We start from the raw sequence: 102,094 nt of genomic DNA, 5'->3' as shown, positions 1-102,094 counted from the left end.
GATGAAGAAACGTTGCGACGCGAGGTTGAGGCCAATGTGCGTGAACGCAACGCCAAAGCCATCCCCATCAAGTGGAAGTTCTCCACTCAGGATGCCCGACGTAAGCTTGCTCGTCTTTATCCTCGCGTTTCAACGTGACTGGCTACTAGCTCAATTTCATTATTCAGCCACCTGCGTAAGATCTGCGTCCGGAGTCATCTGAAAACCCCCTCATGCCGCAACAACCAGCGCTTCACCCCCAATAAGCCCTCGTCCCGCCCCTGATTGAATCCGCCCAAGCCGCCCGCTGCGACAATCCGGTGACACGGGATCACAATCGGCAAGGGATTGCGCCCACACGCGCCGCCCACTGCGCGCGGCGCGCTGGCCAACTGCTGGGCCACCTGACCATAGCTCAGGGTCTGCCCTGGCGGAATCTGCAACATCACCTGCCACACCCGCTGCTGAAACAGCGTGCCCTCGGCGCGCCAGGGCAGCTGGAAGACGTGCTGCGGCGCATCCCAGTAGCTGGCCAGCTCTTGCGCCAGCTGCGCGCAGACGCCATTGCTGATCGGCGCGCGCAAGGGGGTGTCAGCGGGCAAAAATTCAATGCCGGTCAGCACGCCCGCGTGCGCGGCCACGCCCAGCCGGCCAAACGGCGCCGCCAGCACGGCGGATTCATCAGGAGAGCGCGAAGAGTCGGCGGCCATGGCAGGGCTTTCTGGGGCAAAAGCGGCAGCATGGCGCAAAAAAAACACGCTGACCAGATGGCCAGCGTGTTTTGCTGTGGCGAAGAACCCGGCGCGATTAAGCGGCGGTCTTCTTGGCCGGCAGCTTTTCCTTGATGCGAGCCGACTTGCCCGAGCGTTCGCGCAGGAAGTACAGCTTGGCGCGACGCACGTCACCGCGACGCTTCACGTCGATCTGGGCAACCAGCGGCGAGTAGGTTTGGAAGGTACGTTCCACGCCGGTGCCGGCGGAGATTTTGCGCACGGTGAAGGCGCTGTTCAGGCCACGGTTTTTCTTGGCGATCACCACACCTTCGTAAGCCTGCAGACGCTCACGGTTGCCTTCCTTCACCTTCACTTGCACGATCACGGTGTCACCCGGAGCGAAGTCAGGGATGGTTTTGCCCAGGCGGGCGATTTCTTCCTGCTCGAGTTGTTGCAGCAGATTCATGGGATTACTCCAGTTGTTATGCGGAATCTTGTTCCTGCTGATACTCAGCCAGCAGCCGAGATTCCTGTTTGGATAGCGGGCGAGCGGCAAGCAGATCAGGGCGACGGCTGGCCGTGCGCCCCAGCGACTGCTTGAGTCGCCAGCGGGCAATGCGGGCGTGGTCGCCGGACAGCAAGACATCCGGCACGCGCACCCCCTGGTATTCTTCAGGCCGGGTGTAGTGCGGGCAGTCAAGCAGCCCGTCCACAAACGAATCCTGTTCGGCCGACTGGGCGTGATTCAACACACCCGGCAACAGCCGGAGTACGGCATCCATCAGCACCATGGCCGGCAGCTCGCCGCCGGACAAAACATAGTCGCCAATGGAGATTTCCTCATCGACCTGACGCTGGATCAGCCGCTCATCCACCCCTTCGTAGCGCCCGGCCAGCAAGATCAGGCCAGGGCGTTGCGCCAGTTCGCGCACGCGGGCGTCGCCCAGTGGGCGGCCTTGCGGCGACAGGTAGATGCAATGGCTGTCGGCCACGCCGGCCTCAGCTTGACGCTGACGCGCGGCAATAATCGCCGCTTCCAGCGGTTCCGCCCGCATCACCATGCCGGGGCCGCCGCCATAAGGGCGATCGTCCACGGTGCGGTAATTGTCGTAGGCAAAATCGCGGGGGTAATGGGTGTGCAGCGCCCAGATGCCTTGCTCCAGCGCGCGTCGGGTGACGCCGCTGGCGGTCAGCGCGCTGAACATCTCCGGGAACAGGGTGACGACGTCGATCTGCATCGTCAGTAGTCCAGCCCCCAGTCCACCCGGATGGTCTTGCCAGGCAGATCGACTTCCAGCACGTAGGCGCCGACAAACGGAATCAGCCGTTCGGTCTTGTCCTGACGCACCACCAACACATCGTTGGCGGCGCCGGTGGCCAGCAGTTCGCTCACCACGCCCAGGGTTTCGCCCTGGGTATTGACCACGCTCAGGCCGATCAGGTCGGTCCAGTAGTACTCGCCTTCTTCCGGCGGCGGCAGTTCGGCGCGTTCGATGGCGATGGTCAGCCCGCGCATCAGCGCAGCCTGGTCACGATCCAGCACGCCTTCGAGCTTGGCGGCCACGCCTTTGCTGTGCACCGAGCCATCTTCCAGCGTGTAGGCGCGCCAGGCACCGCCCGGACGACCCACCCACCAGCGCGGGTAGTCGAACAGGCTGTCGGCGTATTCGGTGTCGGCGTGGATTTTCACCCAGCCGCGCACACCGAAGGCGCCGGCGATATACCCCATGCTGACCAGCGTCGATTCATCGGGCGCAGCGGCCCCGGTCATCACAGGGGAGCCCGACATGCTCAGGCGGCCACTTTCTGTTGCTTGAGCAGCTTGGCCACAGCTTCGGTCACTTGCGCGCCGACGCCGGTCCAGTAGTTCACGCGGTCCATCGCCAGACGCACGCGCTCTTGACGCTCGTTGGCGACCGGGTTGTAGAAGCCCACGCGCTCAATGAAGCGGCCGTCGCGGCGGTTGCGGGAATCGGTCACGACGATATTGAAAAACGGACGGTTCTTGGCGCCGCCGCGAGCAAGACGAATCACAACCATGGTGGTTCCTAGTTTAATCAGACAGTAAAAAGGCTGCGATTTTAAGCCGCTTTTCCTTTTACTGGCAAGTGTTTAAACAACCCTGGGCGCAGGGTGTCGCGCCCAGGGTCACAAAAGCCGCGCGCCGGGCCAGCCACCTGCGCTTGGCCCGGCGCGCAGACAGGCAGTTTACAGCGGACGGGTCACCCAGGTGAGCTGACGATCTTCCGGATGCGGCGAGACAGTAAAGCCCAGCTTGGCCATCAGCTTGAGCATGCCCTTGTTATTGGCCAGCACTTCGCCGCGCATGATGGTCAGCCCCTGGCGCTTGGCGGCGTCAAACAGGCGATTCATCATGATCGGGCCGATGCCGCGCCCTTGCCAATTGTCGGCCACCACCAGGGCGAATTCACAGGATTCGTTGTCCGGGTCGGTAAAGTAGCGCGACACGCCCAGTTGTTCTTCGCGGCCATCGACCATGCGGGTCATCACCAGCGCCATTTCGCGGTCGAAATCCAGCTGGGTGAAGCGCACCAGCACCGGCTGCGACAGCTGCTTGATGCTGGACATATAGCGGTTGTAGCGGCTTTCTTCCGACAGATTGCGCACGAATTCCTGCTGCATGTCGGCGTCTTCCGGGCGCATCGGCCGGATGGTGACCTCGGTGTTGTCGTTCAGCGTCATGTGCTCCACCATGTCCGATGGGTAGGGCATGATGGCCATATGGCGATAGCGGCGCGAATGGCGGGTTTTGCGCACGATGATGCGCGCGTCCAGCACCACAGCGTTTTGGTTGTCGATCAGCAGCGGGTTGATGTCGGCTTCCAGCAGGTCGGGCAGCTCGCACACCATGTCGGACACGCGGCCCATCAGCGTTTTCAGCTGGTCCATGTCCACTGCCGGCATGTGCTTGAACTCGCCCAGCGTCTTGCTGATGCGGGTGCGGGCGATCATTTTTTCCGCCAGATAGCTGTTCAGCGGCGGCAGGGCAATGCTGCGGTCGTGCTGGATTTCGGTGGCGATGCCGCCGGCGCCAAAGGTGATCACCGGGCCAAAGGAATCATCGTGCACCACGCCGATCATCAGCTCGCGCGCATGGCGGCGGCGCACCATGGATTGCACCGACACGCCGTGCACCAGCGCATTGGGCAGCGCCTGACGGGTGCGCTCGAGAATATTGGCGAACACTTCGCGCACCGAGGCGCTGTTGGTGATGTTCAGCTCGACGCCGCCGACGTCGGATTTGTAAATCACGTCCGGCGAGTCGATCTTCAGCACCACCGGGTAGCCCAGCGTTTCGGCGTGCGCCACGGCTTCGTCAGCCGTGGTGGCCAGCCGGGTCTGGTTGACCGGGATATTGAAGGCGGCGAGGATTTCTTTGGATTCGCGCTCGGACAGCACTTCCCGGCCCTGGGCCAGCGCGGCGTCGATGATGCTTTGCGCGTGCGCCACATTCGGCTCGGCCTGTTCGCCCTGCAAGGGGCCGGGGGTTTGCAGCAGCAGTTGCTGGTTATAGTGGAACGAGGCCAGCGAACGGAACACTTCCACGGCAAATTCCGGGGTGCGGAAGTGCGCCATGCGCGCGCGGCTGAACAGCTCGCGGCTGGAGGCCACTTTCGAATCGCCCAGCCAGGACATGAACATCGGCTTGGTGGTTTCTTTTTGCAGGCCCACCATCAGCTCGGCGGTGGTGTGGTGGTCGGTGCCGGCCTGCGGGGTGAAGATCACCAGCACGCCGTCCACGTTCGGGTCGTCCAGACAGGCTTTGACCGCCATGCGAAAGCGCACCGGGCTGGCGTCGCCGATGATGTCCACCGGGTTGGCGCGCGACCAGTTGCGCGGCAGTTCTTCATTCAGCAACTGCATGGTGTCCGGCGACAGCTGGGCCAGCTCGGCGCCGTAGCTCATCACGCTGTCAGCGGCCAGCACGCCAGGGCCGATGCCGTTGGTGACAATCGCCAGCCGGGTGCCTTGCACGCGGTATTTGGCGGCCAGCACGCGGGCGGCGGTGAACAGCTGGGCAATGGTGTTCACTCGCAGCACCCCGGCGCGCGCCAGCGCGGAGTCAAACACATCGCCGCTGGCCACCATATGGCTGGAGTGGGTCAGGCCGGTGTGCTGGTCCAGATAGCGGCCGGATTTGATCACCACCACTGGCTTGCCGCGCGCGGCGGCGCGCAGCGAGCTCATGAAGCGGCGGGCGTCATGGATGGAGTGCACATGCAGCAAAATCCCCTGGGTGTAGCCGTCGGCCACCAGATAATCGAGGATTTCGCCAAAGTCCAGGTCCGAGCTTTCGCCCATCGAGATCACGCTGGAAAACCCAATGCCCTTGGCTTCGGCCCAGTCCAGCATGGCGGTACACAGCGCCGAGGAGTGCGCCACCAGCGCCAGATTGCCCGGGCGCACCTTGGCGGAATAATTGCTGGCGTTCAGGCCGATCACCGGGCGCATCAGGCCCAGCATGTTCGGGCCCAGCACGCGCACGCCGGCGCGCTTGGCGATGGCCAGCGATTCTTTCATCACCTCGCTTTCCAGCTCGTCGGTGTCGGCGAATTCGCGGGTGAGCAGCACAGCCTTGACGCCTTTTTTGGCGCAATCCTTCATCACGCCGGGCAGCGAACGGATGGCGGTGGTGACCACGGCCAGGTCGATTTCCGGCTCCAGCATTTTGACATTGGGCACGGCGGCGATGCCGCCCACCACGCGGTGATTCAGGTTGACCGGATACAGCTTGCCCTGATACCCCCCGGCGAGCAGGTTGGCGAACACCGCCTGACCGACAGAGCCTGGGGTGTCGCTGGCGCCGATGACGGCGACGGTGCGGGGCGCGAAAAGCGGGGTGAGATAGTGCGGTTTCATGATATTAACCTGGTCATTCAATCAGTTTTATCGAGACGCGCGGGTGACGCGCGCCGCAAACAGGGCCGGACAGGCGGGGGGATGAAAGCGACCTGTCGCGTGCTTGCCATCGCCGGGTGGGGGGTGAGTGCGGGGCGTGGGCGCGGTGCGCCGCAACATCAAGGCTGCCGCAAAATGCGCCGCACCGCCATGGTGACGCCAGTCCCGGCGATGGCCGGCGTCGTGGAAGTGCCATGTCAAAATATGATTGTGCGGTGCAGCATTATCTACCAGACTGTTTCCCTTCGCAAAAAACCGTGGTTCATTAACATCGCCAATGCGCACGTGGCTGGCAGCGCTGTGGCTTTTTTGCTATGTTCCACTATTCGCAAGCGCCGTCCATCCCGCCCTGGGGGATTGGCGTGATTGTTTTTCATGATGCATTGCACCGCCAGTCTGGTCTGCGCACCTTGCGCAAAGGCTGGCCGGCTGCGGTCAAGCGCGGCATCGCCGGGTTCCGGCGCAGGGCATGTCGCCGCGACTTTGCCAGCCCATATCGCCGCGTCAGTGCGGCAGGAGCCATAACCCGATGTCCCCCCGTGTTGTAACCCTCGCCCATTACTACACTGCACCCGAAATCCAGCGCATGGCTGACAAGGTGGGCGACAGCCTGGAGCTTTCGCTGTACGCGCGTGATGCCCAGGCTGACATCATTGTGTTTGCCGGTGTGCGCTTCATGGCAGAAACCGCCAAGATTCTCAACCCGCAAGCGCAAGTCATCCTGCCCGACGCCGGTTCGACCTGCTCGCTGGTTACCCAGACGGATATTGCCGCGCTGCGCGCCTGGCGTGAAAGCTATCCGGACCATGTGCACGTGTCGTATATCAATTCCAGCGCCGAACACAAGGCCCTGTCCGACTGGATCGTCACCAGCCGCAATGTCGATGACATCATTGCTCATCTGTACGCCGAAGGCAAAAAGGTGATCTTCTCGCCCGACCGCAATATGGGCGCCTACCTGAACTTCCAGTACGGCTACGACATGCCGCTGTGGTCGGCGGTGTGCGAAGTGCACGACAAGTTCAACGAAGACGCGCTGAACGAGGCGTTTGCCGGCGTCAGCGGCCAGGCCTTCCTGATTGCACACCCGGAAAGCCCGCTACCGGTGCTGCAACGGGCAGATTACGTCGGATCGACCTCGGGTATGTTGAACTGGGTCAAGAGCTATCAAGGTGAGCTGTCGGCGACGATTTTTGTGGCCACCGAAGATGGCATCCTTTACAACATGCATGAGGCGCGACCGGATCTGAACCTGGTACAGGCGCCGATCTACGCTGGCTGCCAGTGCAATTCCTGTCCGTACATGAAGCTGAATACGGTGGCTGCCGTGCAGGCGGCGCAGGCTGGTCAGGGTGAGCGTATCGACTATCTGACACCGGAACAGATGGACGCTGCCCGCCTGCCAATCGAGCGCATGCTGGCGTTCAGTCAACGTTACGTCGCCTGAAGGCATTCCGCCCGCCACGTGAATGACGATTGTCTTTTACCCGTGGCGGGTTACAATCGCGGCATTGCCTTTTGTGACACGCCATGAATTTTCTCATCAGCAATGACGATGGTTACTTTGCCCCCGGCCTCGCCGCGCTGGCGCAGACCTTGTCACGCCTGGGCAACGTCACCGTGGTGGCGCCGGAGCGCGACCGCAGCGGCGCTTCCAATTCGCTGACCCTGGATCGGCCGCTGACGGCACGTCGGGCGGCGAATGGTTTTTTCAGCGTCAACGGTACGCCCACCGATTGCGTGCATCTGGCCATCACCGGCTTGATGGACAGCCCGCCGGACATGGTGTTTTCCGGCATCAACCACGGCCCGAACATGGGCGACGATACTTTGTATTCCGGCACGGTGGCCGCCGCCACCGAAGGTTATCTGCTCGGCATTCCCTCGGTAGCCATGTCGCTGGCCGGCAAGCCTGGCGAACACTTTGCCAGCGCCTGCCTGGTGGCCGAGCAACTGGTGCGCCGCTGGCAAGAGGCGCCATGGGCGCAAGGGGCGGTGCTGCTGAACGTCAACGTGCCCGATGTGCCACCCGAGCAACTGGGCCCATGGCAGGTGACCCGTCTGGGCCGTCGCCACCATGCCGAGCCGGTGGTGCAAAGTCGCAATCCGCGTGGTGAAACCATTTATTGGGTGGGTGCTGTCGGTCGTGCTCAAGATGCCGGCCCCGGAACCGATTTTCATACCGTGGCGGCCAAAGGTGTGTCGGTGACACCTTTGCAACTGGATCTCACCGCCCATCACACTCTTGACCCTCTTTCTGCTTGGCTGGCCCCATGAACACCCCGCAACTTGGCATTGGCATGACATCACCGCGCACCCGTACCCGGATGGTTGACCGGCTGCGGGAAAAAGGCATTGCCGACGCCCGCGTGCTGGCGGCGATGGCAGAATTGCCACGCCACCTGTTCGTGGAAAACGCGCTGGCGCATCGCGCTTATGACGACGACGCTTTGCCCATCGGCCACGGTCAGACCATTTCCCAGCCGTTTACCGTGGCGCGGATGACCGAACTGCTGCTCAATGGCAAATCGCCGCGCAAGATTCTGGAAATCGGCACCGGTTGTGGGTATCAGACCGCCGTACTGACCAAATTATTTCCCGAGGTGTATTCCATCGAACGCATCGCCGCCCTGCTGGATCGTGCCCGCGCCAATCTGCGCGCCGTCAAGCAGGTGCGTGCGCGGCTGCAACATGGTGACGGCCATCTGGGCCTGCCGGAAGCCGCCCCTTTTGACGCCATCATCATGACGGCGGCGGCCAGCCATGTGCCGCCGGCACTGCTGGAACAATTACTGCCTGGCGGGCGCATGATTCTGCCGCTGGGCACCCAGGAGCAGTTTCTCTGGATGATTGACAAACAAGAGGATGGCTCCATCCAGAAAACCCGCCTTGACCCTGTGCGTTTTGTGCCACTGCTGAATGGTCAGCAATAAGCCGGCCGGTATGGCATGCCATTTTGTACGCATGTTGTATGCATGCGACATGCATCCGGGCTGTTGAATGCCGTTTCAAAGAAAATCCGCCGAATCCTTGCCGAAGTCGCTAGACAAACGGATGGGGTCGTCTTACAAATGACTCAATGATAGTGAACTATGCGAGCCGCTAAACCGTTCTACCTTGCCGTGCTTGGCCTGACCCTGTCCGGATGTTCTGCGCTGTCACAAAGCCCTGCCCCGGTTGTGCAGGGCGGACAGACCCGTCCGGCCACGGCCTACCCTGATGCCTACACTCCGCCGCCTGCGCCGATGGCCAGCGGCAGCCGGGGCGCGGTGACGGTGCAGGCCGCACCAGCGGGTGAGGTCAGCGTGTATCGTGCCAAAGCCCCGGTGAAGGTCACTCCGGCCAGCAGCACCAGCACCACGACTACGGCCAGCAGTACGCATATTCCCGCCTATCCAATGAATTCGTCGCAAGCTGCGCCTGCGCCGACACCCGTGCCGATGGGCTCGCGGGCGCCTTCCAGTCGCGATCCGGACGATGATCGACCGGACAGCTACAAGGTCAAGGCTGGCGACACGTTGTACAGTATTGCCCTGAACTACGGCCAGGATTACCGTGATATTGCTGCCTGGAACCAACTCGATGACCCGGGGGTCATCAAGGTAGATCAGGTGTTGCGGCTGACCCCGCCTGCCGAGCCTGCGCCTGCACGCAGTGTGGCGGTGGCGCCTGCTGCGGCCCCGGCCGCAGAAAAACCGGCGCCTACCCCGCCGGTGGCTGATGCCGGCGCTCGTCATGGCCCCAAGGCGGTCAAGCTGCCGTATTCGGCTGAAGCCGTGCGCAAGATTGGCTCGGTGGCAGAAGCCGCGCCAGCAGACAAATCCGCGGACAAGAGCGAGGCACGTAGCGACAGCAAGACCGAAAAACAGGCCAAGGCAGACAAGCCGGCCAGCAAAACCGAGAAAGATAATAAAGTCGATAGCAAAGCCGTCGACAAAGACAAGCTGGGCAAGGACAAAGAACGCGACAGCAGCAAGAATACTGAAGCGCCTCGTGCGCCGACCGTTGCAGAGCCGGCCGCCAGCGCCCAGGCAGGTGAAGAAGATGTGGCCAGTTGGGGTTGGCCAACGCAGGGTAAGGTGATCAACCGCTTCACCGACAACAATAAAGGTATCGACATCGGCGGCAAAACCGGCCAGCCGGTGCTGGCCTCGGCCAAAGGCCGGGTGGTGTACAGTGGTTCGGGCCTGCGTGGCTACGGTAAGCTGATCATCATCAAGCATAACAAGACTTTCCTGACCGCCTACGCGCATAACAGCCAGTTGCTGGTCAAGGAAGGCCAAGTCGTCACCAAGGGGCAAAAAATTGCGGAGATGGGCAACTCCGACGCCGATCAGGTCAAGCTGCACTTCGAGATCCGGCGCTTCGGCAAGCCTGTTGACCCGCAAAAATATCTGGGTAACGCTCCCTGATCCATGCCAGCGTGTGTCGCTGGCGGGCAGCATGGGGAGCAAGGGGACATAGCATGAGCCACAGTATCGACAGCCTCCATGACGAAGAAGTGTCGGATCTGGAAGAACCGCTGGAGGAGGCCGTCGCTGACGCCGACACCAGCGAGGACGTTGCCGATTCCTCGTTCGCCAGCATGGACGAGCTCGCCGATGTCACCCAGATTTATCTGAACGACATCGGCCACAATGCGCTCTTGAGCGCCGACGAAGAAAAAGCCCTGTGCCGCCGCGTGGTACAAGGCGATTTCGCTGCGCGTCAGCGCATGATTGAGCACAATTTGCGCTTGGTGGTGAACATCGCCAAGCACTACATCAACCGGGGCCTGCCGCTGCTCGACCTGATCGAGGAAGGCAATATCGGCCTGATGCACGCGCTGGAAAAATTCGACCCCGAACGCGGGTTCCGCTTTTCCACCTACGCTACCTGGTGGATTCGGCAGAGCATCGAGCGGGCGATCATGAACCAGTCGCGCACCATTCGCCTGCCTGTTCATGTGATCAAAGAGCTGAACGTCTGTCTGCGCGCCCAGCGCCATCTGGAAATGCAGGCCGGGCGCGAGCCGACGCTGGAGGAAATCTCCCATCTGGTCGACAAACCCGTGGAAGAGGTCCGCCGCATCCTCAGCCTGAACGAACGGGTGGCCTCGCTGGATGCGCCGCTGGACATCGACCCGATGCTGACTGTGGGTGAATCCATCCCCGACGAGCAGCAGGAAGAGCCAGATGAGCTGCTGCACAACGCCGAAATCGAGCGCTATGTGCGCGAGTGGCTGCAACAGCTTAATGACAAGCAACGCACAGTGATCGAGCGCCGCTATGGCTTGAATGGCTACGAAATCTGCACGCTGGAAGAACTGGCCGCCAGCATGAGCCTGACCCGCGAGCGGGTGCGGCAAATCCAGATCGAAGGCCTGGAAACCCTGCGCCGGCTGTTGCGGCGCAAGGGCGTCTCCAAAGACATGCTGCTCTGATCTGCTGTTGTGCCTCACTTTGCCACGCCCCGCCCGGCTTTTCCGCCCGGCGGGGCGTGGCGCATCTGGCCTGGCGCAATCCCGGGCTGAACGATTGCATTTTTTCGACATTCAGCGCACACTTGGATTCATCCAAAAATCATAAGCCTGACCGTGCAGCCCTCCGGGTTTTCTGCGCAGGATCAAGGTGATAAACCGAACAGCGCGCAGTCGGAAAGGCTGACGACGCTGTCATCCGCTGGCGTTTCGTTGATGTCGCTCCCTGTTCCCTTTCCGGGCGGGCGCTGGCGTGCGGACGCGACCGCTGGCCAGGGCGTGCACGGGGAAGTCGTGGCCCTTTCTACAAATGGACGAACTATCAGGAAGCAGTCAATTGTTGACGTGGATTAAAAAACAACTCCCCAGTTCCGGTCTGACCGCCTTCATCACCCACCAGGATTGCCTGCTGCACAATGTGGGCGAAGGCCACCCGGAATGCCCCGAGCGGCTGATTGCCATCCGTGACCAACTGATGGCCTCGCAACTGTACGACGAACTGCACGAAGTCGAGGCGCCGGAAGTCACCGACCAGCAACTCGCCCGCGTGCATCCGCCGCACTACCTGGAATCGCTGGAAGCCAGCACGCCGGCCAGCGGCACCTATCGCGTGGATCCTGATACCGCCATGATGGCGCACACCCTGCGCGCCGCGCGCCGCGCGGCGGGCGGCGCGGTCAAGGCAGTGGACATGGTATGCGAAGGCCTGGCGCCCAATGCCTTTTGCAGCATCCGCCCGCCTGGCCACCACGCCGAATCGGCCAAGTCGATGGGCTTCTGTTTTTACAATAACGTCGCCATTGCCGCTGCGCACGCGCTGTCGCAGCACGGCCTGGAGCGCGTGGCCATCATCGACTTTGACGTGCACCACGGCAACGGCACCGAAGAAATCTTCCAGAACGACCCGCGCGTGATGATGGTGTCGATCTTCCAGCATCCGTTCTACCCCTACTGTGGCGACGTGCCGCTGGGCCCGAACATGCATAATGTGCCGATGAAGGCCGGCAGCGGCAGTTCCGCCTTCCGTGAAGCAGTGGAAATGGCCTGGCTGCCCAATCTGGAAGCTTTCCAGCCGCAGATGCTGTTTATCTCCGCCGGCTTTGACGCCCACCGCGAAGACGAAATGGGCTCGATGGGCCTGACCGAATCCGACTACGAATGGGTCACCCGTCAGCTGATGCGTGTGGCGCGCACCTATTGCGAAGGCCGCATTGTCTCGGTGCTGGAGGGCGGCTACGATCTGTCCGCGCTGGCGCGCAGTGTCGCCGCCCATGTCCGGGTGCTGTCCGCCGGTTGATCCACGCCAGCAGGGCGCGGCCCTGTTGCTGATGGTGGCCCTGCTGGCGCTGGGCATGCTGGCCTTGGCGCCCTGGTGGCTGTTTCCGGCGCAGGACGCCGCCTGGCGGCGTCAGCAGGATGCCCGTGCGCTGGCGCAAGCCCAGTCGGCACTCTGGGCGTGGGCGTTTGCGCCGCCGCTGTGGGTGAACAGCCCACACGGCGCTGAAACCGAGCCCGGCGCACTGCCCTACCCCGACCGCAAAGGCCTGGGGTATAGCACCTGCACCACCGAGGGCGCCCATCTGAGCGGCAGCGATGCCAACTTGCGCCGTCTGGGCTGGCTGCCCGAGCTGGGCGAGCAGGCGCGTGCCGCCATGAGCATTCCGTTTATCGCCAACCCTTGTGACAGCCTGACCCAGGACGCCCCGCGCGACATGGCGCTGGCGCCGATGCTGCGTGACGGCCATGGCCAGCGCTTGTGGTATGCGGTGTCGGCCAATGTGATGGACCGACGCTTTGAACACAGCACCCGCTATCGCCAGCCCATCACCTTGCGCACCCTCAATCAAACCAGCGGCTGGCTGACCGTGTGCGATGCCCGCGGCCAGGTGTTGTCTGACCGGGTGGCCTGGTTGCTGATCGCGGCTGGCCCGCCCTTGCCCGGACAACACCGCGATGGCAGTTTTCAGCGCAGTGATTACCTGGACCGACTGAGTTTTCCGGTGGGTGCTGACCCGCGTTGCGGCGGCAGCGGCCGCAACGACGATGGCGATAACCGCTTTGTTCAGGCCAGCCCACGCGCCGGCTTTAACGACACCGTGCTGTATGTCGAGGTCGAGCACTATCGGGTGCAGCTTGTCCGCTGGATCACCCGTTTTCTGGCCCGCCAATTGCGCAGCCACGGCGCACTGCCCAGCGTGCGCTACGCCGATGTGCCGCCGGCCATGGCAACGCCTTCGCTGCTGGACCCCGACCCGTTTCCGTTTACCTCCTCGCCGTGGTGCGCCAGCCTGCGCCCGGACGCCAATACCGTGGCGGTGAAGCCTTGCCAGCCCTCCGGCCTGAGCTGGCCGGCGTGGTGGGCGGGCTCGTATAACCGCAACCTCAATGACCCGGATCGCCCGGCCAGCGTTGAACTGGACACCTGGGCGGCCAGCCTGCGGCTGCAGCAGGATGGCGCGGCCATCTATGTGATGTTTGATGGTGATCCCCGTTGCTGGCGCATCAGCCCTGCCGCCACTGCGGATACGGCCTTGGATAGCCAAGTCATTACGTATTTTCCACCATTGCCGTCGGCATGCCCGGTATAGCAGACTATCCGTTCTGCACATGTTGCGCCGCATATCTCATGGGTGAATGGCATGGCGTCAAGCGTTGCGTCGGCAGAGGCCGGCTTCAGTCTGGTGGAGTTGGCAATTGCCCTGGCGGTATTGGGTGTGATGCTGACCGGGTTATTGGGCCCGCTGCAACAGCTGCGCACCCATCAACGCCAGCAGGACACCCGTGCTGCGCTGGCGGCCATTCGCCAGGGCTTGCTGGGCTACGCCATGAGCCATGGCCGTTTGCCCTGTCCGGCCGACCCTGCCTTGGCGGACAGCCACGCCCAAGCCGGATTGGCCCTGCCGGATACTGGCATGCCCTGCCAGCGTCAGGCCGGCGTGCTGCCCTGGAAGACCCTGGGTGCGCCCGCGCTGGATGCCTGGGGCCACCGCTACAGCTATGCGGTGGCTGCACGGTACAGCCAGCCTGTCAGCCAATTGGCGTATCCTCAGGCCAGCAGTGCGGCAGAGTTGGCCGAGGCCGCCTGGTATGTGCATCTGACTGCCAGCGCCACGCCACCGGCTGCGGTGCAGCAAACGCGGCTGGCGGCACTGGTGTTGTCGCACGGGGCCAATGGCTACGGCGGCTGGGACGCACTGGGACAGGCGCTGCCTGGCGCCAGCGCCAGCAGTGGGGAACAATTGAATATCGTCACCGCCGGGCGCGATCTGGGCAGCAATGGCGCACCCAAGCCGTTTTATGGCCCGACAAATCCGGGCGTGGACAGTGATGATGTGCTGGAAGCCATTCCTGCGCCCTTGCTATTGCATGCACTGGTCAGCGCCGGTCGCCTGCCTTGAATCTTGTTGCCGACATCAGAAAAAAGGAAACCCTCATGCATCACGCACAACGCGGCTTTACCCTGGTGGAACTGGCCATTGCGCTGGTGATTATTGGCCTGGTGCTGGGCATGACCTTCAAGGGGCGCGAGCTGATCGACGGGGCCAAGGTCAAGAGTGTGCAGGCCCAATACGGCAAAATCAGTGCGGCAATGAATATTTTTTTCGAGAAATACGGCTTTTATCCCGGTGATGGCTGCACCAGCGCCAATACTTTACAGGTGGGCAATTGCACCGCGGCCAAAGACATCACGCTGAGCAGTGCCGCCGAGCAATCGTCATTCTGGAGCCTGCTCAACAGCACCAATATTCTGCCGCTGTCGGAAAAGAAAAACGCGATCGGCGCCGAATGGGAGGTTCGCACGGGCGACGCGATTGACGCCACCGATGCCGATCGCTTTCCGCCCAGCAATACCTTCTTGTATTCGCTGGCGGTGGACAGTCGTATGCTCTGTCAGCTGGAAAAACAGATGGATGACCTGAATCCCGCCACCGGGCTGATCCGCTCGGACGCCAGCAGCTACTCGCCCACCACGGTGGATTGCTGGGCCACCAGCACCAGCCCGGCCAAGATGGCGATTCGGCTGCTGCCGTAGCCGCAAGCGCAGCCGACCCGATTCAGCGCAGCCACAGCCCCAGCAAACCCGCCGCCAGCAGCGCCACCAGCGCCATCAGCAGCATGTTCTGGCGCTTTTGCTCGCGCAACAAGGTCACATAACCCTGAATCAACACATCGCGGGTGTCTGCTGACAGCGCCTCGTTCAGCCGGCGCGGAATCGCCGGCAGCAGGCTGGCCCATTGCGGCGCTTCGTCGCGCAGATTGCGCAACAGCCCGCGCCAGCCGATTTGCTCGTTCATCCACTTTACCAAAAATGGCTTGGCGGTTTGCCACAGGTCCAGATCCGGGTCGAGCTGGCGGCCCAGGCCTTCGATATTCAGCAGGGTTTTTTGCAGCAACACCAGCTGCGGCTGGATTTCCACATTAAAGCGCCGGCTGGTTTCAAACAGCCGCAGCAGCACATAGCCAAACGAGATTTCTGACAATGGCCGATCAAAAATCGGTTCGCACACCGTGCGCACCGCGGCCTCCAGCTCTTCTACCCGAGTGTCTTTCGGCACCCAGCCGGATTCGATATGCGCGGTGGCTACCCGCTTGTAGTCGCGGTTGAAAAACGCCAGGAAGTTCACCGCCAGATAGTGCTTGTCGTAGTCGGTCAGGCTGCCGACGATGCCAAAATCCAGCGCGATATAGCGCCCGTCCGCCGCCACCAGGATATTGCCGGGGTGCATGTCGGCATGGAAAAACCCGTGACGAAACACCTGGGTGAAAAAAATCTCCACGCCAAAGCGGCTCAGCTGCTTCAAATCCACCCCAGCCTCGCGCAGGCGGTCGATCTGCCCCACCGGAATGCCGTCCATCCACGCCAGCGTCAGCACGTCGCGGGTGCTGGTGTCCCAGAACACTTCCGGCACGATCAGCATCGGCGAGTCGGTAAAGTTGCGGCGCAGCTGCGAGGCATTGCCGGCCTCGTGCATCAGGTCCAGCTCGTCGTGCAGGTATTTGTCAAATTCGGCCACCACTTCGCGCGGGCGCAGACGCTTGCCGTCCACCAGCAAGCGCTCGGCCCAGCCGGCCAGCGCGCGCAGCAGCGCCAGATCCTGCTCGATCACCGGCAGGATGCCGGGGCGCAGCACCTTCACCGCCACCTGGCGGCCGTCGTGGCGGCGCGCCTTGTGCACCTGCGCCACCGAGGCGCTGGCAATCGGCGTTTCGTCAAACTCGGCAAACGCCTCATAGACCGACTTGCCCAGGCTGGCTTCGATCACCTGGCGCGCCTGGCTGCCCGGAAACGGCGCCACCCGATCCTGCAACAGCGCCAGCTCGTCGGCGTATTCCGGTGGCAGCAGGTCGCGGCGGGTGGACAGCACCTGGCCGAATTTGACAAAAATCGGCCCCAGGCTTTCCAGCGCCAGCCGCACCCGGCGCGGCAGCGGTTCGGACACATCGCGCGGCAGCGGCAGCCAGCGCAGGAACAGATGAATCACCCGCAGCCGCGAATGGTTGACGAAAAACTCGTCCAGGCCGTAACGGTGCAAGGTGCGGAAAATGGTGGTGAAACGAGAAAATCGCATGATCACAGGCTCAAGCCGGCATACGGCCGGCGGGGTTGGGCGGGGCACCCAGATGCACGATATGGCGGCACGGCGGTGACGCCGCCAACACACTCAGCGTCGCTCACAAAGCCTCCCTGGCGTTGTGGCACTGCCTTGCCGTTGTCTGCGCGCACCTCGCTAGAAATGCTTCGCTGGGTGGTGTTCGCCAGGCTTGGCGCAAGGCATCTCGCGGGTTTCACGCACCAGGCAGAGCTTGGCGCGCACCGACACGATACACCACGCTAAGAAGAGGTCACACGACGCTTATTTGGCCGTCGGCGCCGGCAGGCGCGCGGCCAGCAGGGCTTCCAGCCGCGCCAGCCGTTTGTCGGCGCGCGCCACGTCGTCGCGCAGGGCGTCCACCTGGCCATGCCAGGCGTCCACCTGGGTGCGCTTGCACAGCAAGGGGGTTTCTTCTTTCAGGTGTTCGGCGTACGCACTGGCCAGTCGCCAGGCCGCCTCGCCCTTTACCCCCAGCGCGCCGCGCAGCCAGCGCTCGGCGCGGTAGGCGGCCACATCGCCGACCACTCGCGACAAGTCTTCCACCGCGTCCCAGCGCAAGTCGGCCAGAATGCGCGCCAGCGCCAGGCCCAGCTCGGCGTCGCCATCCAGCTGCACATCGCCGGCGCCCGGCTCGCCGCCGGTCAGGCGCTTGACCAGCAGCGAACTGGACAAGCGCACGCGGGCTTCTGGCTCGCCATCGGTCTGGCCAGCAAAGCCATCCGCCAACACCACGGCGCTGACGCCAAGCGGCGGCAACTCCACCCGAAAGCGCCGGCCCGCGTGCTCCGCCAAGCGTTGGCGCACGCCCTCTTGCTGGGCCAGCAAATGATTCAACACAGCCAGTTGCGGGCGATTCATGGCAAACCTCGCAAAAAAGACCGCCCGGCGCGCGCGCCGGCGGGGGTCAGAATTTCCAGCCCTTGTGCAGCGCCACCACACCGGCGCTGAGGTTGTGGTAATCCACCTTGCCAAACCCCACGTCCAGCATCATCTGCTTGAGGGTGTCCTGGTCCGGGTGCATGCGGATGGACTCAGCCAGATAGCGGTAGCTCTCGGCATCGTTGGCCACCAGCTTGCCCATCAGCGGCAAGGCCTTGAACGAATACAGATCATACGCCGGCTTCAACGGCCCCCACACCTGGGAAAACTCCAGCACCAGCAACTTGCCGCCCGGTTTGAGCACGCGCAGCATCTCTGCCAGCGCGCCCTCTTTGTGGGTCATATTGCGCAAGCCAAACGCCACCGACACCAAATCAAAATAATTGCTGGGGAAGGGCAGTTTCTCGGCATCGGCCAAGGCCACCGGCAACAACACCCCCTCATCGGCCAGACGGTCGCGGCCCACGGTCAGCATCGAGCTGTTGATGTCCGTCAACCACACCTCGCCACTGCGCCCCACCCGCTTGGCCCAGCCGCGCGCCAGATCCCCGGTGCCGCCGGCAATATCCAACACCTTCTGCCCCGGCCGCACCCCGGCGGTGTCCAGGGTGAAACGCTTCCACACACGGTGCATGCCGGCAGACATGAAATCGTTCATCACATCGTATTTATTGGCCACCGAGTGAAACACCTCAGCCACCTTGCCGGCCTTCTGCGCGGCATCCACCGTCTGGAAACCGAAATGCGTTTGTTCTGCCATGATTGTTATCCCGTCATTTTCAATAAGATCGGCCTGGCGGCATCTAATTGTCTCTTGCACCATCCACCAGGCTTTAATTTCATGCGCCGCCGGTTGCGCTTAGCCGGTTTACCCCCCGTAAAGCGCGCCGAGCACCGCAGAAAACCGGGCCCCCCCATCCGCTCATATGTTTGGGGTGGCCCCGGTTGTCGAGAAGCACAGGGCATCCGGCCCGCAGGGACGGACGCGCGTCCCGGGTTGCCTTGCTTTTCCCCCTATTCTTTGGCGAGACAAAGAAAAGGGGTCGGGTGTGGGGCGAAGCCCCGCCCTAATCAAACCCAGCCATCCCCCGCCTTACTCGTCCCGGCTCGCCCCTGCCGCCGCCAGTCGCGCCAGATACTCCGCCCAGCGCGCTTCCTGTTCCCGCCCCAGTTGATACAAATAATCCCAGCTGTACAAACCCGAATCATGCCCGTCTGAAAACACCAGCTTCACCGCGTAATGGCCGACCGGCTCGATATTGACGATATTCACCTGTCGCTTGCCGGTCTGCAGCACCTCCTGCCCCGGGCCGTGGCCGCGCACCGAGGCCGATGGCGAATACACCCGCAGATACTCACACGGCAGGGTGAATTGCGCGCCATCGTCAAAATGCAGCTCCAGCGCCCGCGACTGCTGATGCAGGCGGATTTCAGTCGGTTGCGGTGTGTCAGGGGAAAGTCCGCTCATGGTGCGCTCCTGTGCATGGCCGGCGCGTCAGGCGTCGGGCGATTTCTCCAGCAGCATGGCGTCGCCATAGCTGAAGAAACGGTATTGCTGTTCAATGGCGTGGTGATAGGCGGCGCGGATCGGCGCCATGCCGGCAAACGCCGACACCAGCATCATCAAGGTGGATTTGGGCAGGTGAAAATTGGTCAGCAGCCGGTCCACCACGCGAAAGCGATAGCCCGGGGTGATGAAAATATCGGTCTCGCCCTGGCCAGCGGCCAGCTCGCCGCCGCGCGCGGCGGATTCCAGCGCGCGCAGGCTGGTGGTGCCCACCGCCACCACCCGGCCGCCGCTGGCGTGCGCCTGGGTAATCGCCTCGACGGTGGCGGGCGGGATGTCGTACCGCTCGCTGTGCATGCGGTGCTCGGCGATATTGTCCACCCGCACCGGCTGAAACGTGCCGGCGCCCACATGCAGGGTGACAAACGCCAGCTTCACGCCCTGGGCGCGCAGCGCGTCCAGTTGGGCGTCGGTAAAGTGCAGGCCGGCGGTGGGCGCCGCCACCGCGCCCTGATGGCGGGCGTAGACGGTTTGATAGCGTTCGTCGTCGGGCGAATCGGCGTCGCGGGTGATGTAGGGCGGCAGCGGCAGCTTGCCGGATTGCTCCAGAATATCCAGCACATTGGCCTCGTCCAGAAAGCGCAGCAGGAACAGCGCCTCCTGGCGTTCAACCATCTCGGCCTGCCAGCGGCCTTCCAGCAGCAGGCGCGAACCCGGCTTGGGCGACTTGCTGGCGCGCACATGCGCCAGCACCCGATGGGCGTCGAGCACGCGCTCGACCAAAATTTCCACCTGTCCTCCGCTGGCCTTCTGACCAAACAGGCGGGCCTTAAGCACGCGAGTGTCGTTGAATACCAGCACGTCGCCGGCGCGCAGATAGGCGCTCAGCTGGCTGAAATGGTCATCCGTGCAGCAGAGACCATCGACGTGCAGCAAACGGCTGTCGCCGCGCGTGGCCGGTGGAAACTGGGCAATCAGCGCCTCGGGCAGTTCAAAATCAAAATCGGACAGTTGCATGAAAAATACAGTCAGGCACAATGTTGGCCAGTATAGCAGTTCATGGCCTTTTCGCGGCCTTCCCCACGGCGTCATTGCTTTAAAACAAATGTTTGAACTTCGGGAAAAGCTGGACTTTTTTCGGCCAAATGCGGCAAACTCGCGCCCATGATGACGAATCCCGAGCAAAAAGCTGCCGCGCCCGCCCCCTATGTGCTGGCGCTGCATGGCCCCAACCTGAACATGTTGGGCATGCGCGAACCGCATCTGTATGGCGCTGACACCCTGGCCGACATCAACGGCCGCCTGGCTGCCCAGGCTCAAGCTGCTGGCATGGGCTTTGACTGGCTGCAAAGCAACGCCGAACATGTGCTGATCGACCGCATCCACGCCGCTTACACTGATGGCGCTGCGTTCATCATCATCAATCCGGCTGCCTTCACCCACACCAGCGTGGCGCTGCGCGATGCCCTGGCGGCGGTGAAAATCCCCTTCATCGAAGTGCATCTGTCTAATGTTCACGCTCGGGAAGCGTTCCGTCAGCATTCCTACTTCTCGGATCTCGCCGTCGGCGTCATCTGCGGCCTGGGCGCCAAGGGCTATGAATACGCCTTGTCCCATGCATTGAATCATCTTCACGCTCGAGCCTGAACCCGCCCGCCCAAGCCTTGATTATGAGGCGGGGCGGTTCGACGTCAAAAAGGAAACCCATGGATCTTCGCAAGCTGAAAAAACTGATCGACCTGGTGGAAGAGTCCGGCATTGCCGAACTGGAAGTGACCGAAGGCGAGGAAAAAGTTCGCATCACCCGCGTGCAGGCTGGCGCCGCCATGGCCTACCCCGCCATGACCCAGGTGGCGCTGCCGCAAGCCGCCCCGGCCGCCGCGCCGGCCGCTGCTGCGCCGGCTGAAGCCGCCAAGCCCAGCACCCAGAATGCCGTGAAGTCGCCGATGGTGGGCACCTTCTACCGTTCGGCCACGCCGGGCGGCAAGCCGTTTGCCGAAATCGGCCAGAGCGTGAGCGTGGGCGACACCCTGTGCATCATCGAAGCCATGAAGCTGATGAACGAAATCGAATCCGACCGCGCCGGCGTGATCAAGGCGATTCTGGTGGAAAACGGCGAGCCGGTGGAATTCGGCGAGCCGCTGTTCGTCATCGAATAATCCCCGGCCGGCGTGCATCGGGCTTCTGTGCCCTGATCGTGCGCCGCCGGACGCCCCAGCGGCCGGGCGGCGACTCTATGCGTCCCTTGCCGCCCTTCCCCGCCGCTGGCGCCGCCCGTTCCTTGACCGTGCCGGACGCTGTTCAGGAATCCCCATGTTTGAAAAAATCCTTATCGCCAACCGTGGCGAAATCGCCCTGCGCATCCAGCGCGCCTGCCGTGAAATGGGCATCAAAACCGTGGTGGTGCACTCCGAGGCCGACCGCGAAGCCAAATACGTCAAGCTGGCCGACGAATCGGTGTGCATTGGCCCGGCTGCGTCTGCGCTGAGCTATCTGAATGTGCCGGCGCTGATCTCGGCCGCCGAAGTCACCGACGCCCAGGCGATTCACCCGGGTTACGGTTTTCTGTCGGAAAACGCTGACTTTGCCGAGCGCGTCGAGCAATCCGGCTTTGTGTTCATCGGCCCGCGCCCGGACACCATTCGCCTGATGGGCGACAAGGTCAGCGCCAAGAACGCCATGATCGCCTCCGGCGTGCCTTGCGTGCCCGGCTCGGAAGGCGCGCTGCCGGATGATCCGGCGCAAATCGCCAAAATCGCCAAAAAAATCGGCTACCCGGTGATCATCAAAGCCGCCGGCGGCGGCGGCGGGCGCGGCATGCGCGTGGTGCACACCGAAGGCGCGCTGATCAACTCGGTGCAAATGACCCGCACCGAAGCCGGCGCCGCTTTTGGCAACCCTACCGTGTACATGGAAAAATACCTGGAGCAACCGCGCCACATTGAAATCCAGGTGCTGGCCGACGAACACGGCAACGCCATTTACCTGGGCGAGCGCGATTGCTCGATGCAGCGCCGCCACCAGAAAATCATCGAAGAAGCGCCGGCGCCGGGCATCACCGACAAGCAGCGCAAGCACATTGGCGAAGCCTGCGCCGCCGCCTGCCGCAAGATTGGCTACCGCGGCGCCGGCACGTTTGAATTCTTGTTTGAAAACGACGAATTCTACTTTATCGAGATGAACACCCGCGTGCAGGTGGAGCACCCGGTGACGGAGCTGATCACCGGCATCGACATCGTGCAAGAGCAAATCCGCGTCGCGGCCGGCCAAAAACTGCGCTACACGCAAAAGCAGGTGCAGCTCAAGGGCCACTCCATGGAATGCCGGATCAACGCTGAAGATCCGTTCACCTTTGTGCCCAGCCCTGGCCGCATCGACGGCTACCACCCGCCCGGCGGCCCTGGCATTCGCGTGGATTCGCACATTTACCATGGCTACACCGTGCCGCCGTACTATGATTCGATGATCGCCAAGCTGATCGCCTACGGCGACACCCGCGAACAGGCCATGGCGCGCCTGCGCGTGGCCCTGTCGGAAATGGCCATCGGCGGCATCAAGACCAACATCCCGCTGCACCAGGAACTGCTGGTGGACTCCGCCTTTATCCAGGGCGGCACCTCCATCCACTATCTGGAAGAGCGCCTGGCCAAACTGAAGAAATCCGAAGCATGAGCTGGCTGCAAGTCACCCTAGACACCGATTCCGCCGTGGCGGAAAAACTCGCCGACGCGCTGATGGACCTGGGCGCGCTGTCGGCGGCGATTGAAGACGCCGCCGCCGGCACCGACGCCGAAGAGCCGATTTTTGGCGAACCTGGCGAGCCGGTGGACCGCATGTGGCGCACCAGCCGCATCCTGGCGCTGTTCGACCCGGCGCAAGACGTGGCGCTGCTGATCGCCGCCGCCGCCAGCGAGTGCGGCGTGCCCACCCCCAGCTGGCAGATGGAAGAAATCGCCGAGCAGGACTGGGTGCGCGCCACCCAGGCCCAGTTCGACCCGATCCGCATTTCTGACCGGCTGTGGATCACTCCCACCTGGCACGAAGCGCCCAACCCGGACGCCATCAATCTGCAACTGGATCCGGGCCTGGCGTTTGGCACCGGCAGCCACCCGACTACCCGGCTGTGCCTGCAATGGCTGGACCGCGAGCTGCAAGCTGGCGAATCGGTGCTGGACTACGGTTGCGGCTCGGGCATTCTGGCCATCGCTGCGCTCAAGCTTGGCGCCGGCCGGGCGCTGGGCGTGGACATCGACCCGCAAGCGGTGCAGTCCAGCCGCGACAACGCCGCGCAAAACGCCGTGCAGGCAGATTTCTACCTGCCGGGCGAGCTGCCCGACGTCGAAACCGATGTGGTGGTGGCCAATATCCTGGCCAACCCGCTGCGCATGCTGGGCGCCTTGCTCACCCGCCATGTGCGCGTGGGCGGCCGCATCGTGCTGTCCGGCATTCTGCAAGAGCAGGCGGAAGAAATCCGCACGCTGTATCAGCAATGGTTTGAGATGGATGCGCCGGTGTTTGACGACGGCTGGACCTGTTTGTCCGGGCGCAAACGCTAAGCCGGCCCGCTGGCCAAGGCATGACACGGCGGCATCAGCCGCCGTTTTTGCGCCTTTTTTCTGGTCAAGCAAGCGCTTGGGCCTGAGCTGCCATGCGGGTATGCGCGCGGCAAACGGCCATTTCTGCTATGCTCTCGCCACCGCAAAACGCTTAAGAACTGTTCGCCATGTACATCACGCAATGCCCGAACTGCCAGACCCGCTTCAAGGTCCAGCCGGGTCAGCTTGACGTCTGCGACGGCCAGGTTCGCTGCGGCCGCTGCGCCACCGTGTTCGATGCCCGTGCCTCGCTCGAGCCGGTCAACGAGCCGGCCCCGGCCAAGCCCGCCGCCGCTGCCCCCTCTGCGCCCGCCGCTCTGGCTGATGACAACCTGCCCGCCGAGGCCGGTCATCTGGTGCGCGCGCTGGCCAATGCGCCGCAAAATGGCCAATGGAGTGCGCCCTCCCCGCAGGATGAAGCCACCGCCATTCCGCTGCCGGCAGATGGGGATCTGGACCGCATCAGCAAGAATATTGATCTGGAACTGCCGGATTTTGCCGCCGACGCTGGCTCGGCCGGCAAGGCTGTCCGTCAGGAGCCCGTACTACGTCCCGACCCGTTGCCCAAGCCGGTGGCCACCGCTGCGGCCAAGCCGGCCAGCCCGCCGCCGGCGGCCAGGCCCGCTGCCAAGCAGCCGGAAGTCATCCCGGATGATGAAGGTGAAGACGATACCTTCCTGAAAAAACTGGAAGCCGCCCGCCATCAGCAAACCGCCCCCGCTGACAAGCCCGCTCCGGCCAAGGCCGACACGCCGCCAGCTGGCGGCAAGCGCATCGAGCCCAGCTTCAAGGCCGAAGTGCTGCCCGACGACGAAGACGACGGCGTGGTGTACAAGGGCAATCCGCTGGCGGCCGACCCCACCGTGGAGCCTGCGCCCTTCATCGCTCACAGCGCCGAGCTGCTGAAAGGCGGCGCGCCTGCGACAGAAGACAAAAAAGGCTTTGCCCTGCCCAAGGTGACGCTGCCCAAGCTGCCAGCGTTTTCCTTGCCGGCTCTGCCCGAGTTTTCTTTCTCTGCTGGCGGCAAACTGGTGTGGCTGTGGACCGCCGCCGCCGTGGTGGCGGCCATTGTGCTGCTGGTGCAGGTGGTGTACGTCTACCGCACCCCGATTGCCGCCGAGCTGCCCGGCTCGCGCGGGGTGCTGGAGTCGATGTGCAAGGGCTTGGGCTGTGATGTGCCGCTGCCGCGGCGCAGCGAACAACTGCGCACGGAGTATTCCGAGCTGGCCGCCGTGCCGGATCAACCCAATTTGATCCGCGTGTCCGCCACCGTGCGCAATCAGGCCGCCTATCCGCAAGCCTACCCGCACCTGGAGCTGACGCTGAAGGACGGCGAAGACCGCGTGCTGTCGCGCAAGGTGTTTGCCCCCAAGGACTACCTGAGCAAAAACGATTTCGCCCTGGGCCAGTTCAACGGCAATAGCGAGATCAAGGTGAATATGCAGCTGGACATCGGCCTGCTGCGTGCCAGTGGTTACAGCCTGATGTGGTTTTATCCGTAATCCAGCCTGGCTTGCACTGAGTCAAAACAACACCGCCAGCGGGCAGGCAAGCCGGCTGGCGGTGTTGTTTTGTCGGCCTTTTCTGGCTCAGGGCTGCTGGCGGGTGGCCGCCTGAATGCGGGCAATGCGCTCGGTGGTTTCCGGGTGGGAAGACAGCGCCGACATCACCCCGCCATGCTCGCCTTCACCGGCGGCTTTTTCCAGCCGCGCCAGCATGCTGGCCAGCGCCAGCGGGTTGCGGCCGGCTGCGCGCAGGCTGTGTACGGCGTAGTCGTCGGCTTCATGCTCGAATTCGCGGGAATAGCGTGACTCCAGCAGCATGGCGCCCAGCGTGCTGGCCACTGAAGACAAATCACTGAGCATGGCGCCCACCGCCACCCCCACCACGGCGGACTGAATCATCTGCCGCATGCCGTGCTGGTGTGCCACATGGCCCAGTTCATGCGCCACCACGGCGACGATTTCCTCGTCGTTTTCCGCCAGTTCTACCAAGGGGTCGAGCACCACCACCGCTCCATCGGGCAGCGCAAAGGCATTGGGTCCCAGCGCGGAATGATGAAACTGCAAGCTATAGCCCGGCAGCGTGGCGATCTGTGGCGCCAGCGTGGATTCGATCTGTTGGCGCAGCGCCTGCTGGCGCGCGGGCGTCAGCGTGCTGGGCTCCAGCATGCCCTGCTCTTTCATCAGCGACAGCGTGGCCTCGGAGGCCGAGTGGGCCACGCTATCGGGCAAATGCCCGGCCAGCCATTGGCTGGCCGCCGGCAGCCCCCATACATAGCCGGCTACGCCCAGCGTCAGCATCAGGCACAATGCCGCCAGGGCCACTCGCCATTGCTGCATCCAGTAGGCGCGAGCGGCGTCGGCTACCCCGGCGCCGCGTAGCCACTGGCGCAAGCGCGTGCTGTCTTCCACCTCGAAATAGCTGCCGTCTGCCAGAGTGAGCGTGCGTGGCGCCCGGCCCATCGGCTCGGAAATCCGCACGTGCGCCAGCGGTGCGCGCAGCAGCAGGCCAGATTCACCGTGGGCCAGCAGCTCGCCGGCTTCCAGTGTCAGCGTGACCGAATGGCGACGCGCCGTGCGGCCGTCGTAATACCAGGCTTCCAGCAATCCGCTCATCTCCGACTCACAATCCGGTATCCAGCGCAAAGGCCTCTGCCATTTCGTCACCCACCGCCGACGCCTGCTGCTGGGCGGTGGCAATCACGTCGTCCAGCGTGCCTTGCATGTTCAGCGCCAGATAGCGTGCCTGGAATTGCGCATCGCGCACCCGGGCAAACGGGGTAAGCAAGCCCAGGCTGAAGCCGATCATCATGCTGTTTACCCATTGCAGCACCAGGTATTCGCCTACCGGCAGGGCGCTGTAAAAACGATGCGGCCCCATCTGGGTATGGTTCCACATCACATTGCGGCAGCACAGCTTGGCGGCGGCCCACCAGACCCGGAACATCAGCCATAAGGGAATCAGCGCCATCACATACAGGCCGAGCTCTTCAGAAAAATCCATCATGTCGGCATCGGCGTTTTCGCTCAGCGCCTGGGCGGATTCTGAGCTGCCTGCCCAGACGGCCAGCAAGGCTAGGCACACCAGCATCGCCACTACAATTGGCGGCAACAGATAGCGCAGCAGGGCGCCCAGCGGGACTTCGCAGCGGTGGCGCAAACTGCCGTAGGAAAGATGATTGGCAATCAGCCGGTATACCGCGCGCAATTGCAGCGGAAATGCCAGCCCCAGCGTGACCACGCTCAGCAGGCCGTAGCCAAGAAATACCTGGTAAACCTTGCTTGCACGGGCGTCAAAGTGATAGCGCAGACCACGGTAGCTGGTGTTGGCGGCGCGAAAGCGCAGGGCGTTGAGCAATAGCCAGGGCGTGGCCAAAGTGATGGCCAGCAGGGAGAGCACATACGGCACTGGCCCCAGCTCCTGACACAGCATCACCCCCATCAGCGCCACGACGGCAATGCCGCGCCCACGCAAAATGGCCATCGGTTTGGCGTGATAATCAAACCCGGCATTGTCCAGCAGCAGATTGCGATGAAAAAACTGCTCGCGACGCACTTTCGCCCAGGCGGAATATACCCCCAGGGTCACAATACTCAGCAGCAGATTGACAATCCAGATCCGGAAATACGCGCCACCCTCGCCAACAAACTCAAAGCGCTTGATGACGCCTTCTGCCGGGCTGGCTGGCGGGGCCACCGGGATGGGCGCCGCTGGCTCTGGTTCGGCGGCCGGCGGGGTGCGGCTGTGGCCGGCATCATAGGCCTCGCGGCGTTTGGGGTCGTACAACACATCAAATGCTTGATCCAGCTCGGCATGCAGCGCCTGGGCTGCCGGGCCGGGGGCCATGCGTTGCAACTGTCCGAGCTGGGCCAGGTATGCCCGGCTGATGTCTTCCTGAGAGGCGTCGGGCGTGAGGCCCAGCACCGCGTAGTGGCTTGCCATGTTGGAGGTCCGATCATCTGTGTGATGACAGACGCTACCCCAATCCTGATGACGCTGGCAAGCCTCGGGCCGGGCTGACACGTGTAAACCCCGTCGGCTGGAAACAACTCACAGCCGCGCCAGCAGCGCCTGGGCAAACGCCGCCGTGCTCACGCCAGCCGCGCCGGCCACATCCGGGGTGGCGATGCCGGCGGCCAGGGTGTCGCGCACGGCATGCTCCAGCCGCTGCGCTTCGTCCGGGCGCTGCCAGGTGTGGCGCAGCAGCAAGGCCACGCTCAGCAAGGCCGCCACCGGATTGGCCACGCCCTGGCCGGCGATGTCCGGCGCCGAGCCATGCACCGGCTCGGCAATCGCCACGCCCGCGTCGCCCTGGTTCAGCGAGGCGGCCAGGCCCAAGCCGCCGCCGTGGGCAGCGGCCAGATCAGACAAAATATCGCCATACAAATTGGGCGCCACCAGCGCCTGAAACTGCTGCGGCGCGCGCGCCAGCTGGTAGGCGGCGGTGTCCACCAACAGCTCGCTGACCTCGATCTGTGGATAACTTTGCGCCACTTCGCGGCAGCAATCGCGAAACAGTCCATCGGTCAGCGGCATGATATTGGCCTTGTGCACAATCACCAGCCGGTGCATGCCGCGCGCCAGCAAGGTTTCGCAGGCGGCGCGCGCCACCCGGCGCGAGGCGGCGGCGGTGATGCGCTTGATGGCGATGGCGGTGTCGCCGTCGCGCTGTTCTTCGCCGATATACAAATCTTCGGTGTTTTCCCGCACGATCAGCATATCCACATCCTGGCGCGCGCCGGCAATCGGCAGGGTACAGGTTGGGCGCAGATTGGCGTAGGCGTTCAGCTCGCGGCGCAGGGCGACAATCGGTGAGCGATAGCCCTCCACCTTGCGCGCCGGCGAGCTGACCGCGCCAAACAACACCGCGCCGCATTCACGCGCGCGCGCCAGGGTGGCGTCCGGCAGGGCCTGGCCGGTGCGCACAAAACATTCCCAACCGGCATCCGCCTGCTGTAGCTGCACCGCCGGCAACAGCCGTTGCAGCGCCGCCGCCGCCACAGGGACTACTTCCCGGCCAATGCCATCGCCGGGGATCAGACACAGTTTCATCGTCATTCACCGTCATCTACACGCAAGATGTCCGGCAGTGTAAGGCAGCCGCCGCCAGCCGCCCAAGCAGAATGGGCGGCTGGATTGCACAGCGGAATGCCACCCGGCGGGCAATCGGCAGCCGGCTATGGCACGCCGGCGGCATTCCCGCATACAATCCGCCATCGCCGGCCTGTGCGCCGGATTCAAGCCTCTGATTGCCATGACAAAACCCTCCGCCGACAGCGCCGCGCCCAGCCACACCCCAATGATGCAGCAGTACTTTGCGCTGAAAAGCCAGCACACCGACAAACTGCTGTTTTACCGGATGGGCGATTTTTACGAGCTGTTTTACGACGACGCCGAAAAAGCCGCCCGCCTGCTCGACATCACGCTGACCACGCGCGGCCAGTCGGCCGGCGCGCCGGTGCGCATGGCCGGCATTCCGTTTCATGCTGTCGAGCAATACCTGGCCAAGCTGGTCAAGCTGGGCGAATCGGCGGCGATTTGTGAACAAGTGGGCGACCCGGCTGCCAGCAAGGGGCCGGTGGAGCGTCAGGTGGTGCGCGTGGTCACCCCCGGCACGCTGACCGACGCCGCCCTGCTGGACGACAAAACCGACAACCGCCTGCTGGCGCTGGTGTTTCAGCAAGGCGTGCTGGGCATTGCCTGGCTGTCGCTGGCCAGTGGTGAGTTTGTGGTGCAGGAAACCCGCGCCGAACACTGCCTGAGCGAGCTGGAGCGGCTGCGCCCGGCGGAAATCCTGGTGGCGGACAACGCCAGGCTGGCGGTGCTGGAGCAGGTGCGCGCGCCGATCAAACGCCTGCCGCCGTGGCAGTTCGAGCGCGCCAGCGCCAGCGAGCGGCTGGCGCGGCATTTTGCCGTGCAGGATCTGGCCGGCTTTGGCGCGCAAGACCTTGGCCCGGCCATCGGCGCGGCGGGCGCGCTGCTGGAATACGCCCGCGCCACGCAAGGCTCGCAGCTGCCGCATCTGGACACCCTGCGGGTGGAAACCAGCAGCCAGTACATCCAGCTGGACGCCGCCACCCGGCGCAATCTGGAGCTGACCGAAACCATTCGCGGCGAGGCCGCGCCGACCTTGTTCTCCTTGCTGGACCACTGCGCCACCAGCCTGGGCAGCCGGCTGCTGCGGCACTGGCTGCACCACCCCTTGCGCGACCACGCCCGCATCCGCGCCCGGCTGGACGCGGTGGAAGCGCTGCTGCCTGCGCACGAGCCGGTGCTGGCGGCGCTGCGCCCGGTGGCCGACATCGAGCGGATTGCCTCGCGCATCGCCCTGCGCAGCGCCCGCCCGCGCGATTTGTCGGCGCTGCGCGACAGCCTGCTGGCGCTGCCGGCGCTGCACCCGCTGCTGGCCGAACTGAATACCCCCTTGCTTGTGCAACTGGCCGGGCAGATTCCGGCGCAATCGCCGGTGGCGGCGCTGCTGGCGCAGGCGGTGGCACCCGAGCCGGCCAGCCAGCTGCGCGATGGCGGCGTGCTGGCCGACGGCTACGACGCCGAGCTGGACCAACTGCGCGCGCTGCAAACCGACGCCGGCAGTTATCTCCTGGAGCTGGAAGCCCGCGAAAAAGCCCGCACCGGCATCAGCACGCTGAAAGTGGGCTTTAACGCCGTGCATGGCTTTTATATCGAAGTCAGCAAGGCGCAAGACGCCAAGGTGCCGGACGATTACCGCCGCCGGCAAACCCTGAAAAACGCCGAGCGCTACATCACCCCCGAGCTGAAAACCTTTGAAGACAAGGCGCTATCGGCCAAAGACCGCGCGCTGGCGCGCGAAAAAGCGCTGTACGAGGCGCTGCTGGAGCAACTGCTGCCGCACATCAGCGACCTGCGCCTGACCGCGCAGGCGGTGGCCGGGCTGGACGTGCTGGCTACCTTTGCCCGCCACGCCGCCAGCCGTCAGTACGTCAAACCCACGCTGGGTCAGGCCCCGGCGCTGGACATCCGCGCCGGCCGCCATCCGGTGGTGGAAGCCCAGGTCGATCGCTTTATCGCCAACGACTGCCAGCTGGGCGCTGCGCGCAAGCTGCTGCTGATCACCGGCCCGAATATGGGCGGTAAATCCACCTATATGCGCCAGACCGCGCTGCTCACCCTGCTGGCGCACTGCGGCGGCTTTGTGCCGGCCGACAGCGCCCACTTTGGTCCGATTGACCGCATTTTTACCCGCATCGGCGCCAGCGACGACCTGGCCGGCGGACGCTCGACTTTTATGGTGGAGATGACCGAAACCGCCAATATTCTCAACAACGCCAGCGAGCAGGCGCTGGTGCTGATGGACGAAGTGGGGCGCGGCACTTCCACCTTTGACGGCCTGGCGCTGGCCATGGCCATTGCCCGTTCGTTAATTGAAAAAAACCGCAGTTACACGCTGTTCGCCACCCATTACTTTGAAATGACCCGGCTGGCGCAGGATTACCCCAGCGTGGCCAATGTGCACCTGTCCGCCGTGGAACATCAGGACAAGATTGTCTTTTTGCACCATGTGGAAGACGGCCCAGCCAGCCAGAGCTATGGCTTGCAGGTGGCGGCGCTGGCCGGCGTGCCCGGCACGGTGATCCGCCAGGCGCGCCGCTATCTGGCCCAGCTGGAAAACCAGGCCGCCAGCCAGCACGCCCAGCCTGATCTGTTTGCCGCGCCGCTGCCCGAGCCCATCGCCGAGCCCGACCCGCTGCTGGGGCGCCTGGCCGAGCTGGATATCGACGCGCTCAGCCCGCGCGAAGCGCTGGCGCTGTTGTATGACGTGCGGGAGCAGGCGCGCAACGCGCTTGGCAATGGCGGAAATCTGCCGCTATAACACGGTGAGCAGGCGCGTGCGTCATCACGCATCACCTGCCTGACGCCGCCCCGGCTGCTCGGCACGGTCGGGGTATTGTTTTGCGCGCATGCTTTGCCCTTGCCCGTCCAGTCGGTGAAGATGCGTCGCATTATCCGTATTTGCGCGGCATCCCCATCCCGTCGCCCCCGGCACGGTGATGTCGTGCGCCGTCGCCAAGGAGACAGGCCATGCCCACCAAGCTTTCTGCCGGCAAGAAGTCACGCCGTGCCGGCAAGCCTTACCGGACGCCATTGCGGGCGGACTGCGCCAGCCTACGCCAGCAAGCGGCCGATATGCTGCACGCGTTTGCCGGCCGCCTGCTGCATGATCTTGCCCGACAGGGCATCCTGCCACCGCCAGCCATTGAACTTTGGCTGGATACCCGGCAGCAGTTCTGTGTGCGTGACAACCATCCGGACGCAGAAGACATTGTCACCATTCTGGAAACTCCGTCTTACTACCTGCACTTCAAAACGCTGGAAAGCCTGTACGAACTGTTGGAGTCCGCCAGCAACGGCCCGCTGGCCAATGGTTGCCACTTGCATATCGGCTTGAGCAGCGCCGGCCCGCTGGCTTTTTTGTGCGTGCGCTGCAATCACTCATCAAGCAGTGGGCACGCCCGGCATCGACACCAGGGCTGCGCGGCGTCGGGGTAATGGGCAACGCTGTAGACAAGGTTGACATCATGCCACTGCCGATTGGTGCATCATCTGCGTTGATTCAGGTAGATCCCGCCGCCCATTTCCACCCCACCGGCCTGGAGATCACCCCCGGCGCGCACTACCGCTTTATCGCCAGTGGCCAATGGCGGGATGGCTTGCTCAAGCCCGCTGGCCCGGAGGGCTGGCGTCTGCCGTGGGCGGAATATTTCAACCGTCTGCCGGGGCAGCCGTTTTTTCTGCTGTGCGGCTGTGTCGGCCGTGACCTGGCGCAGGCATTCGCCATCGGCGCCGGCCTGGCGGATTGGCAAGCGCCAGCGGCGTTGGCTGAGCAAGCCGACCGGCAGCTGTATCTGTTTGCCAATGATTGGGCGGGAATGTACTGGAATAACCATGCACTGGGCCCTGAGCAAGGCGGGCCCTTGTCGGTGCAGATCATCCGGCTGAGTTGAGCCCTACCGCCACACCACCGCACAGGCAAACAAATACCCGGCGCCGTACACGGTTTTGATCAGTTTGGGGTTTTGCGGGTCGTCTTCCAGTTTGCGGCGCAGGCGGGAGATGCGCACGTCGATGCTGCGGTCGAACGAGGATAAATTGCGTTCGCCCATCAGTTGTTCGCGCGTCAGGATGCGGTTGGGGTGTTGCAGCATGGTTTTCAGCAGTTGCGCCTCTGCGGTGCTGAGGGTGGAGCTTTCGCCGTCGGCGCTGGACAGGGTGTTGCTGCCGGGGGCAAAGCGCCAGCCGGCAAATTCGGCCACGGTGGACAGTGGCAGCGGGGTGGCGTCGCGTGGGGCGGTGCAGCGGCGCAGGATGCTGCGAACTCGGGCAATCAGTTCGCGCGGCTCGAAGGGCTTGACCATATAGTCATCGGCGCCCAGCTCCAGGCCCATCACCCGGTCGATGGTGTCGCCACGGCCGGTGAGGATCAGCACCCCGCAACGGCCGTCGCTGCGCAGGGCGCGCACCAGTTCCATGCCGTCCATGTCCGGCAGGCCGAGGTCAACAATGCATAAATCGGGGACTTCGCCACTGCGCAAGAGCCGCAATAAATCCGCGCCGGTGCGTCGCCAGTCATGGGCAAAGCCAAAATCGCGCAGCGTGGCGCCAATCAGGCGGGCCACATGCGGGTCGTCTTCCACCAGGCAGATGCGCTTGTGCAAATCTTCAGCCATATGCCGTTGTTCCTTGAGTGTGGGCGGCGCGCCACCCGTATTTCTACTTGCGATAGACTGAGAGTGTACCGCCCTTCCTGTAGCTGACCAAACCCTTCGGCATACTGAGGGAGGTTTGCGCTTGATCCGCCGGTCGTGCTCACGCCGTGCCAAACGCGGCCTAGCCCAGGGTGTCCCGCAAGGCTTGCGCCAGCGCCTCTCGGGTGAATGGCTTGGGCAAAAACCGAAAGCCATGGATTTCCGCGTCGTCGTCTTCCAGCCCCTTGGCGTAGCCGCTGACCAGCACAATGCGCATCGCCGGCCGAAAGCGTCGGGCAAAGCGCGCCAGCGCGGCGCCATCCATGCCGCCGGGCATGACGATATCGGACAGCAGAATGGTGATGTCCGGAATGTTTTCGATCATGTCGGCGGCTTCCAGGGCGTTTTCTGCTTCCAGCACCGGATAGCCCAGGTCGGTCAGCAGCAGGCGCGCCACTTTGCGCACTTCCGGGTTGTCTTCCACCAGCAGCACCAGTTGGCCGCGCACATCCTCGCGTGGTAGCGCTGGCTGCGGCGATTCGGCGCCACGCGGCATTTGCCGGGTGCGCGGCAGCAGCAGCGCCACGCTGGTGCCGCGCGCCTGGCGGCTGCGCAGCAGCACGCCGCCGCCGGATTGTTTGACAAAGCCATACACCATCGACATGCCCAGCCCGCTGCCGGCGCCAAACTGTTTGGTGGTGAAAAACGGTTCAAACACCCGGGTGAGCGTGCCCACGTCCATGCCGATGCCGTTGTCGCTGACGGTGATTTGCACATAGTCGCCCGGCTCGGCTTCGATGTCGGCGGCGGCGGCGGCGTCCAGGGTTTCGCTGGACGATTCAATGCGCAGCTCGCCGCCATTGGGCATGGCGTCGCGGGCGTTCAGCGCCAGGTTGAGCAGGGCGTTTTCCAGTTGGTGCGGGTCGGCCATCACCACCAGATCGTCTTCGTGGGCAAACGGGGTGATGGCGATGGATTGCGGTAGCGAGCGGCGCATCAGCTGGGCCATGCCGCGAATCAGGCTGTTGACCTCCACCGGCTGCGGCTCCAGCGGTTGCTGGCGCGAGAAGGTCAGCAGCCGCTTGATCAGCTCGACGCCGCGTTGCGCCGCCTGCATGGCTGGGTCGAGGTAATCGCCCACCTCACTGCGCTCGCCCAGTTGCTGGCGCAGCGCTTGCAGATTGCCGGTGACCACAGTGAGCATATTGTTGAAGTCGTGCGCCAGGCCGCCAGTGAGCTGGCCGATGGCTTCCATTTTTTGTGCTTGCACCAGCGCGGCCTGGGTGCGGCGCTGTTCGGTGATGTCGAACGAGTGAACAAAACAGCCCAGCGTCACGCCGTTGGCGTCGATTTCCGGCACCAGGGTGCTGCGCGCGTAGACGGTGCGGCCGTCGCGCAGGTCCATGGAATATTCGTAAGTGACTTGCTGGCCGGCCAGGGCGATGCTGACGTGCTCTTTGACGGTGGCGAACACCTGGGCGCCGATAATGGTGTCGATGGGCTTGCCCACCACGTCTTCCGGCTGCCAGCCAAACCAGCGCGCGTAGCCGCGATTGGCGTATTGGTAGGTCCAGCGATGGTCAAAATAGGCAATGTGCGCCGGAATGGTATCGGTGATCAGCCGCAGCCGCGCCTCGCTGCGCTTGAGCGCGCTGGTGATTTCGGCATTGGCGGCCATGGCCTGGGTCAGCCGGGTGTAGGCGGTTTCCAGCTCGTTGGTGCGCGCGCGCACATGGCCTTCCAGCTCGGCGTTTTGCCGCTGCACCAGCTCGCGATAGAGTTTTTGTTCGGTGATGTCGGTGTACAGGGTGATAAAGCCCTGATGCGGCAAGGGCGCGCCGCGTATGGCCAGCACCCGGCCGTTGGGGCGGGTGCGCTCGGTGTAGTGGGCGCGAAAACTGCGCGCGGCGTGCACGCGCTCGGCCACTTGCGCGTCGATGTCGCCCGGCCCGTATTCGCCGCGCTCGGCGTTGTAGCGGATAAACGCCTCAAACGGCATGCCGGCCACCGCCAGAGATTCGGGAAAATCCAGCAAGCGCAAAAACGACCGGTTCCACGCCACCATGCGCAGTTCGTGGTCGAACACGGTCAGGCCGGGGTCGAGCAAATCCAGCCCGGCTTGCACCATCTCGCGAAACAGCCGGTCGGTTTCTGGTCTGGTATCAAAGCTCATGACGGCCCTTGTGGTGGATGCGCAAACCGTCAGTGTACGCCGGCCGGGCGTGTGGGGCGGAATTTGTCTTGTATTCAAGATAAATTCTGTCGTGTTCAGCCACAAGATGTCGTTCTGGCCTCATCCGCATGGCCAGTGCGGCGTGTGTGCACTGCAAAAAACCCTTTTAATACAGCGGTTATAAGCAGAACTTGGCGCCCCTAATCAGTTTTTATGATTGGCCGTGTTGCAGCGCACAGGACTAGTATATTTACGTTATATGAATGCCTGTTCACTTGCACAATCATGGTGCGCACAGGCTTTCACAGGATTGCAGTGTCTGCGTGTGGCAGGCACCTCCCGTGTTGTTTCTTCCTCGTGTTGACTCCCGATGGCATGCGCCAAAGGGAGTTTTTTTATGTGCGCTCAGCCCAGCCAGCGCCAGCCGGCATACACCACAAAACCGCAAACAATCGCCCCCAGCGTGTGCCGCGTCCACCACGCCGCCAGCCCGGTGGCCAGCACGCCCGGCAAATAGGCATTGCTCAGCGACACATCCAGCGCGCCCTGCGGCGCCAGCGTCATCGGCGCCACCAAGGCGGTCAGCACCGCCGCCGGCACATAATGCAAGCTGCGCTGCAACCACGCCGGAAAGCGCAGTCGCTGGCCAAACCCCAAAAAACTCACCCGCACGCTGTAAGTCACCGCCAGCATGCCCAGCACCGTCCAGAGTAAATCCAGTTTCATGATTGTGGCTCCTGCCTGGCCAGCCCACGCTCGGCCAGCATGCCGCCCAACACCCCGGCCGCCGCCGCCAGCATCAGGCCCAGCTTGTACGGCAACCCTCGCGCCAGCAAGGCGGTCACCCCGGCGCACACGGCTGCCGCCAGCACCGGCCGGCGCGCCAGCTGCGGGGTGACAATCGCGGTAAAGGTCGCCGCCATGGCAAAATCCAGCCCCCAGGATTCCAGTCCGGGAATATTCTGCCCCAACACCACCCCCACCAGCGTCCAGCCCAGCCAGTTCAGATACATGGCCAGCGACGAGCCCAGCCAAAACCACTGCCCATCTGCGCCCATGCCCTGCGTGCGCAAGCGGTGCTCGACCACGGCAAAGGTTTCGTCGGTCAGCCAGAAGGCCAGGCACCAGCGCCAGCGCGCCGACAATCCTTGCGCATGCGGCAGCAAGGCCGCGCTATACAGGGCGTGGCGCAAATTCACCACCAAAGTGGTCAGCCAGATCACCGGCAGCGCAGCCCCGGCGGCCATCAAACTGACGGCAACAAACTGCGAAGAACCGGCAAACACCACCCCCGACAAAGCCAGCGCTCCCCAGGCCGACAGCCCGGCGCTGACCGCCAAAGCGCCAAAAATCACCCCAAACGGCGCCGCCCCCACCAGCATCGGCGTGGTGTCGCGCACGCCCTGCCAAAACACACCGGCCCGAAAAGCCATGTTTGCTCCCTGTGCAAAACCCGGCCGCCATCTTGCCGCCATCCGCTGAAAAAAGCTTGAATGATCTTGCGCATAGCCGGCGGGCGCCGGCAAAAAGGCTTATTATCCTGCGGGCTGCGCAGCCCCCCGCAACCCACGCTGATAACCCCCCGGCGTCACCCCCAGCGTGGCGCGAAACGCCCGTGTCAGATGCGGTTGGTCAGCAAAACCCAACTGACTGGCCACCTCGCTGACCGCCCGCCCCTGCGCCAGCCACACCTTGGCGCGCGCCACCCGCAGCTGATTGCGCCAGGCCACGGGCGGCAAGCCAAAGCGCTGGCGGAAACTGCGGCTTAAATGCCACGGCGACAGCCCCACCGCCTCGGCCAATTCCTGCAAGGACACTGGCTCGGCCAGGCGGTCGGCCAGGATCTGCCGCGCCCGCTCCACCGCCGTGAGCGCCAGAGCCGGCGCCTGCTCGCGCACGCCCATATGCCGGCGCAAGACCTGGCCAAACACCGCATATAAGGCCGATTCGCGCGTCAGCGGGTCGGCCACCTCGCGCAACAGCCGATGCAAGCCCACCAGCTCGCGCGACAAGGCCGGATCGACAATCACCGTCTCCCGAAAATACGGCGTCACCGCCCGCCCGGCCATCTCGCAGGCCAGGCGCTGCAACAAGCTGGCGGCCGGGTACATGCCGCAATACGCCCAGCCCTGCGCATGCGCCGCCGCGCCGGTGTGCGCCTCGCCGGGGTTGATCAGCACCAGCGCGCCCACGCCGGCCACATGCGAGCTGCCGTGGTAACGGTAGCGCTGCGCGCCAGCGGTCAGCGTGTTGACCACGTATTCTTCATGAAAATGCGGGGCGAACACCTGGCGGGTGTAAACCGCGTCCAGGCATTCCAGCGGGGCAATGTCGTCAGCGCGGAAATACACCGCGCGTTCATCGCGAGAGGCAGGCATCGGGGTTCCGGGGGTGGAGGCGCAAGGGCAGATTGTGGCACGCCGCCCGCCAGCCCGGCTTGAAGGATTTTGCCCTGCGCAAAAGCGCTGAACATCTGTCCGCCTCATGCCACAATACGCGCTGCGGCCCGCCGATGATGCGGCGGGCCTTGATTGTTGATAGAGGCACACCCTGAACACGCAAGCCCATAACCCGCTGCATGGCGTGACCCTGGCGCAGATGCTCACCGAACTTGTTGAAGAGTGCGGCTGGGCCACGCTCGGCCAGGAAATTCCCATCCGCTGCTTTACCCACGAGCCCAGCCTGGCGTCCAGCCTGAAATTCTTGCGCCGCACGCCCTGGGCTCGGGAAAAAGTGGAATCATTTTATTTATTCATCCAGCGCCAGAAGGCGCGCGACGGAAAGCGCCCCCCATGCCCATGAGCTACGAGCAACACCTTGATGAAGTCACCACGCTGATCACCGAAAAATACGACATCGCCGACCAGCCCGCCATCGACATGGTGATGCGCGCCCAGGCCGACGGGTATTTCAGCGGCCACGACGACCACCCGGCCATCTGCACGCTGGACCGCGCCCATGAGGACGCGCGCACGGTGTTCAAGAAGTATGGCAAGGGTAAAAAAGCGAATTGAGGCGGGGGGTTACGCCTCGCCTGGCTTGCTCAGTGGCCATTAGCGAATGTCGTCCACGTAGTCTTGCGCCGGGCCCGAGCGGCGTGGCCGGTTCAAGGCGCGCAAATGATGGGCCAGGGCTTCAAATTTCTGGCGGCTCACCGCGCCTTTTTTCCATTTGAATGGCGCCTTGATCGCCATGGCGAATACGGCTTTATTGTAGTTGGGGTGAGCGCCGCCACCTTTGATGTGAAAGCGCTTGCCCTTGTCCAGCGACGTCAGTCGCTGATGATTGGTGCTCCTGCGGCCTGAGGGCATCATCATGCCGTTGACGGCAGAGTTGGCCCAGGCAGCCGGAATGCCAAACTCCTTGCAGACTTGCGCCGGAATCAGGTGTTGGGCTTCCCGGCCTTTTTTCCAGCGCGCAAAAGTGTATTTGGATTTTTTGCTTTTTGATTTGTAGCGTTCGCGGGCCAGCTTGGCTGAATCACCATATTTGACAAGCTGCGGCGTCAAGGTGTGCGCACGCAAGCTGGGTTGCGCCAGCTGTTGCATTGGCGTGACGGCTTTCATCTGCATGGCCTTGCTGCCCATGCTGTCGGCCTCGCGCTCCAGCGCGGGGTCGTCATTGATTGGTGCGCCGTTTTTCAGTTGCGTGGTGGGCCGGACCCGGCCCTGTGCTTGCTGCACCACATGCCAGGCTTCGTGTGCCAGATGTTTTTGCTGCCCTGGCGCCACGTGGATATCGGCGCCTTGGGCGTAGGCATGTGCATTCAATTGGGCAGGCTTGCTGGAGTTGTAATGCACGCGAACTTTGTCCAGCGACATGCCGGACAAGGTTTCTACTCCGGCTTTCAATCCATCAGGCAAGCCGGTCTGATTGCGTTGCAATACCGGGGCAGCGCCCAGATGCTGATTGGCTAGCTGTTGTATCTTTTGCAGTTGTGCCGCCCGCGGTGACTGTCCGGCGGTGTGCGCCAACTGCGCCAGTGCGGTGTTCCGGGCTGTCGCCGGTGTGGCTACATGCTTGAGGGCCGTGGTGCTTGTGCTCTGGGCGCGCGAGTGCGCGCGGGTGATCCGTTCTGCTTTCATTGCCGTCCACCATGCTGGGAAGAAAACCATTCGGCTGTGAATACAACCGCGCTGTGCACAGCATACGTTGTGCGCCTGGCATACGGCAATCTACCCTGCCATCTGCGGTGGCCGGTTGGTGGGACAGCGATAGTCATCACCGCGCTGCGCAGATCCATGTGATGTACATCTGGCAGCCGCCAGGTGCGTCCCCCTTTTGCGTTAAACCTTTGGCGCGCTCCCGCTACCTTCCGGGGCCATCCCCAACACCCCCATCAAGATATCCACATACGCCCGCGAGCGGGTTTCAATGGCAAAGCGGTTCGGGTCGGCCAGCCACAGTTCAATCAGCCCCATCACCACGGTTTGCAAAATCACTGCCAGATCGTCCAGTTCGCCTGGGTGGCGCAGTTCGCCTTGTTCGCGCGCGGCGCGCAGCACGGTGGTGAGCAATTGGTGTTCTTCGTCCAGATGCTGGCGGCGACGCTGCATCACTGGCGAGTTGTCATCCGGGCATTCGTATTTGTTCCACAGAATATTGAACACTTGCCGGGTGCGCGGTGAGCGCACCACTTCTTCAAACACCGCCAGGTAGTGGCGGCGCAGCGCCGCCAGCGCGCCGCCGGGCAGTTCGGCCAGCAGTTGCTCGGTGAGGTGGTCGAACGGCAGACAGGTGCGTTCGCACATGGATTTGAGCAGGTCTTCTTTGTCGGTGAAGTGCCAGTACACCGCGCCGCGCGTGACCCCGGCGGCCTTGGCGATGTCGGCCAGCGAGGTGCTGGACACGCCGCGCTGGTCGAACAGCTGTTCGGCGGCGTCCAGCAGGTCGTTGCGGGTTTGTTCGGCTTCGGCTTTGGTGCGGCGCATGGCGTGGGCTCTGGGTTGGGTGGGTCTGGCGCGATGGGCGCGGATTGTCGCATGAATCGGCGGCGCTGGGGCAATCCGGGCGATTTATGCCATGGGAACAAGCACATGGCGTGTGCGACGGGGTAGGAGGTCGCAAATTTGTATTTACATACATTCTAGCATGTATGTAAGATTGGGGTGTTGCGTGTAAGTTCCCATTTTTAGGTAATTTGAAGGTCCGCGCTGACGCGCGGGGGATTGAGACGGGGTGGCGCCCCGTGCGCGCCCTACTTTCTTTGCTTCGCCAAAGAAAGTAGGCAAAGAAAGGCGACCCCGGGACGCGCGCCCGTCCGCCGCCTGCGGCGCCGGGGGGGGCCCTGTGCTTCTCGCCAGCCCGGGCCGTCCCGGAATGGCGCGTCGGCTGCGCCGCCGCTTAGCCGGGCCGGACTGCTCCCGGGCTGGCTGCGATGCTCGGCGCGCTTTACGGGGAGGTAAAGCGGCTAGGCGCGACGGGCAAAGCCCTGAAAATCTAGACTTTGTCATTAGGTGTATAGGGTGCAACGAGTCACGGATGGCGCTGTGGTTGTGTGCCACCTCGGTGCTTTACCCCATCCCCACGTCGTCCCCGCGCAGGCGGGAACCCAGGCAAGGTCCCACAGCGTGGCGACGGCGAAAACGCGTTGACCGCAGTTTGGTGAGTAACGCACACCCCCCACGCTGTGGTGAATTCTGGATTCCCGCCTGCGCGGGAATGACGGGTGAAGCGCAAGGTCTGGCGCACGCCGCCGATGACGCCCGCACCGAAATCACGACAGCAAGCACGCATCACCCAGTCCGAGACATCAAGCATCACCGGTAAACGTTTCACCCCAAGATGGTTGCCCGGCCCGCCTGCCCCCGGCGGGATAAGGTTCACCCCAAATCGGTTTTGCCCGCGTGAGCGGCGCAAGGCCCGCTACCCTGAAATCTTGGCTGTCAGCAGCCGCGGAGAGTGATTTTGAACACCACACCCCCATTTGCGCCCGCGCGGCGTTCGCTTTACTGGCTGGCTGCGCCTTTGACTGCGCTGGCCTTGAGCGCTTGCCAGGATAAACAAGAAGGCATGCCTGCCATGCCGCCGCCGGAGGTGACCGTGGTGACGGTCAAGCCGGCGGATGTGCCTTTGCCGCTGGAGTATGTCGGCCAGACTGCCGGTTCGCGCGAGGTGGAGGTGCGCGCGCGGGTGAGCGGGATTTTGCTCAAGCGCTTGTACGCGGAAGGCCGGCCGGTGAAGGCCGGTGATGCGCTGTATCAGATCGACCCGGAACAAGCCAAGGCGGCGCTGGATCAGGCGCGCGGCGCGTTGGAGGTTGAGCAGGCCAAGCTGATTCGCGCCAAGCAGGATCAGGCGCGCATTCTGCCTTTGTTTGCCGAAAACGCCGTCAGCCAGAAAGACCGCGACGAGGCGGTGGCCAATTTTGAGTCGGCGCAGGCCTCGGTGGCGGCGGCGCGCGCGCGCGTGCGCGAGGCGCAGATCAATATGGATTACACCCGCGTCACCGCGCCGATTTCCGGCATGACTTCAAAAGAAGTCCGCTCGGAAGGCAGCCTGGTGTCGCCCAGCGGTGACGCCAGCCTGCTGACCAAGATTTCCCAGCTCGACCCAATGTATGTGAATTTCTCGATGTCTGATAACGAGCTCTTGCGTCTGCGCACCTGGCAGGCGCAGGGCCGTTTTGAGCCGCCTGAGGGCGAGCGCTATACGGTGGAAGTCAAGCTGTCGGATGGTTCGATGTTCCCCACGGCGGGCCGGCTGAACTTTACCGACAACCTGATCGACCCGAGCACCGGCGCCATCCGCTCGCGCGCCGAGTTCGCCAACCCGGACGGTGTGTTGCTGCCGGGTCAGTTTGTGCGCGTTTACCTGAAGGGCGGCAAGCTGAAAAACGCCATGCTGATTCCGCAACGCGCGGTGTTGTCCACCCAGCAGGGTAAGCTGGTGTTTGTCGCCAATGCGCAGAACAAGGCCGAGCCGCGTCCGGTGGAGTTGGGCGATGAGGTGAAAAACGAGGTGATCGTGGTGCGCGGCCTGCAAGCCGGCGACCGGGTGATTGTCGATGGCAATATCAAGGCCCGTCCGGGCGCGCCGGTGAAGGTGGTGGATCCGACCGCCGCCGGCAAGCCGGCCGCTGCGCCGGCGAAGGGGGCGTAAATCATGTTCTCGGCTTTCTTTATCCGCCGGCCGATTTTTGCCTGCGTGATCTCCATCATCATCCTGCTGGCCGGCTTTGCCGCCATGCGGGCGCTGTCGGTGGAGCAATACCCGCAGATCGTGCCGCCGCAGGTGCAGGTGACGGCGATTTACCCCGGCGCGTCCGCCGAGGTGATTGCCCAGACCGTGGCCGCGCCGCTGGAGCAGCAGATCAACGGTGTGGACAATATGCTCTACATCAATTCGGCCAGCGCCTCCAACGGCCAGCTGGCGCTGACGGTGACCTTCGCCATCGGCACCAATGCCGACCAGGCTACCATCAACGTCAACAACCGCGTGCAATCGGCGCTGGCGCAGCTGCCGGAAGAGGTGCGCCGCCAGGGGGTGACGGTGCAAAAGCAGTCGGCCAACTTCCTGCAGGTGATTGCGCTGGATGCGCCGGACAAGCGTTATGACTCGGTGTACATCAGCAACTATGCGCTGGTGAACGTGCTGGACGAGATCAAGCGCATTCCGGGTGTGGGCGAGGCGATGATTTTTGGCGCCAAGGATTACTCGATGCGCATCTGGCTCAAGCCCGACCGCATGGCCCAGCTCAAGCTGACGCCGTCGCAGGTGGCCGAGGCCATCCGCGAGCAGAACGCCCAGTTTGCCGCCGGCAAGGTGGGCGCCGAGCCGACGCGCAGCCCGGTGGAGTTCACCTACACGGTGACCACGCAGGGCCGGCTGCAAAGCACGGAAGAGTTCGAGAACATCATCGTGCGCGCCAACCCGGATGGCTCCAAGGTGCGGGTGAAGGACATCGCCCGCGTCGAGCTGGGCGCGCGCGACTATAGCTTCTCGGCCACCCGCAACGGCCAGCCAACCATCCCCATCGGCATTTATCTGGCGCCGGGCGCCAACCAGCTGGACACCGCCCAAGCGGTGCGCGCCAAGATGGTCGAGCTGAAAAAACGCTTCCCGGCCGGCCTGGAGTACAAGATCCCTTACGACACCACGCGCTTTGTGGAAGTCTCGATCGACGAGGTGGTCAAGACCCTGGGCGAAGCCATGGTGCTGGTGTTCCTGGTGGTGTATCTGTTCCTGCAAAACTGGCGAGCCACGCTGATTCCGTCGCTGGCGGTGCCGGTGTCGATTGTCGGCACCTTTGCCGGCATGTATCTCCTGGGTTTTTCCATCAATACGCTGACCTTGTTCGGCATGGTGCTGGCCATCGGCATTGTGGTGGATGACGCCATCGTGGTGCTGGAAAACGTCGAACGCATCATGGAGGAAGACAAGCTCTCGCCAGTGGACGCCACGCTGAAAGCCATGCAGGAAGTCACCGGTCCGGTGATCGCCATTGTGCTGGTGCTGTGCGCGGTGTTCATTCCGGTGGCGTTTCTGGGCGGCCTGGCCGGGCAGATGTACAAGCAGTTCGCCATCACCATCGCCATGTCAGTGGTGATCTCCGGCATTGTCGCGCTGACGCTGACCCCGGCGCTGTGCGCGGTGTTGCTCAAGCCTGGCCATCAGGCGGCGCACAAGTTCTTTGACGTGTTCAATAACTGGTTTGCCCGCATGACCGGCCGCTACACCCGTGGCGTGGCGTTTTTTGTCCGCCGCAGCGCGCTGGGCCTGTTGGTGTGCGGCGGCATTGTCGCGGTCACCCTCGGTTTGTTCCGCGTGGTGCCGGGCGGCCTGGTGCCGGACGAAGACCAGGGCTATGTGATTGCCGTGACCCTGCTGCCCGACGGCGCGTCGCTGTCGCGCACCCAGCACGCCACCCAGCAGGTGGACAAATTGGCCATGGCCCACCCGGCCGTGACCGATGTGCTGACCTTCACCGGCTTTGATCTGCTGACCGGCTCGTTCAAGACCAACTCGGGCGCTTCGTTCCTGACGCTGAAAGACTGGAAAGAACGCCGCGCCGAAAGCGACCAGGCGCAGTCGATTGTCGGCTATATGTTTGGCGCCGGCATGGGCGTGAAAGAAGCCATGGTGCTGGCCTTCAACCCGCCGCCGATTTCCGGCATGTCCAGCACGGGCGGCTTTGAGGTGTACGTGCAAAACCGTGGCAATGGCGGCTCGAAAGACCTGGCCGCCGCCACGCAAAAGCTGATCGAAGCCGCGCACAAGCGCCCTGAGCTTGGCCAGTTGTCCACCACCTTCAGCGCCGATGTGCCGCAATTGTTCATCGAGCTGGATCGGGAAAAAGCCAAGACCTACGGCGTGCCGATCAACGACGTGTTCGACACCATGCAAAGCACCTTTGGCGAGTTGTACGTCAACGACTTCAACAAGCTGGGCCGCACCTTCCGCGTGCAGCTGCAATCGGAAGCCGACTTCCGCTCGCGCCCCGAGGATATCCGCAATATCCACGTGCGCTCGCAAAGCGGCGAGATGATCCCGCTCACCGCACTGGTGACGGTCAAGCAGGTGACCGGCCCGGAAATCGTCGAACGCTACAATATCTTCCCGTCGGCCAAGATTGTCGGCGGCCCGGCGCCGGGCTACAGCTCGGGCCAGGCGATTGCCGCCATGGAAGAACTGGCCGCGCAAGTGTTGTCCGACGATTACAGCCTGGCCTGGACCGGCTCGGCCTTCCAGGAAAAACAAACCGGCGGCGCTTCCACCCTGGTGTTTGTGTTTGCCCTGGTGATGGTGTTTTTGATTCTGGCTGCGCAGTACGAGCGCTGGAACCTGCCGATTGCCGTGCTGCTGGCGGTGCCGTTTGCCGTGTTTGGCGCCATTAGCGCCAACTGGCTGCGCGGCATGGCCAATGATGTGTACTTCCAGATTGCCCTGGTGACGCTGATTGGCCTGGCGGCGAAAAACGCCATCCTGATTGTGGAATTCGCCATGCTCAAGCTGGAGGAAGGCCTGTCGCTGGCCGACGCGGCCATTGCCGCCGCCCGCCTGCGTTTCCGGCCGATCATCATGACCTCGCTGGCCTTTGTGCTGGGCTGCGTGCCGCTGGCCATCAGCACTGGCGCGGGCGCGTCCTCGCGCCATTCGATTGGCACCGGGGTGATTGGCGGCATGCTGGCGGCCACGTTTATTGCCACGTTTTTCATTCCGATGTTGTTCATGCTGATCATGCGTCTGGGCCGTCGCCCCGCGCCGGTCGCGGTCAGCCAGCATGATGGAAAGGACGCCTGATGCGCCGACTGATTTTGCTTGCACTCACCTCTGGCCTGTTGTCGGCCTGCGCCATCGGCCCCGACTACCAGCGCGACACCCCGCCGCTGCCCGACGCCTGGCGGCTGGACGCCGAGGCGCACAAGCCAGCGCTGGACGCGCGCTGGTGGACACGCTTTGACGACCCGGTGCTGGATGCGCTGATCGCCGCCGCCGAGCAACACAACCAGGACTTGCGCCTGGCGGTGGCGCGGGTGGACGAGGCGCGTGCGCTGGCCGGCATCGCCCAGGCCGACCTGCTGCCCAGCCTGAACGCCAGCGCCCAGGGCAGCCGCGCGCGCGGCAGCGCGGTGGGCCTGCAACCGGCGCCCGGCCGGCCGATTGTGGAAAACAAACAAGCCGCCGCCACGCTGAGCTTTGAGCTGGACCTGTGGGGCAAGCTGCGCCGCGCCAACGAAGCCGCGCAAGCCAGCCTGTTGTCCAGCCAGGCCAACCGCGACGCCGTGCGGCTGACCCTGCTGGCGCAGGTGGCGCAGGGCTATTTCAGCCTGCGCGCGCTGGATGAGCAATTCAGCCTGGCGGAAAGCACGCTGGCCACCCGCCAGCAGGCGCTGCTCTTGCAGGAAAAACGTTTCAAGGGCGGCATCACCTCCGAGCTGGACTACCGCCAGGCGCAGGCCGAAGCGGCGGTGGCTGCCGCCGCCGTGCCGGCGCTGGCGCAGCAGGCGCAACAAGCCGAAAGCGCGCTGGCGGTGCTGGTGGGGCGCAGCCCGCGCGACATCGTTGCCGGCGGCCTGCCGCGCGGCAAGGCGATTGGCGCGCTGACCGCGCCGCCCGCCGTGCCGGCCGGCCTGCCTTCCAGCCTGCTCACCCGCCGCCCGGACTTGCAGGCGGCCGAGCAAAACCTGGTGGCGGCCAATGCCCGCATCGGCGTGGCGCGCGCGGCTTTCTTGCCCAGCATCTCGCTGACCGGCCTGCTGGGCTCGGAAAGCGTGGCGCTGAACAATCTGTTCAACGGCCCGGCCGCCACCTGGAGCTTTGCCGCCAATCTGGCCATGCCGCTGTTTGACTTTGGCAAAACCGCCGCCGGGGTGGACGCCGCCAGCGCGCGGCAACGCCAGGCGCTGGCGCAATACCAGTTGGCTATCCAGACCGCCTTTAAAGAAGCACAGGACGCGCTGGTGGCGCACCGCAAAACCCGCGAAGCCGCCGAGGCGCGCGCCACCCAGGTGGGCGCGCTCAAGCGCTCGCTGCGACTGGCGCGGCTGCGCTACGACAATGGGTATTCCAGCTATCTGGAAGTGCTGGACGCCGAGCGCGGGCTGTTTCAGGCCGAGCTGGACGCCATCGACGCCCAGCGCCAGCGCCTGAGCGCGACGGTGGAGTTGTATAAGGCGCTGGGCGGCGGCTGGCAGGCGGATAAAGCCGACAAGTCGTAAACCCCCGCACGGCTGGCCGGATGATGCCAGCTTGCCCATGTCATGCCAGGCCCGCCTTGCGCGCGCCTGGCATGTTTTTTTCGTGTACTTTCATGGCCTTGCCGCATGGCCTTGGTGAAGGGGCTTTCGCCGGGCAGGCCAAACCGGCCAGCTTGGCGGATGGCGCCCAGGCATCAAGCAAATGAGAATGGTTTGTAATTCTTTGAAATTCAATGGCTTGGCTGCGGTTTTCACTTGGACATGCCCCACGCTGCACCTACAATACGCCACAGGGGCAAGCCAGCCGACGTTCGCAAGCCAGCCCGTTTACGACAACTTATGTGGAGAACGCCATGAAGGGCGACAACACAATCATCGACATTCTCAATGAGCTTCTGGCTGGCGAGCTGACCGCTGTCGATCAATACCTGATCCACGGCGAAATGTACGCTGACATGGGCCTGCACGCGCTGGCGGAAAAAACCATCCACGAATCCGAGCACGAGCGCCAGCACGCCCGCGCGCTGATTCAGCGCATCCTGTTCCTGGAAGGCACGCCCAATCTGGCCAAGCGCGAGCCGCTGCATGTTGGCCAAACCGTGCCGGAGATGCTGCAAGCCGATCTGGACGTGGAATACAAAGTCGACGCCGCACTCAAGCAGGCGATTGCCGCCTGTGAGGCCGCACAGGACTACGTCAGCCGCGACATGCTGCAAGTGCAGCTGGAAGACACCGAAATGGATCACGCCTACTTCCTGGAAAAACAACTGCGCCTGATCAAGCTGGTGACCCTGCCCAACTACCTGCAAAGCCAGATGGGTTCTGGCAGCCCCACCTGACGCAAGGAGCCGCACATGCAAGGCGACAAAAAAGTCATCGACACCCTGAACAAGGTGCTGCGCAACGAGCTGACCGCCATCAACCAGTATTTCCTGCACGCGCGGATGTTCCGCAACTGGGGCCTGGAAAAGCTCAACGACTACCAATACAAGCAATCCATCCGGGTGATGAAAGAAGCCGACGAGCTGATCGAACGCATTCTGTTCCTGGAAGGCCTGCCCAATCTGCAAGACCTGGGCAAGCTGCTGATTGGCGAGCACGTGGAAGAATGCCTGCAAGGCGACCTCACCTACGAGCGCGACATTCAGCGCCCGCTCCTGGTGCAGGCCATCGCCCTGTGCGAAACCGCTGGCGACTATGTCAGCCGCGAGCTGCTGGAAGACCTGCTGGAGCACTGTGAAGAAGCCATCGACTGGCTGGAAACCCAGCATAGCCTGATCGCCAATGTGACCTTGCCGAATTACCTGCAAGCGCATATGGACGACTGAGCGCCGCTTACCAAACCCTCCTGGCGTTGTGGTGTGACCTTGTCGTACTACCCGCACTGTCTGCACACACTTGGCCAGGATCGCTGCGCTGGGTTTTGTGAGTGACGTTAAGCCGCTCACGGCTGCATCGCCCCACCCTCGGCCCCGGCCTGCCTTGCGCGCGCCGGGGCCGATCGCCTTCTGGCGTGCTTGCCGCGTCTTGTCACACGCTTGGCCCGCACCGCACCGCACCGCTGCGCTGAGCTTTCTGCGCGGGTTTACGCCGGGTGCGAAATTTCCCCAATAGCCCGCAGCCGCCACCTGCTTTTATCATGCGGGCTGCATTCCCCCACAGGAGCCCCACTGATGTTCTCTTCCCTGCGTCCCCTGGCCCTGGCTGCTGCCCTGTTGCCCAGCCTGGCTTTTGCCCAGTTCACCCTGCCGCCGCTGCCCTACGCCGCCGACGCGCTGGAGCCGGTGATCGACAAAACCACCATGGAAATCCACCACGATCGCCACCACGCCGCTTATGTGAACAACCTCAACGCCCAGATCAAGAGCTATCCCGAGCTGGAGCATCTCAGCCTGGACGCGCTGCAAGGCAAGATCAGCCAGTACAACGCTGCCGTGCGCAACAATGGCGGCGGCCATTACAACCATGATCTGTTCTGGAAGGTGATGGCCGAGCCCGGCCTGGGCGGCGAGCCCAGCGCGGCGCTGAAACAGGCCATCGACGCCCAGTTCGGCAATCTGGACGAGCTGAAAAAACGCTTTGACCAGGCCGCCGTCAGCCGCTTTGGCTCCGGCTGGGCCTGGCTGGTGGTAACCGCCGACAAAAAACTGGCCATCACCTCCACCGCCAATCAGGACAACCCGCTGATGGATGCGCCGGAGATTGCCCAGCGCGGCGCGCCGATTCTGGCGCTGGACGTGTGGGAGCACGCCTACTATCTGAAATACCAGAACAAGCGCGCCGACTATGTCACCCAATGGTGGAAAGTGGTGAATTGGAATGAGGTCAGCCGCCGTTACGCGGCGGCCTTGCGTTAAGCGCGGCTCACAACATCCTCCTGGCGCGGTGCGTGCACGGTTTGCTCACGCCCGCCAGGGCCGCTGTGCTGGATTTGCTGAGCGGCGCCAGGCGGCGGGTTGATCTTCAATAGGGGTTTTTGACGCGGCTCAGGCATAATCACCCGATCGTCATCCCCCGGCGCGGATCATGTCCAAGCTTGTGCCTTTGCTGTTGTCTTTGTGGTCATCGTTGGCGTTGAGCGCTGGCGTGGCCAGTTTTTCTCCCCAGGGTGAAAATCCCCGGCCTGAACAACTGCGCATCACCTTCAGTACGCCGATGACGGCGCTGGCTGCCGGCGCCACTGCCCCGGCGCCCATCCGCTGGGATTGTCCGCTGAACGGCGCTGGCCGCTGGGTGGACGACAAAAACTGGGTGTTCAGTCTGTCCGCCACGCCGCAGGCCAACACCACTTGCGCCATCAGCCTGATGCCCGGCCTGAAAGACCTCAAGGGCGATGTCCTGCCTGCGGCCCGCTTTGCCTTTCGCACCGGTGCGCCGTCCATCGTGCGCAGTTGGCCATTCGACAGCAGCCAGGTGGATGAAGACCAGGTCTTTGCCCTGCAATTCAATACCGTGCTGGCCAGTACGCCCAAGGTGTATTGCCAATCCTCTGCCTGGCCAGAGCAGCTATTGATGCAGCCCATCGCGGCCGAGGCGCGCCGCCGCTTGCTGGCCCATCTGGCCAATGACGAGGGCTTGGCGCCAAAAGACGCCGACCGGGTGGCCACGCTCAGTTGCCCGCGCCGTTTGCCTGCTGACAGCGCCTTGCTGTTGCGCCTGGCGCGTGATGATCAGCAGGTGCAGCGCATCAATTATTCGGTGCGCGCGCCGTTCACCGCGACAGTGCGTTGCCAGCGTGAAAATGCCCGCGCGCAATGCAATCCGCTGACCGCGATCTCCCTGGTTTTTAGCGAGCCGATTCTTCGCGCCCAGGCCGCCGCCATCCGGCTGGGCGGCAAGGCGGCCGGATTGGGCCAGCAGGAGCGCGAAGTGACGGAGCTGGTATTTGCGCCGCCCTTCACACCCCGTCAGACGCTGGGACTCAGCTTGCCGGCCAATGTGCGGGATGTCAGCGGCCGGCTGCTGAGCAATCTGGCCGAGCTGCAAAGCGGCGTGCGCATTGCTGACTATTCGCCGTTGGCCAAATTCAGCGCGGCGCCGTTTGGCGTGCTGGAAGCCGCCGACCCGGTGCTGCCACTGACGCTACGCGGGGTGGAAGGCAATCTGTCTGGCGTCACCCCGCAATTGCGCGGCAAGACACTGTGGCTGAATGACGATCGCGCCATGATGCGCTGGCTGGGCAAGTTCGAGCAGTATCACGAATCCTCTATTCCACCAAGCCGCCAGCTTGAGGGCGCGCAGCCGGTGGAAAGCCGCCGGCTGAGCCTGCTGAACAGCCAGCGCCAGGCCAGCGAGCTGAAGTTGCCGAGCACGCCAGATAAACAAGGCCACTGGCCGTTTGAGGTGATTGGCCTGCCCCTGCCAAAACGCGGCCTGCATCTGGTCGAGCTGGAATCGCGCGTCTTGGGCCAGGCCTTGCTGGGCGAGCCGCAGCCGATGTATGTGCGCACTGCCGCGCTGGTGACCAATCTGGCTGTGCATCTGAAAATCACCCCGGAAAACGCGGCCGTGTGGGTCAGCACGCTCAATCGCGCCCGGCCGGTGGCCAAGGCCAGTGTGCGGGTGTACGACTGCACGCAAGCCCTGCTGTGGCAAGGCGACACCGACGCCCAGGGCGTGGCGCGTATTCCCCATGCCCTGAAAGAACCGCAGTGCGACAAGCCGGGCGAGCTGAGCGGACTGTTTGTGGTGGCGCGCGCGCGTGATGCCCAGGGTACTGAAGACATGGCCTTTGCCCGCAGCGGCTGGAATCAAGGCCTGGAAGCCTGGCGCTTTCCGTTTTCAGCACCGGAGGATGGCGCACCACCCTTGGTGGCGCACAGCATTCTGGACCGCAGCCTGCTGCGCCCGGGCGAAACCGTTTCCATGAAGCACATCTTGCGCACGCGCGATGCGCGCGGTCTGCATGTGTTTGAGCACGATGCCCTGCCCGACGAAGTGCGCATCAGCCACAAGCAGAGCGAGCAAACCTATACCCTGCCGCTGACCTGGCGGCAGCGCCGCTATGCGGAAACCCGCTTTACCCTGCCGGTCAATGCCGCGCTGGGCGAATACAGCATCACCCTGGTGCGCAAGGGCCGACGCGTGAGCGGTGCGGAGCAGGCGGCCAACCCGCGCGATGATGGCTACCAGCTGGAAAGCTCGGCTTTTCGGGTTGAGGAGTTTGTCCTGCCCGCCTTGTTTGGCCAGATCCATGCCGCGCCCGGCGCTGGCGTGGCGGCCCGTGAATTGCCGCTGAGCGTGCAGGTGAACTGGGCCAATGGCGGGCCTGCGCGCGACTGGCCGCTGACCGTCAGCGCCATGCTGCACCCCCGCGAGAGCGGAGTGGCCGGCTACGAGACATACAGCTTTGAACCGATGGAAGATACTGGCGCGCAGGCGCTGAATGGCAAGCTGGTGCTGGACAAGGCCGCGCTCAAGCTGGATGCCCAGGGCAATGGCCGCCTGCTGATCTCCAGGCTGCCAGCGCTGGATCGCCCCTATTGGCTGAAAACCGAAGCCTCGCTCAGCGACCCGTCCGGGGAGCGGCAAACCGTGTCGCGCTGGATTGCCCTGTGGCCGGCGGCCACCCGCGTGGGCGTTACCGCCAGCCCGGCCGGCAAGGATGGCGCCCGCTGGCGGGTGGATGCCCTCACCCTTGATCTGACCGGCAAGCCGCAGGCGGGGCGCAAGCTGCGCGTGCGCATGGTCGGCCACGACACCCTGTCGGCGCGCAAGCGGGTGGTGGGCGGGTTTTATGCCTGGGAACACGCGCAAACCCGTCGGGATGAAGGCGAGGTGTGTCAAGGCGTCAGCGACAGCCAGGGCCGTTTTGACTGCCAGGTGACGGTGAAGCCGCACGAGCAGGTGGAATTCATCGCCGAGGCAGAAGACGACCGCGGCCAGCGCGCCCGCGCCAGCTATTCGGTGTGGCCGGCCTCCGGCGAAGACGCCTGGTTTGACGCGGCCGACCACGACCGCATCGACATCATCCCCGACAAAACCGAATACCAGCCCGGCGAGCGCGCCCGTTTTCAGGTGCGCATGCCGTTCCGGCGCGCCACCGCCTGGGTGGCGATCGAGCGTGGCGGGGTGTTGGACACCCGGGTGATCGAGCTGGATCGCCCCGAGTTCGAGCTGGACATCGCCCCGGACTGGACACCGAATGTCTATGTGTCGGTGCTGGCGGTGCGCGGCCGTTTGCGTGAAGTGCCGTGGTATTCGTTTTTTGCCTGGGGCTGGCTCCGCCCGAAAGACTGGTGGGATGCCTTCTGGCATGAACGCCCGGACTACACCCCGGCCAGTGCGCTGGTGGATTTGTCGCGGCCGGCAGTCAAGTACGGCATTGCCCAGATTCGCGTGGGCGACCGCGCCCACCGCCTGAGCGTGACGGTGACCCCGGAGCGCGAGCGCTATGGGGTGCGCCAGACCGCACGGGCGCGGGTGCAGGTGCGCCTGCCCGATGGCCGCCCGGCGCCGGCCGGCAGTGAAGTGGCTTTTGCCGCCGTGGACGAAGCCCTGCTGGAATTGCAGCCCAATGCCAGTTGGAACCTGCTGCGCGAGATGTTTCCCGACTATGGCTACCGTGGCGAAATCGCCACCAGCCAGCAACAAGTGGTGGGCAAGCGCCATTACGGTCGCAAGGCGTTGCCGCCAGGCGGTGGCGGCGGCAAGGCGCCCACCCGTCAGCTGCTGGATACCCTGCTGACCTGGCAACCGGCGGTCAAGCTGGATGCGCGCGGCGAAGCCATGGTGGACATTCCGGTGAATGACGTGCTCAGCCGCTTTCGGCTGGTGGCGGTGGCCGATGTCGGCGAGCAGCTGTTTGGCACCGGCGAGGCCAGTTTTGAGGTGGCGCAAGATGTGCAACTGGTGTCTGGTCTGTCGCCGCTGACGCGTGAAGGCGATGCCATGACGGCGGCGGTGACGGTGCGCAATGGCAGCAAGCGCCCGCTGACGCTGACGGTCAGCGCCAGCCGCGACAGTCAGACCCTGCCTGCCCAGCGGCTGACCCTGGCTGCCGGCGACGCTCGCCAGCTGAGTTGGGCGGTGACGACCCCGGCCGGCGTCAGCGTCCAGCAATGGCTGTTTGCCGCCCGCGCGGAAGATGGCTCGGCCAGCGACCGGCTGAGCCTGCGCCAGCGTGTCGAGCCGGCCGTGCCGGTTAGCGTCTGGCAGGGGGCGTTTATTCGGCTGGAGGGCGAGCAATCGCTGCCTGTGGCGCTGCCTGCCGGCGCCTTGCCTGGCCAGGGTGGCGTACGCGTCAGCGTGCAGTCGCGGCTGGCAGGTGAGCTGCCCGGTGTGGCGCGCTGGCTGGAGGACTACCCGTTCAGCTGCCTGGAACAGCGCGCCGCCGTGGCGCTGGGTCGCCGCGATGCTGCCGCCTGGGCCAAGCTGCAAGAAGACCTGCCCGGCTACCTGGACGAGCACGGCCTGGCGGATTATTTTCCGCGCAGCAGTGCCAATGGGCCATCCGGCAGCGATGTGCTCACCAGCCATCTGCTCAGCGTCAGCCACGAAGCCGGCCAGCCGCTGCCTGATGCGCTGCGCGAGCGCATGCTGGCCGGGCTGTCGGCCTTTGTTGAAGGCCGCATCAAGCGCGAGCTGCCCGGTGGCGCCGCCGGGCTGGACGCGCGCCGGCTGGCTGCCATGCTGGCCTTGCAGCGCCATGGACGCTTCCGTCCGGCCATGCTCGACGTGCTGAGCGTACAGCCACAAACCTGGCCAACGCCGATGCTGGTGAACTGGGCCGAGCTGCTGCTGCGCCAGCCGGCCATCCCCGCTCGCGATGCCCGACTGGCACAGGCCAGCCAGCTGCTACGCGCGCGCCTGTTGTATCAGGGCGCACGGCTGGCGCTGGCGCGCGAGCAGCAGGACAGCGCCTGGTGGCTGATGGAAGACGGCGATCTTGCCAGCGCGCGCTTGCTGTGGCTGGCCAGCCAACTGCCGGATTGGCGCGACGATGCGCCACGTCTGGCGGTGGGTTTGCTGGCCCGTCAGCAGGGCGGCCACTGGCGCACCACCACCGCCAATCTGTGGGGTGTGCTGGCTACGCGGGCGTTTTCGGCGCAGTTCGAGCGTGTGCCGGTTCGCGGTCAGACCACGGCGGCGCTGGGCGAAGCCAGGGCCACCGTCACGCCGGCAGAGGCGCCAGTCAGTGCGCCGCTGTTGCCGTGGCCGGCCAGCGGTCAGGGCACGCTGCGGCTGAGCCACCAGGGCAGCGGTGCGCCGTGGGCGTCGGTGCTGGCGCTGGCAGCGGTGAAATTTGATGGCCAACGCAGCGCCGGCTACAGCGTGCAAAAAACCCTGACTCCGCTCAGCCAGCGCACGCCTGGCCAGTACAGCCCTGGTGATGTGCTCAAGGTCACGCTGGACATCCGCGCCGAAGCCGGCATGGGCTGGGTGGCGCTGAACGATCCGATTCCAGCCGGCGCCAGCCTGCTGGGCAGCGGTCTGGGCCGGGATTCGCAGATTGCCGTCAGCCAGGCGGGCAACGACGACAGCGTGACGCCAAGCTTCGTCGAGCGCCGCCACAGCGGTTATTTGGCGTATTTCCGCCAACTGCCGGCTGGCGTACACCGCCTGAGCTACACCCTGCGGCTGAACCAGGCCGGGGTGTTCCAGTTGCCGCCCACCCGCATCGAGGCAATGTACGCTCCTGAGCAATACGGCATGCTGGCCAATGCGCCGCTGACGGTGACGCATGCGCGTTAAGACGGGATGGCGCGCGCTCGTGCTGGTCTGCGGGCTGATGCTGGCCAGCACAGCGCAGGCGACACCCAGTCTGGCCGAGGTCAAGGCCGCCTGGCTGGCGTCGGATGTGGTGTATGTCGATCGCCATGGCGAAGAAATCCAGCGCCTGCGCCGCGACAAGCAGGCGCGCCGGCAGGACTGGGTGAGCCTGGCCGAGATGTCGCCGGCACTGCGCCATGCCCTGGTCTTGTCTGAAGATCGACGCTTTTACCAGCATAGTGGCGTGGATTGGTCGGGGGTGGCTGCTGCCGCCTGGGCCAATCTGTGGAACACCCGCACCCGTGGCGCCTCGACGCTGACCATGCAACTGGCCGGCCTGCTGGACGCCGAGCTGAAGGCGGGCGCTGGCGGGCGCAGCGTCTGGCAGAAACTGGGCCAGGGCTGGTCGGCTGTTGCGCTGGAGCGCCATTGGCGCAAGGCCGAGATTTTGGAGGCGTATCTGAATCTGGTGAGCTTTCGCGGCGAGCTGGTGGGCGTGGGCGCGGTGTCGCGGGCCTTGTTCGACAAACTGCCCGACGGTCTGAACCGCCAGGAAGCCGCCATCCTGGCCGCCCTGCTGCGTGGCCCGAATGCCGACGCTGCCACGCTCAGCCGCCGCGCCTGCACGGTATATCAAGACATGCAGGCTGACGAGGCCGTCCAACTGCATCTGCCCGCACCAGATGCCGCCGCCGGCCAGCGCGCCTGCCAGCAACTGACCTTGCTGACTCAGCAGGCGCTTGGCCGTCGGCAGGGTGGCCAGGCGCTGACCGTACAACTGGCCCCGCATTTTGCCCGCAAGCTGGCCGAGCAGCGCCGCGACCCGGCCGGCCGGGTGGTGCGCACTACGCTGGACGCCCGCCTGCAACGGCTGGCTGCCGCTGTCCTGCACCGCCATCTGGCCAGCCTGGCCCGGCGTCATGTAGAAGACGGCGCGGTGCTGGTGCTGGATAACGCCAGCGGCGACATCCTGGCCTGGGTGGGCTCCAGTGGTGAATTGTCCGCCGCGCGCGAGGTGGACGGCGTCACCGCGCCGCGCCAGGCCGGCTCGACGCTCAAGCCGTTTTTGTATCAGCTGGCGCTGCAACAGCGCTACCTCACCGCCGCCGCCTTGCTGGACGACAGTCCGCTGGACATGGCCACCGCTGGCGGGCTGTATTCGCCGCAAAATTATTCCCGTGATTTCAAAGGCCTGGTGTCGGTGCGCAGTGCGCTGGGCGCGTCGTTGAACATTCCTGCCGTGCGCACCGTCGCGATGGTCAGCCCGCGCCTGTTGCGTGACCGCCTGCACGCGCTGGGCCTGGGCACGCTGACCCGTGACGGTGATTTTTATGGCTATAGTCTGGCCCTGGGCGCGGCGGATGTGCGTCTGCTGGATTTGACCAATGCCTACCGCACGCTGGCGCAGGGCGGATTGGCCAGCCCGCCGCGCTGGACGCTGGATGCCCCGCCGGCCAGGCCGGTGCGCCTGCTGGACGCGGCATCCAGCTTTATCATCGCCGACATTCTGGCCGACCGTGGCGCGCGCTCGCGCACCTTCGGGCTGGAAAGCGCCCTGTCCACCCGCTATTGGAGCGCAGTGAAAACCGGCACCAGCAAGGACATGCGCGACAACTGGGCATTGGGCTTCAGCCGCCGCTATACCGTTGGCGTGTGGGTGGGCAACGCCAGCGGCCAGCCGATGTGGGATGTGTCTGGCATGCACGGTGCGGCGCCGGTGTGGCTGGATGTGCTCAACGCCCTGCACCAGCACACGCCGTCGCCACCGCCCGCGCCGCCGGCCGGCGTGCAGCGTCAGCGCGTGCACTACGCCGACGAGGTGGAAGCCGAGCGTGAGGAGTATTTTCTGGCAGGCAGCGAGCAGCGCGAGATTGTTGCCGTGCGCGCCAGCGACAGTCAGGCGCCTGGCATTGTTTCGCCGCTGCCTGGCAGTGTGTACGCCATCGACCCGGACATCCCGCCCAAACACCAGCGCCTGCTGCTGCGCGCACGCGGCGTGCCCGGTTCGCAATGGCGCATCGATGGCCGCCCGGTGGGCCGGGGCGATGCCGTGCCGTGGTTTCCCTGGCCGGGCCGCCACACGCTGGAACTCCTGAACGCGCAAGGCAAGACGGTGCAAAAACTCACCTTTGAAGTGCGCGGTGCGGTGGCCAGGCCCGGTGCCCGGCCACCGCGCTGAAGCCGCACGGCTGGCCGGGCAGGCCAGAAATCATACGGCGCACCCCTCCACCTGCACGGCGATGACGCAGCCTCAGCCGCGCCCGCGCGCCACGCGAAAGCGGCCGATGCGCTCGGCCAGTGCGGCGATTTCGCCGCGCACGGCGGCCACGCCGGCATTCACCGCCGTCAGGCGATGCTGGTCGCGGCTGGTTTGCTGGTGGGCATCTTCCACCTGCTGGCGGGCAGCGGTCATCGCCTCGCCCAGCGCGGCGCAGGCCTGGGCAATCTGGCCCACGCGCGCGCTCATCGCTTCGCTGTGGCCGGCCATGGCCGCCACATTGTCGCGGCCGGCCTCCACTGCCGCGCTGGCGCAGTGCGCCTGGCGGGCGGCAGCCTGCATGCCGTCGCGCGCCAGACGGCTGACCGCGCGGATGTCGCCGGCGCGCTGGCTGATCGAGGCAATGCTGCCGCTGGTGTGTTCGGCCAGCTTGCGCACTTCGTCGGCCACCACGGCAAAACCGCGCCCCTGCTCGCCAGCACGGGCGGCCTCGATGGCGGCGTTCAGCGCCAGCAAATGGGTTTGCGCGGCAATGTCGCCAATCAGCGCCGACATTTTTTCCACCTCGCGAATGGCGTCCTCCAGCCGGCCCAGCGTCTCGCCGGTGCTGTCCACCGTGGCGCGGGCATCGGTGGCGGCATCCGCCGCCATGTTCAGCCGGCGGCGCCCCTCGGCCGCCAGCGCCAGCGAATCGCGCGCCGCGTCGGCGCAGGCCTGCGCATCGGCGTCGGCGCGGCCCACCGCCGCCAGAGTGTCGGCGCTGACTGCGCGCAACTGCGCCATGCCATCCAGCCGCTGCTGCGCCGACTGGCCCAGCGCGTCAATGCCGGCCAGCAGGGCGAGGTTTTCCTGCTCGGTGGTGTGCGCTGCTGCACCGACTTCGTCCAGCAGCACCTGCAAATGCCCCTGCATCACCGCCAGCGCTTCCAGCACCCGGCCCACTTCGTCCCGGCCACCGACTGGAATTTCATGGCTGAGATCGCCCTCGGCCATACGGTGAAAATGGCCGATGATGTCGCCCAGCCCGCGCAGCGTGCGCCGGCCCAGCCAGCGCGCGGCCAGCAGGGTCAGCAGCCAGCAGCCGCCGGCCAGCGCCGCCAGCCCGCCTTCGCGCCCGGCCAGCCAGCCCGGCGCCCACCACAGCATCAGCGCACACAAGGCGGACAGCGTGGCCGCCGTGCCCAGCGTCGCCAGCAGGTGAAACGCCGTCACCCGCGTCCAGTCTGGCGCGCGCCCTTCGTGATAACGGCGCGCGCCAGCGTGGATGTCGCGGTAGCGTTGTTCTTCGGCGGCGATGCGCTGCGGGCTGGCCTCGCTGCGGATCGACATATAGCCGGTGACTTCGCCGCGCTTGAGCACCGGAATGATCAAGGACTCCGACCACACATAGCCGCCATCGCGGCGCAAGGTTTTGGCCATGCCGCGCCAGGGCTGGCCGCGCCCGGTGGTGGCGCGGATGTCGTCCAGCAGCGCCTGCGGAATGCCGGGGTGGGCAATGCGTTTCAGCGGCTGGCCCACCAGTTCTTCGCGGCTGTAGCCCAGCATGCGGGCAAACGCCGGGTTGACGTAGGTCAGATGAAAATTAAAGTCATACTGGCATACCACCACCTGGCCGCGCGGAAACGGCCGCTCGGTGGACATCGGCGTGACGGACGGCATCGGCTGCATGGCCAACTCCTTGCAGAATGGGCAAAAAAAGACCTCCGACTGCCGGCGGAGGCCCAAGCTGGGGAAACGCAACGCCACCCAATCAGGCAGACGCTGAAACACCCATCAGAAGGTATGACGCAAGCCGACGGCAAAGCCGCGCGGATCCGCGCCGGCCGCCACCCCGCCAATGCTGCCGATGCCAAAATCGTAATTGGCCGCGCGATTATTGCGAATCTCGCTGTAAATCGCCTTGAACAGCGTGCGCTTGGACAAATCATGCTCATAGCCCAAGGTGTAGTGGCGCGCCTTGCCGCTATCGGCCAATGCCGCGCTGCCGCCGCTGAGTTTGCCGGCCTGGCCGTACTGAGCAATGATGCGGCCATTGGCGCCGATGCCCAGCGCGCCGTTGACATACCACACCGACTGCTTCACATCGCTGCCGCCATAGGCCAGCGCGCCTGCGCGGGTCAGATCGCCGTCGGTGCGGTCATACATCAGGCCGATGCGGGTGTTGGCCGAAAAGCGATAAGTCAGCGCCGCGCGCAGATCGCTGACTTTTTCGAACGCGCTGACGCTGGTCGCCGAGCTGTTGTCCGCGCCGGTGGTCGAGCGGGTGTAAGCCAGTGCGGCAAACCAGGCGCCGTCGTCGTACTTCACGCCGATATTGGCGTTGTAAGCACGCGGGCCGACGCCATTCTCGCCCGTGCTGTACAGCGCACTGCCCGAAAAGTTGTTGAAGGTCGGCGTGGTGTACTGCACCGAATTGCGCAAGCGGCTGTCGAACAGCGCAATCTGGCCAGTGGCCTGGGTTTTCAGCGCGGCATCGGTCACCGCCAGATTGCCCAACTTGCCCAACAAGGCCGCCGACATGCCAATGCCGGTGCCGGCCTTGTTGATATCAAAAATCCCGCCCATCGCGCGGGCGGACGAAGTCAGATAACCCAATTGCAGCGTGCCCATGCTCGGGCCGGTCAGGCCGATAAAGGTGTCGCGGGTGCCAAAATTGCCGCCGCCAGTGTCGATGGCCAGGCCGCTTTCCACCTGCCAGATGGCTTTCAGGCCATTGCCCAGATCTTCAGCGCCCTTGAAACCGATCAGCGAACTGTTGGACGTCACGCGGGTGGTCTGGCCGATGTTCAGCGCGCTATTGGCCGCGCCACGGGCGGAAACGCTCTCCAGGGTTTCGTCGATGGCGCCGTACAGGGTGACATCGGCCAGGGCAGCGGTGGACAGGCCGCTGAGGGTGAGGGCCAGCAGGGGGCGATTCAGGGTCATGGGTGTCTTCCTCCAATGGTTGTTGTGGTGAACAGCAGAATCCGGCAAGGCTCAGCGCAGCCAGTCGGCCGGGCGTTTTTCCAGAAAGGCGGCGATGCCTTCGCGCGCTTCGGCGGTGGCGCGCTGGCGGGCAATGCGCTGGGCGGTGTCTTCGTCGGTGGCTTCGCCCAGCGGGCGGCCGTGTACGGCGGCAATCAGCTCGCGGGCGGCGCGTTGTGCGCACGGGCCGCCGGCGCACAGCGACTCGGCCAGCGCCGCCACCCGCGCGTCCAGCTGGGCGGCCGGGGCCACCTCGCTGACCAGGCCCATGGCCAAGGCGCGCGCGGCGTCAAAACGCTCGCCGCTTTGAAAATAGCGCTGCGCCTGGCGCGGGCCGATGGCCTGCAACACATAGGGGCTGATCACCGCCGGGATGATGCCAAAGCGCACTTCCGAGGTAGAAAACACCGCGTCATCGCTGGCGATGGCCATCTGGCAGGCGGCGGTCAGCCCCGTGCCGCCGCCCAGCGCCGCGCCGTGCACGCGGGCGACGGTGGGTTTGGACAAGGTGGCCAGGGTGCGCAGCATGCGGGCAAACTGGCGGGCGTCGGCCAGGTTTTCTGCTTCGCCGTGGCTGGCGGCGCGGCGCATCCAGTTCAGGTCGGCGCCGGCCGAAAAATGCCGGCCGCGCCCAGCCAGCACCACCACGCGCACGCTGTCGTCGTGGTCCAGCGCCTGGCAGGCCTGGGTAAGCTCGGCGATCAACTGCTCGTCAAAAGCGTTGAACACTTCCGGGCGGTTCATCCACAGCGTGGCCACTGCGCCATTGCGCTGGATTTCAAGGGTGGAATAAGACATGGCTCTCTCTATTGATGGCGGAACACCGGCTTGCGCTTGTCGGCAAACGCCTGCATGCCTTCGCGCTGGTCGTCCAGGGTGAAGGTGGCGTGAAACACCCGACGCTCGAACAGCAGGCCCTCGTTCAGGCTGCTTTCAAAGGCGCGATTAACCGATTCCTTGATCATCATCGTCACCGGCAGCGAGAAGCCGGCGATGGTCTGCGCGGCCTTCAGGGTTTCTTCCAGCAGTTGCGCCGCCGGGTAGAGGCGCGCCACCAGGCCGGCGCGCTCGGCTTCGGCGGCGTCCATCATGCGCGCGCTCAGGCACAGGTCCATGGCCTTGGCCTTGCCCACCGCGCGCGGCAGGCGCTGGGTGCCGCCAGCGCCGGGCATCGTGCCCAGGCGGATTTCCGGCTGGCCGAATTTGGCGGTGTCGGCGGCAAAAATCATGTCGCACATCATCGCCAGCTCGCAGCCGCCGCCCAGGGCAAAGCCCGCCACGGCGGCAATCACCGGCTTGCGGGTGGTTTTCAGCCGCTCCCAGCCGCCGGTGGTGACAAAGTCTGTCCGGTAGGCGTGCAGATAGCTGAAATCCTTCATGAAGCCGATATCGGCGCCAGCGGCAAACACCGTGTCGCTGCCGGTGAGCACCAGACAGCCGATGTCCGGGTTGGCTTCAAAGTCGTCGATGGCGGCGGCCAGCGCCGCCACCACGTCGGCGTTCAGCGCATTCATCGCCTCGGGGCGGTTAAAGCGGATCAGCCCCACCCGGCCGTGGGTTTCGGTGAGCACAGAATCAGTCATGACGGCCCTTTCACTTGCTGCCCAACAACGCCCAGTCACCGGCTTTGATTTCCACCAGGCGGAAGGCCGACAAATCCAGTCCCATATGGTCGCTGGCGCTCATATTTACCTTGCCGCTGGCGCCGACATAACCCTTGGTGGCTTCCAGTGCGTCGCGCACCTTGGCCTTGTCGGCGCTGCCGGCGCGCTTGATGGCATCCACCGTCAGCATCAGCCCGTCGTAGGCATAACCGCCAAACGAAGACACATCGGTTTTCCAGCGCGCCTGAAACGCACGGGCGTAGTCGGTGACCACCGGTTTTTGTGGGTCTTTGGCGTCCAGTTTGTCGATCACCAGCAAAGCCGTCGCCGGCAGTCGCACGCCTTCGGCCGCCGGGCCGGCCAGCTTGATGAACTCTTCCGAGGCCACGCCGTGGGCGTGGTACAAGGGCAGGGTCAGCCCCAGTTGCTTGTAGTTCTTGGTGGCGATGGCCGGGCCCTGGCCCAGGCCAAAGATGAACAGAGCCTGCACGCCGGGGGTGTTCTTGATCTTGGTCAGCTGCGGGCTCATGTCGGTGTCTTTGGGCCCATAGGTTTCATTGGCCACCAGGCTGACGCCGTATTTGCCGGCTACTGCTTCGGTTTCTTTTTTGCCCGACTGGCCAAAGCCCGAGGTTTCCGACAGCAGCGCCACCTTGCTCAGGCCGCGCTTTTTCATGTCTTCAAAGATCTTTTCGGCGGCCATGCGGTCGGTGTGCGGGGTTTTGAACACCCATTTCTTCACCGGCTCGATAATCGGCACCGCGCCGGCCAGCGAGATGAACGGCAGGCCGGCGCGCTCGACCAGCGGCACCATCGACATGGTCGAGCCAGTGGTGGTGCCGCCAATCAGCACGTCCACCTTGTCGTCGTCGATCAGCCGCTTGGCAAAACCATTGGCCTTGTTGGCGTCGCTGCCGTCGTCGTAGTGCACCAGTTGCAAGGGCCGGCCCAGCACGCCGCCTTTTTTGTTGATGTCCTCGACGTACATTTGCAGGGTTTTCAGTTCGGGGTCGCCCAAAAACGCCGCCGGGCCGGTGACCGACAGCACCGAGCCGATTTTGATCGGCTCTGCGCCGCTGGCGTGACCGGCCGCCACGGCGAGCGCCAGGCCAAACAGGGTGTTGCGGATGGATGCTTGCATGATGTGGTCTCTCCTGATGGTTATGGGGTAAAGCGCGGTCACACCCGCTCGATCACCATGGCGATGCCCTGGCCTACGCCAATGCACATGGTGCACAGCGCGTAGCGGCCACCACGGCGGCGCAGTTCATACGCGGCAGTGGTCACCAGCCGGGCGCCGCTCATGCCCAGCGGGTGGCCCATGGCGATGGCGCCGCCATTGGGGTTGACGTGGCTGGCGTCGTCGGCCAGCCCCAGGTCGCGCAGCACGGCCAGCGCCTGGGCGGCAAAGGCTTCGTTGAGTTCGATCACGTCCATGTCGGCCAGCGTCAGGCCGGTGTGCGCCAGCACTTTTTTCACCGCCGGGGCCGGGCCAAAGCCCATGATGCGCGGCGGCACGCCGGCGGTGGCCATGCCCACCACCCGCGCCAGCGGGGTCAGGCCATGGCGCTGGGCGGCGGCGGCCGAGGCCAGCAACAGCGCGCAGGCGCCGTCGTTGACGCCAGACGAATTGCCGGCGGTGACGCTCAGTTCCGGGCCGTTGACGCCCTTGAGTCGCGCCAGTTGCTCCAGCGTGGTGTCCGGGCGCGGGTGCTCGTCGCGCGTCACCGTGGTGGGCTCGCCTTTTTTCTGCGGAATCTGCAGCGGAATCAGCTCGTCGGCAAAGCGCCCGGCGGCGTCGGCGGCGGCCCAGCGCTGCTGGCTGCGCCAGGCAAAGGCGTCCTGGTCGGCGCGGCTGATGGCGAATTCGGCGGCCACGTTGTCGGCGGTTTGCGGCATCGAGTGGGTGTCGTACAGCGCCTTCATGCGCGGATTGGGAAAGCGCCAGCCGATGGTGGTGTCGTAAATCGCCGCCTGGCGCGAAAACGCGCTGTCAGCCTTGGCCAGCACAAACGGCGCGCGCGACATGCTTTCCACCCCGCCGGCCAGCATCAGCTCGGCTTCGCCGGCCTTGATCGCCCGCGCTGCCTGGCCAATGGCGTCCATGCCCGAGCCGCACAGGCGGTTGATGGTGGTGCCCGGCGCCTGGATGGGCAGCCCGGCCAGCAGCGCCGACATGCGCGCCACATTGCGGTTGTCTTCACCGGCCTGGTTGGCGCAGCCATACAGAATGTCGTCCACCGCCGCCCAATCCAGCTGCGGGTGGCGCGCCATCAGCGCCTGCAAGGGCGCCGCGCCCAGGTCGTCGGCGCGCACGCCGGCCAAGGCGCCGCCATAGCGGCCAATCGGGGTGCGCACGGCGTCACAGATAAATGCCTGGTTCATGGACTGCTCCTTATTGCTTGGGCCGTTCGTCAATCACCCGGCGGGCCTTGCCCACCACGGTGCGCGGAATGCCGTCCACTTCCAGCACGCTGATGCGGGTGGAGACGCCGATAATGGTCTTGATGCGGTGCTGCAAGCTTTTGGCGATTTCCTGCACCTGGGCCGGATTCAGCCGGCCGGACAGCTCGCGTTGCAGCTCGCAGCGCACTTCCAGGTTGTCCAGATGGCCATCGCGGCTGATCACCACCTGGTAATTGCCCGACAGGCGGGCGTCGCGCAGGATTTGTTCTTCGATCTGGGTGGGGAACACATTCACGCCGCGAATAATCAGCATGTCGTCCGAGCGGCCGGTGATCTTGTCGATGCGGCGGAACGCGCGCGAGGTGGGCGGCAGCAGCCGGGTGAGGTCGCGGGTGCGGTAGCGAATCACCGGAAAGGCTTCTTTGGTGAGCGAGGTGAACACCAGCTCGCCCTCGCTGCCGTCGGGCAGCACTTCGCCGGTGTCCGGGTCGATGATCTCGGGGTAGAAATGGTCTTCCCAGATCACCGGGCCGTCCTTGCTTTCGATGCACTCACAGGCCACGCCGGGGCCCATGACTTCGGTCAGGCCGTAGATGTCGATGGCGTCGATGCCGAGTTTTTTCTCGATTTCGTTGCGCATGCCCTCGCCCCATGGCTCGGCGCCAAAAATGCCCACCTTCAGCGAGATATCCTGCGGGGCGATGCCCAGGCGCTCGAACTCTTCGGCAATCACCAGCGAATACGACGGGGTGACCATGATGATGTCCGGGCGGAAGTCGACAATCTGCTGCACTTGTTTTTCGGTCTGGCCGCCGGACATCGGCACCACGGTGCAACCCAGCCGCTCGGCGCCGTAATGCGCGCCCAGGCCACCGGTAAACATGCCGTAGCCGTAGGCCACATGCACCATATCGCCAGGCCGCCCACCAGCGGCGCGGATCGAGCGGGCGACAATATCCGCCCAGTGGTGCAAATCCTGCTGGGTGTAGCCCACCACCACCGATTTGCCAGTGGTGCCGCTGGAGGCGTGCAGGCGGGCGATGCGCTCGCGCGGCACCGCCAGCAGGCCAAACGGGTAGTGGTCGCGCAGGTCGGATTTGGTCATGAACGGAAACAGCGACAAATCCGACAGCTGTTTCAGGTCATCCGGGTGCACCCCCTTGGCCTGGCAGCGCTGGCGGTAGGGGGCAACATGGTCGTAGCAATGGCGCAGCGACCATTTCAGGCGTTGCAATTGCAGGGCGGCGATTTCGTCGCGGCTGGCGGTCTCGATCGGGTCGAGCTCGCCGGGCTGGGGCAGACGGGCGGTCATGGTGAAGTCTCCTGATGTCTGTGTAGGGGGCGTGGCGCGGTGAGCCGCGCTCTGTTGTCTGCGGCGTTAGCCGGCGGCCTGCAAACCGGCAATCACCTCGCCGCGAATGCGATGGCTCTTGCCGCGAAACAGCGCCAGCAATTGGCCGTCGCTGCGGTGCACGCTGACGTCGTACACACCAGCGCGGCCGCTGGCGGCCTGTTCGCTGGCGCTGGCGATCAGCGTGTCGCCTTCGTGCGCAGGCGCCAGAAAATCAATCTGGCAGGCCGAGGCGACGGTGTTGTGGTTGCCGCTGTTGCAGGCGTAGGCAAAGGCGGTGTCGGCCAGGCTGAACAGCATGCCGCCGTGGCAGATGTGGTGGCCGTTCACCATATCGGCGCGCACGGTCATGCTCAGCGTGGCGCTGCCGGGGCTGATGGCTTCCAGTTGCATGCCCAGGCTGCGGGCGGCGGCGTCGCGGCGCCACATGGCGGCGGCGGCGGCTTCGGCCAGCGCCTGGGGCGACAGGGCGGCGATGTCAGTCATGCAGGATTCTCCCGGTGAGCGCCGCGCGTTGCAGGCGCGGCGAAATGCGGTAGCGGTCTTCGCCGTAGCAGGCGGCCAGATGGGCCAGCACCTGGCGCACCTGCGCCAGGCCAATCTGCTCGGCCCAGGCCAGCGGGCCGCGTGGGTAGTTGACGCCCAATTGCATGGCGGCGTCGGCGTCGGCGGCCGAGCACACGCCCTGATGGACGGCGTCGGCGGCTTCGTTGGCCAACATGGCCACCGTGCGCATCACCACCAAGCCGGGGGCGTCGTCCAAGAGGCTGACGGCTAAGCCGGCGGCTTGCAGCAAGCCCAGCCCGGCGTCGCGCGCGGCCGGCGCGCAGCCGTCGGCGGCGGCTGCGGCCAGGCGCGAGGCCAGGTGGTAATCCAGCGCGAGGTCGATCAGCAGCAGATTGGGCAGCGCCAGGTCGGCGGCGCGCTGGCTGGCGCTGCGGCCATCGGTGACGAACAACACGGCGTCATCGGCCTGGGCCACCCGGCCATCGGGCGAGGGCAGCGTGGCAAACACCACGCCGTGGGCGTGCAGCCGGGCGGCCAGGGCGCGCGCGGCCGGGCTGTCGCCGCACACCGCCAGCTGAGCGGGCGGCGGCAGCGGCGGCGCGCTGTCGGCCTGCGGCATGGCGGCGCCGTCGCGGTAGTCATAAAAGCCACGTCCGCGCTTGCGCCCCAAAAAGCCCGCCTCGACCAGGTCTTGCTGCATCAGCGAGGGCAAAAAACGCGGGTCATGAAAATAGCCGCGCCACACCGACGAGGTGACGGCAAAGTTGACGTCGTGGCCGATCATGTCCATCAGCTCGAACGGCCCCATGCGAAAACCGCCCGCCTCGCGCAATAGCGCATCCAGCGTGGCCGGGCTGGCCGCGCCTTCCTGCGCCAGGCGCAGCGCCTCGGCGTAATACGGCCGCGCCACCCGGTTGACGATAAAGCCCGGCGTGGATTTGGCGCGCACCGGGGTTTTGCCCCAGGCGCGGGCGGTGGCCATCAGCGTGTCGATCACCTCGGGCGCGGTGGCCAGGCCGGCAATCACTTCCACCAGCGCCATGCGCGGCGCTGGGTTGAAAAAATGCAAACCGGCCAGCCGCTGCGGGCGGGTAAGCGGCGCGGCGATGGCGGTCAGCGAAATCGACGAGGTGTTGCTGGCCAGCAGGGCGTCGTCGCCGACGATGGCTTCCAGCTGGCTGAACAGCGCCTGTTTGGCTTCCAGCTGTTCGACAATCGCTTCGATCACCAGCGCGCAGCCGGCCAGCTCGGCCAGCTCGCTCACCGCCGACAGCCGCGCGCTGGCGGCCTCAGCCAGCGCGGCGTCCAGCCGACCCTTGCCGGCCAGTTGCGCCAACTGGGCACGCTGGCTGTCCACCGCCTGGCGGGCGGCATCGGCGCGCAGGTCAAACAGGCGCACCGGGTGGCCGGCCAGCGCCGCCACCTGGGCAATGCCGGCGCCCATCGCCCCGGCGCCGACCACGCCCACCGGCTGCAAAGCAGACAAAGCAGCCATATTCATGCCCCGCTAAAGCGCGGCGCGCGCTTTTCCACAAAGGCGGCCACGCCTTCGGCGTAGTCGGCGCTCCAGCCCAGCTCGCGCATCAGCCCGCCTTCCAGGGTGAGCTGTTGCTCCAGGGTGTGGCTGGCGGCGGTGTGCATGGCCAGCCGGGTGCGCACCAGCGCCTTGGTGGGCATGGCCGCCAGGCGCGCGGCCAGCGCATCGACATGGGCGCGAAACTCGCCATCGGCCACGCAGGCCCAGATCAAGCCCCATTCGGCGGCGCGCGCCGCCGGCAGTTTGTCGGCCAGCAAGGCCAGGCCCATGGCGCGGGCCATGCCCACCCGTTGCGGCAGCGCCCAGGTGGCGCCGGTGTCGGGAATCAGGCCGATCTTGCTGAATGCTTGCAGAAACGACGCGGATTCCGCCGCCACCACCAGGTCGCAGGCCAGCGCCAGCGACGCCCCGGCGCCCGCCGCCACGCCATTGACCGCCGCCACGGTGGGCACGCGCAGGTTTTGCAGGCGCAGCACCAAGGGTTTGTAGTTGCGCTCGACGATGTCGCCCAGGTCAGGCAGCTTGCCGTCCACCGCCTGCATGCCCGGATCGGCCAAATCCTGCCCGGCGCAAAAGCCGCGCCCGGCGCCGCTGAGCACCAGCACGCGAATGGCCGGGTCGGCCTGCACCTGATCCAGCGCGGCGCGCAGCTCGATGTGCATGGCGTCGGTCAGGCTGTTGAGCGCGTCCGGGCGGTTCAGCGTCAGCCGCGCCACGCCATCGCGCGCCTCAAACAGAATGTGTTGAAAACCCATGGCCGGTTCCTCAGACATGGCGACGGCGTTGCACAACGCAGAAGCGGTTGGCGACAAAGGCCGAATTGGCGTAGGCGGCGTTGGCCGCCGGGTTGCCGCCGGTGCCGTGGTAATCGGAGAACGCCGCCGACTGGTTGACGAACACGCCGCCAGTGAGGTTGATCGACAGCGCCACCTTGCCGCGCCAGGTGACGGCGGTGGCGGCGTCGATGATGTCTTCACGGGTGGAGTACACGCCGACGGTCAAGGCGCCATGCTGGCTGACCAGCCGTTCGCACAGCGCCAGCGAGGCGACGGTGTCGGCGGTTTTGACCACAAAGCTGATCGGGCCGAAGCGCTCTTCCATGTACAGCGCCTCGTCGGCGGCGTCGCAGGCCAGCAAGGCCGGCGTGCGCACCTGGGCGGCGGGGAATTCCGGGTTGTCCAGCGCGCTGGCGGCCAGCAGCACCTGGCCCAGCTCGCCGCGATTGGCTTGGTCGATGCGCGCCAGGGTGTCGGCCGACTGGATGGCGCCCAGCACGGCGTGGGCGACTTCCGGCTTGCCCAACAGGCGCTGCACGGCGCGGGCCAGGTCGGCGCAGACGTCATCAAAACGCTTGTGGCCTTCGTCGGTGTCGATGCCGCCCGCCGGCACCAGGATGGCCTGGCTGGTGGTGCACATCTGCCCGGAATACAGCGACAGGGTAAAGGCCAGATTGCCCAGCATGGCTTTGTATTGGTCGGTGGAGTCGATGACGATGTTGTTGACCCCGGCCAGCTCGGCGTACACCTGGGCTTGCGGGCAGTGTTGCAGCAGCCATTGGCCAAAGGCGTTGCCGCCAGTGAAATCCACCGAGCGCACCGCCGGATCGCGGGCCAGCGCCTGGGTGGCGGCGCGCGAGGGGCTGACGCACAGGCTGACCAGATTCGGGTCCAGCCCGTGTTCGGCCAGCACGGCGCGCAGGGTGCGCACGGTGATGGCGGCCGGCAGGATGGCCTGGTTGTGCGGTTTGATGATCACCGGGTTGCCGGTGGCCAGCGCGGCAAACAGGCCGGGGTAGGTGTTCCAGGTGGGGAAGGTGGCGCAGCCAATCACCAGCGCCACGCCACGGCCAACGATTTCAAAGTGTTTTTCCATCACCAGCGCCGGGTTCTTGCCCTGCGGTTTTTCCCAATGCGCGCGCGTCGGGATGAAGCTTTGCTCGCGCCAGGCGTAGGCCACCGCCTCCAGCCCGCGATCCTGGGCATGCGGCGCGCCGGCCTGAAACGCCATCATCCAGCCCTGGCCAGTGGTCATCATCACCGCGTGGGCCAGTTCAAAGCTTTGCGCATTCAGCCGCGCCAGCATTTCCAGACACACGCCAGTGCGCCCGGCGGCGCCCAGCGCCTGCCAGCCGGGCATGGCCGCCTGCGCGGCGGCAAGCAGCGCCTCGGGCGCGCACACCGGATAACTCACCTCCAGCGCCACGCCATACGGCGAGCGCTCGCCGCCCTGCCAGCCTGTCTGGCCCGGCTGCTCCAGGGCAAAGCGCTGGCCCAGATGCGCCTCGAACGCGCGCTTGCCGGCGTCGGCGGCGTGTTCGCCATACAGCTTGGGGCTGGGCATCTCGGCATAGGCCGACCAATAGCCACGGGTGGCGATGGCGTTCAGCGCGCCTTCCAGGGTGGCGCGATGCTGCTCAAACAGGGGGTGAGTCATCGGTTCAGTCTCCGCAAAGTGGGTGTGTTCGCGAAAAAGTTACGAACAAACTCGTTTTGTGTCAACTTTACGTATCATATTTTTTCTTGCTGCGCGTGCACATTTCACCATGTAAAAACGGATTTTGTTAATCGTAATCTGTTTTTTATCAATAATTTAATAGGCAATTTCCTGCTGTTTTTGCGCAACATACGCCAGTGTTGCGCCAACAGCCCACACACTCACCCCACACAAAGCGATACATTTTTTGTTGACATGTATTTTTTTACGTATCACTATTGCCGCCACAAGCAGACGGGACACTGCTTGCAGACCACCCACCACAGATGAGGAGACGCCATGTCCAGCCACAAGGAACGCTTTGCCGACAAGATGGAATTTCCGCCGGCCACCCCGCAGCCCAACGTCTATCCGCTGTCCTGGCACAGCAAGACCAAAAAATTGCAAGAAGTGTGGGAAGCCGCGCTGCGTGAGAACTGGGACCCGGAAAAACTCCCCTGGGACACCCTGGATGTGGACAGCTACAGCTGGGAAGAGCGCGAATCCATCGCCTACTGGTGGACGCTGTTGTCGGTGTTCGACGCCTCGGCGCCGCCGGTATTTGCCGAAGCGCTGATCAAAACCTACGAAGTTCACGAAGAAGACCCGGTGCGCAAGTGCTTCTTCTCGGTGACCCGCGACGAGCAAAACCACGAAATCATGTGCGGCCTGGCCATCACCAAGCTGCTGGGCCACCCGGACCCGCTGACCTACCAGCCCAAGACCGAGCTGGGCAAGCGTCTGCAAAAAAACGCCCAATGGCTGTATTTCAACGGCGGCCGCTACTGGAATGGCTATAAGCAAGCCGTGCCCAAGTACGACCTGGCCGTGCTGTTCAGCTCTTTCCTGATGGGCGAAATCGCTGCGGCGACCATCTTCAAGCAGATGTACGACAACTCGCGTGAAGCGGTTTTCAAGGAAGGCTTCAAGAACATCGGCCGCGACGAAGGCCGCCACATGGCCATCTGCATGGCGGTGATGGAGCGCGACTACCCCGGTCTGGATGAGTCCACCAAGGCGGTGGTCACCAAGCAGATCCGCGCCGGCTATCTGTTCCTGTCCGCCGTGCTGTTCGAGCCGCCGATGGAGTTCTGGGACCTGCCGGAAGACTTTATCGCCACCCAGCGCGAAGCCGAAGAAATCGCCCGCGCCGCCGGCTTTGGCATCCCCACGTATGAAATGAAGCTGGAAAACTGGCGCAACGCCATGATCAACCTGAAGAGTGTGCTGGACCGCTACAACATCCCGTTCCCGGCGATTCCGGAAGTCGGCATCACCGGTCAGGAAGTCAGCGACATCGACATGGAAGACATCATCCCGGTGTTCTGACCCCCAGCCAGCGTGCCCGCCCCGCTTCACCACGGGGCGGGCGGGGTTTCATTTTTGGAGAACGAGAGATTTATGCCGCGCATCATCCTGCAACCCTCGGGCAAATCGGTCGAGTGCGCCAGCGGCGACACCGTGCTGATGGCGCTTGAAAAAGCCGGCTACGCCCTGCCCAACAACTGCCGCGCCGGCGCCTGCGGCGAATGCAAGGTCAAGGTCAGCGCCGGCCATTTTGACCAGGGCATGGTGCTGGACATGGCGCTGTCGCAAGAAGAGCGCCGCCAGGGCTATGGCCTGATGTGCATGGCCAAGCCGATTTCTGATGAACTCACCATCGAATGGGGCACCGAAGACGCCAAGCCCAAGCTGTTTCCGCCGCGCGAGGATGCGCTGTTTGTGCTGGTGGACAAACGCCAGGTGGCCGAACGGGTGGTCGAGCTGCGCCTGCGCCCGGTGGGCCAGCCCATCCGCTACTGGCCCGGCCAGTATGTGATGCTGGGCAACCCGCGCGCCGACATCCCGCTGCGCGCCTATTCCATCGCCAACGCCCCGCGCCCGGATGGCGAACTGGTGCTGCAAGTGGCCCGCGCCGACGACGGCGTAACCAGCGCCTGGGTGCATGAACAATTAAATATCGGCGACAGCCTGAAAGTGTCTGGCGCCTACGGCACGTTTATTGGCGACCCCTCGGTCAACACCCCGGTGCTGTGCCTGGCCGCCGGCACCGGCCTGGCGCCGATCCTGGCGCTGACCGAAGCCGCCCTGCGCCGTGGCTATCGCGGCAAGGTGACCCTGGTGTTCTCCGCCCGCACCCTGGCCGATGTGTATAGCCTGGGCCTGCTGGCCTGGTGGCGCGCCAAACACCGCAATTTTGACTACCACATCACCCTTACCCGCGACCAGCAAGACGGCTGCCGCCACGGCCGCATCCCCGAGCTCTTGCCCAGCCTGTGCGCCGACTTGTCCAAACACACGGTGTTTATCGCCGGCAGCCCGGCCTTTGTCGAGGCCTGCCAGACCGCAGCCCGCAGCCAGGGCGCGCCGGCCGAACAGATTCACAGCGAGGGGTTTTTTGCCCAGCAACAACGCTTGCAACCCGACCCGCCACCCGTGGCGGTGTTTTGAGGGAGCGTGTGGGTGAGCTGGCCAACAGCGCTTTGCTGCGCCAAATGGTGGCAAGACTCCTGAAATCGTTGCGCTTAGCCGCCGTGTATCCCGTGTGGCGCGCCGAGCATCGCAGAAAACCGGGGGGCTTTCCGCCACGGCTAAGCGGCGGCGCAGCCGACGCGCCATTCCGTGGCGACCCCGGTTTTCGAGAAGCACAGGGCACCCGCAGGGCGCGGTGCCCGGGTCGCCTTTCTTTTCCCCTTTTTCTTTGGCGAGACAAAGAAAAAGGGGGCGGGTGCGAGGCGAAACCCCGCCCAAAATCCAGCCTTAGCAACGCTGAGCATCAGCGCAGCCCTGATTCACACTTCACCCCCAGCGCGCCACTGCGAGTAAACTCCCGCTTTGCCCGCCCACCCCAACCTTCCCAGATCGACCCGCAATGTCCGCCGAGCTTACCCCCATCCAGCAACGACTCGAAGATTTTCGCCAACAAGGCCGGGTGCAGGCCGGCTCGCTGATTGTTTCGGTATTTGGCGACGCCGTCATGCCGCGCGGCAGCCGCATCTGGCTGGGCAGCCTGATTCGCCTGCTGGAGCCGCTGGAGCTGAACGAACGCTTGATCCGCACCTCGGTGTTTCGCCTGACCAAAGAAGAATGGCTGTGCAGCGAGCCGGCTGGCCGGCGCACCGACTACCTGCTGGCCCCGGCCGGCCAGCGCCGCTTTGCCGAAGCCTCACGCCATATCTACGCCGCGCGCGCGCCACAATGGGACCGCCGCTGGCGGCTGATCATGCTGGTGGGCGAGCTGGCCGGCAAACCGCGCGAACAACTCAAGCGCGCGCTGTTCTGGCAGGGCTTTGGCATGCTGGGCAGCGATTGTTTTGTGCACCCCAGCGTAGACCTGACCAACGCCTTTGACGCGCTGATCGCCGACGGCCTGGGCGAGCTCCTGGGCCGGCTCAAGCCGCTGATCGCCGCCGACACCCCCTACGGCAGCGCCGCCAGCGACCTGGACATGGTGCACGCCGCCTGGAACCTCAACGACCTGGCCGCCATGTACGCCAGCTTTGTCCAGCGCTACCAGCCGGTGCTGGCGCAATTGCGCGCCGACAGCGAACATGCGCTGGACGAAGAAAGCGCCTTTCTGCTGCGCATCCTGCTGATTCACGACTACCGCCGCCTGCTGCTGCGCGACCCGGAACTGCCCGACGTGCTGCTGCCCGGCGACTGGCCCGGCCACCAGGCCCGGCAACTGTGCCGCGAAATCTACCACCGCCTGCTGCCTGCCTCCGAACGCCACCTGGACCGGCATTTTCAGCTGGCCAACGGCCAAACCCCGGAAGCCTCGCCGACGGTGTATGCGCGGTTTGGCGAGGTGGATCCGCTGGGGTAGGCGCGCACCGCCGTGCTTACTGCGTCGCCTTTGGCGCATCGCTGCCGGTTTGCACGGGCTGGCCGTTCTGCCAGATCACGGCGTATTGTCCGAGCTTCTGCTTTTTATCCAGGCTGTTGGCCACGGCGGTCTGCAAGGCTTTGAGCATGGCTTGCGCCTGGGGTGACGGTGGAACGGATGTGATGGTCATCATGCGGCCTCCTTCAACAAATGTTGGTAATACGGCATGTGCACGACATTGCGCACCTCGCCCTGCTGTTCAAACACCAGTTCTGGTGAGGCATCACTGTTCATGAAGCAGCGGCAGGCATCCACCTGTGTGCTGAAGCTGTTGAGCAAGTTGCCCAGGCTACGGGCAAAGCGACGTTCAATGTCGGCGACCGGGATAGAGTGGCCGCCATGCGCCACCCGCTCGGCGACGCGCAGTTTGGACATTTCCATGCTGGGCAGCGCCAGGTAAATCAGTTCAACCCGCCAGCCCGCCGTTTGCAGACGACGGACCAGCTTCAGATAACTGCGCCCGGCCAGTGTGGTTTCAAAGGCAAAGTCTTCACGCTTGGCGATGCAGGCTTCGATCTCGCCCAAAAACAAGCGGCTGGCGGCCAATAATTCGCGTTCGGGCGCCAGCGGCGACAAACCGGCGGCAATCAGATCCGCATTCACAAAGCGCGAGCACTGCGCCACCTGCGGCAGGTATTCCAGGGCGAAAGTGGTTTTGCCCGCGCGTTGGGGCCGGCGATGATCCAGCAGGTGGGCATCAGGCAAACCCCCGCAGGCGTTCCAGGGCAATGCCCAGCGCTCGGTCATCGAAGAGTCGCTCCTTACGGGCAGCGGCATCTGAGCCACCGCGCCAGTGGCGCAGCCCCTCACGCAGGGCGGGCACCGTGGGCGCCACGCCTTCACGGGCCAGCAGCCAGTCCACCGTGGCCAACAGCTCCATGCCAAACGGCGACTCAAAGCCGTCAATCAGCGCCGTGGTGGATTCCAGCGCGTGGGCGTAGGCCTTGGCTTCACTCTGAAGATAGCGATGAACAAGGTCTTTGCGTGCATCGTCAAACCAGATCACCTCCAGGGGAGTCGCATCGCTGATGCGCTTGTCAGAATGCAAATAGCTGCCGTCCAGCCCTTCCAGCAAGTGGCGCAGGCGATCTGCGTATGGGCCGTATTTGTGGGCGTTAAAACGCAAATCCAGCGACGTTAATCCGCGCTTTTCGATTTCACGCTCCAGAAACCAGGCAAGCTTCTGGATTTCCAGCAAGCTGCACTCCATACCCAGCACCCAGTAACGGCGCACCAACTCAGCAATCAATGCACGGGCTGGCGTCAGCTTTTCCACCCCTGTCCGCTTGGCCACGTTTTGATATTGACTGGTGGGTTCAAACACCAAAATCTCAATGTCCAAATCGCCCAGCGTCTGGGTGATCTGTTCGCGCACCTTAGCCCACTCCAGGCCGCCATTGCCTGCGCCCAAGGGCGGAATAGCGACAGACTGGATGTGCTGCTCAAGCAAAAAGCGCCGCAAATCCTGCAAACCTTCCTGCACCCACTCCAGCCGTGAAGGTGAACGCCAGTGCTGCTTGGTGGGAAAATTGACGATCCAGCGCGGGCCATCCAGTTCGTGTACAGGCGTCACAAACATCTTGCCGGTCTGCACTTCCCTGGCTTTGCACGCGGCAGCGTAACGGCGGAAGTTCTCGGCAAAGCGCTCCTTGAACATCAGCGCGATGCCCTTGCCCATCACCCCGACGGTGTTGACCGTGTTGACCAGCGCCTCGGCGCGGGCCTCCAGCAAATTGCCTTGAGTGAATGTGATCATGAGAAATACCACCCTGTGCGAACATGCACTGGCAGGCTCAGATGGCGCGCCAGAATCTCCTGTTCAATATCCTGTTTCAATGCTTCCGTGTAGCAGACAATGCCCAGCAGCCCGGTAATCGGCACATGGCGGTGAATCAACGCCTCGGCTTGATAACGTTCGAACTTGGCCGGGTCTTCCGCGTCTCGCTTGAAATCCCGCCGTTGCAGCAAAGCCCAGTCGATCTTGTCAAGATCGTTCAAGTCCGCATAGTAATTCGCCCACTGATAGTAAGCATGGCTGTCGGTGAACAAAAATGGCTGACCTTGCTGGGCAAGGTGGCGCAGGCTGGACACCAGAATCACGATCTCATCATTGGGTCGCTTCTGCACGCCGCCCCAGCCAGTGTGGATATTGCGCAGCATCGGCGAAAAGGGCGTGAAGTAAAACGGCACATAGTCGTTCAAAAAGCCGCCGGGCGGCAGCGACACCGGATGCTGGGCGCGCTTGTCGATCAGCTCCGGGTTGCCGATGCTCACCCAGCCAGGGGCTTTGACGGCGCTGTTGCCGCAGTGCAAGCCGTGATCCAGAACCCACGGCAGATTGTCGCGGTGGATGATGCGCCAAATCAAGGCTTTGTCTGGGTTCAGGCTGGTGTAGAGCATCCGCAAAACCTCTTTGAAGTGACATAAGCGCGCGGCAAGCCATCCGCGCTGGTCCTGATCCGCAAAGCCGAGCGGGATCATGTCGCGCGCCAATTTTGCCAAGGGTGAGCGGCTGTGCGTGAGGTCAGTGTCCGGTGAGATGCGCGATCAAAAAAAGCGCTGTATTGTAATTGCAGCCACAAGCCCAAGAAACCGAAATCTCACCCGCCCTTCTTCACCTTCAGCGGTGCCACCCCCGGCAAATCAAGCTGAATGCGTGGCCGGTTGGCTTCCATTTCACGCAGTGGCGCCGTAGCGGTCAGGCTGGCCAGGCTGCGGCGCGCCAGGTCGTGGTAGCAGGCGGTGCCGTCGCGCTTCCATTGCCGCTCCAGCTCGCTGAGCGGGCGCACCACCTTGGCGGGCACGCCGGCGGCCAGCATGCCGGGCGGGATCTCCATGCCGGCCTTGACGAAGGCCGAGGCGGCGACAATCGCCGATTCGCCCACCACCGCTTCGTCCATCACCACGGCGTTCATGCCCACCAGCGCGTTGCGGCCGATGCGGCAGCCGTGCAGCACCGCGCCATGGCCGATGTGGCCGTCTTCTTCGATCACCGTGTCCGCCCCCGGAAAACCATGCAGCACGCAGGTGTCCTGCACATTGGCGCCGTCGTGCAGGATCAGCCGGCCAAAGTCGCCGCGCAGGCAGGCGCAGGGACCGATATAGCAGCGCGCGCCGATGATGACATCGCCAATCAGCACGGCGGAGGGGTGGACGTAGGCGTCCGGGTGGACCACCGGGGTCAGTCCGTCGATGGCGTAAACCGTGAGTTCTGACATTGCTCGCGCTCCTGTCGCATGATTTAATTCTGTATTACAAAATTGGTTTCTTATTACAGAATACCGCAGGGAGCACAGGGATGCATGACGATCTGGAAGGCAAACATGGCGTGCAGTCGCTGGAGGTGGGCATGAGCCTGCTCAAGGCGATGGTGACCGGGCAGCAGGCAATGATGCTCAAGGACATCGCCGCTGCGGCCGACATGCCGGCGTCCAAGGCGCACCGTTATCTGGTCAGCCTGATTCGCAGCGGGCTGGTCGAGCAAGACCCGTTATCGTCGCGCTACACGCTGGGGCCGTTTGCGCTCAATCTGGGCCTGGTGGCGCTGGGCCGGCTGGACCGGGTGCGGCTGGGGCTGAGCGCGATTGCCGATTTGCGCGACGCCATCAACGAAACCACGGCGCTGGCGGTGTGGGGCGGCCAGGGGCCGGTGATTGTGCGCTGGGAGCGCCCGCGCCGGCCGATCACCGTCAATGTCATCACCGGGGCCACGCTCAGCCTGCTGGCCTCGGCCGCCGGCCGGGTGTTTGCCGCCTGGCTGCCGCCGGCGCAGATCGAGCCCTTGGTGCAGGCCGAGCTGGACAGCGGCAAGTGCCGCGCCAATGTGCAGACGCTGGACGAGGCGCGCGCCGTGCTGGCCGAGGTGCGCGCGCGCGGGCTGGCGGCGATTTCCGGGCATTACATGGTGCGCGGCGTCGAGGCCATGGCGGCGCCGGTGTTCAACTTCAAGCAGGACATCACCCTCGGGCTGGTGGTGGTCGGCGTGGAAGGCAGCCTGGACATGCGCGAAGACGGCCCCACGGTGACCGCGCTGCGCGAGGCGGCGCACGCCTTGTCGTTGCGGCTGGGCTATGCGCCGCCGGCCGCTTGAGCGCCTTGCGCCGATCTGCGCCACCGCCCGCCAGGGCGGTTTTTTTTGCGCCGTCATCCGCTGTGTACCACAAAAAAAGATACATAAAAATTTGCTTGTAGGCAAGTTTGCGTATCGCTTTTTGCTTTGATGGCGCTGCACACACAAGCAAAAGCCCATGAAAATTTTGCCATCCCTCCCTGTTTTGTCGGTGTAAGTGATACATAAATCTCGATTGACAGAATTTATTGTGTCATTTCTAATGTGCGTAACGAATTACACAATACAGAATCTTCGCGCCACCCGGACGCGCAGAACCGTTGCCCACCTGACCCAAACCATGAGGAGACATGGATGACCCCCACTGCATTGGCCGCCTGGCCGGCAGGAGGTGCGTGATGCTGGCGCAATTCCTGCAATTTTTGTTTTCCGGCGTCACCGTCGGCGCCACCTACGCGCTGGCGGCGCTGGGCTTTACCCTGATTTACAACGCCAGCCATGTGATCAACTTCGCCCAGGGCGAATTCATCATGCTGGGCGGCATGCTGGCGGTGTTTTTCACCCAGGCCGGCCTGCCCTTGCCGGTGGCCTTGTTGCTGGCGGTGCTGTTGCCGGCGCTGGTGGGGGTGTTGGTGGAAAAACTGGCCATCGAGCCGGTGAAGGGCGCGCCCACCGTGTCGCTGATCATCATCACCATTGGCGCCTCGCTGGTGATTCGCGGGCTGACCCAAGTCTGGCTGGGCAAGGGCACGCACAGCCTGCCGGCGTTTTCTGGCGATGCGCCGCTGGCGCTGCTGGGCGCCACCTTGCTGCCGCAAAGCCTGTGGGTGCTGGGGGTGACGGCCTTGGTGGTGGCGGCGCTGTGGGGGTTTTTTAATCACACTCTGCTGGGCAAGGCCATGCTGGCCACTTCGTTCAACAGCCTGGCCGCCCAATTGGTGGGCGTACACACCGGGCGGGTGCTGTTTTTGAGCTTTGCCATGTCTGGCGCCTTGGGTGCGCTGGGCGGCGTGCTGGTGACGCCGATTACTCTCACCTCTTACGACGTGGGCATCATGCTCGGCCTGAAGGGCTTTGTCGCCGCCGTGGTGGGCGGGCTGGGCAATGGCCTGGGCGCGGTGCTGGGCGGGCTGTTGGTGGGGGTGCTGGAGGCGCTGGGCGCCGGCTATGTGTCGTCGGCTTACAAAGACGCCATCCCGTTTGCGCTGATCTTGCTGATGCTGTTCTTCATGCCGCAGGGCCTGTTGGGCGCGCGCAATACCGAGCGGGTGTGACCATGACGACTTCCCGTTATCTTCCCCTGGGCGCGCTGGCGGCAGGCTTGCTGGTGTTGCCGTGGCTGCTGCCCAACAGCTTTTATCTGGACTTGGCCATCCGCATGGCGATCAACGCCATCATCGTGCTGGGGCTGAATCTGCTGATTGGCTTTGCCGGGCAAATCAGCCTGGGCCATGCTGGTTTTCTGGGTCTGGGCGCCTATGCCTCGGCGGTGCTGCCCACCCACTTTGGCTGGCCGCCGCTGGCCGCCATGCTGGCCGGCATGGCGCTGACCGGCGTGCTGGCGGCGCTGGTGGCGCGGCCGATTTTTCGCCTGAAGGGCCACTATCTGGCCATGGCCACGCTGGGGCTGGGCATCATCCTCAATATCGTGGTGCGCAATGAGGCACAGTGGACGGGCGGGCCAGACGGCATGCCGGTGTTGCCATTCGAGGTGGCCGGCCTGACGCTCAGCCGCGACTGGCATTGGTGGTGGCTGGTGTCGGCCTTGCTGCTGCTGAGCGTGTGGATGGCGCAAAACCTGATGGATTCGCCGTTTGGCCGCGCCCTGCGCGCCTTGCACGGCTCAGAAGTCGCCTCGCGCGGCGTGGGCGTGGATGTGGCCGGCTACAAGGTGGCGATTTTTGTGCTGTCGGCGATGTTCGCCAGCCTGATGGGCAGCATCACCGCGCATTACGTCGGCTTTGTCACCCCGAATGTGGCGGATTTTTTCCACTCGATCGAGCTGGTCACCATGGTGGTGATTGGCGGCATGGCCTCGGTGTATGGCTCGCTGCTGGGCGCCGTGTTGCTGACCGCGCTGCCGCAGCTGCTGGCCACCTTTGAAGGCTGGGAGACGGTGGTGTTTGGCGCCATCCTGATGCTGTGCATGATCTTTTTGCCCAAGGGGCTGGCCCCCACCCTGGCGGCGCGCTTTGGCAAGGGAGGGCAATGACATGGCCTTGCTTGAAGTCAGTGAATTGTCCATCCAGTTTGGCGGCGTCAAGGCGGTGCAGGCGGTCAGCTTCAGCATCGACGCCGGCATGATTTACGCGGTGATCGGCCCCAATGGCGCTGGCAAGACCACGCTGTTCAACCTGATTACCGGCGTGTACGCCCCCACCGCCGGCAGCATCCGCCTGGACGGCCAGCCGGTGCACGGCCTGACGCCCGACCGGCTGGCGCAGCGCGGCGTGGCGCGCACCTTTCAGAACCTGCAAGTGTGCATGAATATGCTGGCCATCGAAAACGTGATGGTGGGCGCCCACCTGCGGCTGGACCGCAGCCTGTTCAAGGCCGCGCTGCGCTGGCCCGCCCTGCGCCGCGCCGACGCGGCCTTGCGCGACGAGGCCGCCGAGCTGATGCGCTTTGTTGGCCTGGCGCAGTACCTGACCGCCCGTGCCGACAGCATGCCTTATGGCGCGCTCAAGCGGCTGGAAATCGCCCGCGCGCTGGCCATGCGCCCCCGGCTGCTGTTTCTGGACGAACCGGCCGCCGGCCTTAACCCCAAAGAAACCCAGGAAGTGGACGCGCTGGTGCGGCGCATTGCCGACGCCGGCGTCACCGTGGTGCTGGTCGAACACGACATGAAAATGGTGATGAACTTGTCCGAACGGATTCTGGTGCTGGATTACGGCAAGAAGCTGGCCGAGGGCAACCGGGATGAAATCCGCCGCAACCCGGACGTGATTGCCGCCTACCTTGGCGCCCACGCCTGAGCTGGAGACCCCTCATGCATTCTGCTTTGCACATCATCCAGGACGAACACCGCAATCTGTGGCGCATCGCCATCACCCTGGACCGTCTGGGCGAGGACATCGCCGGCGGCGGCGCGCTGGAGCCGGCGTTTTTGCTGGCGCTGTTTGACTATCTGGAACACTTTGTTGACGCCGCTCACCACCGCAAGGAAGACGAGCATCTGTTTGCCTGTCTGCGCCAGCGCGACGCCAGCGCCATCCCGCTGCTGGACGCGCTCCAGGCCGAACACCGCGAGGCCCCGGCGCGGGTGCTGGCGCTGCGCCAGCAACTGGCCGATTGCCTGCACGGCCAAGGCCAGGCCAGCGCGCTGGCGCAGGGGCTGCGCGGCTACGCCGACGGCCTGAAGTCGCATATCCGCCGCGAAGAGCAGCAGGTGTTTCCGCTGGCGGAACAGGCCCTGAGCGCCGCCGACTGGGACGCCATCCAGCAGGCGTTTTCCAGCCACCAAGACCCGCTGTTTGGCGACGCCGCCAGCGCCGAAAGCCGCGAGCTGTTTCACCGCGTGGCCAGCCTGGCGCCAGAATCGGTTGGCCTGGGCGGCCACAGCGGCGGCGAGTTGGCCAGCCATCAGGACTGGCTGCTGGAAGTCGACGCGCTGGACAGCAGCTATGGGCGGATTCAGGCGCTCAGCAGCATTTCGCTGAAAGTGCGCCGGGGCGAAACCGTGGCCCTGGTCGGCGCCAACGGCGCCGGCAAAACCACCCTGCTGCGCGCGCTGTCCGGCGTGCAGCCGGCGCGCGCCGGGCAGTTGCGCTTTGCCGGCGAAGACATCCGCCGCCTGCGCGCCGACCTGCGCGTGCGCCGTGGCATCTGCCAGTCGCCAGAAGGCCGCCAGGTGTTTGGCCCACTGTCCATCGAAGACAATCTGCGCCTGGGCGGCTACACCCAGCCTCGGGCGCAGGCCGACAGCGATCTGGAGCAGGTGTACGCCATGTTCCCGGTGCTCAAGGAAAAACGCCGCCTGCCGGCCGGCACGCTGTCGGGCGGCCAGCAGCAAATGCTGGCCATCGGCCGCGCACTGATGGGCCGCCCCAAGCTTTTGCTGCTGGACGAACCCTCAATGGGCCTGGCGCCGCTGTTGGTGGAAGAAGTCTTCAATGTGGTGAAAACCCTGAAAGCCCAGGGCATGACGCTGATTCTGGCCGAGCAGAATGCGTTTTCTGCGCTGGCGCTGGCCGATCGGGGCTATGTGCTGGAAACCGGCCGCATCACCCTGAGCGGCGGCGGGCGCGAACTGATCGACAACGAACAGGTGCGCGCGGCGTATCTGGGCATGTGAGCGCCACAAAAAAACCGCGCGGTCAGCCCTGACCGCGCGGCAAACTGGCCATGGTCTGCCATGCTCTCTCCTCGACCCTGGCCATTACCCCGTGTATTTGCGGCCGCGTTCAGCCCGGCGAGCGTTTGTAGCCGGTGATCATCGCCCGGATCAAGGGCTGACGCAGCTTGCGCCCCATCAGCAGCGCCGCCAGCACATGCACCGCCACCAAACCTTGCAAGCCTACCGCCAATGCTTCGTGCAGCTCTTCCACCCACTCCACGCCAAAATAGGCGTCAGTGCCCATCAGCCAGCCGCTGACCGCCAGACCAAGAATCACGCTCAGCAGGGTGAGAATCATCAAGCCCGCCAGCGGGTTATGGCCCAGATGGTGTTCTGCCTCGCCCCGGCGCATGGCGCACAGATGGGCGCGCAGACGCGCCGGGGTGGGAAACCAATCGGCAAAGCGCGCATGCCGGCTGCCGACAAAACCCCACAACACCCGCGCCAGCACCGCGCCGGCAGCGATATAACCCAGCCAGCGATGGGCGACATCGCCTTCTTCCAGCACAAACAGATTCAGCGCCACGATGGCGACCAGACTCCAGTGAAACAGGCGGATGAATCCATCCCAGACTTTCACCGGCTGACCGGCGGCGGGCAATTCAGCAGACATGGCAAGCTCCTTGTGACAAAAAATTGCGCCGCCAGGGTCAAGATCCGGCGGCGCAACAAGCGGGCGGGCGCGGGCAGATGCAAACCGCCCGGACATGCTCACTTACTTGGTTTTCACCAGCTTGCCGTCCACCGGATTGAAATAGGCCTCAACCTTTTTGCCATCCTTGTCCAGGCCCTTCACTTCGTAGCAGTTGTCTTCCACATCCAGCTTTTTGATGGTGTAGCCCATGCCCTTGACCTGGGCGGTGATCTGCTCCTTGCTCATCCAGCTGCTCTTGGGCGCGTCGGTGCAGGATTGGCCGGCAAAGGCGGACAGGGAAGCGATGGACAGAACGGCGGCGAGTGCGATGCGTTGCATGGAAATCTCCTGAAGTCAGTGACAAGGCCGTGTCAATCACGGCATGGGAGACAGTATGCAAGGGCAGACTTAAGCGGAACTTAGATTGATTGATCATTGTGGCTGGCGCTGTCTGAAGGCAGGCAAAGCTTGGCCATGTGGCGCCGGATATCCGGCGTGAGCGACTCGGTATGTTAAACGGGTTATTATCAGCACATTCTGAAGTGAGAAAAAATCGTGACCAATGGCAAGTCATTGGGTTGATCTTGCCGAGTACGGACTTGGCTCAGAAACCCGGAAACGCGCTATGGCGTTACCCGTGCCTAGCTGACGTTCTCTAGGAAAAAACCTGTTTAAGAAGAAAGATTTATATGGATAGCTTCATCCAATCATTACCTACCTGGCTGGTTGGCTCCTTCCTAGTGTGCTTACTGGGGTTCCTGTGGATGTTTGTCTTGCCTGCCTTGCGGCTTGGCTGGGAACTCAAGATGGCAAACAATGAACTCTCTAAAATCAAGGACAGCGTAAAAGGGGAAGGGAGGAGTCTTGTTGAGCTTTCGGAGATTGCAGATGGCCCCATGAAGCGGACCTCTGATCTCAAGCACTCGTGGAGCGAGTACGCGGAGACCCTACATCCGCAAAAGGAAGTTGGCGACGACGGGCAGAGCCGGACTGTTTGCTTGCGCGCAACCGCCCTCGCCGAAACGTTTTTCTCAGAGCACGCCATCGTCCACTTACCACTTAAGTTGGACTTCTACAAGCACCTTCCGGGGATTCTTACCGGCATCGGCATCATCGGGACATTTCTAGGCCTTATCAACGGCCTTGCCTCGTTCGACGTGTCAGATCCGACCAAGGCGCAGGAGGAACTCAAAAATCTCATCAATGCGGTCGGGCACGCATTCAAAGTGTCATGTGCTGCGATTGTGTTGGCCATGATCTTCACCATGCTAGAGAAGTCGATAGCGGCGGCGCTGAATGGACAGGTTGCCAAGCTGCGCCAGTTAATCGACGAGCTGTTCCGTGCCGGCGCGGGAGAGGAGTATCTCGAACAGCTGGTGCGGGCTTCGGACGCACAGGCCACTCAGGCTGCCCATATCAAGGATGCCCTCGTCGCCGACCTTAAAGAGATACTCACCACGCTGACCGAATCTCAACTGGAGAGGCAGTCCAAGCACACAGCGTTGATACTGCGTTCGCAGGCCGAACAGACAGGGAGGATGTCGGAGGGCATGGGTAAGGCAATTGCGGAGCATCTTGGCGGCCCTATCTCTGATATTGCACAGGCCGTCAAGGGGGTCAGTACACATCAGGGTGACGCTGTGAACAAGATGCTTACCGATGTCCTCACCGGATTCAGCGCCCAGATGCAGGATATGTTTGGTGGCCAGATGCGCGGTATGACCGAACTGCTCAAGGAAACCTCCATGGCCATGCGCCAATCCGCCGAAAAATTCGCCACGCTAGCAACGGATATGGACGCCGCCGGAAAGAGCACCGTGGAGGCCATGGGCAAGCGGCTTAATACCGCCATCACGTCGATGGAGGCTCGCCAGCAGGTCATGAACAAGCAGGTGGGTGAAGTGGTGGTGCAGATGCGGGAGATGCTCTCCGAGTCGCAAACGGAATCCACTCGCAAGTTGCAAGAAGCACTTGGGCTGGTTGGAAAGCAGGTTGTTGGCGTCGTCAATGTATTGCGTCAGCAGGCTGAGGCGGCTGCACAGTCTCAGGGGCATCGGCAGGAGAGGTTTGAGGAAAGCACCGGAAAGGCGGTCCAGACGCTGTCTGCCCAGATGGAGGGATTGCTGGCCCAGTCTGTGCAGACGAACCGTTCCCTACAAGACGCTGTGGTTGCGCTATCAAGAGCCACTGGAGAAGCAATTGCCGGGATGAATCAAGGCGCAGAAACGCTTTATCTGGCGGCGACCAATTTTGCCCAGGCTGGACAAGGGGTGTCGGACACCATGCAATCAGCAACAGCGGCAACCGATAACATTAAGACTGCCTCTGTCATGCTCTCTACTGCGACGAATGCCACCAAGGATTTGCTGTCGGATTATGCGCGAACCCGTGACTCTTTTGCCATGATGGTCACCGAACTTAAATCCGTCATGGAAAATGCTCGTCGGGATGCGGCGATGACCTCGGAGATTATCGGTCGAATCGAATCCGCAGCGGGCAAGCTTGGTGACGCTCAGCGGCAGTCGGAGGAATACCTTCAGGGCGTCAACGATGTTCTGGCCGGCGCACACGAATCCTTCGCCAAGCATGTTGGCGATACGATGCGAGTGGCCAATGCAGGTTTTCAAAAGGAGCTTCGCACGGCAGTGGATATGGTTTCTGCGGCCGTCAGGGATTTGAGCGACACGCTAGAAGATATGCCGGGAAGGGGGCGGTAAGCGATGCTTGGTATCAAGACGCCACCCCGAAAACCAGACGTGGACGAGGCCGAGAAGCCTTTTTGGATTTCCTATTCTGATCTGATGACTGCGCTCATGGTGCTTTTCCTGGTGGCCATGAGCGTATCTCTGTTTTCCATTACTCAGGAGGTGATATCGGGTCCTGAGGCGCATCGCCATAAGGTTGATGCATGCATGATTGAAGTTGATTCGATGACCCGCAGGGATTTTCCGGGGGTCGAGGTGAAAGGGCATTCCATCAGTTTCGGCACTTTAGCCCTGTTCTCAACCAACAAGCACAAACTGGATCCCGCCGCTGAGATTGTCCTCAGGACTTATGTGCCAAAGGTGTTGAACCTTGCACGCTCCAAGGGCTGTAGCGCCGTTTTCAAGCGTGTCATCGTCGAGGGCTTCGCAAGCCAATCGGGCACCTACCTCCACAATCTTAACCTCAGCCTGCAAAGGGCTGAACGAGTCATCTGTGCGTTGCTGACCCCCACAGAAGCGGGCGCGTTGTCTGATGCAGATCGTCGTGACGTGCGTAACTTATTTCTTGTCGGGGGCTCGTCGTTCAATGCGCTCAAGCCAAGTGACGCAGAGAGCCAACGCATCGAGCTCAAACTAGAGTTTCTTGCATACGGGGAAGAGCGGGAAATTATCCGTGATGCCCCTCTGGACCAGACTTTACTATGCCCTTTGGACAAATAACCCCTCTTGACAGCTTGCATGCTCGGCTGCGCTCTGCATTTGAGGCGGGATTGCGTCGCCCCGAAGAGTGGACCGACGATTCTGCCAATAGCCGCATGGCGGCGGATGTGAAAGCGCGTCATGATGCTCCCGGAAGGCCTCCAAACCCTGCCACCGTATTGGCCGCTGTTTCCTATTTCCGGACAACCGGTGAGCCGGATGGTTGGCGCGGCTTGAAGCGGGTGTGCTTTGGTGCGGGCATGCTAGACAACAGGGGGTGGAGCCTCCTTGCAGATGACCGCTTGCGTTCGAAGCTTCTGGATTTGGCGCAAAACCAAGCGGAAGCCAGGAAGCGGGTCAGATGCTTTCAGTTTTTATTGTCGAGCTACTGGGCGTTTCCCCTGCAAGCTGCTGATGAGAAAACCAAGGCTGGCTGGGTTGCGTTACGTGAATGGTTGCACAAGCGATTGCGGCCCATTTCGACGGATCTGACCAGAATGCCTGCGTGGTTTCAGACTCTGGTCAAACATCATAACCTTTTGCGCGATGATCCTTGCGGCAGATATGGCCCGGACCTGCTTTCAGGAAACGGTGCGCAGTTTCAAACTGTATTGACCCAGTTGGGCATTCCTTCAGATTCTTGGGTGCCCGAGGAAGCCATCGTCGCCCAGATCCGCGCTGCTTGCGATTTGCAGCATGAGGGGTTTCGGGCTGCGCTGCCCGATTTGCTTAAGGTTGTCACCGGACAGGCCGGCCTTGCTCCTGCCAAGGCATTGCAGATACGGTGTATTGCTATGCTGGTCGTCAGGTATGCCAAGATTCCAGGCGCGCCGGAGCATCCGCTATTGCGCGATGCGGCAGTGAATGTAATCGGCAATCCATGGCTGCATCGGGCCTCATGGGATGCCAATGTGCTTGATGGCCTTGGCAAGCCAGACCATGGGGCGCGTGAGATGGTGTTTGGCTGGCTCAAGCGCCGGCTTATCAAAGATTTCTTCGAACTTCTTAGCGCAGATGGTGCTGGCGACAGTCGTCGTCTCAACTACTGGCTCCGTTTCGAACCCTTTGTTGACGATATGTGGTTTGCCTTGGGCGCAAATGCACGACAGCGACGCGGTGAAACCTTTGAGGATTTTCGCGCGAGGGCCAAGGGCCGGCTGCTCAACCTTGAGAAAACCACGGCAGACAATAACGCTTTTGTGATGCGGATAGGCCATCACCTCGCGATGGAGTGCGGAGAAAACGGCAATGCCCTTTATTTATATCGTTGGGATGAGCTGCCTCCTGCCGTGTCACACACTCTGCTGTCAGGGAAGGATAAGGTGGATGTCACGATCCATCAGTTGAAGAACTCGGAGCACATCGCCACTGAGAAGCCTTTGCGGCACGTTGACAGCCCCAAAGCGTTGGAAAGTTGGGAACAAAAATTCGATGCCGCCGTTTGTCCTATCCTTGGCTGCAAACCTGAAACGCGGCCAGCATATGTGGCGGTGCTTGAGACGCTACTCCAGAAATACAGGATCTCAGCCGAGGACAAAAGGCCCCAGGGCGGTGCGTTTTGGGTATACACCAATAATGCTTCCTCAGGGTTCAATGCCCAGATTCAAGCACTCGGATTTCAATATCGAGCACCACAGGGTTGGTTCAAGGAGTCATGATGGGGCTATTCAGCTTTGCGAAAAAAGCCAGGGAAGATGTCAAGAGCACGCCCTCAATCGAAAAAAGGTTAGCAGTAGAAGGGGTGACATACCTGTCGAAGGAGCCTTCTGCCTGGAATAGCCGGAATCCATCAACATTTGGTACTGAGCATGCACTGGCGGCTTTTCTGTTTCAAGCTGAGGATGAAGGATTTGCCCATTTGGAAGGCAATACTTTCTTCTTGCCATGGGCGGATGTGTTCAGGTTGATGGCGTCCCCAGATCATGCCGAGTCCTTCCCCCTTCTTGGGCTTCCTGGCCTAGGGCCTTGGCGACCGGTGCTTGCTAGTTCTGGGTCGCTGGCTGACAAGGCGTTTTCGATATATTTGGCGGGCTGGAAGGCGCCTGACGGCTCAGTACCGAAGGGTGACGCAGTGGTTGAGGGGGCGGTACTGCGAGTGGGGGGTAAGACCTCACTCCTCTCGCGGGCAGCTTGGGAAATGACTGAGGCGATATTCAGCTTCAGGAAGAAACAGCTGAATGATGGCGGAGATCCAGATTCCAATCGGCGAGCATGGGCCAACATTCGTGCAAAGGCTGTCTCGGCTGGGGCGGATTTGTCCGACTTTCTCGCCAAGACCGTGGTCCTTACCCCGGAACGTCTGGACATAGCACTGCGCAAGGCGGATGCCCTGGCTGGAAATGTGGTCGAGGTGCTGCCTGGCTTCAAGGGGCAACCTGCACGATGGCTGGAGATGTTTGACCGATTTGGCAGCATCCCCGAGAGATACGAGATTCCCGACGGAGAGGGCATGACCCACATCCTGATTTCTCCAGAGGTCAGAACCGTCCTGCGGGAAATCAAGCGGATGCCGGGCCGTCGTGTCGCAGGAGACCGGGCCGAGGCATTCATCAGGAACCCATTTGCCGCCCTTGGCCCTGACGCATCGAAGGTTGTTGATCCTGCACAGTTCGAGCGGGCGCGTGATGAGGCAGGCATCGCTTTTGCGAGTTTCATCGCACATGTGCGGCGCGATTGTTACGGATACCCGTTCGAGACCGGGTTGTTGGTTGAGGAGAGCATCGCCGGCGAGGTAAGCAGCGAATTGGTCAAATTCGAAGGCCAGGCTGATCTATCCCGATTTCTTGAGAGATTGGAGTCCCGCATCGCCGCAGGCGCCCAGTGTTGCCATTGGGAGGGCTACGACCTTGAGATTCTGGGGGACACGCCCGAGCAGGCCAAGAGGCTTAGAGCCGCCCTGGTGGAGATGATGCGTCCGCAGGGGGTGAGCGCGTCTGAAGTGCTTGACCTGTCCCGATACTCTGAACGTGTGGCCGGCTTCGGGATAGAAAAGCCCTACTATTCACCGTTTATTGCGCGCAAGAATGACGACGAGGGGTGGTTTCCGCAAAACGTGGCGTTTGGCGTCTTCTATACGCCTGAGGGCGGGGGGGAAACCATCGCGATCTCACTCGACCCCAAAAATATGGTGGCTTTTCGGGAGACACTGTCACAGGCTAAGCGTGAGGGCAGGAATACCTTTGATTTTTCAGGCTGCCCCAAGCCCATCCCGGTGGCCTGGGCTGAGGACGTTTTAGGCGCGTTTTCCGAGGCTGCCCATGATGTGAGGAAGGGTACGTTTGACCCAGAGTGGATCAAGGAAAAGGGACGCGCGAAAGAGCGCAAGGGGTTGGTGGTCAAGCCCAACGTAGACGCGCTCGATTACGAAGAGCGGCGCGGAGTGCTGGCGCCACCAAAGGATGCTCTCCCCGTGCTGCCGACATCGCTCAGGTTGGGCATATCACTCAAGGCGCACCAGGTTTCAGGGGTGACATGGCTACTCAATCTATGGTTACGGTCACCAGGAGCATGCCGTGGGGCTTTGCTCGCCGACGACATGGGGCTGGGCAAAACCCTGCAACTTCTGTCATTCATGGCCTGCGTCCTCGAAAAAGACTCGAAGGTAGACCCGTTCCTTGTCGTCGCCCCGGTTTCCTTGCTTGAGAATTGGGTAGAGGAGAAAGATAAATTCTTCGAACCTGGCGTGTTCAGGGTGCTTACGCTCTATGGCGACGCTTTATCGCAGAGGCGGTTGCCGAAGGATGCGGTGGATGCCGAGCTCGCCGGCCAAGGCATCACACGGCTTCTGCGCCGTGACTGGTTAGGCGATGCCAATCTCGTGCTGACCACTTATGAGACCCTGCGTGACCTTGAGTTTTCCCTTGCTTCACAGCGATGGTCGGCGATGGTCTGTGACGAGGCGCAAAAGATAAAGAACCCGAATGCGATGGTCACACGGGCAGCGAAAAAGCAGAACGCACGATTCAAGATCGCATGCACTGGCACGCCGGTAGAGAATACCCTGACGGATATCTGGTGCTTGTTCGACTTCGTCCAGCCCGGACTCCTTGGGGCGCTGAAAGATTTTGGCGAACGCTACCGTAAACCTATCGAGGCCGAGACTGAGGAAGAAAAGACCAGAATTGAGGAATTGAGGGCGCTTATTGAACTGCAAAAGCTTCGCCGGACAAAGGCGGAGGTCGCCAAGGACTTGCCTAAGAAAATCGAGGTGCCGGAGTGCAGGTCTTTGCCGCTGTCGGATAGGCAGCGGGCGCTTTACGCGGATGCGGTGGCAGCGTTCAGAAACCGTAGCGGAATTTCGAACCACCTCGGCTTATTGCAATATCTCCGACGGCTGTGCTCCGACCCGAGGCTACCGGGGACGCTTGCGACCGATTCGACGCCCGTGGCCGAGATTGAGCGGCACTCCCCCAAAATGGCCTGGATGATAAAGGCCCTTACCGCAGTGAGGGCGCGTGGTGAAAAGGCTATCGTATTTTGCGAATTCAGGGATTTGCAGCGAACTTTGCAGCGGGTCGTGTCCGAGCGTTTTGGCGTCACGCCTGACATTATCAACGGGGATACCTCGTCCTCATCGAAATCCGCCAATAGTAGGCAGAAGCGGATCAAGGCGTTCCAGGAGGGCCACGGCTTTGGTGTGATTATTCTCTCTCCTCTTGCTGTTGGCTTTGGAGTGAATATCCAAGCAGCTAACCACGTGATTCACTTCACGCGGACGTGGAACCCGGCGAAGGAAGACCAAGCCACGGACAGGGCATACCGTATTGGCCAGACGAGAGATGTTTTTGTGTATTACCCTGTGGTTGTGGCGGATGACTTCCTCACGTTCGATGCCAAGCTCGACGCGCTGCTTAATTGGAAGCGAGCGCTCTCAACAGACATGCTCAATGGCGCGGGTGATCTGCACCCATCGGACTTTGGCGATCTTGGGGCTCCTGACGGCAGTCACGTTTTTGGCGACGAACTGATTACCCCTGATGATGTGGGCTCCCTCGATCCGGACGCTTTCGAGGCGCTCTGTGCACTCCTGTGGAGCAAGATGGGTTACCGCAAGACGAAGCGCACACCCAAGAGTGGTGATGGCGGGGTGGATGTGGTGGCCATTTCGGGCAAATCAGGTGTGCTCATTCAATGCAAAAGTTCGTCCATTGATGGCAAGGAGCTCGGCTGGGAAGCTGTCAAGGATGTTGTCGCCGGGGCAGCGGGATACGCTGTGCGCTATCCTGGGGTCAAGTTCTCACTGATGGCAGTGACCAACCAGCGCTTTAACGGTACGGCTAGAGCCCAGGCGGCGATAAACCATGTTGAGCTGATTGATGTTGATGGGCTTGCTGAGAGGCTAAGCGAAACGCCAGTCAAGACAGGGGAGCTTGCCACCTATCTTTTCGCTGGCTGGCAATGAGAGCAGATGCCTCTGCTTCTTCATAATGATGGCTTTTGTTTTGGCGCAGCACTGACCAAAGTCGCACATTCACTCCACCGTCTTAACCATGAAACCCCAGCACAAAAGCCGGCGGACGGGTGTACATCAGCGGTAGTGGGGCGAGAGTTGGCCGTTGGTGTCCAGAATGCCCACCCGCTGCAAAAAGGCGCGTGCCGTTTGCGGGCTGGCGGCGTGGCGCTTGCCTGCCTCGCTAATCTCAACGGCAGCCTGTTCGTGAGAGACATGCCGTTCCGTAGGGGCCCGAGGCAGGCCGATGGCGTGGTAGGGCGATGGCTTTTTCATATGCGTCCAATGCGATGGCGATGCAAGCAATGGCTTGTATCCGGTGTGTTTTTTCGATTCTAGCGCATTGTTGGCGTCGCTCACAAAATCCCCTTGGCGGTGTTGTGTGCCCGTGCTGTACTCGCCTGGCCAGGCCCGCTGCGCGGGGTGAGGTGAGCAGCTTGTATGGCGCCCGCCCCCGCCATCCGCCGCCTTCACCTCCCCTTCAAAAAACCTTCTTGCTGCCGTCACCCGCTTGACGCTGCCGTGCAACGCCGGGTGGGCAGCATGGGCGGCGTGAAACCCGATACTGACCTCTCCTCGCTGAATCTGCCGCTGCCGATGCCCCGCCATTACCGGGCCATCTGGCTGTCGGATGTGCACCTGGGCACCTCTGGCTGCCAGGCTGAGTATTTGCTGGATTTTTTGCGCCACACCGACAGCGATGTGCTGTATCTGGTGGGCGATATTGTCGATGGCTGGCAGTTGAAAAAATCCTGGCGCTGGCCGCAGTCGCACAACGACATTGTGCAAAAAGTGCTGCGCAAGGTGCGCAAGGGCACGCAGGTGGTGTTTATTCCCGGCAATCACGACGAGGCCGGCCGCCAGTTTGCCGGGCTGGATTTTGGCGGCATCGCCATTCGCCGCGAGGCGGCGCACACCCTGGCCGATGGCCGCCGTTTGCTGGTCACCCACGGCGACGAGTTCGACGGGGTGATTCAGTACGCCAAATGGTTGGCCTATCTGGGCGACAGCCTGTACACCGGCATTCTGCACCTGAACCGCTGGTTCAACCGCCTGCGCGGCCGCTTGGGGCTGCCGTACTGGTCGCTGTCGCAATACCTCAAGCACAAGGTCAAGAACGCGGTGAATTTCATCACCGATTTCGAACGGGCGCTGGCCGACGAGGCGCGGCGGCGCGGGTTTGACGGCGTGGTGTGCGGGCATATCCACAAGGCGGAAATCCGCGACATCGACGGCGTGCTGTACTGCAACGACGGTGATTGGGTGGAAAGCCTCACCGCGCTGGTGGAAACCCCGGAAGGCGCGCTGGAAATCGTGCACTGGCCACATCTTCTGGGCAAGCCGCGCGCGGCCTCGCCTGCTCTTGATCCTGATGACTCCGACTCCGAGGACACCCCCACATGCGCATCATGATAGTCACCGACGCCTGGCGGCCGCAGGTCAATGGCGTGGTTCGCACGCTGACCGAAACCACCCGCGAGCTGAGCGAGCTGGGCCACACGGTGGAAATGATCACTCCGCTGGATTTTCGCACCTTTCCCTGCCCCACCTACCCGGACATCCGCCTGTCCTGGCGGCCGTATGCGCGGGTGGCGGCCACGCTGAAGGCGTTTGCCCCAGACGCCATCCATATTGCCACCGAAGGCCCGCTGGGTCTGGCGGCGCGGCGCTGGTGCATGGCCAATCAATTGCGCTTCACTACCGCATATCACACCCGTTTTCCGGAATACATCCACGCCCGCGTGCGCCTGCCGCTGTCGGCCAGCTATGCGTTCATGCGCTGGTTTCATGGCCCCAGCGCGGCGGTGATGGCGCCCACGCCGTCGATCAAGAGCGCGCTGGAAGGCTGGGGCTTTAACAATGTGGTGGTGTGGAGCCGTGGGGTGAACACCGACCTGTTTTGTCCGGGCGAGCGCGACCGGCTGGATGACTCGGTGCCGCCGCGCTTTGTCTACATCGGCCGGGTGGCGGTGGAAAAAAACATCGAGGCGTTTTTGCAGCTGGATTTGCCCGGCAGCAAATGGGTGGTGGGCGACGGCCCGCAAATGGAACTGCTCAAGCGCCGTTACCCGAATGTGTGGTTTGCCGGGGTGTATCCGCAGGCCGAACTGGCGCGTTTTTACCGCGCGGCGGATGTGTTTGTGTTCCCCAGCCTGACCGACACCTTTGGCCTGGTGCTGCTGGAAGCCATGGCCTGCGGCACGCCGGTGGCGGCGTTTCCGGTGGCCGGGCCGCTGGATGTGGTGGCCGACAGCGGCGCTGGCGCGCTGAACCAGGATTTGCGTCAGGCCTGCCTGGACGCCATGCACATCGACCGCTGCCATGTGCGCCGCCACGCCGAGCGCTTCAGCTGGGCGGCGGCCACCCGTCAGTTTGAAGCCCATCTGTGCCCCAACCCGCCGCGCATGTCGGCGCAGCTGAGCGCGGCCTGAGCGGCGCTTAGCGTCGCTCACCAAACCCAGCGAAGCGGTTCTGGCTGAGCGCGCGCAGACAGTGCGGGTAGCACGGCAAGGTCGGGCAACAACGCCAGCAGGGGTTGGTTAGCCGCGCTTAGTCGTCGGGCTGACGAGCAATCACCACCAACACACTGGCCGGCGCCTCACCCAGCCGGCGGATGCGGTGCGGCAGCTCGGCGCGAAAATACACGCAATCCCCGGCGGCCAGTTGCTCGTGGCGGCCGGGAAACGCCATCTCCACCTCGCCGCTCAACACCCACACCAATTCCTCGCCCGGATGGCCAGCCGGCCCTGGCCCGTCGCTGAATTCCGCTGGCGGGTGCAGCACAAAGGGCTGCATCTGCTTGCCGGCCATGTCCGCCGCCAAGACTTCCACCCGTCGGCCAACGTCGCCCGCGCGCTCGATGCGCAGGCGCTGGTCGGCGCGGGTCAGGCAGAGTTCGCCCGCCTCGGTGTGCGGGCTGAACAGCTGCGCCACATCCACCGCCAGCGCGCGCGCCAGCTTGAGCGCGCTGGCGATCGACGGCGTGGACAGCCCGCGCTCCACTTTGGACACATAACTTTTGGTCAGCCCGCTGCGCTGGGCCAGTTGCTCCAGGCTCAGGCCGTGTTGCTGGCGCAGCAGCTTCAAGCGCGTGCTCATGTCGGCTCCTTGCCGCTTGTTTGTTGAGACAAACAGTGTAATATAAGACACGATGTGTCATTCAATGGGAGCGAGGGCGCGCGATGTCAGGACGGGTATTGGCGATTCGCCATGTGCAGTTTGAGGACTTGGGCAGCTTTGCCCCGTGGTTTGCCCAATCGGGGCTGCAAGTCGAGTATCTAGATGCCGGCGTGGATGCGCTGATCGGGGTGGATGTGCTGTCGCCTGCGCTGGTGGTGGTGCTGGGCGGGCCGATTGGCGCTTATCAGGATGCGCTTTATCCTTTTTTGCGCGACGAGCTGGCGCTGATCCGCGCCCGGCTGGACGCCGGCCGGCCGCTGCTGGGCATCTGCCTGGGCGCGCAGTTGATTGCCCGCGCACTGGGCGCGCGCGTCTACCCCGGCCCGGCGGTGGAAATCGGCTGGCAAGGGCTGACGCTGACCGAAGCCGGCCGCGCCTCGCCGTTGGCGGCGCTGGATGGCGGGCTGACCAGCATGCTGCACTGGCACGGCGACACCTTCGACCTGCCGGATGGCGCCGTGCGCTTGGCTTCCACCCCGGCTTGCGCCAATCAGGCGTTTGCCCTGGGCGCGCATTGCCTGGCGTTTCAGTGTCACCCGGAAGTGGACAGCACACGGCTGGAAGCCTGGCTGATCGGCCACGCCAGCGAGCTGGCGCACCACGACATTGATCTGGCGGCGCTGCGCCGCGACGCGGGCATGCACGGCGAACGCCTGCGCCAGCAAGCGCTGCAATGCCTGGCGGCGTGGTGGGCGCAGCAATGCGCGCAGTGAATTGGCCGCCGCCGCTGGCGATTGCCGCCCCGCGCATCGGCCAGGCGCGCCCACTTGGCCCGAATGGGCGACTGAGCGCCATCGATAAACACGCCGTGCACGGGCCATTGTGGCTGGATGCGCTCGGCCTGCGCGGCGATGAGCAAGCCGACCGCCGGGTGCACGGCGGCGTGGACAAGGCCTTGCATTATTTCCCGGCCGAGCACTACCGCAGCCTGGCGGCGGAAGACCCCGGCTTGCGCCTGGCGGTGGGCGATTTTGGCGAAAACCTGTCTGGGCTGGGCTTGCTGGAACAAGACGTCTGCCTGGGCGATGTGTTTGCGCTGGGGCCGTGCCGGGTGCAGCTCAGCCAGGGGCGGCAACCCTGCTGGAAGCTGAATGTGCGCTTTGCCCGGCCGGACATGGCGCGGCGGGTGCAGGATAGCGGCCGGGTGGGCTGGTATTTTCGGGTGTTGCAGCCGGGCTGGCTGCAAGCCGGCGATGTGCTGCAATTGCTGGCGCGGCCATGGCCGGACAGCCAATTGGCGCGGGTGCTGCGCGCGCTGAATCAGGCAAACGTCGCCGCCGACGAGCGCCTTGCCGTGGCGGCCTTGCCCGGCGTGCCGCCGCGCTGGCGCGAGCGCTTGCTGGCGCAGGCGGCGCACGGCCACCGTGAGGATGCGGCCCGGCTGGATGCGCCGGCCGGGCCGCATGATGCGCCGTAGCTATTTCCCGTGCTGCGTTTAGCGCCCGCTCAGTTCCTGATACAGCGCGACAAACTCCTGACTGAGTTTGTGCTTGGGGTCGAGATACACCATGGGCTGGCTGCTCTGGTGCGATTCGCGGATTTTGACCGACGACGACAGCTTGCTGTTCAGCATCGGCAGGCCCTCGGCGGCCAGCTCGGCCACCAGCTTGGCCGGCAGCGCGGCGCGCGGTTGAAACTGGTTGACGATGATGCCTTCCAGTTGCAGGCCGGCGTTATGGTCGCCACGGATTTCTTGCAGATTGTCCAGCAGGGTATACAGCGCCCGGCGGGAAAAATCATCACAGTCAAACGGAATCAACACCCGCTCACAGGCAATCAGCGCCGAGCGGGAAAAAAAGTTCAGTGCAGGCGGGGTGTCCACCCAGATTTCGTCAAATTCCTTGGCCAGTTCGTTCAGCGCGTCGCGCAGCTTGTACATCTTGTAGCGCGCTTCCAGCTTGGGGCCCAGCTCGCCCAACTCCGGGTGCGAGCACATCAGCGACAGGCCGGCAAACGGCGTGGCGTGCACATGCGCCAGCGTGGGCTGGCTGTTCAGGCTGAAATTCAGGATCTGGTCAAAAAAATCGAATACCGACGGGCGCAGCTGGTCGGCGTCGGGGCCGTATACATAGTGGGACAGATTACCCTGCGGATCGAGATCCACGACCAGGGCGCGCCGGCCTTGCTGGGCGGCCACTGCGGCCAGGTTGGCGGTGATGGTGGATTTGCCCACCCCGCCTTTTTGGTTGAACACCACACGTTTGATTGCCGTCATGCGAATGCTTTCAGGTCTGAGAGTCAGGGGCGTCGGCAGACTGCCTGCATTTGCTGATGACTGGCCGAATTGGGCGTGATGGCTGCCGGACGGATTTCTCCATCATTATACGTATAGCTGGCCACCGGCTTGCCATTTTCATCAAACAGGCTGCTGGCCAGCAGTTGATAGGTTTGCGCCTGGCAGTCAATCCGCCAGCTGTTGACCGACACCTTGTGGCGCGGCAGGCTGGTGAAGGTTTCCCGCTTCAGGTTGAAAATGGTCTTGCGGTCGCGGAAGGTCACCACATCGCCATGGCGGACAATGGATTGCTTGTCCAGCTCGTGCAGGATATTGCCATTGGGGGTGACGCCCAGGTTTTGCCATTGGGTGGCGGCGCCGGGGTCGCGCGGTGCGCTGCGGCCGGGGTCTTCCTGGGTGGCGCAGGCAGCCAGGCCCACGGCAAGCAGGGCGGCGACAAGTGCGCGTGACGACATGGGAATGCTCCTGAAAACAGACCTGGACGCGCCAGCGCGCCAAGCCGGGTGAAAAACCGCAAGTGTCGCACAGAAGCCGCCTGGCAGGGCGGGTGGCGCGTCGTGCAAATTTTATCGATCTGTGCAGAAACTTTTTTCTTGCGCCGCACACAAATCACCGTGTTTTCTCCTCTACGTTCCCCAATGCTTCCACAGTCAACGGAACGCTTCACGCCATTCGCCGCGCGCGAATGGCGTTTTTTTTGTGCGACAATTCGTTTTTGTTTGTGATTGCCCGCCATGCAAGATGCGCTGACCGTCCTTCAGCAGGTGTTTGGCTACCCCGAGTTTCGCGGTTTGCAGGCCGAAATCGTCGCGCACGTCGCCACCGGCCACCATGCCCTGGTGCTGATGCCCACCGGCGGCGGCAAGTCGCTGTGCTTTCAGGTGCCGGCCTTGTTGCGTCCTGGCATCACCGTGGTGGTGTCGCCGCTGATCGCGCTGATGGAAGACCAGGTGGCCACCCTGTCCGAGCTGGGCGTGGCGGCGGCGTATCTGAATTCCACCGTCGAAGCCGACGAGGCGCGCCGCATTGCCCAGGCCGCGCGCAGCGGCGAGCTCAAGCTCTTATATGTGGCGCCCGAGCGACTGCTGTCGCCGCGCTTTCTGGAGTTTCTGGATAGCCTGGATCTGGCGCTGTTCGCCATCGACGAAGCGCATTGCGTGTCGCAATGGGGGCATGACTTCCGGCCGGAATACCGCCAGTTGGGCGTGTTGGCCGAGCGCTTTCCGGCGGTTCCGCGTGTGGCGCTGACCGCCACCGCCGACCCGCAAACCCGTGAAGAAATCCTGCATTACTTGCACCTGAGCGACGCTCGGGTGTTTCTCTCCAGCTTTGACCGGCCGAACATCACCTATACCGTGGTGGAAAAACATCAGGCCAAGAAGCAGCTGGTCAGCTATATCGAGCAGCATCATGCCGGCCAGTCCGGCATTGTCTATTGCCTGTCGCGCAAGCGCGTGGAAGACACCGCCGCCTGGCTGGTGGAGCAGGGCATCACTGCCCTGCCCTATCACGCCGGCCTGCCCGCCGCCTTGCGCGCCACCCACCAGCGGCGTTTTTTGCGCGAAGACGGCGTGGTGATGGTGGCCACCGTGGCGTTTGGCATGGGCATCGACAAGCCGGACGTGCGCTTTGTCGCCCACCTGGATTTGCCGCGCAGCCCGGAAGGCTTTTATCAAGAATCCGGCCGCGCCGGCCGCGATGGCCAGCCGGCCGCCAGCTGGCTGTGTTATGGCCTGTCGGACATGGTGCAGTTGCAGCAGATGTTGTTCGAGTCCGAGCAGGACGAGGCGCGTAAACAGGTTGAATTGGGCAAGCTGGAAGCGATGCTGGCCTACTGCGAAACCGCCGCCTGCCGCCGTCAGCTATTGCTGGCGCACTTTGGCGAAGCCATCGAGCCTTGCGGCAAGTGCGACAACTGCCTGAACCCGCCCAAGACCTTTGACGCCACCACGCTGGCGCAAAAAGTGTTGTCCTGTGTGTACCGGGTGAATCAGCGCTGCGCCGCCAACCATGTGATCGACATCTTGCTGGGCCGCGACAGTGAATCGGTGCGTCTGCGCGGCCACCAAACCTTGTCCACCTTTGGCGTGGGCAAAGAGCTGAATCAGCGCGGCTGGCGTTCGGTGATTCGCCAACTGGTGGCGCAGGGCTATCTGACCGTGGACGTCAGCGCCTATCAATCGCTCAAGCTCACCGAAAGCTGTCGCGCCGTGCTGCGCGGTGAAACCCAGGTGTTCATGCGCCCGATCCGCAATGATACGCCGGGCAAGTCGGTCAGCAACGACAACGACCGCTGGCTGCGCACCGAGCGCGAAGAGCGCATCTGGCAAGCCCTGCGCACCTGGCGCAAAAAACTGGCCGACGAGCACAATGTGCCGGCTTACGCGGTGTTCTCCGACAAGACCCTGCGCGAGCTGACCGAGCGCCGCCCGCAAAGCGAAGCCGAGCTGCGCACCATTTATGGTGTGGGCGAGATGAAGCTGGCCCGCTATGGCGAAAGCCTGCTGGAAATTCTGCGCGAGGCGGCGGCGTGATTTCGCTACAATCCTGCCTTGCCGGCGCGTGATGCGCGTCGGCCTGGATTGAATCTATCTATATACATTGACTGCATCAGGAACCGACATGCCTGTGAACCTCGCCCCGATTGACCCCGCCGCCCTGTTGCCGGTGGCCGGCGTCACCCTGTCCTATGCCGAAGCCGCGGTGAAAAAACCGGGCCGCAAGGATGTGCTGCTGATTGAGCTGGCTGCCGGCAGCCAGGTGGCCGGGGTGTTCACCCGCAACCGCTTCTGCGCCGCTCCGGTGCACCTGTCGCGCGCCCATCTGGCCAGCGGCCAGCCGATTCGCGCGCTGGTGGTCAACACCGGCAACGCCAACGCCGGCACCGGCGAAGACGGCCGCCAGCGCGCCCTGGCCGTCTGTCAGGCCGTGGCGGAACAACTGGGCTGCCAGGCTGAGCAAGTGTTGCCGTTCTCGACCGGCGTGATTCTCGAACCGCTGCCGTTCGAAAAAATCATCGGCGCCCTGCCGCAGCGTCGCGCCGGCAGCTGGGCCGACGCCGCCGAAGCGATCATGACCACCGACATCCTGCCCAAGGCCGCCTCGCGCCAGGTCGAGCTGGGCGGCAAGACCGTCACCCTGACCGGCATCGCCAAGGGCGCCGGCATGATTCACCCGAATATGGCCACCATGCTGGGCTTTGTCGCCACCGATGCCGCCATCGCCCCGGAACTGCTGCAAGGCCTGCTGTCCACTGCGGCGGATTTGTCCTTTAACAGCATCACCGTCGATGGCGACACCTCGACCAACGATTCTTTTATGTTGATTGCCACCGGCCAGGCCGGCAACGCCCCGGTCAGCAGCGCCGACAGCGCTGATTACCAGGCGCTGGCCGCTGCCTTGCAATCGCTGTCTATTGAACTGGCCCAGGCCATCGTCCGCGACGGCGAAGGCGCCACCAAATTCATGACCATCACCGTCGAAGGCGGCCGCTCGCGCGAAGAGTGCAAGGCCATCGGCTACGCCATCGCCCGCTCGCCGCTGGTGAAAACCGCCTTCTTTGCCTCCGACCCCAATCTGGGCCGCATCCTGGCGGCGATTGGCTACGCCGGCATCGACGATCTGGACGTGGATCAGCTGTCCCTGTATCTGGACGATGTGCTGGTGGCGGTGAACGGCGGCCGTAACCCGGTCTATCAAGAAGAAGACGGCCAGCAGGTGATGAACAAGTCCGAAATCCTGGTGCGCGTGGTGCTCGGCCGTGGCGACGCCAGCGCCACGGTGTGGACCTGCGACTTCTCGTATGACTACGTGCGTATCAATGCAGACTATCGCAGCTGATTGGCGCTGAGCCGCCGTTAAGCGCGGCTCAAACCAACAACGCCCCGTGCAGCTTCTGCCGGGGCGTTGTTGCATCTATAAGCGTGATATCAAGAGCGACATCTATATAGACGCATCCGGCGTCGGGTGTTCGAAGAGCCGGGGAGGGCATGGTTTGCCGGGTTTACCGGCTTTGTCGCCCGGTATCCAGCGCGCTGCTGGTCGATTCTGGGCGTTTTTTTACGGCCGGCAGAGAAAAATCCCCCATCAAGATAGCCAAAACGCCGCTGTTTTGATGATTTTTGCCGGCTCAGGCAAAAAATTGCCCGTGCCGAAAGAAGTTTTGCTGAGGGGTTTTGCGAGAATTCGCCGGGTAGGTGCAGTTTTTTGCAAAAATCTTCAAAAAAGATTCACTGTAAGTTCAATGGCTTGTCGTGTTTTTCGCATTTTTCTGCAAAAAAGTGTGCTGCGGGGTGTTGACGGTTTCGGGGGTGGTGCGTATAGTTCGCATCTCTGCTGCTGACGCAGACGACGAAACGAAGCGAAACAAACCGCTGACGTTACCGGGTTCTGATTCAGAAAGCAACTGATCTTTAACAGAAAAGACAACCGATAAGTGTAGGCGC

The 102,094-nt window shown here is 63.7% G+C and carries 89 protein-coding genes; 45 read left to right on the top strand and 44 right to left on the bottom strand.

Annotated features, from left to right (window positions below):
• Positions 1 to 194: 194 nt before the first annotated feature.
• The 6 genes from DFR34_RS10325 to DFR34_RS10300 all read right to left on the bottom strand — a co-directional run bounded on the left by DFR34_RS10325 (position 195) and on the right by DFR34_RS10300 (position 5,573).
• Positions 195 to 689: a methylated-DNA--[protein]-cysteine S-methyltransferase gene (locus DFR34_RS10325; RefSeq protein ID WP_110391077.1), complete on the bottom strand. Its 495-nt coding sequence runs from the start codon at positions 687 to 689 to the stop codon at positions 195 to 197.
• Between the two features lie 97 nt (positions 690 to 786).
• Positions 787 to 1,158, bottom strand: coding sequence for a 50S ribosomal protein L19 (rplS, locus tag DFR34_RS10320; protein WP_110391063.1), 372 nt, complete (start codon positions 1,156 to 1,158; stop codon positions 787 to 789).
• 16 nt (positions 1,159 to 1,174) lie between these two features.
• Positions 1,175 to 1,930 (bottom strand): tRNA (guanosine(37)-N1)-methyltransferase TrmD, encoded by a 756-nt coding sequence (gene trmD, locus DFR34_RS10315; RefSeq protein WP_110391062.1) that lies wholly within the window; start codon positions 1,928 to 1,930, stop codon positions 1,175 to 1,177.
• 2 nt (positions 1,931 to 1,932) lie between these two features.
• Positions 1,933 to 2,481, bottom strand: coding sequence for a ribosome maturation factor RimM (rimM, locus tag DFR34_RS10310; protein ID WP_245906864.1), 549 nt, complete (start codon positions 2,479 to 2,481; stop codon positions 1,933 to 1,935).
• Positions 2,482 to 2,483: 2 nt separating this feature from the next.
• Positions 2,484 to 2,732 (bottom strand): 30S ribosomal protein S16, encoded by a 249-nt coding sequence (gene rpsP, locus DFR34_RS10305; protein ID WP_110391061.1) that lies wholly within the window; start codon positions 2,730 to 2,732, stop codon positions 2,484 to 2,486.
• 168 nt (positions 2,733 to 2,900) lie between these two features.
• Entirely contained in the window at positions 2,901 to 5,573 is a 2,673-nt protein-coding gene (locus DFR34_RS10300; protein ID WP_110391060.1) for a bifunctional acetate--CoA ligase family protein/GNAT family N-acetyltransferase, read from the bottom strand.
• Between the two features lie 568 nt (positions 5,574 to 6,141).
• On the opposite strand from DFR34_RS10300, the gene nadA reads away from it, so the two are divergent.
• From nadA to DFR34_RS10255, 9 genes are all read left to right on the top strand, one after another.
• Positions 6,142 to 7,059 carry a quinolinate synthase NadA gene (gene nadA, locus DFR34_RS10295; RefSeq protein WP_110391059.1) on the top strand — a complete coding sequence of 306 codons (918 nt, stop codon included), beginning with the start codon at positions 6,142 to 6,144 and terminating at the stop codon, positions 7,057 to 7,059.
• Between the two features lie 83 nt (positions 7,060 to 7,142).
• Positions 7,143 to 7,889 (top strand): 5'/3'-nucleotidase SurE, encoded by a 747-nt coding sequence (gene surE, locus DFR34_RS10290; RefSeq protein WP_110391058.1) that lies wholly within the window; start codon positions 7,143 to 7,145, stop codon positions 7,887 to 7,889.
• Positions 7,886 to 8,545: a protein-L-isoaspartate(D-aspartate) O-methyltransferase gene (locus DFR34_RS10285; RefSeq protein ID WP_245906863.1), complete on the top strand. Its 660-nt coding sequence runs from the start codon at positions 7,886 to 7,888 to the stop codon at positions 8,543 to 8,545. The genes surE and DFR34_RS10285 overlap by 4 nt, the downstream gene beginning before the upstream one ends.
• A gap of 159 nt (positions 8,546 to 8,704) precedes the next feature.
• Complete coding sequence (locus DFR34_RS10280) at positions 8,705 to 10,024, top strand: peptidoglycan DD-metalloendopeptidase family protein (RefSeq protein WP_245906862.1); 1,320 nt, start codon at positions 8,705 to 8,707, stop codon at positions 10,022 to 10,024.
• Between the two features lie 53 nt (positions 10,025 to 10,077).
• Positions 10,078 to 11,034, top strand: a complete 957-nt coding sequence (gene rpoS, locus DFR34_RS10275) for an RNA polymerase sigma factor RpoS (RefSeq protein ID WP_110391057.1) — start codon at positions 10,078 to 10,080, stop codon at positions 11,032 to 11,034.
• A gap of 373 nt (positions 11,035 to 11,407) precedes the next feature.
• On the top strand, positions 11,408 to 12,367 hold the full coding sequence (locus DFR34_RS10270; RefSeq protein WP_245906861.1) for a histone deacetylase family protein: 960 nt from the start codon (positions 11,408 to 11,410) through the stop codon (positions 12,365 to 12,367).
• Positions 12,342 to 13,658: a hypothetical protein gene (locus tag DFR34_RS10265; protein ID WP_110391055.1), complete on the top strand. Its 1,317-nt coding sequence runs from the start codon at positions 12,342 to 12,344 to the stop codon at positions 13,656 to 13,658. Before DFR34_RS10270 ends, DFR34_RS10265 begins: the two co-directional genes overlap by 26 nt.
• A 51-nt stretch (positions 13,659 to 13,709) precedes the next feature.
• The gene (locus DFR34_RS10260) at positions 13,710 to 14,468 is read left to right on the top strand and encodes a type II secretion system protein (RefSeq protein ID WP_110391054.1); all 759 of its coding nucleotides are present in this window, start codon (positions 13,710 to 13,712) and stop codon (positions 14,466 to 14,468) included.
• 35 nt (positions 14,469 to 14,503) lie between these two features.
• Positions 14,504 to 15,103 carry a type II secretion system protein gene (locus tag DFR34_RS10255; RefSeq protein WP_110391053.1) on the top strand — a complete coding sequence of 200 codons (600 nt, stop codon included), beginning with the start codon at positions 14,504 to 14,506 and terminating at the stop codon, positions 15,101 to 15,103.
• 22 nt (positions 15,104 to 15,125) lie between these two features.
• On the opposite strand, the gene ubiB is transcribed toward DFR34_RS10255, so the two are convergent.
• The 5 genes from ubiB to queA all read right to left on the bottom strand — a co-directional run bounded on the left by ubiB (position 15,126) and on the right by queA (position 20,067).
• Positions 15,126 to 16,640 (bottom strand): ubiquinone biosynthesis regulatory protein kinase UbiB, encoded by a 1,515-nt coding sequence (gene ubiB / locus DFR34_RS10250; protein ID WP_110391052.1) that lies wholly within the window; start codon positions 16,638 to 16,640, stop codon positions 15,126 to 15,128.
• Positions 16,641 to 16,925: 285 nt separating this feature from the next.
• Positions 16,926 to 17,522, bottom strand: coding sequence for a ubiquinone biosynthesis accessory factor UbiJ (locus DFR34_RS10245; protein WP_110391051.1), 597 nt, complete (start codon positions 17,520 to 17,522; stop codon positions 16,926 to 16,928).
• 46 nt (positions 17,523 to 17,568) lie between these two features.
• Entirely contained in the window at positions 17,569 to 18,303 is a 735-nt protein-coding gene (ubiE, locus tag DFR34_RS10240; RefSeq protein ID WP_110391050.1) for a bifunctional demethylmenaquinone methyltransferase/2-methoxy-6-polyprenyl-1,4-benzoquinol methylase UbiE, read from the bottom strand.
• A 333-nt stretch (positions 18,304 to 18,636) separates the two neighbouring features.
• Positions 18,637 to 19,011, bottom strand: a complete 375-nt coding sequence (locus DFR34_RS10235) for a gamma-butyrobetaine hydroxylase family protein (RefSeq protein WP_110391049.1) — start codon at positions 19,009 to 19,011, stop codon at positions 18,637 to 18,639.
• A gap of 27 nt (positions 19,012 to 19,038) precedes the next feature.
• Positions 19,039 to 20,067: a tRNA preQ1(34) S-adenosylmethionine ribosyltransferase-isomerase QueA gene (gene queA / locus DFR34_RS10230; RefSeq protein WP_110391048.1), complete on the bottom strand. Its 1,029-nt coding sequence runs from the start codon at positions 20,065 to 20,067 to the stop codon at positions 19,039 to 19,041.
• A 147-nt stretch (positions 20,068 to 20,214) separates the two neighbouring features.
• On the opposite strand from queA, the gene aroQ reads away from it, so the two are divergent.
• The 5 genes from aroQ to DFR34_RS10205 all read left to right on the top strand — a co-directional run bounded on the left by aroQ (position 20,215) and on the right by DFR34_RS10205 (position 25,147).
• A complete protein-coding gene (gene aroQ / locus DFR34_RS10225; RefSeq protein WP_245906860.1) occupies positions 20,215 to 20,697 on the top strand; it encodes a type II 3-dehydroquinate dehydratase in 483 nt (160 codons plus the stop codon).
• A gap of 59 nt (positions 20,698 to 20,756) precedes the next feature.
• Positions 20,757 to 21,209, top strand: a complete 453-nt coding sequence (gene accB, locus DFR34_RS10220; protein ID WP_110391047.1) for an acetyl-CoA carboxylase biotin carboxyl carrier protein — start codon at positions 20,757 to 20,759, stop codon at positions 21,207 to 21,209.
• A 154-nt stretch (positions 21,210 to 21,363) separates the two neighbouring features.
• Positions 21,364 to 22,722 (top strand): acetyl-CoA carboxylase biotin carboxylase subunit, encoded by a 1,359-nt coding sequence (accC, locus tag DFR34_RS10215; RefSeq protein ID WP_110391046.1) that lies wholly within the window; start codon positions 21,364 to 21,366, stop codon positions 22,720 to 22,722.
• Positions 22,719 to 23,606, top strand: a complete 888-nt coding sequence (gene prmA / locus DFR34_RS10210; protein ID WP_110391045.1) for a 50S ribosomal protein L11 methyltransferase — start codon at positions 22,719 to 22,721, stop codon at positions 23,604 to 23,606. Before accC ends, prmA begins: the two co-directional genes overlap by 4 nt.
• Positions 23,607 to 23,773: 167 nt before the next feature.
• The gene (locus DFR34_RS10205; RefSeq protein ID WP_110391044.1) at positions 23,774 to 25,147 is read left to right on the top strand and encodes a DUF3426 domain-containing protein; all 1,374 of its coding nucleotides are present in this window, start codon (positions 23,774 to 23,776) and stop codon (positions 25,145 to 25,147) included.
• 87 nt (positions 25,148 to 25,234) lie between these two features.
• On the opposite strand, the gene DFR34_RS10200 is transcribed toward DFR34_RS10205, so the two are convergent.
• The 3 genes from DFR34_RS10200 to DFR34_RS10190 form a co-directional block, all read right to left on the bottom strand.
• A complete protein-coding gene (locus DFR34_RS10200) occupies positions 25,235 to 26,263 on the bottom strand; it encodes a M48 family metallopeptidase (RefSeq protein WP_110391043.1) in 1,029 nt (342 codons plus the stop codon).
• A 7-nt stretch (positions 26,264 to 26,270) separates the two neighbouring features.
• Positions 26,271 to 27,590, bottom strand: a complete 1,320-nt coding sequence (locus tag DFR34_RS10195; RefSeq protein ID WP_110391042.1) for a DUF898 family protein — start codon at positions 27,588 to 27,590, stop codon at positions 26,271 to 26,273.
• 108 nt (positions 27,591 to 27,698) lie between these two features.
• Entirely contained in the window at positions 27,699 to 28,700 is a 1,002-nt protein-coding gene (locus tag DFR34_RS10190) for an isocitrate/isopropylmalate dehydrogenase family protein (protein ID WP_110391041.1), read from the bottom strand.
• Between the two features lie 202 nt (positions 28,701 to 28,902).
• On the opposite strand from DFR34_RS10190, the gene mutS reads away from it, so the two are divergent.
• From mutS to DFR34_RS10175, 3 genes are all read left to right on the top strand, one after another.
• Complete coding sequence (gene mutS, locus DFR34_RS10185; protein ID WP_245906859.1) at positions 28,903 to 31,500, top strand: DNA mismatch repair protein MutS; 2,598 nt, start codon at positions 28,903 to 28,905, stop codon at positions 31,498 to 31,500.
• Between the two features lie 209 nt (positions 31,501 to 31,709).
• A complete protein-coding gene (locus tag DFR34_RS10180; RefSeq protein WP_110391040.1) occupies positions 31,710 to 32,177 on the top strand; it encodes a hypothetical protein in 468 nt (155 codons plus the stop codon).
• Positions 32,177 to 32,632, top strand: a complete 456-nt coding sequence (locus DFR34_RS10175; protein WP_110391039.1) for a hypothetical protein — start codon at positions 32,177 to 32,179, stop codon at positions 32,630 to 32,632. The genes DFR34_RS10180 and DFR34_RS10175 overlap by 1 nt, the downstream gene beginning before the upstream one ends.
• A 3-nt stretch (positions 32,633 to 32,635) precedes the next feature.
• Here DFR34_RS10175 and DFR34_RS10170 read toward each other — a convergent pair whose 3' ends face one another.
• From DFR34_RS10170 to DFR34_RS17765, 5 genes are all read right to left on the bottom strand, one after another.
• Positions 32,636 to 33,355 (bottom strand): response regulator transcription factor, encoded by a 720-nt coding sequence (locus DFR34_RS10170; protein ID WP_110391038.1) that lies wholly within the window; start codon positions 33,353 to 33,355, stop codon positions 32,636 to 32,638.
• Positions 33,356 to 33,515: 160 nt separating this feature from the next.
• Positions 33,516 to 35,546 (bottom strand): PAS-domain containing protein, encoded by a 2,031-nt coding sequence (locus DFR34_RS10165; protein WP_110391037.1) that lies wholly within the window; start codon positions 35,544 to 35,546, stop codon positions 33,516 to 33,518.
• Positions 35,547 to 35,951: 405 nt separating this feature from the next.
• Positions 35,952 to 36,272: an AzlD domain-containing protein gene (locus tag DFR34_RS10160; RefSeq protein ID WP_245906858.1), complete on the bottom strand. Its 321-nt coding sequence runs from the start codon at positions 36,270 to 36,272 to the stop codon at positions 35,952 to 35,954.
• Complete coding sequence (locus DFR34_RS10155; protein ID WP_110391036.1) at positions 36,269 to 36,979, bottom strand: AzlC family ABC transporter permease; 711 nt, start codon at positions 36,977 to 36,979, stop codon at positions 36,269 to 36,271. Before DFR34_RS10155 ends, DFR34_RS10160 begins: the two co-directional genes overlap by 4 nt.
• A 102-nt stretch (positions 36,980 to 37,081) precedes the next feature.
• Positions 37,082 to 37,924, bottom strand: a complete 843-nt coding sequence (locus DFR34_RS17765; protein ID WP_110391035.1) for a helix-turn-helix domain-containing protein — start codon at positions 37,922 to 37,924, stop codon at positions 37,082 to 37,084.
• A gap of 172 nt (positions 37,925 to 38,096) precedes the next feature.
• Here DFR34_RS17765 and DFR34_RS10145 point away from each other — a divergent pair, with 172 nt between their 5' ends.
• Positions 38,097 to 38,348, top strand: a complete 252-nt coding sequence (locus DFR34_RS10145) for a VF530 family protein (protein ID WP_211309370.1) — start codon at positions 38,097 to 38,099, stop codon at positions 38,346 to 38,348.
• Positions 38,339 to 38,560: a hypothetical protein gene (locus DFR34_RS10140; RefSeq protein WP_110391034.1), complete on the top strand. Its 222-nt coding sequence runs from the start codon at positions 38,339 to 38,341 to the stop codon at positions 38,558 to 38,560. Before DFR34_RS10145 ends, DFR34_RS10140 begins: the two co-directional genes overlap by 10 nt.
• Positions 38,561 to 38,599: 39 nt before the next feature.
• Here the strand turns inward: DFR34_RS10140 and DFR34_RS10135 are convergent, their stop codons facing one another.
• Both DFR34_RS10135 and DFR34_RS10130 read right to left on the bottom strand, forming a co-directional pair.
• Positions 38,600 to 39,409 carry an eCIS core domain-containing protein gene (locus tag DFR34_RS10135; protein ID WP_211309366.1) on the bottom strand — a complete coding sequence of 270 codons (810 nt, stop codon included), beginning with the start codon at positions 39,407 to 39,409 and terminating at the stop codon, positions 38,600 to 38,602.
• A gap of 423 nt (positions 39,410 to 39,832) precedes the next feature.
• Complete coding sequence (locus DFR34_RS10130) at positions 39,833 to 40,477, bottom strand: TetR family transcriptional regulator (protein ID WP_110391032.1); 645 nt, start codon at positions 40,475 to 40,477, stop codon at positions 39,833 to 39,835.
• A 1,081-nt stretch (positions 40,478 to 41,558) separates the two neighbouring features.
• On the opposite strand from DFR34_RS10130, the gene DFR34_RS10125 reads away from it, so the two are divergent.
• The 8 genes from DFR34_RS10125 (at position 41,559) to pbpC (ending at position 57,575) form a co-directional block, all read left to right on the top strand.
• On the top strand, positions 41,559 to 42,647 hold the full coding sequence (locus DFR34_RS10125) for an efflux RND transporter periplasmic adaptor subunit (RefSeq protein ID WP_110391069.1): 1,089 nt from the start codon (positions 41,559 to 41,561) through the stop codon (positions 42,645 to 42,647).
• Positions 42,648 to 42,650: 3 nt separating this feature from the next.
• Positions 42,651 to 45,788, top strand: coding sequence for an efflux RND transporter permease subunit (locus DFR34_RS10120; protein ID WP_110391031.1), 3,138 nt, complete (start codon positions 42,651 to 42,653; stop codon positions 45,786 to 45,788).
• Positions 45,788 to 47,206, top strand: coding sequence for an efflux transporter outer membrane subunit (locus tag DFR34_RS10115; RefSeq protein ID WP_110391030.1), 1,419 nt, complete (start codon positions 45,788 to 45,790; stop codon positions 47,204 to 47,206). Before DFR34_RS10120 ends, DFR34_RS10115 begins: the two co-directional genes overlap by 1 nt.
• Before the next feature lie 332 nt (positions 47,207 to 47,538).
• Entirely contained in the window at positions 47,539 to 48,024 is a 486-nt protein-coding gene (bfr, locus tag DFR34_RS10110) for a bacterioferritin (protein ID WP_110391029.1), read from the top strand.
• 15 nt (positions 48,025 to 48,039) lie between these two features.
• The gene (bfr, locus tag DFR34_RS10105; RefSeq protein WP_110391028.1) at positions 48,040 to 48,513 is read left to right on the top strand and encodes a bacterioferritin; all 474 of its coding nucleotides are present in this window, start codon (positions 48,040 to 48,042) and stop codon (positions 48,511 to 48,513) included.
• A 345-nt stretch (positions 48,514 to 48,858) separates the two neighbouring features.
• Positions 48,859 to 49,542, top strand: a complete 684-nt coding sequence (locus DFR34_RS10100) for a superoxide dismutase (protein WP_110391027.1) — start codon at positions 48,859 to 48,861, stop codon at positions 49,540 to 49,542.
• Positions 49,543 to 49,711: 169 nt separating this feature from the next.
• Positions 49,712 to 55,378, top strand: coding sequence for an alpha-2-macroglobulin family protein (locus DFR34_RS10095; RefSeq protein ID WP_110391026.1), 5,667 nt, complete (start codon positions 49,712 to 49,714; stop codon positions 55,376 to 55,378).
• A 37-nt stretch (positions 55,379 to 55,415) separates the two neighbouring features.
• Positions 55,416 to 57,575, top strand: a complete 2,160-nt coding sequence (pbpC, locus tag DFR34_RS10090) for a penicillin-binding protein 1C (RefSeq protein WP_245906857.1) — start codon at positions 55,416 to 55,418, stop codon at positions 57,573 to 57,575.
• Positions 57,576 to 57,647: 72 nt separating this feature from the next.
• On the opposite strand, the gene DFR34_RS10085 is transcribed toward pbpC, so the two are convergent.
• The 11 genes from DFR34_RS10085 to paaN form a co-directional block, all read right to left on the bottom strand.
• A complete protein-coding gene (locus tag DFR34_RS10085; protein WP_110391024.1) occupies positions 57,648 to 59,282 on the bottom strand; it encodes a methyl-accepting chemotaxis protein in 1,635 nt (544 codons plus the stop codon).
• A gap of 105 nt (positions 59,283 to 59,387) precedes the next feature.
• Positions 59,388 to 60,539 (bottom strand): porin, encoded by a 1,152-nt coding sequence (locus DFR34_RS10080; RefSeq protein WP_110391023.1) that lies wholly within the window; start codon positions 60,537 to 60,539, stop codon positions 59,388 to 59,390.
• A 51-nt stretch (positions 60,540 to 60,590) separates the two neighbouring features.
• Positions 60,591 to 61,376, bottom strand: a complete 786-nt coding sequence (locus DFR34_RS10075; RefSeq protein WP_110391022.1) for an enoyl-CoA hydratase/isomerase family protein — start codon at positions 61,374 to 61,376, stop codon at positions 60,591 to 60,593.
• A gap of 8 nt (positions 61,377 to 61,384) precedes the next feature.
• The gene (locus tag DFR34_RS10070; protein ID WP_110391021.1) at positions 61,385 to 62,161 is read right to left on the bottom strand and encodes an enoyl-CoA hydratase; all 777 of its coding nucleotides are present in this window, start codon (positions 62,159 to 62,161) and stop codon (positions 61,385 to 61,387) included.
• Positions 62,162 to 62,171: 10 nt separating this feature from the next.
• Positions 62,172 to 63,323 (bottom strand): ABC transporter substrate-binding protein, encoded by a 1,152-nt coding sequence (locus DFR34_RS10065; protein WP_110391020.1) that lies wholly within the window; start codon positions 63,321 to 63,323, stop codon positions 62,172 to 62,174.
• Positions 63,324 to 63,361: 38 nt separating this feature from the next.
• Positions 63,362 to 64,567, bottom strand: coding sequence for a 3-oxoadipyl-CoA thiolase (gene pcaF / locus DFR34_RS10060; RefSeq protein ID WP_110391019.1), 1,206 nt, complete (start codon positions 64,565 to 64,567; stop codon positions 63,362 to 63,364).
• A 10-nt stretch (positions 64,568 to 64,577) separates the two neighbouring features.
• A complete protein-coding gene (gene paaK / locus DFR34_RS10055) occupies positions 64,578 to 65,900 on the bottom strand; it encodes a phenylacetate--CoA ligase PaaK (protein WP_110391018.1) in 1,323 nt (440 codons plus the stop codon).
• A 66-nt stretch (positions 65,901 to 65,966) separates the two neighbouring features.
• Complete coding sequence (gene paaI / locus DFR34_RS10050) at positions 65,967 to 66,425, bottom strand: hydroxyphenylacetyl-CoA thioesterase PaaI (protein WP_110391017.1); 459 nt, start codon at positions 66,423 to 66,425, stop codon at positions 65,967 to 65,969.
• Complete coding sequence (gene paaH, locus DFR34_RS10045; protein ID WP_110391016.1) at positions 66,418 to 67,947, bottom strand: 3-hydroxyacyl-CoA dehydrogenase PaaH; 1,530 nt, start codon at positions 67,945 to 67,947, stop codon at positions 66,418 to 66,420. Before paaH ends, paaI begins: the two co-directional genes overlap by 8 nt.
• On the bottom strand, positions 67,944 to 68,738 hold the full coding sequence (gene paaG / locus DFR34_RS10040) for a 2-(1,2-epoxy-1,2-dihydrophenyl)acetyl-CoA isomerase PaaG (protein ID WP_110391068.1): 795 nt from the start codon (positions 68,736 to 68,738) through the stop codon (positions 67,944 to 67,946). The genes paaH and paaG overlap by 4 nt, the downstream gene beginning before the upstream one ends.
• Positions 68,739 to 68,748: 10 nt before the next feature.
• Complete coding sequence (gene paaN, locus DFR34_RS10035) at positions 68,749 to 70,416, bottom strand: phenylacetic acid degradation protein PaaN (RefSeq protein ID WP_110391015.1); 1,668 nt, start codon at positions 70,414 to 70,416, stop codon at positions 68,749 to 68,751.
• A gap of 339 nt (positions 70,417 to 70,755) precedes the next feature.
• Between paaN and DFR34_RS10030 the strand changes: the two genes are divergently transcribed.
• From DFR34_RS10030 to paaX, 3 genes are all read left to right on the top strand, one after another.
• Positions 70,756 to 71,784, top strand: coding sequence for a hypothetical protein (locus DFR34_RS10030; RefSeq protein WP_110391014.1), 1,029 nt, complete (start codon positions 70,756 to 70,758; stop codon positions 71,782 to 71,784).
• Positions 71,785 to 71,856: 72 nt separating this feature from the next.
• Positions 71,857 to 72,906: a 2Fe-2S iron-sulfur cluster-binding protein gene (locus DFR34_RS10025; RefSeq protein WP_110391013.1), complete on the top strand. Its 1,050-nt coding sequence runs from the start codon at positions 71,857 to 71,859 to the stop codon at positions 72,904 to 72,906.
• 421 nt (positions 72,907 to 73,327) lie between these two features.
• Complete coding sequence (paaX, locus tag DFR34_RS10020) at positions 73,328 to 74,281, top strand: phenylacetic acid degradation operon negative regulatory protein PaaX (RefSeq protein WP_211309365.1); 954 nt, start codon at positions 73,328 to 73,330, stop codon at positions 74,279 to 74,281.
• 16 nt (positions 74,282 to 74,297) lie between these two features.
• Here paaX and DFR34_RS17130 read toward each other — a convergent pair whose 3' ends face one another.
• The 5 genes from DFR34_RS17130 to paaY form a co-directional block, all read right to left on the bottom strand.
• Positions 74,298 to 74,474, bottom strand: a complete 177-nt coding sequence (locus DFR34_RS17130) for a hypothetical protein (RefSeq protein ID WP_158281791.1) — start codon at positions 74,472 to 74,474, stop codon at positions 74,298 to 74,300.
• On the bottom strand, positions 74,471 to 75,088 hold the full coding sequence (locus DFR34_RS10015; protein ID WP_211309364.1) for an ATPase: 618 nt from the start codon (positions 75,086 to 75,088) through the stop codon (positions 74,471 to 74,473). The genes DFR34_RS17130 and DFR34_RS10015 overlap by 4 nt, the downstream gene beginning before the upstream one ends.
• Positions 75,039 to 76,097, bottom strand: coding sequence for a type II toxin-antitoxin system antitoxin DNA ADP-ribosyl glycohydrolase DarG (gene darG / locus DFR34_RS10010; protein ID WP_110391012.1), 1,059 nt, complete (start codon positions 76,095 to 76,097; stop codon positions 75,039 to 75,041). Before darG ends, DFR34_RS10015 begins: the two co-directional genes overlap by 50 nt.
• Positions 76,094 to 76,741, bottom strand: a complete 648-nt coding sequence (darT, locus tag DFR34_RS10005; RefSeq protein WP_110391011.1) for a type II toxin-antitoxin system toxin DNA ADP-ribosyl transferase DarT — start codon at positions 76,739 to 76,741, stop codon at positions 76,094 to 76,096. The genes darG and darT overlap by 4 nt, the downstream gene beginning before the upstream one ends.
• Before the next feature lie 200 nt (positions 76,742 to 76,941).
• Entirely contained in the window at positions 76,942 to 77,559 is a 618-nt protein-coding gene (gene paaY, locus DFR34_RS10000) for a phenylacetic acid degradation protein PaaY (RefSeq protein ID WP_110391010.1), read from the bottom strand.
• Positions 77,560 to 77,639: 80 nt separating this feature from the next.
• Here paaY and DFR34_RS09995 point away from each other — a divergent pair, with 80 nt between their 5' ends.
• The 5 genes from DFR34_RS09995 (at position 77,640) to DFR34_RS17945 (ending at position 82,704) form a co-directional block, all read left to right on the top strand.
• Entirely contained in the window at positions 77,640 to 78,431 is a 792-nt protein-coding gene (locus DFR34_RS09995) for an IclR family transcriptional regulator (RefSeq protein ID WP_110391009.1), read from the top strand.
• Positions 78,432 to 78,760: 329 nt separating this feature from the next.
• Positions 78,761 to 79,684 (top strand): branched-chain amino acid ABC transporter permease, encoded by a 924-nt coding sequence (locus DFR34_RS09990; protein ID WP_211309363.1) that lies wholly within the window; start codon positions 78,761 to 78,763, stop codon positions 79,682 to 79,684.
• A 2-nt stretch (positions 79,685 to 79,686) separates the two neighbouring features.
• Positions 79,687 to 80,622, top strand: a complete 936-nt coding sequence (locus DFR34_RS09985; RefSeq protein ID WP_110391007.1) for a branched-chain amino acid ABC transporter permease — start codon at positions 79,687 to 79,689, stop codon at positions 80,620 to 80,622.
• Between the two features lies 1 nt (position 80,623).
• Positions 80,624 to 81,385 (top strand): ABC transporter ATP-binding protein, encoded by a 762-nt coding sequence (locus DFR34_RS09980; protein ID WP_110391006.1) that lies wholly within the window; start codon positions 80,624 to 80,626, stop codon positions 81,383 to 81,385.
• A gap of 14 nt (positions 81,386 to 81,399) precedes the next feature.
• Positions 81,400 to 82,704 (top strand): ATP-binding cassette domain-containing protein, encoded by a 1,305-nt coding sequence (locus DFR34_RS17945; RefSeq protein WP_110391005.1) that lies wholly within the window; start codon positions 81,400 to 81,402, stop codon positions 82,702 to 82,704.
• 109 nt (positions 82,705 to 82,813) lie between these two features.
• Here DFR34_RS17945 and DFR34_RS09970 read toward each other — a convergent pair whose 3' ends face one another.
• Entirely contained in the window at positions 82,814 to 83,359 is a 546-nt protein-coding gene (locus DFR34_RS09970) for a cytochrome b/b6 domain-containing protein (RefSeq protein WP_110391004.1), read from the bottom strand.
• A gap of 102 nt (positions 83,360 to 83,461) precedes the next feature.
• Positions 83,462 to 83,719, bottom strand: a complete 258-nt coding sequence (locus tag DFR34_RS09965) for a PepSY domain-containing protein (RefSeq protein WP_110391003.1) — start codon at positions 83,717 to 83,719, stop codon at positions 83,462 to 83,464.
• Between the two features lie 350 nt (positions 83,720 to 84,069).
• Between DFR34_RS09965 and zorA the strand changes: the two genes are divergently transcribed.
• The 4 genes from zorA to DFR34_RS09945 are packed head-to-tail and all read left to right on the top strand — an operon-like array spanning position 84,070 to position 92,185.
• Entirely contained in the window at positions 84,070 to 86,097 is a 2,028-nt protein-coding gene (gene zorA / locus DFR34_RS09960; protein ID WP_110391002.1) for an anti-phage ZorAB system protein ZorA, read from the top strand.
• A 39-nt stretch (positions 86,098 to 86,136) separates the two neighbouring features.
• On the top strand, positions 86,137 to 86,805 hold the full coding sequence (locus tag DFR34_RS09955) for an OmpA family protein (protein ID WP_211309362.1): 669 nt from the start codon (positions 86,137 to 86,139) through the stop codon (positions 86,803 to 86,805).
• A gap of 50 nt (positions 86,806 to 86,855) precedes the next feature.
• Entirely contained in the window at positions 86,856 to 88,442 is a 1,587-nt protein-coding gene (locus DFR34_RS09950) for an EH signature domain-containing protein (protein ID WP_211309361.1), read from the top strand.
• Positions 88,439 to 92,185 carry an SNF2-related protein gene (locus DFR34_RS09945; protein ID WP_211309360.1) on the top strand — a complete coding sequence of 1,249 codons (3,747 nt, stop codon included), beginning with the start codon at positions 88,439 to 88,441 and terminating at the stop codon, positions 92,183 to 92,185. The genes DFR34_RS09950 and DFR34_RS09945 overlap by 4 nt, the downstream gene beginning before the upstream one ends.
• 126 nt (positions 92,186 to 92,311) lie before the next feature.
• Here DFR34_RS09945 and DFR34_RS09940 read toward each other — a convergent pair whose 3' ends face one another.
• The gene (locus DFR34_RS09940; protein WP_110390999.1) at positions 92,312 to 92,509 is read right to left on the bottom strand and encodes a hypothetical protein; all 198 of its coding nucleotides are present in this window, start codon (positions 92,507 to 92,509) and stop codon (positions 92,312 to 92,314) included.
• Between the two features lie 276 nt (positions 92,510 to 92,785).
• Between DFR34_RS09940 and DFR34_RS09935 the strand changes: the two genes are divergently transcribed.
• Together DFR34_RS09935 and DFR34_RS09930 are read left to right on the top strand one after the other, a co-directional pair.
• A complete protein-coding gene (locus tag DFR34_RS09935; protein ID WP_245906856.1) occupies positions 92,786 to 93,646 on the top strand; it encodes a UDP-2,3-diacylglucosamine diphosphatase in 861 nt (286 codons plus the stop codon).
• Complete coding sequence (locus tag DFR34_RS09930) at positions 93,634 to 94,665, top strand: glycosyltransferase family 4 protein (RefSeq protein WP_110390997.1); 1,032 nt, start codon at positions 93,634 to 93,636, stop codon at positions 94,663 to 94,665. Before DFR34_RS09935 ends, DFR34_RS09930 begins: the two co-directional genes overlap by 13 nt.
• Before the next feature lie 118 nt (positions 94,666 to 94,783).
• On the opposite strand, the gene DFR34_RS09925 is transcribed toward DFR34_RS09930, so the two are convergent.
• The gene (locus DFR34_RS09925; RefSeq protein WP_110390996.1) at positions 94,784 to 95,332 is read right to left on the bottom strand and encodes a helix-turn-helix domain-containing protein; all 549 of its coding nucleotides are present in this window, start codon (positions 95,330 to 95,332) and stop codon (positions 94,784 to 94,786) included.
• A gap of 83 nt (positions 95,333 to 95,415) precedes the next feature.
• Here DFR34_RS09925 and DFR34_RS09920 point away from each other — a divergent pair, with 83 nt between their 5' ends.
• Positions 95,416 to 96,126: a glutamine amidotransferase gene (locus tag DFR34_RS09920; RefSeq protein WP_110390995.1), complete on the top strand. Its 711-nt coding sequence runs from the start codon at positions 95,416 to 95,418 to the stop codon at positions 96,124 to 96,126.
• Positions 96,114 to 96,830 carry an MOSC domain-containing protein gene (locus tag DFR34_RS09915; RefSeq protein ID WP_110391065.1) on the top strand — a complete coding sequence of 239 codons (717 nt, stop codon included), beginning with the start codon at positions 96,114 to 96,116 and terminating at the stop codon, positions 96,828 to 96,830. Before DFR34_RS09920 ends, DFR34_RS09915 begins: the two co-directional genes overlap by 13 nt.
• Positions 96,831 to 96,848: 18 nt before the next feature.
• Here the strand turns inward: DFR34_RS09915 and DFR34_RS09910 are convergent, their stop codons facing one another.
• Both DFR34_RS09910 and DFR34_RS09905 read right to left on the bottom strand, forming a co-directional pair.
• The gene (locus tag DFR34_RS09910; protein ID WP_211309359.1) at positions 96,849 to 97,628 is read right to left on the bottom strand and encodes a ParA family protein; all 780 of its coding nucleotides are present in this window, start codon (positions 97,626 to 97,628) and stop codon (positions 96,849 to 96,851) included.
• A 23-nt stretch (positions 97,629 to 97,651) separates the two neighbouring features.
• Positions 97,652 to 98,104 carry a surface-adhesin E family protein gene (locus DFR34_RS09905; protein ID WP_110390994.1) on the bottom strand — a complete coding sequence of 151 codons (453 nt, stop codon included), beginning with the start codon at positions 98,102 to 98,104 and terminating at the stop codon, positions 97,652 to 97,654.
• A 279-nt stretch (positions 98,105 to 98,383) separates the two neighbouring features.
• Here DFR34_RS09905 and recQ point away from each other — a divergent pair, with 279 nt between their 5' ends.
• Entirely contained in the window at positions 98,384 to 100,183 is a 1,800-nt protein-coding gene (gene recQ, locus DFR34_RS09900) for a DNA helicase RecQ (RefSeq protein WP_110390993.1), read from the top strand.
• A gap of 88 nt (positions 100,184 to 100,271) precedes the next feature.
• The gene (argJ, locus tag DFR34_RS09895; RefSeq protein ID WP_110390992.1) at positions 100,272 to 101,489 is read left to right on the top strand and encodes a bifunctional glutamate N-acetyltransferase/amino-acid acetyltransferase ArgJ; all 1,218 of its coding nucleotides are present in this window, start codon (positions 100,272 to 100,274) and stop codon (positions 101,487 to 101,489) included.
• Between the two features lie 400 nt (positions 101,490 to 101,889).
• Here argJ and DFR34_RS17380 read toward each other — a convergent pair.
• On the bottom strand, positions 101,890 to 102,094 hold a 205-nt coding region (locus DFR34_RS17380; protein WP_211309358.1), incomplete at its 5' end, for a hypothetical protein.

It is taken from the genome of Rivihabitans pingtungensis (assembly GCF_003201855.1).
GTDB classification, from domain to species: Bacteria; Pseudomonadota; Gammaproteobacteria; order Burkholderiales; family Aquaspirillaceae; genus Rivihabitans; species Rivihabitans pingtungensis.
This window is presented reverse-complemented; position numbering and strand designations above follow the sequence as displayed.

Excerpts from the sequence above, each read along its gene's own strand:
- rimM (WP_245906864.1), bottom strand. The coding sequence starts at position 2,481 with ATGTCGGGCTCCCCTGTGATGACCGGGGCCGCTGCGCCCGATGAATCG.
- DFR34_RS17130 (WP_158281791.1), bottom strand. The coding sequence starts at position 74,474 with ATGATGACCATCACATCCGTTCCACCGTCACCCCAGGCGCAAGCCATG.
- DFR34_RS09930 (WP_110390997.1), top strand. The coding sequence starts at position 93,634 with ATGCGCATCATGATAGTCACCGACGCCTGGCGGCCGCAGGTCAATGGC.
- DFR34_RS10195 (WP_110391042.1), bottom strand. The coding sequence starts at position 27,590 with ATGGCAAGCCACTACGCGGTGCTGGGCCTCACGCCCGACGCCTCTCAG.
- rplS (WP_110391063.1), bottom strand. The coding sequence starts at position 1,158 with ATGAATCTGCTGCAACAACTCGAGCAGGAAGAAATCGCCCGCCTGGGC.
- pcaF (WP_110391019.1), bottom strand. The coding sequence starts at position 64,567 with ATGAACCAGGCATTTATCTGTGACGCCGTGCGCACCCCGATTGGCCGC.
- paaH (WP_110391016.1), bottom strand. The coding sequence starts at position 67,947 with ATGAATATGGCTGCTTTGTCTGCTTTGCAGCCGGTGGGCGTGGTCGGC.
- trmD (WP_110391062.1), bottom strand. The coding sequence starts at position 1,930 with ATGCAGATCGACGTCGTCACCCTGTTCCCGGAGATGTTCAGCGCGCTG.
- DFR34_RS09990 (WP_211309363.1), top strand. The coding sequence starts at position 78,761 with ATGGATGACCCCCACTGCATTGGCCGCCTGGCCGGCAGGAGGTGCGTG.
- ubiE (WP_110391050.1), bottom strand. The coding sequence starts at position 18,303 with ATGGCAGAACAAACGCATTTCGGTTTCCAGACGGTGGATGCCGCGCAG.
- DFR34_RS10245 (WP_110391051.1), bottom strand. The coding sequence starts at position 17,522 with ATGAATCGCCCGCAACTGGCTGTGTTGAATCATTTGCTGGCCCAGCAA.
- DFR34_RS10095 (WP_110391026.1), top strand. The coding sequence starts at position 49,712 with ATGTCCAAGCTTGTGCCTTTGCTGTTGTCTTTGTGGTCATCGTTGGCG.
- DFR34_RS09915 (WP_110391065.1), top strand. The coding sequence starts at position 96,114 with ATGCGCGCAGTGAATTGGCCGCCGCCGCTGGCGATTGCCGCCCCGCGC.
- DFR34_RS10100 (WP_110391027.1), top strand. The coding sequence starts at position 48,859 with ATGTTCTCTTCCCTGCGTCCCCTGGCCCTGGCTGCTGCCCTGTTGCCC.
- zorA (WP_110391002.1), top strand. The coding sequence starts at position 84,070 with ATGGATAGCTTCATCCAATCATTACCTACCTGGCTGGTTGGCTCCTTC.
- paaN (WP_110391015.1), bottom strand. The coding sequence starts at position 70,416 with ATGACTCACCCCCTGTTTGAGCAGCATCGCGCCACCCTGGAAGGCGCG.
- DFR34_RS10115 (WP_110391030.1), top strand. The coding sequence starts at position 45,788 with ATGCGCCGACTGATTTTGCTTGCACTCACCTCTGGCCTGTTGTCGGCC.
- DFR34_RS10235 (WP_110391049.1), bottom strand. The coding sequence starts at position 19,011 with ATGAGCGGACTTTCCCCTGACACACCGCAACCGACTGAAATCCGCCTG.
- bfr (WP_110391028.1), top strand. The coding sequence starts at position 48,040 with ATGCAAGGCGACAAAAAAGTCATCGACACCCTGAACAAGGTGCTGCGC.
- DFR34_RS10080 (WP_110391023.1), bottom strand. The coding sequence starts at position 60,539 with ATGACCCTGAATCGCCCCCTGCTGGCCCTCACCCTCAGCGGCCTGTCC.
- nadA (WP_110391059.1), top strand. The coding sequence starts at position 6,142 with ATGTCCCCCCGTGTTGTAACCCTCGCCCATTACTACACTGCACCCGAA.
- DFR34_RS09940 (WP_110390999.1), bottom strand. The coding sequence starts at position 92,509 with ATGAAAAAGCCATCGCCCTACCACGCCATCGGCCTGCCTCGGGCCCCT.
- mutS (WP_245906859.1), top strand. The coding sequence starts at position 28,903 with ATGACAAAACCCTCCGCCGACAGCGCCGCGCCCAGCCACACCCCAATG.
- DFR34_RS09985 (WP_110391007.1), top strand. The coding sequence starts at position 79,687 with ATGACGACTTCCCGTTATCTTCCCCTGGGCGCGCTGGCGGCAGGCTTG.
- queA (WP_110391048.1), bottom strand. The coding sequence starts at position 20,067 with ATGCAACTGTCCGATTTTGATTTTGAACTGCCCGAGGCGCTGATTGCC.
- ubiB (WP_110391052.1), bottom strand. The coding sequence starts at position 16,640 with ATGCGATTTTCTCGTTTCACCACCATTTTCCGCACCTTGCACCGTTAC.
- DFR34_RS10165 (WP_110391037.1), bottom strand. The coding sequence starts at position 35,546 with ATGAGCTTTGATACCAGACCAGAAACCGACCGGCTGTTTCGCGAGATG.
- DFR34_RS10285 (WP_245906863.1), top strand. The coding sequence starts at position 7,886 with ATGAACACCCCGCAACTTGGCATTGGCATGACATCACCGCGCACCCGT.
- DFR34_RS10120 (WP_110391031.1), top strand. The coding sequence starts at position 42,651 with ATGTTCTCGGCTTTCTTTATCCGCCGGCCGATTTTTGCCTGCGTGATC.
- DFR34_RS09905 (WP_110390994.1), bottom strand. The coding sequence starts at position 98,104 with ATGTCGTCACGCGCACTTGTCGCCGCCCTGCTTGCCGTGGGCCTGGCT.
- accC (WP_110391046.1), top strand. The coding sequence starts at position 21,364 with ATGTTTGAAAAAATCCTTATCGCCAACCGTGGCGAAATCGCCCTGCGC.
- bfr (WP_110391029.1), top strand. The coding sequence starts at position 47,539 with ATGAAGGGCGACAACACAATCATCGACATTCTCAATGAGCTTCTGGCT.
- DFR34_RS17765 (WP_110391035.1), bottom strand. The coding sequence starts at position 37,924 with ATGCCTGCCTCTCGCGATGAACGCGCGGTGTATTTCCGCGCTGACGAC.
- paaI (WP_110391017.1), bottom strand. The coding sequence starts at position 66,425 with ATGACTGACATCGCCGCCCTGTCGCCCCAGGCGCTGGCCGAAGCCGCC.
- DFR34_RS10070 (WP_110391021.1), bottom strand. The coding sequence starts at position 62,161 with ATGACTGATTCTGTGCTCACCGAAACCCACGGCCGGGTGGGGCTGATC.
- DFR34_RS10260 (WP_110391054.1), top strand. The coding sequence starts at position 13,710 with ATGGCGTCAAGCGTTGCGTCGGCAGAGGCCGGCTTCAGTCTGGTGGAG.
- DFR34_RS10205 (WP_110391044.1), top strand. The coding sequence starts at position 23,774 with ATGTACATCACGCAATGCCCGAACTGCCAGACCCGCTTCAAGGTCCAG.
- DFR34_RS10130 (WP_110391032.1), bottom strand. The coding sequence starts at position 40,477 with ATGCGCCGCACCAAAGCCGAAGCCGAACAAACCCGCAACGACCTGCTG.
- DFR34_RS10325 (WP_110391077.1), bottom strand. The coding sequence starts at position 689 with ATGGCCGCCGACTCTTCGCGCTCTCCTGATGAATCCGCCGTGCTGGCG.
- argJ (WP_110390992.1), top strand. The coding sequence starts at position 100,272 with ATGCCTGTGAACCTCGCCCCGATTGACCCCGCCGCCCTGTTGCCGGTG.
- DFR34_RS09910 (WP_211309359.1), bottom strand. The coding sequence starts at position 97,628 with ATGACGGCAATCAAACGTGTGGTGTTCAACCAAAAAGGCGGGGTGGGC.
- DFR34_RS10155 (WP_110391036.1), bottom strand. The coding sequence starts at position 36,979 with ATGGCTTTTCGGGCCGGTGTGTTTTGGCAGGGCGTGCGCGACACCACG.
- paaK (WP_110391018.1), bottom strand. The coding sequence starts at position 65,900 with ATGACCGCCCGTCTGCCCCAGCCCGGCGAGCTCGACCCGATCGAGACC.
- DFR34_RS10140 (WP_110391034.1), top strand. The coding sequence starts at position 38,339 with ATGCCCATGAGCTACGAGCAACACCTTGATGAAGTCACCACGCTGATC.
- recQ (WP_110390993.1), top strand. The coding sequence starts at position 98,384 with ATGCAAGATGCGCTGACCGTCCTTCAGCAGGTGTTTGGCTACCCCGAG.
- DFR34_RS09920 (WP_110390995.1), top strand. The coding sequence starts at position 95,416 with ATGTCAGGACGGGTATTGGCGATTCGCCATGTGCAGTTTGAGGACTTG.
- DFR34_RS09970 (WP_110391004.1), bottom strand. The coding sequence starts at position 83,359 with ATGTCTGCTGAATTGCCCGCCGCCGGTCAGCCGGTGAAAGTCTGGGAT.
- DFR34_RS09965 (WP_110391003.1), bottom strand. The coding sequence starts at position 83,719 with ATGCAACGCATCGCACTCGCCGCCGTTCTGTCCATCGCTTCCCTGTCC.
- DFR34_RS10190 (WP_110391041.1), bottom strand. The coding sequence starts at position 28,700 with ATGAAACTGTGTCTGATCCCCGGCGATGGCATTGGCCGGGAAGTAGTC.
- paaG (WP_110391068.1), bottom strand. The coding sequence starts at position 68,738 with ATGGGTTTTCAACACATTCTGTTTGAGGCGCGCGATGGCGTGGCGCGG.
- darT (WP_110391011.1), bottom strand. The coding sequence starts at position 76,741 with ATGCTCTACACCAGCCTGAACCCAGACAAAGCCTTGATTTGGCGCATC.
- DFR34_RS10085 (WP_110391024.1), bottom strand. The coding sequence starts at position 59,282 with ATGCAGCCGATGCCGTCCGTCACGCCGATGTCCACCGAGCGGCCGTTT.
- DFR34_RS09980 (WP_110391006.1), top strand. The coding sequence starts at position 80,624 with ATGGCCTTGCTTGAAGTCAGTGAATTGTCCATCCAGTTTGGCGGCGTC.
- DFR34_RS10125 (WP_110391069.1), top strand. The coding sequence starts at position 41,559 with ATGCCTGCCATGCCGCCGCCGGAGGTGACCGTGGTGACGGTCAAGCCG.
- DFR34_RS10160 (WP_245906858.1), bottom strand. The coding sequence starts at position 36,272 with ATGAAACTGGATTTACTCTGGACGGTGCTGGGCATGCTGGCGGTGACT.
- DFR34_RS10255 (WP_110391053.1), top strand. The coding sequence starts at position 14,504 with ATGCATCACGCACAACGCGGCTTTACCCTGGTGGAACTGGCCATTGCG.
- rpsP (WP_110391061.1), bottom strand. The coding sequence starts at position 2,732 with ATGGTTGTGATTCGTCTTGCTCGCGGCGGCGCCAAGAACCGTCCGTTT.
- DFR34_RS10175 (WP_110391039.1), top strand. The coding sequence starts at position 32,177 with ATGGGCAACGCTGTAGACAAGGTTGACATCATGCCACTGCCGATTGGT.
- DFR34_RS09945 (WP_211309360.1), top strand. The coding sequence starts at position 88,439 with ATGATGGGGCTATTCAGCTTTGCGAAAAAAGCCAGGGAAGATGTCAAG.
- prmA (WP_110391045.1), top strand. The coding sequence starts at position 22,719 with ATGAGCTGGCTGCAAGTCACCCTAGACACCGATTCCGCCGTGGCGGAA.
- DFR34_RS10265 (WP_110391055.1), top strand. The coding sequence starts at position 12,342 with ATGTCCGGGTGCTGTCCGCCGGTTGATCCACGCCAGCAGGGCGCGGCC.
- surE (WP_110391058.1), top strand. The coding sequence starts at position 7,143 with ATGAATTTTCTCATCAGCAATGACGATGGTTACTTTGCCCCCGGCCTC.
- DFR34_RS10030 (WP_110391014.1), top strand. The coding sequence starts at position 70,756 with ATGTCCAGCCACAAGGAACGCTTTGCCGACAAGATGGAATTTCCGCCG.
- DFR34_RS10015 (WP_211309364.1), bottom strand. The coding sequence starts at position 75,088 with ATGACCGAGCGCTGGGCATTGCCCTGGAACGCCTGCGGGGGTTTGCCT.
- DFR34_RS10075 (WP_110391022.1), bottom strand. The coding sequence starts at position 61,376 with ATGTCTTATTCCACCCTTGAAATCCAGCGCAATGGCGCAGTGGCCACG.
- DFR34_RS09925 (WP_110390996.1), bottom strand. The coding sequence starts at position 95,332 with ATGAGCACGCGCTTGAAGCTGCTGCGCCAGCAACACGGCCTGAGCCTG.
- aroQ (WP_245906860.1), top strand. The coding sequence starts at position 20,215 with ATGATGACGAATCCCGAGCAAAAAGCTGCCGCGCCCGCCCCCTATGTG.
- DFR34_RS17945 (WP_110391005.1), top strand. The coding sequence starts at position 81,400 with ATGCATTCTGCTTTGCACATCATCCAGGACGAACACCGCAATCTGTGG.
- DFR34_RS10065 (WP_110391020.1), bottom strand. The coding sequence starts at position 63,323 with ATGCAAGCATCCATCCGCAACACCCTGTTTGGCCTGGCGCTCGCCGTG.
- paaX (WP_211309365.1), top strand. The coding sequence starts at position 73,328 with ATGTCCGCCGAGCTTACCCCCATCCAGCAACGACTCGAAGATTTTCGC.
- DFR34_RS09995 (WP_110391009.1), top strand. The coding sequence starts at position 77,640 with ATGCATGACGATCTGGAAGGCAAACATGGCGTGCAGTCGCTGGAGGTG.
- DFR34_RS10180 (WP_110391040.1), top strand. The coding sequence starts at position 31,710 with ATGCCCACCAAGCTTTCTGCCGGCAAGAAGTCACGCCGTGCCGGCAAG.
- paaY (WP_110391010.1), bottom strand. The coding sequence starts at position 77,559 with ATGTCAGAACTCACGGTTTACGCCATCGACGGACTGACCCCGGTGGTC.
- DFR34_RS10170 (WP_110391038.1), bottom strand. The coding sequence starts at position 33,355 with ATGGCTGAAGATTTGCACAAGCGCATCTGCCTGGTGGAAGACGACCCG.
- accB (WP_110391047.1), top strand. The coding sequence starts at position 20,757 with ATGGATCTTCGCAAGCTGAAAAAACTGATCGACCTGGTGGAAGAGTCC.
- rpoS (WP_110391057.1), top strand. The coding sequence starts at position 10,078 with ATGAGCCACAGTATCGACAGCCTCCATGACGAAGAAGTGTCGGATCTG.
- darG (WP_110391012.1), bottom strand. The coding sequence starts at position 76,097 with ATGATCACATTCACTCAAGGCAATTTGCTGGAGGCCCGCGCCGAGGCG.
- DFR34_RS10280 (WP_245906862.1), top strand. The coding sequence starts at position 8,705 with ATGCGAGCCGCTAAACCGTTCTACCTTGCCGTGCTTGGCCTGACCCTG.
- pbpC (WP_245906857.1), top strand. The coding sequence starts at position 55,416 with ATGCTGGCCAGCACAGCGCAGGCGACACCCAGTCTGGCCGAGGTCAAG.
- DFR34_RS10025 (WP_110391013.1), top strand. The coding sequence starts at position 71,857 with ATGCCGCGCATCATCCTGCAACCCTCGGGCAAATCGGTCGAGTGCGCC.
- DFR34_RS10200 (WP_110391043.1), bottom strand. The coding sequence starts at position 26,263 with ATGAGCGGATTGCTGGAAGCCTGGTATTACGACGGCCGCACGGCGCGT.
- DFR34_RS10300 (WP_110391060.1), bottom strand. The coding sequence starts at position 5,573 with ATGAAACCGCACTATCTCACCCCGCTTTTCGCGCCCCGCACCGTCGCC.